The 113,291-nt window shown below is 72.6% G+C and carries 96 protein-coding genes, 1 rRNA gene and 1 pseudogene (1 of these 98 running past the window's edge); 38 read left to right on the top strand and 60 right to left on the bottom strand.

Features of this window, described 5'->3' with window-relative positions:
• The 4 genes from ACFRU2_RS21095 to ACFRU2_RS21080 all read right to left on the bottom strand — a co-directional run.
• On the bottom strand, positions 1 to 429 hold the start of the coding sequence (locus ACFRU2_RS21095) for a zinc-binding dehydrogenase (protein ID WP_382974183.1). 651 nt of this gene lie to the left of the window's left edge; only the first 429 of its 1,080 coding nucleotides appear in the window; it begins with the start codon at positions 427 to 429; its stop codon lies off the left edge, out of view.
• A gap of 52 nt (positions 430 to 481) precedes the next feature.
• Complete coding sequence (locus ACFRU2_RS21090; RefSeq protein WP_382974182.1) at positions 482 to 1,894, bottom strand: aldehyde dehydrogenase family protein; 1,413 nt, start codon at positions 1,892 to 1,894, stop codon at positions 482 to 484.
• A gap of 89 nt (positions 1,895 to 1,983) precedes the next feature.
• Positions 1,984 to 3,465: a CitMHS family transporter gene (locus ACFRU2_RS21085; RefSeq protein ID WP_382974180.1), complete on the bottom strand. Its 1,482-nt coding sequence runs from the start codon at positions 3,463 to 3,465 to the stop codon at positions 1,984 to 1,986.
• A gap of 74 nt (positions 3,466 to 3,539) precedes the next feature.
• A complete protein-coding gene (locus ACFRU2_RS21080) occupies positions 3,540 to 5,795 on the bottom strand; it encodes a molybdopterin oxidoreductase family protein (protein WP_382974178.1) in 2,256 nt (751 codons plus the stop codon).
• A gap of 269 nt (positions 5,796 to 6,064) precedes the next feature.
• On the opposite strand from ACFRU2_RS21080, the gene ACFRU2_RS21075 reads away from it, so the two are divergent.
• A complete protein-coding gene (locus tag ACFRU2_RS21075; protein WP_382974176.1) occupies positions 6,065 to 7,474 on the top strand; it encodes an AMP-binding protein in 1,410 nt (469 codons plus the stop codon).
• A 16-nt stretch (positions 7,475 to 7,490) separates the two neighbouring features.
• Here the strand turns inward: ACFRU2_RS21075 and ACFRU2_RS21070 are convergent, their stop codons facing one another.
• From ACFRU2_RS21070 to ACFRU2_RS21055, 4 genes are all read right to left on the bottom strand, one after another.
• On the bottom strand, positions 7,491 to 8,111 hold the full coding sequence (locus ACFRU2_RS21070; protein ID WP_382974634.1) for a TetR family transcriptional regulator: 621 nt from the start codon (positions 8,109 to 8,111) through the stop codon (positions 7,491 to 7,493).
• A 49-nt stretch (positions 8,112 to 8,160) separates the two neighbouring features.
• Positions 8,161 to 9,435 (bottom strand): hypothetical protein, encoded by a 1,275-nt coding sequence (locus ACFRU2_RS21065; protein WP_382974174.1) that lies wholly within the window; start codon positions 9,433 to 9,435, stop codon positions 8,161 to 8,163.
• Entirely contained in the window at positions 9,432 to 10,247 is an 816-nt protein-coding gene (locus ACFRU2_RS21060; protein ID WP_382974631.1) for a hypothetical protein, read from the bottom strand. The genes ACFRU2_RS21065 and ACFRU2_RS21060 overlap by 4 nt, the downstream gene beginning before the upstream one ends.
• Positions 10,248 to 10,423: 176 nt before the next feature.
• Complete coding sequence (locus tag ACFRU2_RS21055; RefSeq protein WP_382974171.1) at positions 10,424 to 12,589, bottom strand: right-handed parallel beta-helix repeat-containing protein; 2,166 nt, start codon at positions 12,587 to 12,589, stop codon at positions 10,424 to 10,426.
• 227 nt (positions 12,590 to 12,816) lie between these two features.
• Between ACFRU2_RS21055 and hmgA the strand changes: the two genes are divergently transcribed.
• A complete protein-coding gene (gene hmgA, locus ACFRU2_RS21050) occupies positions 12,817 to 14,139 on the top strand; it encodes a homogentisate 1,2-dioxygenase (RefSeq protein ID WP_382974170.1) in 1,323 nt (440 codons plus the stop codon).
• A 64-nt stretch (positions 14,140 to 14,203) separates the two neighbouring features.
• Positions 14,204 to 14,953, top strand: coding sequence for a GntR family transcriptional regulator (locus ACFRU2_RS21045; RefSeq protein ID WP_382974628.1), 750 nt, complete (start codon positions 14,204 to 14,206; stop codon positions 14,951 to 14,953).
• Between the two features lie 38 nt (positions 14,954 to 14,991).
• Here ACFRU2_RS21045 and ACFRU2_RS21040 read toward each other — a convergent pair whose 3' ends face one another.
• Positions 14,992 to 15,153 carry a hypothetical protein gene (locus ACFRU2_RS21040; RefSeq protein WP_382974168.1) on the bottom strand — a complete coding sequence of 54 codons (162 nt, stop codon included), beginning with the start codon at positions 15,151 to 15,153 and terminating at the stop codon, positions 14,992 to 14,994.
• A 146-nt stretch (positions 15,154 to 15,299) separates the two neighbouring features.
• Between ACFRU2_RS21040 and ACFRU2_RS21035 the strand changes: the two genes are divergently transcribed.
• Positions 15,300 to 16,445: a type ISP restriction/modification enzyme gene (locus ACFRU2_RS21035; protein WP_382974626.1), complete on the top strand. Its 1,146-nt coding sequence runs from the start codon at positions 15,300 to 15,302 to the stop codon at positions 16,443 to 16,445.
• A gap of 158 nt (positions 16,446 to 16,603) precedes the next feature.
• Here the strand turns inward: ACFRU2_RS21035 and ACFRU2_RS21030 are convergent, their stop codons facing one another.
• On the bottom strand, positions 16,604 to 17,329 hold the full coding sequence (locus tag ACFRU2_RS21030) for a TetR/AcrR family transcriptional regulator (RefSeq protein WP_382974166.1): 726 nt from the start codon (positions 17,327 to 17,329) through the stop codon (positions 16,604 to 16,606).
• A gap of 70 nt (positions 17,330 to 17,399) precedes the next feature.
• Between ACFRU2_RS21030 and ACFRU2_RS21025 the strand changes: the two genes are divergently transcribed.
• Positions 17,400 to 18,419: an ATP-binding cassette domain-containing protein gene (locus ACFRU2_RS21025; RefSeq protein ID WP_382974164.1), complete on the top strand. Its 1,020-nt coding sequence runs from the start codon at positions 17,400 to 17,402 to the stop codon at positions 18,417 to 18,419.
• Positions 18,416 to 19,204 (top strand): ABC transporter permease, encoded by a 789-nt coding sequence (locus ACFRU2_RS21020; protein ID WP_382974162.1) that lies wholly within the window; start codon positions 18,416 to 18,418, stop codon positions 19,202 to 19,204. Before ACFRU2_RS21025 ends, ACFRU2_RS21020 begins: the two co-directional genes overlap by 4 nt.
• A 7-nt stretch (positions 19,205 to 19,211) precedes the next feature.
• Here ACFRU2_RS21020 and ACFRU2_RS21015 read toward each other — a convergent pair whose 3' ends face one another.
• A complete protein-coding gene (locus tag ACFRU2_RS21015; protein WP_382974160.1) occupies positions 19,212 to 20,162 on the bottom strand; it encodes a hypothetical protein in 951 nt (316 codons plus the stop codon).
• A gap of 126 nt (positions 20,163 to 20,288) precedes the next feature.
• Between ACFRU2_RS21015 and ACFRU2_RS21010 the strand changes: the two genes are divergently transcribed.
• Positions 20,289 to 21,512, top strand: coding sequence for a CaiB/BaiF CoA transferase family protein (locus tag ACFRU2_RS21010; protein WP_382974158.1), 1,224 nt, complete (start codon positions 20,289 to 20,291; stop codon positions 21,510 to 21,512).
• A 72-nt stretch (positions 21,513 to 21,584) separates the two neighbouring features.
• Here ACFRU2_RS21010 and ACFRU2_RS21005 read toward each other — a convergent pair whose 3' ends face one another.
• Positions 21,585 to 21,854, bottom strand: coding sequence for a hypothetical protein (locus tag ACFRU2_RS21005; RefSeq protein ID WP_030720225.1), 270 nt, complete (start codon positions 21,852 to 21,854; stop codon positions 21,585 to 21,587).
• Between the two features lie 297 nt (positions 21,855 to 22,151).
• On the opposite strand from ACFRU2_RS21005, the gene ACFRU2_RS21000 reads away from it, so the two are divergent.
• The gene (locus tag ACFRU2_RS21000) at positions 22,152 to 23,849 is read left to right on the top strand and encodes a serine/threonine-protein kinase (RefSeq protein WP_382974156.1); all 1,698 of its coding nucleotides are present in this window, start codon (positions 22,152 to 22,154) and stop codon (positions 23,847 to 23,849) included.
• A gap of 34 nt (positions 23,850 to 23,883) precedes the next feature.
• Here the strand turns inward: ACFRU2_RS21000 and ACFRU2_RS20995 are convergent, their stop codons facing one another.
• The gene (locus ACFRU2_RS20995) at positions 23,884 to 24,684 is read right to left on the bottom strand and encodes an SGNH/GDSL hydrolase family protein (RefSeq protein ID WP_382974624.1); all 801 of its coding nucleotides are present in this window, start codon (positions 24,682 to 24,684) and stop codon (positions 23,884 to 23,886) included.
• 218 nt (positions 24,685 to 24,902) lie between these two features.
• On the opposite strand from ACFRU2_RS20995, the gene ACFRU2_RS20990 reads away from it, so the two are divergent.
• Both ACFRU2_RS20990 and ACFRU2_RS20985 read left to right on the top strand, forming a co-directional pair.
• Entirely contained in the window at positions 24,903 to 26,003 is a 1,101-nt protein-coding gene (locus tag ACFRU2_RS20990; RefSeq protein ID WP_382974154.1) for a DUF5925 domain-containing protein, read from the top strand.
• 155 nt (positions 26,004 to 26,158) lie between these two features.
• Positions 26,159 to 26,701 (top strand): FABP family protein, encoded by a 543-nt coding sequence (locus ACFRU2_RS20985; RefSeq protein WP_382974151.1) that lies wholly within the window; start codon positions 26,159 to 26,161, stop codon positions 26,699 to 26,701.
• A gap of 90 nt (positions 26,702 to 26,791) precedes the next feature.
• Here ACFRU2_RS20985 and ACFRU2_RS20980 read toward each other — a convergent pair whose 3' ends face one another.
• Positions 26,792 to 27,184, bottom strand: coding sequence for a GntR family transcriptional regulator (locus ACFRU2_RS20980; RefSeq protein WP_382974149.1), 393 nt, complete (start codon positions 27,182 to 27,184; stop codon positions 26,792 to 26,794).
• A gap of 71 nt (positions 27,185 to 27,255) precedes the next feature.
• Here ACFRU2_RS20980 and ACFRU2_RS20975 point away from each other — a divergent pair, with 71 nt between their 5' ends.
• The 3 genes from ACFRU2_RS20975 (at position 27,256) to ACFRU2_RS20965 (ending at position 29,948) form a co-directional block, all read left to right on the top strand.
• Positions 27,256 to 28,197, top strand: a complete 942-nt coding sequence (locus ACFRU2_RS20975; protein ID WP_382974147.1) for a GNAT family N-acetyltransferase — start codon at positions 27,256 to 27,258, stop codon at positions 28,195 to 28,197.
• A 17-nt stretch (positions 28,198 to 28,214) separates the two neighbouring features.
• Positions 28,215 to 28,697: a DUF402 domain-containing protein gene (locus ACFRU2_RS20970; RefSeq protein ID WP_382974145.1), complete on the top strand. Its 483-nt coding sequence runs from the start codon at positions 28,215 to 28,217 to the stop codon at positions 28,695 to 28,697.
• A gap of 240 nt (positions 28,698 to 28,937) precedes the next feature.
• Positions 28,938 to 29,948 (top strand): lytic polysaccharide monooxygenase, encoded by a 1,011-nt coding sequence (locus ACFRU2_RS20965; RefSeq protein ID WP_382974142.1) that lies wholly within the window; start codon positions 28,938 to 28,940, stop codon positions 29,946 to 29,948.
• Between the two features lie 54 nt (positions 29,949 to 30,002).
• Here the strand turns inward: ACFRU2_RS20965 and ACFRU2_RS20960 are convergent, their stop codons facing one another.
• Complete coding sequence (locus ACFRU2_RS20960; protein WP_382974140.1) at positions 30,003 to 30,863, bottom strand: esterase/lipase family protein; 861 nt, start codon at positions 30,861 to 30,863, stop codon at positions 30,003 to 30,005.
• 245 nt (positions 30,864 to 31,108) lie between these two features.
• Here ACFRU2_RS20960 and ACFRU2_RS20955 point away from each other — a divergent pair, with 245 nt between their 5' ends.
• The 4 genes from ACFRU2_RS20955 (at position 31,109) to ACFRU2_RS20940 (ending at position 34,436) form a co-directional block, all read left to right on the top strand.
• Complete coding sequence (locus ACFRU2_RS20955; protein WP_382974139.1) at positions 31,109 to 32,212, top strand: DUF3533 domain-containing protein; 1,104 nt, start codon at positions 31,109 to 31,111, stop codon at positions 32,210 to 32,212.
• On the top strand, positions 32,209 to 32,874 hold the full coding sequence (locus ACFRU2_RS20950) for an acetate uptake transporter (protein ID WP_250740280.1): 666 nt from the start codon (positions 32,209 to 32,211) through the stop codon (positions 32,872 to 32,874). The genes ACFRU2_RS20955 and ACFRU2_RS20950 overlap by 4 nt, the downstream gene beginning before the upstream one ends.
• A 7-nt stretch (positions 32,875 to 32,881) precedes the next feature.
• Entirely contained in the window at positions 32,882 to 34,066 is a 1,185-nt protein-coding gene (locus ACFRU2_RS20945; protein ID WP_382974138.1) for an AAA family ATPase, read from the top strand.
• A gap of 85 nt (positions 34,067 to 34,151) precedes the next feature.
• A complete protein-coding gene (locus ACFRU2_RS20940) occupies positions 34,152 to 34,436 on the top strand; it encodes a hypothetical protein (protein ID WP_382974136.1) in 285 nt (94 codons plus the stop codon).
• Positions 34,437 to 34,994: 558 nt separating this feature from the next.
• Here ACFRU2_RS20940 and ACFRU2_RS20935 read toward each other — a convergent pair.
• Both ACFRU2_RS20935 and ACFRU2_RS20930 read right to left on the bottom strand, forming a co-directional pair.
• Complete coding sequence (locus ACFRU2_RS20935) at positions 34,995 to 36,656, bottom strand: amidohydrolase (protein ID WP_382974134.1); 1,662 nt, start codon at positions 36,654 to 36,656, stop codon at positions 34,995 to 34,997.
• Between the two features lie 251 nt (positions 36,657 to 36,907).
• Entirely contained in the window at positions 36,908 to 38,305 is a 1,398-nt protein-coding gene (locus ACFRU2_RS20930) for a purine-cytosine permease family protein (protein WP_382974132.1), read from the bottom strand.
• A 234-nt stretch (positions 38,306 to 38,539) separates the two neighbouring features.
• Here ACFRU2_RS20930 and ACFRU2_RS20925 point away from each other — a divergent pair, with 234 nt between their 5' ends.
• Positions 38,540 to 39,097, top strand: coding sequence for a TetR/AcrR family transcriptional regulator (locus ACFRU2_RS20925; RefSeq protein ID WP_382974622.1), 558 nt, complete (start codon positions 38,540 to 38,542; stop codon positions 39,095 to 39,097).
• Positions 39,098 to 39,215: 118 nt separating this feature from the next.
• On the opposite strand, the gene adhE is transcribed toward ACFRU2_RS20925, so the two are convergent.
• Positions 39,216 to 41,852 (bottom strand): bifunctional acetaldehyde-CoA/alcohol dehydrogenase, encoded by a 2,637-nt coding sequence (adhE, locus tag ACFRU2_RS20920; protein ID WP_382974131.1) that lies wholly within the window; start codon positions 41,850 to 41,852, stop codon positions 39,216 to 39,218.
• Positions 41,853 to 42,152: 300 nt separating this feature from the next.
• Between adhE and ACFRU2_RS20915 the strand changes: the two genes are divergently transcribed.
• The 7 genes from ACFRU2_RS20915 (at position 42,153) to ACFRU2_RS20885 (ending at position 53,134) form a co-directional block, all read left to right on the top strand.
• A complete protein-coding gene (locus tag ACFRU2_RS20915) occupies positions 42,153 to 43,055 on the top strand; it encodes an alpha/beta fold hydrolase (RefSeq protein WP_382974128.1) in 903 nt (300 codons plus the stop codon).
• Between the two features lie 254 nt (positions 43,056 to 43,309).
• Entirely contained in the window at positions 43,310 to 43,474 is a 165-nt protein-coding gene (gene fxsA, locus ACFRU2_RS20910; RefSeq protein WP_382974126.1) for an FxSxx-COOH cyclophane-containing RiPP peptide, read from the top strand.
• 29 nt (positions 43,475 to 43,503) lie between these two features.
• Positions 43,504 to 45,786 (top strand): radical SAM/SPASM protein FxsBH, inactivated beta-hydroxylase extension form, encoded by a 2,283-nt coding sequence (gene fxsBH / locus ACFRU2_RS20905; protein ID WP_382974124.1) that lies wholly within the window; start codon positions 43,504 to 43,506, stop codon positions 45,784 to 45,786.
• Positions 45,787 to 45,884: 98 nt separating this feature from the next.
• Positions 45,885 to 46,631, top strand: a complete 747-nt coding sequence (locus ACFRU2_RS20900) for an aminoglycoside N(3)-acetyltransferase (protein ID WP_382974122.1) — start codon at positions 45,885 to 45,887, stop codon at positions 46,629 to 46,631.
• Positions 46,632 to 46,674: 43 nt separating this feature from the next.
• Entirely contained in the window at positions 46,675 to 48,159 is a 1,485-nt protein-coding gene (locus tag ACFRU2_RS20895; protein ID WP_382974620.1) for a TIR-like protein FxsC, read from the top strand.
• On the top strand, positions 48,143 to 52,144 hold the full coding sequence (gene fxsT, locus ACFRU2_RS20890; protein ID WP_382974120.1) for an FxSxx-COOH system tetratricopeptide repeat protein: 4,002 nt from the start codon (positions 48,143 to 48,145) through the stop codon (positions 52,142 to 52,144). Before ACFRU2_RS20895 ends, fxsT begins: the two co-directional genes overlap by 17 nt.
• Positions 52,145 to 52,237: 93 nt before the next feature.
• Positions 52,238 to 53,134, top strand: coding sequence for a DUF4231 domain-containing protein (locus ACFRU2_RS20885; RefSeq protein ID WP_382974119.1), 897 nt, complete (start codon positions 52,238 to 52,240; stop codon positions 53,132 to 53,134).
• A gap of 21 nt (positions 53,135 to 53,155) precedes the next feature.
• Here the strand turns inward: ACFRU2_RS20885 and ACFRU2_RS20880 are convergent, their stop codons facing one another.
• From ACFRU2_RS20880 to ACFRU2_RS20860, 5 genes are all read right to left on the bottom strand, one after another.
• Positions 53,156 to 53,635: a hypothetical protein gene (locus ACFRU2_RS20880; protein ID WP_351379328.1), complete on the bottom strand. Its 480-nt coding sequence runs from the start codon at positions 53,633 to 53,635 to the stop codon at positions 53,156 to 53,158.
• A 117-nt stretch (positions 53,636 to 53,752) separates the two neighbouring features.
• Positions 53,753 to 54,577, bottom strand: a complete 825-nt coding sequence (locus ACFRU2_RS20875; protein WP_382974618.1) for a S1 family peptidase — start codon at positions 54,575 to 54,577, stop codon at positions 53,753 to 53,755.
• 198 nt (positions 54,578 to 54,775) lie between these two features.
• Entirely contained in the window at positions 54,776 to 55,618 is an 843-nt protein-coding gene (locus tag ACFRU2_RS20870; RefSeq protein ID WP_382974117.1) for a DUF1684 domain-containing protein, read from the bottom strand.
• 157 nt (positions 55,619 to 55,775) lie between these two features.
• Positions 55,776 to 56,660: a S1 family peptidase gene (locus tag ACFRU2_RS20865; protein ID WP_382974115.1), complete on the bottom strand. Its 885-nt coding sequence runs from the start codon at positions 56,658 to 56,660 to the stop codon at positions 55,776 to 55,778.
• 385 nt (positions 56,661 to 57,045) lie between these two features.
• Complete coding sequence (locus ACFRU2_RS20860) at positions 57,046 to 58,203, bottom strand: DUF5685 family protein (protein ID WP_382974113.1); 1,158 nt, start codon at positions 58,201 to 58,203, stop codon at positions 57,046 to 57,048.
• Positions 58,204 to 58,486: 283 nt separating this feature from the next.
• On the opposite strand from ACFRU2_RS20860, the gene ACFRU2_RS20855 reads away from it, so the two are divergent.
• A complete protein-coding gene (locus tag ACFRU2_RS20855) occupies positions 58,487 to 58,939 on the top strand; it encodes a cell division protein SepF (protein WP_214947996.1) in 453 nt (150 codons plus the stop codon).
• A gap of 67 nt (positions 58,940 to 59,006) precedes the next feature.
• Here ACFRU2_RS20855 and ACFRU2_RS20850 read toward each other — a convergent pair whose 3' ends face one another.
• A complete protein-coding gene (locus ACFRU2_RS20850; protein ID WP_250740262.1) occupies positions 59,007 to 60,176 on the bottom strand; it encodes an acyl-CoA dehydrogenase family protein in 1,170 nt (389 codons plus the stop codon).
• A gap of 120 nt (positions 60,177 to 60,296) precedes the next feature.
• Here ACFRU2_RS20850 and ACFRU2_RS20845 point away from each other — a divergent pair, with 120 nt between their 5' ends.
• Positions 60,297 to 61,289, top strand: coding sequence for a helix-turn-helix transcriptional regulator (locus tag ACFRU2_RS20845; RefSeq protein WP_382974111.1), 993 nt, complete (start codon positions 60,297 to 60,299; stop codon positions 61,287 to 61,289).
• A 325-nt stretch (positions 61,290 to 61,614) separates the two neighbouring features.
• Here ACFRU2_RS20845 and ACFRU2_RS20840 read toward each other — a convergent pair whose 3' ends face one another.
• Both ACFRU2_RS20840 and ACFRU2_RS20835 read right to left on the bottom strand, forming a co-directional pair.
• The gene (locus tag ACFRU2_RS20840) at positions 61,615 to 62,778 is read right to left on the bottom strand and encodes a phosphatase PAP2 family protein (RefSeq protein ID WP_382974109.1); all 1,164 of its coding nucleotides are present in this window, start codon (positions 62,776 to 62,778) and stop codon (positions 61,615 to 61,617) included.
• Positions 62,779 to 63,037: 259 nt separating this feature from the next.
• Positions 63,038 to 64,153, bottom strand: a complete 1,116-nt coding sequence (locus ACFRU2_RS20835) for a hypothetical protein (RefSeq protein WP_382974107.1) — start codon at positions 64,151 to 64,153, stop codon at positions 63,038 to 63,040.
• A 243-nt stretch (positions 64,154 to 64,396) separates the two neighbouring features.
• On the opposite strand from ACFRU2_RS20835, the gene ACFRU2_RS20830 reads away from it, so the two are divergent.
• Positions 64,397 to 66,097 (top strand): MFS transporter, encoded by a 1,701-nt coding sequence (locus tag ACFRU2_RS20830; protein WP_382974105.1) that lies wholly within the window; start codon positions 64,397 to 64,399, stop codon positions 66,095 to 66,097.
• A gap of 196 nt (positions 66,098 to 66,293) precedes the next feature.
• On the opposite strand, the gene ACFRU2_RS20825 is transcribed toward ACFRU2_RS20830, so the two are convergent.
• Entirely contained in the window at positions 66,294 to 66,965 is a 672-nt protein-coding gene (locus tag ACFRU2_RS20825; RefSeq protein ID WP_382974103.1) for a transglycosylase family protein, read from the bottom strand.
• A 286-nt stretch (positions 66,966 to 67,251) separates the two neighbouring features.
• Here ACFRU2_RS20825 and ACFRU2_RS20820 point away from each other — a divergent pair, with 286 nt between their 5' ends.
• Both ACFRU2_RS20820 and ACFRU2_RS20815 read left to right on the top strand, forming a co-directional pair.
• Positions 67,252 to 68,049: a hypothetical protein gene (locus tag ACFRU2_RS20820; protein ID WP_250740257.1), complete on the top strand. Its 798-nt coding sequence runs from the start codon at positions 67,252 to 67,254 to the stop codon at positions 68,047 to 68,049.
• 197 nt (positions 68,050 to 68,246) lie between these two features.
• Entirely contained in the window at positions 68,247 to 68,729 is a 483-nt protein-coding gene (locus tag ACFRU2_RS20815; RefSeq protein ID WP_382974101.1) for a hypothetical protein, read from the top strand.
• Between the two features lie 25 nt (positions 68,730 to 68,754).
• Here the strand turns inward: ACFRU2_RS20815 and der are convergent, their stop codons facing one another.
• From der to ACFRU2_RS20790, 5 genes are all read right to left on the bottom strand, one after another.
• A complete protein-coding gene (gene der, locus ACFRU2_RS20810; RefSeq protein ID WP_382974099.1) occupies positions 68,755 to 70,215 on the bottom strand; it encodes a ribosome biogenesis GTPase Der in 1,461 nt (486 codons plus the stop codon).
• 75 nt (positions 70,216 to 70,290) lie between these two features.
• Positions 70,291 to 70,977: a lysophospholipid acyltransferase family protein gene (locus ACFRU2_RS20805; RefSeq protein ID WP_382974097.1), complete on the bottom strand. Its 687-nt coding sequence runs from the start codon at positions 70,975 to 70,977 to the stop codon at positions 70,291 to 70,293.
• Positions 70,935 to 71,639, bottom strand: coding sequence for a (d)CMP kinase (gene cmk / locus ACFRU2_RS20800; protein WP_382974095.1), 705 nt, complete (start codon positions 71,637 to 71,639; stop codon positions 70,935 to 70,937). Before cmk ends, ACFRU2_RS20805 begins: the two co-directional genes overlap by 43 nt.
• 202 nt (positions 71,640 to 71,841) lie before the next feature.
• The gene (locus ACFRU2_RS20795; RefSeq protein ID WP_382974092.1) at positions 71,842 to 72,930 is read right to left on the bottom strand and encodes a prephenate dehydrogenase; all 1,089 of its coding nucleotides are present in this window, start codon (positions 72,928 to 72,930) and stop codon (positions 71,842 to 71,844) included.
• A gap of 206 nt (positions 72,931 to 73,136) precedes the next feature.
• Positions 73,137 to 73,583, bottom strand: coding sequence for a YidB family protein (locus ACFRU2_RS20790; RefSeq protein WP_382974090.1), 447 nt, complete (start codon positions 73,581 to 73,583; stop codon positions 73,137 to 73,139).
• 136 nt (positions 73,584 to 73,719) lie between these two features.
• On the opposite strand from ACFRU2_RS20790, the gene ACFRU2_RS20785 reads away from it, so the two are divergent.
• The 3 genes from ACFRU2_RS20785 to ACFRU2_RS20775 all read left to right on the top strand — a co-directional run bounded on the left by ACFRU2_RS20785 (position 73,720) and on the right by ACFRU2_RS20775 (position 75,363).
• Positions 73,720 to 74,061, top strand: a complete 342-nt coding sequence (locus ACFRU2_RS20785; RefSeq protein WP_382974088.1) for a DUF952 domain-containing protein — start codon at positions 73,720 to 73,722, stop codon at positions 74,059 to 74,061.
• A gap of 83 nt (positions 74,062 to 74,144) precedes the next feature.
• Positions 74,145 to 74,615 carry a Rieske (2Fe-2S) protein gene (locus ACFRU2_RS20780; protein ID WP_382974086.1) on the top strand — a complete coding sequence of 157 codons (471 nt, stop codon included), beginning with the start codon at positions 74,145 to 74,147 and terminating at the stop codon, positions 74,613 to 74,615.
• A 28-nt stretch (positions 74,616 to 74,643) separates the two neighbouring features.
• Entirely contained in the window at positions 74,644 to 75,363 is a 720-nt protein-coding gene (locus tag ACFRU2_RS20775; RefSeq protein ID WP_382974084.1) for a DNA polymerase beta superfamily protein, read from the top strand.
• On the opposite strand, the gene ACFRU2_RS20770 is transcribed toward ACFRU2_RS20775, so the two are convergent.
• From ACFRU2_RS20770 to ACFRU2_RS20705, 14 genes are all read right to left on the bottom strand, one after another.
• Positions 75,360 to 75,527 (bottom strand): hypothetical protein, encoded by a 168-nt coding sequence (locus ACFRU2_RS20770; RefSeq protein ID WP_382974083.1) that lies wholly within the window; start codon positions 75,525 to 75,527, stop codon positions 75,360 to 75,362. The genes ACFRU2_RS20775 and ACFRU2_RS20770 overlap by 4 nt on opposite strands.
• Entirely contained in the window at positions 75,524 to 76,552 is a 1,029-nt protein-coding gene (locus ACFRU2_RS20765) for an ADP-ribosylglycohydrolase family protein (RefSeq protein ID WP_382974616.1), read from the bottom strand. The genes ACFRU2_RS20770 and ACFRU2_RS20765 overlap by 4 nt, the downstream gene beginning before the upstream one ends.
• A 23-nt stretch (positions 76,553 to 76,575) precedes the next feature.
• Positions 76,576 to 77,370, bottom strand: coding sequence for an NUDIX domain-containing protein (locus tag ACFRU2_RS20760; RefSeq protein ID WP_382974081.1), 795 nt, complete (start codon positions 77,368 to 77,370; stop codon positions 76,576 to 76,578).
• Entirely contained in the window at positions 77,367 to 78,509 is a 1,143-nt protein-coding gene (locus ACFRU2_RS20755) for an AAA family ATPase (protein WP_382974079.1), read from the bottom strand. The genes ACFRU2_RS20760 and ACFRU2_RS20755 overlap by 4 nt, the downstream gene beginning before the upstream one ends.
• Positions 78,506 to 79,105 carry a nicotinamide riboside transporter PnuC gene (gene pnuC / locus ACFRU2_RS20750; RefSeq protein WP_382974078.1) on the bottom strand — a complete coding sequence of 200 codons (600 nt, stop codon included), beginning with the start codon at positions 79,103 to 79,105 and terminating at the stop codon, positions 78,506 to 78,508. Before pnuC ends, ACFRU2_RS20755 begins: the two co-directional genes overlap by 4 nt.
• Positions 79,106 to 79,238: 133 nt before the next feature.
• A complete protein-coding gene (locus ACFRU2_RS20745; RefSeq protein ID WP_382974076.1) occupies positions 79,239 to 80,738 on the bottom strand; it encodes a pseudouridine synthase in 1,500 nt (499 codons plus the stop codon).
• Positions 80,738 to 81,370 (bottom strand): SMC-Scp complex subunit ScpB, encoded by a 633-nt coding sequence (scpB, locus tag ACFRU2_RS20740; protein ID WP_382974074.1) that lies wholly within the window; start codon positions 81,368 to 81,370, stop codon positions 80,738 to 80,740. The genes ACFRU2_RS20745 and scpB overlap by 1 nt, the downstream gene beginning before the upstream one ends.
• The gene (locus ACFRU2_RS20735) at positions 81,367 to 82,380 is read right to left on the bottom strand and encodes a segregation and condensation protein A (protein WP_382974073.1); all 1,014 of its coding nucleotides are present in this window, start codon (positions 82,378 to 82,380) and stop codon (positions 81,367 to 81,369) included. The genes scpB and ACFRU2_RS20735 overlap by 4 nt, the downstream gene beginning before the upstream one ends.
• A gap of 250 nt (positions 82,381 to 82,630) precedes the next feature.
• Complete coding sequence (locus ACFRU2_RS20730; protein WP_382974071.1) at positions 82,631 to 83,122, bottom strand: hypothetical protein; 492 nt, start codon at positions 83,120 to 83,122, stop codon at positions 82,631 to 82,633.
• Complete coding sequence (locus tag ACFRU2_RS20725) at positions 83,107 to 84,144, bottom strand: ParA family protein (RefSeq protein WP_266958946.1); 1,038 nt, start codon at positions 84,142 to 84,144, stop codon at positions 83,107 to 83,109. Before ACFRU2_RS20725 ends, ACFRU2_RS20730 begins: the two co-directional genes overlap by 16 nt.
• Before the next feature lie 449 nt (positions 84,145 to 84,593).
• Positions 84,594 to 85,709, bottom strand: coding sequence for an alanine dehydrogenase (ald, locus tag ACFRU2_RS20720; protein WP_266876781.1), 1,116 nt, complete (start codon positions 85,707 to 85,709; stop codon positions 84,594 to 84,596).
• 152 nt (positions 85,710 to 85,861) lie between these two features.
• Positions 85,862 to 87,862 carry an AAA family ATPase gene (locus ACFRU2_RS20715; protein WP_382974068.1) on the bottom strand — a complete coding sequence of 667 codons (2,001 nt, stop codon included), beginning with the start codon at positions 87,860 to 87,862 and terminating at the stop codon, positions 85,862 to 85,864.
• A gap of 156 nt (positions 87,863 to 88,018) precedes the next feature.
• Positions 88,019 to 88,651: an NUDIX domain-containing protein gene (locus ACFRU2_RS20710; RefSeq protein ID WP_382974614.1), complete on the bottom strand. Its 633-nt coding sequence runs from the start codon at positions 88,649 to 88,651 to the stop codon at positions 88,019 to 88,021.
• Between the two features lie 88 nt (positions 88,652 to 88,739).
• Positions 88,740 to 90,392 carry a CTP synthase gene (locus ACFRU2_RS20705; protein ID WP_382974067.1) on the bottom strand — a complete coding sequence of 551 codons (1,653 nt, stop codon included), beginning with the start codon at positions 90,390 to 90,392 and terminating at the stop codon, positions 88,740 to 88,742.
• Positions 90,393 to 90,863: 471 nt separating this feature from the next.
• Between ACFRU2_RS20705 and ACFRU2_RS20700 the strand changes: the two genes are divergently transcribed.
• Together ACFRU2_RS20700 and ACFRU2_RS20695 are read left to right on the top strand one after the other, a co-directional pair.
• Complete coding sequence (locus tag ACFRU2_RS20700; RefSeq protein ID WP_382974065.1) at positions 90,864 to 92,669, top strand: glycoside hydrolase family 15 protein; 1,806 nt, start codon at positions 90,864 to 90,866, stop codon at positions 92,667 to 92,669.
• A gap of 69 nt (positions 92,670 to 92,738) precedes the next feature.
• The gene (locus ACFRU2_RS20695; protein ID WP_382974064.1) at positions 92,739 to 94,121 is read left to right on the top strand and encodes an FAD-binding protein; all 1,383 of its coding nucleotides are present in this window, start codon (positions 92,739 to 92,741) and stop codon (positions 94,119 to 94,121) included.
• Positions 94,122 to 94,163: 42 nt separating this feature from the next.
• On the opposite strand, the gene ACFRU2_RS20690 is transcribed toward ACFRU2_RS20695, so the two are convergent.
• The gene (locus tag ACFRU2_RS20690; RefSeq protein ID WP_382974062.1) at positions 94,164 to 95,801 is read right to left on the bottom strand and encodes a flavin monoamine oxidase family protein; all 1,638 of its coding nucleotides are present in this window, start codon (positions 95,799 to 95,801) and stop codon (positions 94,164 to 94,166) included.
• Between the two features lie 15 nt (positions 95,802 to 95,816).
• Positions 95,817 to 97,361 (bottom strand): APC family permease, encoded by a 1,545-nt coding sequence (locus ACFRU2_RS20685; RefSeq protein WP_382974060.1) that lies wholly within the window; start codon positions 97,359 to 97,361, stop codon positions 95,817 to 95,819.
• 181 nt (positions 97,362 to 97,542) lie between these two features.
• Here ACFRU2_RS20685 and ACFRU2_RS20680 point away from each other — a divergent pair, with 181 nt between their 5' ends.
• Entirely contained in the window at positions 97,543 to 99,168 is a 1,626-nt protein-coding gene (locus ACFRU2_RS20680; RefSeq protein WP_382974059.1) for a PucR family transcriptional regulator, read from the top strand.
• A 448-nt stretch (positions 99,169 to 99,616) separates the two neighbouring features.
• On the opposite strand, the gene ACFRU2_RS20675 is transcribed toward ACFRU2_RS20680, so the two are convergent.
• From ACFRU2_RS20675 to ACFRU2_RS20655, 5 genes are all read right to left on the bottom strand, one after another.
• Complete coding sequence (locus tag ACFRU2_RS20675) at positions 99,617 to 100,723, bottom strand: glycosyltransferase family 4 protein (protein ID WP_382974056.1); 1,107 nt, start codon at positions 100,721 to 100,723, stop codon at positions 99,617 to 99,619.
• Between the two features lie 170 nt (positions 100,724 to 100,893).
• A complete protein-coding gene (gene recN, locus ACFRU2_RS20670) occupies positions 100,894 to 102,621 on the bottom strand; it encodes a DNA repair protein RecN (RefSeq protein WP_382974612.1) in 1,728 nt (575 codons plus the stop codon).
• Between the two features lie 121 nt (positions 102,622 to 102,742).
• A complete protein-coding gene (locus ACFRU2_RS20665) occupies positions 102,743 to 103,702 on the bottom strand; it encodes an NAD kinase (protein WP_382974054.1) in 960 nt (319 codons plus the stop codon).
• The gene (locus ACFRU2_RS20660) at positions 103,699 to 104,514 is read right to left on the bottom strand and encodes a TlyA family RNA methyltransferase (protein WP_266876793.1); all 816 of its coding nucleotides are present in this window, start codon (positions 104,512 to 104,514) and stop codon (positions 103,699 to 103,701) included. The genes ACFRU2_RS20665 and ACFRU2_RS20660 overlap by 4 nt, the downstream gene beginning before the upstream one ends.
• A gap of 7 nt (positions 104,515 to 104,521) precedes the next feature.
• Complete coding sequence (locus ACFRU2_RS20655) at positions 104,522 to 104,788, bottom strand: hypothetical protein (RefSeq protein WP_382974052.1); 267 nt, start codon at positions 104,786 to 104,788, stop codon at positions 104,522 to 104,524.
• 66 nt (positions 104,789 to 104,854) lie between these two features.
• Between ACFRU2_RS20655 and ACFRU2_RS20650 the strand changes: the two genes are divergently transcribed.
• Entirely contained in the window at positions 104,855 to 105,202 is a 348-nt protein-coding gene (locus ACFRU2_RS20650; RefSeq protein ID WP_382974050.1) for a sterol-binding protein, read from the top strand.
• 192 nt (positions 105,203 to 105,394) lie between these two features.
• Here ACFRU2_RS20650 and ACFRU2_RS20645 read toward each other — a convergent pair whose 3' ends face one another.
• The 4 genes from ACFRU2_RS20645 to ACFRU2_RS20630 form a co-directional block, all read right to left on the bottom strand.
• Positions 105,395 to 106,261 (bottom strand): ABC transporter ATP-binding protein, encoded by an 867-nt coding sequence (locus ACFRU2_RS20645; RefSeq protein ID WP_382974047.1) that lies wholly within the window; start codon positions 106,259 to 106,261, stop codon positions 105,395 to 105,397.
• Positions 106,258 to 107,334, bottom strand: coding sequence for a FecCD family ABC transporter permease (locus ACFRU2_RS20640; protein WP_382974045.1), 1,077 nt, complete (start codon positions 107,332 to 107,334; stop codon positions 106,258 to 106,260). Before ACFRU2_RS20640 ends, ACFRU2_RS20645 begins: the two co-directional genes overlap by 4 nt.
• Positions 107,331 to 108,374, bottom strand: a complete 1,044-nt coding sequence (locus ACFRU2_RS20635; RefSeq protein ID WP_382974610.1) for a FecCD family ABC transporter permease — start codon at positions 108,372 to 108,374, stop codon at positions 107,331 to 107,333. Before ACFRU2_RS20635 ends, ACFRU2_RS20640 begins: the two co-directional genes overlap by 4 nt.
• A 115-nt stretch (positions 108,375 to 108,489) precedes the next feature.
• Positions 108,490 to 109,554, bottom strand: a complete 1,065-nt coding sequence (locus ACFRU2_RS20630; protein ID WP_351440568.1) for an HAD-IIA family hydrolase — start codon at positions 109,552 to 109,554, stop codon at positions 108,490 to 108,492.
• Between the two features lie 113 nt (positions 109,555 to 109,667).
• Here ACFRU2_RS20630 and ACFRU2_RS20625 point away from each other — a divergent pair, with 113 nt between their 5' ends.
• Entirely contained in the window at positions 109,668 to 110,939 is a 1,272-nt protein-coding gene (locus ACFRU2_RS20625) for a DUF1015 family protein (protein ID WP_382974043.1), read from the top strand.
• 64 nt (positions 110,940 to 111,003) lie between these two features.
• Here the strand turns inward: ACFRU2_RS20625 and ACFRU2_RS20620 are convergent, their stop codons facing one another.
• From ACFRU2_RS20620 to rrf, 3 genes and pseudogenes are all read right to left on the bottom strand, one after another.
• Positions 111,004 to 111,906, bottom strand: a complete 903-nt coding sequence (locus ACFRU2_RS20620; RefSeq protein ID WP_382974607.1) for a hypothetical protein — start codon at positions 111,904 to 111,906, stop codon at positions 111,004 to 111,006.
• Positions 111,907 to 112,011: 105 nt separating this feature from the next.
• Positions 112,012 to 112,863 (bottom strand): annotated as a pseudogene (locus tag ACFRU2_RS20615) (hypothetical protein); the annotation flags it as partial.
• 141 nt (positions 112,864 to 113,004) lie between these two features.
• Positions 113,005 to 113,121 (bottom strand): 5S ribosomal RNA (rrf, locus tag ACFRU2_RS20610).
• Between the last annotated feature and the right edge of the window lie 170 nt (positions 113,122 to 113,291).

Here is a 113,291-nt window from a genome sequence, read left to right as displayed (position 1 = left end):
GCAGTTGGCCGCGACGACCGTCTCCTCGGCGAAGGCGGCCACGTTCAGCCCGGGGTGCAGCTCGGCGCCCAGGGCGTCGTGGGCGTACACCGCGCCGACCCCGGTGAGCGCCTTGGCGCAGAGCCAGACCTCGCCGATCGAGCAGTGGTGGCACTGCCCGCAGGACGGGGCCCAGTTGAGCACCACCCCGTCGCCGGGCGCGACGTGGGTGACCCCTTCGCCGACGGCGAGGACCGTGCCCGCGCCCTCGTGGCCGAGGACGGCGGGTACGGGGACCCGCATGGTGCCGTTGGTGAGGGAGAGGTCGGAGTGGCAGACACCGGCGGCGGCGAGCCGCACCCGGACCTGGCCGGGGCCGGGTTCGGGCAGCACGATGTCCCGTATCTCCAGGGGGGCTCCGACGGCGGGCAGGATGGCGGCGCGGACCATGTTCGTCGTCTCCGTGTGTGCGTTGCGGGGCTGGAACCGTGGGGGTGCGGGTCTAGAACTGCAGGGACTTGGTCTGGAGGTACTCGGCGAGGCCGTGCGGGCCCAGCTCGCGTCCCACGCCCGACTTCTTGTACCCGCCGAAGGGTGCGAGCGGGTTGAAGCGGCCGCCGTTGATGTCCACCTGGCCGGTGTCCATCAGGCGGGCGAAGGCCACGGCCGTCGCCTCGTCGGCAGCCCAGACCGCCCCGCCCAGCCCGTAGTCCGTGCCGTTCGCGATGGCCAGGGCCTCGTCCTGGTCCGCGTAGGGCAGGATCGACAGCACGGGACCGAAGATCTCCTCCCGGGCGATGGTCATCTCGGGCGTGACGTCGGCGAACACGGTCGGGGCGATGAAGTACCCCTGCTCGTGCGGCGCCTCGGGCCCGCCCGCGACGAGGCGCGCACCCTCCTCCACGCCCTGGGTGATGAAGCCGCGGACGCGGTCGCGCTGCTTGGCGCTGACGACCGGGCCGAGGCGGGTGCCCGGGTCGAGGGGGTCGCCTGAGGCGTACTTGGCCGCGGCGGCGGCCGCGAGGGAGACCGCCTCCTCGTACTCGTCCCGGTGGACGAGCATGCGGGTGAGCGCGTTGCAGCTCTGGCCGGAGTTGTTCATGACGTGGCCCACGCCCGCGGCGACGGCCTTGGCGAGGTCGGCGCCGGGCAGGATGACATTGGCCGATTTGCCGCCCAGTTCCAGGGCGACCCGCTTGACGGCGGCGCCGGCCGTGGCGCCGATCTGCTTGCCGACGGCGGTGGAACCGGTGAAGGAGACGAGGTCGACTCCCTCGTGCGCGGCCAGGGCCTGGCCGGTGACCGGGCCGGTGCCGGTCACCAGGTTGAAGACCCCCGCGGGGATCCCCGCCTCGTGCACGGCTTCGGCGAAGAGCTGTGCGGTCAGCGGCGTGTCCTCGGCGGGCTTGAGGACGATGGTGCAGCCTGCGGCGAGAGCGGGTGCCACCTTGGCGACGATCTGGTGCAGCGGGTAGTTCCAGGGGGTGATCGCCCCGACGACGCCGACCGGCTCCAGCAGCACGGTCGAGTTCCCGATCCGCTCCTCGAAGGCGTACGAGGCCCCGAGCTCGGCGTAGGAGGAGGCCACGGCGATCGGCGCCCCAACGTGGACCATCTCCGAGAACCCCAGCGGCGAGCCGAGCTCGGCGGTGATGGTCTCGGCTATCTCCCCCTTGCGGGCGACCAGCACGTCGCGCAGGGCCCCGATGAGGGCGGCCCGCTCGGCCGGAGGCGTGGCCGCCCAGGCCGGGAAGGCCGCGCGGGCCGCGCGTACGGCCGCGTCCACGTCCTCGGGCGTTCCGGCCGGGACCGAGGCGATGGGCCGCTCGTCGGCCGGGTTCAGGACCTCGATGCGGCCGTGGCCGAGGGCGGCCCGCCACTCGCCGCCGATGTACATCCCGTCATGGGCCTTCATGGCAATCCTCCCGAGCACGCACGATCCTGACGTCGCCAACACCCTACAAACTAGCGCCGGTAGTTTTGTGTCGCCAGGGGCGGGCGGGGTCAGATGATGCCGAAAAGCATCCCTGCCGCCAGGACCACCAGGGAGGTCAGGGCCGCCCATTTCACGGTGAACCGGGTGTGGTCGCCGAATTCGACCTTGGCCATGCCCACGAGGACGTAGACGGCCGGAACAAGCGGGCTCGACATGTGCAGGGCCTGACCGACCAGGGAGGCGCGGGCGATTTCGAGCGGGGAGACCCCGTGGGCGGCGCCGGCCTCGGCGAGGACCGGCAGGACGCCGAAGTAGAAGCCGTCATTGGACATGAAGTAGGTGAGGGGGAGGCTGAGCAGGCCGGTGACCAGGGCCATGTGCGGGCCCATGCCCTCGGGGATCGCGCCGACGAGCCAGTCGGCCATGTGCTTGACCATGCCGGTGCCGGTGAGGACGCCGGTGAAGACGGCGGCGGCGAAGACCATTCCGGCGACGTTCAGGACGTTCTCGGCGTGGGCGGCGATCCGGGCCTTCTGGTCGGGCATGTGGGGGAAGTTGACGGTGAGGGCGAGGGCGGCCCCCAGGAGGAAGAGCACCGGGATCGGGAGCAGTTCCATGATCATGGCGGTGAGCAGGGCGACGGTGAGGCCCGCGTTGAACCAGTAGAGGCGGGGACGCAGGGTCGGGCGGTGCGGGTCGAGGCCCTGGAAGCCGTCCTCGGCGGGGGTGGCGCCTTCGGTCTGGGTGACGCCGTCGGCGGGGGCGGCGCCTTCGGTGGGGGCGTGCGGGGCGGGGGCGTGCGGGGCGGGTCCCGTGGAGCGGGGGGACGGGAGGGAGGCCCCGGGGCTCCCGGCGGCGGCCGGGCCGCTGCCGGCCGCGACCAGGAGTTCCCCGGCCGGCTCCGCCGACCGCTCGGTGCCGGCGGGGAGGGTCAGCAGGCCGAGGCGGCGGCGTTCCTTGAGGCCGAGGACGTAGGCCAGGACGAAGACGAAGAGCAGGCCCACCGCGAGCGCGGGGATCATCGGTACGAAGATGTCGGCGGCGTCGAGCTTGAGCGCGGTGGCGGCGCGGGCCGTGGGGCCGCCCCAGGGCAGGGTGTTCATGACGCCGTTGGCGGTGGCCGCGACTCCGGTCATGACCACCAGGCTCATCCCGAGGCGCTTGTAGAGCGGGTACATCGCCGAGACGGTGATCATGAAGGTGGTCGAGCCGTCGCCGTCGAGCGAGACGATGGCGGCGAGGACGGCGGTGCCGACCACGACGCGCATCGGGTCGGCCCTGCAGAAGCGCAGGATGCCGCGCACGATCGGGTCGAAGAGGCCGACGTCGATCATCACGCCGAAGTAGACGATGGCGAACATCAGCATGGCGGCGGTCGGCGCGAGCTTGCCGACTCCGTCGATGACGTAGCCGCCGAGCTGCGCGCCCTGTCCGGCGAACACGCAGAAGAGCGCGGGGATGAGGACGAGCGCCGCGATGGGCGACATTTTCTTCAGCATGATCAGGACCAGGAAGGTCGCGATCATGGCGAAGCCGAGGAAGGTCAGCATGTGGGGGAACCTAGGCGCCTCCTCCTGGGGCCAACAAGACGTCCACGCGTGAGCAATACGAGCAAAACCCCAGCTCAGGGGATGGGTGTCAGTTCGACGGGGAAACCGTTGAGCACGGCCGTACCGGAGAGCGGGTCGAGTCGGCTGCCGTCGAGGAGCTGGTTGACGTTGACTCCGGGCACCGCCCCGGCCACCGACAGGCGGGTGCCGGGGCGGTCGTGGCCCCAGCCGTGCGGGAGGCTCACGACTCCGGTGCGGAGGGTGTCGGTGACCTCCACGGGAACCTCCAGGCTGCCGCCGTCGGCGGTGATCCGGGCCGGGTGGCCGTCGGTGAGGCCGAGCCGGGCGGCATCGTCCGGGTGGACCTGCAGGGTGCAGCGGTTGGAGCCTCCGGCGAGGGCCGGAACGTTGTGCAGCCAGCTGTTGTTGGACCGCAGGTGGCGGCGGCCCACGAGCACCAGGGCGGCGGGGCGGTCGGTGAGCGTCCCGCGCAGCCTGGGGAGTTCGGCCGCGATCGGGTCCGGGAGGAGCTCGATCCTGCCGCTGCGCGTCCTCAGCAGGCCGGGGAGCCGGGGGCGCAGCGGGCCCAGGTCGATTCCGTGCGGGTGGGCGCGGAGCCGCTCCAGTCCGAGGCCGTCGCCGAGGCCGTCGCCGTCGCCGTCGCCGTCGGAGGCCGCGGCGAACCGGTCTCCGTAGGGGCCGAGCCGGAGCATCAGGTCGAGGCGGCGCTCGGGGCCGCTGCCGCCCGCGAGCAGCCCGGCGAGGCGCGCCGGATCCTGTCCGCGCAGCGGAGAGTCCGGGTCGGCGCACTCCCGGGCGAGGGTGGCCCCGATGGCCAGGTCGTCCACGGCTCCCGGGTCGGTTCCGTGCATGCCGGAGACGGCGAGCACGAGACGGGCGTGGATCTCGCACTCGTCCATGCGCCCGTCTTCGAGCGGGACGGCGGGCGGCGAATAGCGGACCTGGTTGCGGATGGCGAAGGTGTTGAAGGAGAAGTCGAAGTGGGCGCTCTGCGAGGGCGGCGCGGGAGGCAGGACTACGTGGGCGTGGCGCGAGGTCTCGTTGAGGTAGGGATCGATGCTGACCATGAAGTCGAGCCCGGCCAGGGCCGCGTCGAGGCGCCGGCCGTCGGGGGCGGACAGCACGGGGTTGGCCGCGATGGAGACGAGGGCCCGGATCCGCCCCTCCCCCGGGGTGTCGATCTCCTCCGCCAGCGCGGCCAGCGGGAGTTCGGCCTTGGCCTCGGGGTGGCCGCTGACCCGGCTGTGCCAGCGCCCGAGGCCGAAGCCCTTGCCGGGTCCGGCCGGCCGGGGTGCGCGGTCGGTCGCGGACAGCGGGAACAGGGCTCCGCCGGGCCGGTCGAGATTGCCCGTCAGGACGTTCAGCACGTCGACCAGCCAGCTGGCGAGCGTGCCGTACTCCACGGTGCAGCTGCCGATCCGCCCGTAGACGGCGGCGGTCGGCGCGGCCGCGAGATCCCGGGCGAGCGCGCGGATCTCCTCGGCCGTGAGGTCGCAGGCGGGGGCAACGGCCTCGGGAGTGAAACCACCGAGCGCTTCGGAAAGTTCCCCGAGGCCCTGCGCGTGTTCCGCGAGCACGCCCGGATCGGTCAGCTCCTCCGCGAGCAGGGTGTGGGCCAGGGCGGCGAGCAGCAGCGCGTCGCTGCCGGGGCGCGGCGCGAGGTGGCGGTCGGCGAGCTTGGCGGTACGGGTGCGGCGCGGGTCGACGACGACGAGGGTGCCGCCCCGTGCGCGCAGCGCCTTGAGCCGGCCGGGGAAGTCGGGTGCGGTGCACAGGGAGCCGTTGGACTCGACCGGGTTCGCGCCGAGGAGCAGGAGGAAGTCCGTGCGGTCGAGGTCCGGGACGGGAATGGCGAAGGGATCCCCGAAGAGCAGGCCGCTGGAGACGTGTTTGGGCATCTGGTCGAGGGTGCTGGCGGTGAAGAGGTTGCGGGTGCCAAGGGCCTTGAGGAGCAGCGGCGGGTAGAGCTGGCCGGCCATGGTGTGGACGTTCGGGTTGCCGAGGACGACGCCGACGGACTGGGGCCCGTACGCCCGCACGAGGGCGGGGACCGCGTCGGCGATGGCCTGGAAGGCCTCCTCCCAGGTGGCCTCGCTGAGCCGGCCGTCGCGTCGCACGAGGGGGGTGCGCAGCCGGTCGGGGTCGGCGTCGAGGCCACCGAAGGCGGCGCCCTTGGGACAGATGAAACCGCGGCTGAACACGTCGTCACGGTCCCCTCGGGCCCCGGTGACGGTGGTGCCTTCGATGGTGAGCGTGAGGCCGCAAGTGGCCTCGCAGAGGGGGCAGATGCGCAGGGCGGTGCGGGGCATGGGCCCTCCAGGGGCAGCAGGCTGCGGCACGGGGCACGGGCGCCGGACCCGCGCGAGCGGCACCGAGCATACCGACCGGTAGGCACGGTGGGGAGGGTCTGCGGCACACCGAATCCGGGGAGGGGGTGCGGGGGCTGCCGCCGCCCCGCGCCCCGACCGTTCTCCCCCCTGGTCAGCTGCGCCCTTTGGTCCTTCTGCTGACGCAATTCGGCGCCCTTGGTCGGGAAAGCGCATTGCCCCTCCCGCGTGGGGACGGTTTGGATTGCCGGATGACATCCACGCTCGACGGCTGTACGCCCTGGCCCGAGGAATTCGTCGACTACTACTGGGCGTCCGGCCACTGGCGGGGCAACACGCTGGACAACCTGCTGCGCGGCTGGGCCCTGCAGTACGGACCGCGGACCGCGCTCGTCCACGGCGACACCCGCATCACGTACGCGGCCCTGAACCGCCGCGTGGGCCGGATGGCCGCCGGGTTCCGGCTGCGCGGCCTGCGGTCCGGGCAGCGGGTCCTCGTCCAGCTGCCCGCCCTTCCCGAGCTCGTCGTCACCGTGTTCGCCCTGATGCGCGCCGGCGCGGTCCCCGTGCTCTGCCCGGTCTCGCACCGCGCGCCCGAGGTGTCCCACGTGGTCCAGGTCTCCGAGGCCACCGGCTACGTCGGCCCCTCGACGTACCGGGGCTTCGACCACACGGCGATGGCCGCCGAGATCGCGGCGCAAGGCCCCTTCCTGCGCCGGGTGTTCACCTTCGAGCCGCCGGGCACCTCGGACCCGTACGGCGGCTTCACGACCGACACGGCGGGCTGCCACTACTTCCCGCTGGACTCCCTCGACTCGCCGCCCGAACCGGCGCTCGCACTGACCGCCGGCCAGGTGGCGTTCTTCCTGCTCTCCGAGGGTCCCGGCGGGGCGCCCGAGCTGGTTCCGCGCACCCACAACGACTACGCCTACCAGGCGCGGGCCGCGGCCGAGCTGGTGTCGCTCACCCAGGACGACGTGTACCTCGCCGCGCTGCCCTCCGACCTCAACCTCGCCTTCGGCGGCCCCGGCATCATCGGCACGCTGACCGTCGGCGGCACCGTCGTCCTGGTGGAGGACCAGGAACCCGCCGCGTACCTGGAGGCCGTCGAGCGCGAGCGGGTCACCGTCGCCGCCCTGACGCCGGCCGCGGCCCGGCACTGGCTCGACGCGCGTGCCGGGGCCGGAGCGGGAGCAGGAGCCGGAGCCTGGGCCGGAGCCGACGTGAGCAGCCTGCGCCTCGTGCAGATCGGCGGCAACACCCCGCCCCTGGAGCGCGCGACCGCCGAACGGGTGTCCGTCGAGTGGGACTGCCGCCTCCAGCAGGTCTTCGCCGCGCCCGAAGGGATGCTCGCCCTCACCCGGCCCGACGATCCGGACGAGACCGTGCTCACCACGCAGGGCCGTCCGCTCTCCCCCGACGATCAGATCCGTGTCGTGGACGCCGACGGCAAGGAACTCCCGGACGGGGAGCCGGGCGAACTCCTGGCCCGCGGTCCCTACACCGCCCGCGGCTACTACCGGGCCCCCGGCCTCAACGCGCGCTCCTTCACCCCCGACGGGTACCTGCGCACCGGCCTCCTCGCGCGGCGCACGCCGGACGGCAACCTGGTGGTGGCCGGCCGCCTCGAAGGGACCGTACAGCCGCTCGACCTGGGGTGATCCCCCGTCCGGGCCGTCAGTCCAGGACGCGCGCGAGGTACGCGTGCATCATCGCGCGCGTTTCGGCGACGATGGCGGCGTCGCCGTCCGGGTCGTTGCGGAAGGCCAGCTGGATCAGGGCGTCGGTGGCCTCGACCGCGACCAGGACGGCCCGTTCCAGGGTGGCGTCCGGGGTGAGGGCGAGGTGGGCGCCGAGGAGTTCGGTGAGGCGGACGGCGACCAGGTGGTTGGGGTCGGAGGCCGGCCCCTCGGGGGGCGGCGCCGGCACCCCGAAGTCGACGAGGGCGAAGCCGGGCACGCTCCGCTTCATGACCAGGTACTCGTCCAGCACCGCGTCGACGACCGGGCGCCAGTCGGTGTCCGGGAGGTCCGCGAGGCGCTGCTCGATGCCGTCGGCGTAACGGTCCAGGTTGCGGTGGGCCAGGGCGATGGCCATGGCCCGCTTGTTGCCGAAGAACCGGTAGACCGAACCGATCGGCACACCGGCCCGCAGGGCCACGGCCCGGGTGCTGAGGTTCTCGTACCCGGTCTCGTCAAGGAGCTCCGCGCAGGCGTCGAGGATCCGGGCGAGGCGGTCGGCGCTGCGCTGCTGGATCGGCGTCCGGCGCAGGGGGTGGGCTGGGGGCACGGGGTCCATCATGCCGCTCCTGGGTTCACGGTTCTGCGGCGGTACCGGTTCGGCCGCCTCAGTTCAGCAGCAGGCTGAGGCCGCCCACGGTGTACGTGATCATCAGCGCGAGCAGCGGGAGTTGCCCGGCGACGGCTTTCGCGGGCGGGAAGAGGCGTACGGAGCGGTCGTGCGCGGCGATCACCCCGAGGACGTGGCCGGTCACGACGGCGATCACCTGGAGGGCGGCGAGGCCGCCTGGACCCAAGGGGGACAAGGGTTCCGGGGCGTTGTCAGTGCCCACTGCCATGATGACTGTGCGTGGTCCTTCGGTTACCAGGAGGGAGAAGTAGTGGGCGACGAGATAGCCGAGGGCGATCGGTACGAGTGAGTGCGCGAAGGCGGTCAGCGGTCCGGGGTGCGGGCCGCAGACGAGGCGGGTGACCGCCGCGCAGAGGCAGTAGAGGGCGGCGACGAGGGCGATGGCGCCGACGAGTCCGAGGGTGGCGGCCGGGGTGCGGCCGAGGGGGGAGGTCTGGATCGCGTTGATCCACGAGGGGTTGTCGGAGAAGCCGTCGTAGGCGGTGGATCCGAGCAGGACGCAGACGGTGGCGACGAGTCCGGGCCGCTCGGGTGTCGCGTCGAGTCCGTGGAAGGGGTTACGGAGGACCAGGCGGCCGTCGCCGCGACGGCCGAGGGGGGAGAGCCGGGCCAGGAGGGCGGAGTACGCCTCGAAGGCGTCTCCGTCGGCGAACCAGTGCTCGCCGTAGCGGGCGGCGAACACGAGGTGGACGGCGGCGTAGCCGGTCAGGGCGATCAGGAGGGTGGTGGTGGAGGCGGGATCGGGAGAGACGAGTTCGAGCCAGGTGAAGGCGAAGAGCCCGGCTGCGGCCGGCCATTGCCCCGGCCGGGCGGGGAGCGGGCGGTGCGATCGGGGCTTCCCCGGCAGCCGGGCGAGCAGGCGGTGCAGGGTGCGGAGGGGGTTGAGGAGGCGCCAGACGGGGCCGAAGAGGAGGGAGGCGGGGACGAGGCCGACCCAGAGCAGGACGTAGACGGCGCCGGGAGCGGGGTTGCGGGCGGGGTCGTCGGGGCCGAGGAGGAGGTACAGGAGGACGGCGAGCGAGGCCGCGAGGCCGAGCCCGCGCAGGGCGGTGCGGGTGGTCGGCGCGTCGGCCACCCGCTGGACCCCCGCGGGCAGGGCCACGCCCGAGCGGTCGCCGCGGAAGCGGGAGGCCGACCAGAGGAGGCCCAGCGCGAGGAAGGAGACGAAGAGTGCGGTGAAGGCGCCGGCGAAGGCGTAGAAGGGAGAGATCGGCAGATCGTGCTGCGAGCCGATGCCGTGCGCGAGCGTCATCGGACGAGGAGCTGGGTCAGGACGAGGTCGGACTCGTGGGTCTCGACCTCGAAGAGGCCCGTGCGGTCGGCCGTCAGGATCAGGGTGGCCTCCTGGCCTGCCGGCAGGGCGAGTTCCTTGTCGAAGCCGTGGACGTGCAGGGTGTCGGCGCGGTCGCTGGTGACCCGTAGGGCCACGCGTTCGCCGCGCGTCAGCTCCACCCGGCCCGGGGCCGGGCTGACCTTGCCGTCCCGCACGGTGATGGTCACCGTTCGGTCTGCTTCCTGCGCAGCCTCCGGGGCTGTGGGGGACGGTGCGGCCGGGGAGTGCGGGTGGGTGGACTGGCCGGATCCGGCGGCGAGTTCGAGGGTCGCCTGGACCGGCTTGCCCGCCACCGCCCAGGCCGTGTGGTCGTCCGCGTAGAGGCGGACGGTCAGGGTGTGCGGGCCGCCCGCCGGTACCTGCGCGGCGGGCAGGTGGAACCAAGGGCCGTACAGGCGCGCCAGTTTGCGGCCGTCCAGCTCCAGGTGCGCGTGGCCGGCACCCGGGAGGGCGGCGCCGCCGGTGCTGTCGGGGGTGAAGTGGAAGTTCGCCACCGTCAGCTGGAGGTTCCAGCCGTCCTCGGAGTCCGGCCGGGCGGCGAGCCGGACCTCCGGCGCGCCCTCGGCCGGGACCTCGCGGAGCCGGTGCCCGGCGCCGTCGTCGGCGGTGAGCAGGGTGCCGACCTTGCCGGAGGCCTGCTCGTGGGTGGTGCCGGGCTTGTGGTGGGTGGTGGCCCGTCCCCCGCAGCCCGTCGCCGCGCCGCCGGCCAGGAGCAGGGCCAGGGCGAGCAGCGTCGCCGCGCGGCCCGTCCGGCGGGACGGGCGGGACCGGCCTGGCGGCGTACCGCAGACGTCGCACCGGGTCCGCCGTTCGGGGCGGCCGCCCGGGTGGTCCGCGTGGCCCGGGTGGCCCGGGTGGCCCGGGTGGCCCGGGTGGCCCGGGTGGCCCGGGTGGCCCGGGTGGCCCGTCACGGCTGGTCTCCCCCGGCAGCGGCGCCGCCCGCGGCCTCGGCTTCGGCCTCGGCTTCGGCTTCGGCGCTGCGGGTCGGGGCGGGGCCTGCGGGGACGGGGACCCGGTCGCCGGCCGGGTCTCCGCCGGGGCCTGCCGGGCGGGCCGGGGCGGCGCCGGGGCGGGCTGCGGCGATGACGGCCCAGAGGATCCAGACCACCGCGACGAGCGACCGTATCCAGGCGGGACTGAGCGGGATCCACGGAACCATCAGGACGGCCTTGTCGAAGGCGTCGAGGAGGGTGAGCGCACCCAGCAGCAGGGTCAGACGGGCCAGCCATGGCCGGGTGGGGCGCAGGGCGAGGCCGGTGCCGGTCCACCACAGGCCGAGGCAGAGCAGGGCCAGCGCCGGGACGAAGGTGCCGACCAGGCCCATCGTGGAGCCGGCCACGTCCAGGACCAGGCCCGCGAGGCCGAGCAGCACGGCCACCCCGGCCGGGCGTGAGTGGCGCAGGCGGCGCCACCACAGGAGGCCGCCGACGAGGAGGAGGACCGCCGCGACGGCGAGGGCGAGCTGGGTCTCCACCCGCTGGAGGCCCCGGGATCCGTACCAGTCGCAGCCGGCCGGAAGCTTGCGCGCCTGGACGCTGTAGTCGGCGCAGACCAGGAGCTGGGCCAGCTTCACCGGTTCGCCGGCGAGCCGGGCCGAGCCGCCGGAGACCGCGCCGCGGCGCTCACCGCACTGCGGGAGCGTGCCCGGGGTGGAGCCGTCCGGGCCCTGCTGCCAGCAGTTGCCCCGGCCCTGGCCGTCCCACCACACGTCCATGCCGTTGGGGCGGGAGGCTCCGGACTTGTCCTTGCCCAGGATGTTGCCGGCGTAGCGGTTGTGGTGGGAGGTGTCGGCCTGCTTGGACAGCTCCTCCTCGCCGCGGATGAAGGCGGGCACGGCCGAGAGGAAGAAGCCCGCGCGCTGGTGCCCGTACACCCAGTTGTTCTCGTAGAGGTTCCAGTTGCCGCCGGCGGTGATGATGCCGGTGCCGGGGGGCATGGAGATCTGCGGGCAGACCACCCCCTGCTCGTAGCCGCGCTCGACGGGCGGTTTGGCGCAGGTGCCGTCCGCGACGTAGTGGTAGTAGTCGGCGTTGTTGTCGTGGATCAGGTTGCGTTCGAAGCGGGCGTGGTTCTGCGGGAGTCCGGGGTGGCCGGGGAAGGCGCTGTCCATCGAGGCGCCGCCCATGTTCTGGTCGAACTCGTTGTCGTGCACGTACACCGAGTCGCCCGCGGTGCCGGAGTAGCCGACCATGTTGTGGTGGCTGCGGCAGCCGGTGATCTCGATGGAGTAGCGGGGGACGTCGTAGCCGCGGCCGTCGTTGATGTTCGAGGCGCTGCCGGGGTAGATGCCGGAGTCGCCGTTGCCGTAGGACTCGCAGTTCTTGTACAGGCCGTGGTCGCTGGCGAAGGTCAGGAAGCCGTACTCGTCGTTCCAGCGGGTCAGCACGTCGTCGATGACGAAGCCGTCGCCCGCGAGGACGTACAGCGAGTTGAAGGTGGTGCGCTGGGCGGTGAAGTTGCGGAAGTAGATGCCGTTGGACTTGTCCGCGCGGATCGCGTTCAGCTTGTGGTACTTGGCGTCGATGACCACGTCCTGGCGGGAGGCCCCCGTGCCTTCGATCTGGAGGCCGGTCTTGCCGAGGATGGCGACGAGGTTCTGGTTGTGGCGGCAGGCCGCCTGCTGCTCGTACGTCAGGATCTGGTAGCCGAGCGAGGAGTTGGGCGCCTTGAGCGAGGCGCACTCCGCGGTGGGCTCGGCGAGCGAGGGCTCCTCCTCGTAGAGGCCGGGGAGGATCGCGATGTTCATGCCCGGGCGGTCCACGGCGTCGACCGCCGCCTGGAGGTCGCGGAAGCCGTTCTTCTCGCAGCGTTCGTAGAGCACGAGGTTGCGCTGCTCGAGGGCGTCGGGGAAGGCGGATATCCGGCGTTCGAAGGCGGGCCGGTCGGTCTTGCAGACGATCAGGTCGGGCTCGCCCGTGCGGTAGGCGGGGACGGAGCCGGTGCCGTCGGGGAGCTCGACGGGGCGCTCCTCGTGCGCGTTCGCGGCGGGCGCGGCGACGAGGAGGGACAGAAGCGCTAGGAGGGCGGCGAGGAGCGCCGCCGGCACGGCAGGAAACCTGCGGGTCCACGACATGCGCGTGAGAGTAGAGGAATGTTCACCTTTTGGGATCCCCTCGCGCAGGAATAGGGCCCCGACGAGCCGAGTCGTGACCCGGGACCCGCTCCGCGCCCGGCCGTGGCGGGGCCGGGACCCGGCTACCGCCCGACCATCGGCCGACTGATCGGAATCTCCCGTTGACGCACGAGCCCAGGAATCCTACTGTCAGGCATAGGATTCCTTCGGCAGACCGGGAGCGTGCAATGAGCGGCGGCAGCGAGCAGGCCAGGAAGACGGCGGAGGGGCTGGAGTACCTCACCGGCTTCGGCAACGAGCACAGCTCGGAGGCCGTGCCCGGCGCGCTGCCGATCGGGCGGAACTCGCCCCAGCGCTCCCCCCTCGGCCTCTACGCGGAGCAGCTCAGCGGCAGCGCGTTCACCGAGCCGCGTTCCCACAACCGCCGCTCCTGGCTCTACCGGATCCGCCCCTCGGCCGCGCACCCGCCCTTCACCCGGACCGACAACGGCGCCCTGCGCAGCGCGCCCTTCACGGAGGCCCCGGCCGACCCGAACCGGCTCCGCTGGAACCCGCTGCCCGACCCGGCCCCCGGTACGGATTTCCTGGCGGGCCTGTGGACCCTCGGCGGCAACGGCGACGCCACCCAGCGGTCCGGCATGGCCATCCACCTGTACTCCGCGAACGCCTCCATGACCGACCGGGTGTTCAGCGACTCCGACGGCGAGCTGCTGATCGTCCCCGAGCGCGGCGGGCTGCTCCTGCGCACCGAGTTCGGCCTGCTGAGCGCCCGGCCGGGCGAGATGGCGCTGATCCCGCGCGGGGTCCGCTTCCGCGTGGAGCTCCAGGACGAGACCGCCCGCGGGTACGTCTGCGAGAACTACGGCCGCCCCTTCGAGCTCCCCGACCTGGGCCCCATCGGCGCCAACGGGCTCGCCGCCGCCCGCGATTTCCGCGCGCCGGTCGCCTCGTACGAGGACGCCGATCGGCCGACCGAGGTGGTCAACAAGTTCTGCGGCAACCTCTGGACCGCGACCTACGACCACTCCCCGCTCGACGTGGTCGCCTGGCACGGCACGCACGTCCCGTACGTCTACGACCTGCGCAGCTTCAATGTCCTCGGTTCCATCAGCTACGACCACCCCGACCCGTCCATCTTCACGGTCCTGACCTCGCCCTCCGACACGGCGGGCCTGGCGGGCGTGGACTTCGTGGTCTTCGCGCCGCGCTGGCTGGTCGGCGAGGACACCTTCCGCCCGCCGTACTTCCACCGCAACGTGATGAGCGAGTACATGGGGCTCATCGACGGCGCCTACGACGCCAAGGCGGAAGGCTTCGTGCCCGGCGGCGGCTCCCTGCACAACATGATGTCCGCGCACGGCCCCGACCGGGAGACCTTCGACCGGGCGAGCGCCGCCGAGCTGAAGCCGCAGAAGATCGACGACGGCCTGGCCTTCATGTTCGAGACCCGCTGGCCGATCACCGCCACCGCCCAGGCCGCCGGCGCGGACCACCTCCAGGGCGGATACGACGACGTCTGGCAGGGGCTCGAGCGCCACTTCCGCGCCTAACATCACGAGCATGCCGCGCGGCGCCGCCACCGCCGCGCCCACACCGTCCTACGGAGAACCACCCGTGACCGCCTTCGCCCCCGACTCGCTGGTACTGAACCGGAAGCTGCCGCTCTGGTACCAGGTCTCCCAGTCGCTGCGCGCCTCGATACTCGGGCGCACCGCGGACGCCTCGCTGCGCCTGCCCACCGAGGAGCAGCTCGCCGAGCACTACGGGGTGAGCGTGCTGACCATGCGGCAGGCGCTCAAGGAACTGGAGACCGAGGGGCTCATCAGCCGCCACCGGCGGCGCGGGACCTTCATCGAGCCGGGGGCGCTGCGCGGGGCCCCGGTCCGGCTGCTCGGCTCGGTCGACGCGATCGTGGCGCAGCAGTCGGGCGACCGCACGACGATCCTCGGGCACGAGCGGACGGCCGTGTCCGGGGAGCTGCTGGAGCACTTCCCGGACACCGCCGAGGTGGTCACGTACCGCAGGCTCCGGCACGACAGTGAGAGCGGCGAGCCGACCAACTGGGCGGAGAACGCGGTGCGTCCGGAGCTCGCCGACGCCATCGACCTGGCGGATCTGGAGCGGTGGCCGATGACGAAGGTGCTGCGGGACATCGCGAAGGTGGACATCAGCCGGATCACCGACACCGTGGAGGCGCGGCTCGCCGACCCGCTCACGGCCGAGCTGCTCCACGTGCCGCTGCTGAGCCCGATCCTGCACTACACGGGCGTCACCTACGACGGCTCCGGCCGGGTGGTCGACGTGGCGCGGATCCGGTACCGCGGGGACCGGTTCTCCTTCACCGTGACCGTCGACGCGCACTGACCGCCGACGGGCACTGCTCGCCGACGCGCACTGACCGCCTACTTCTGGTCGTCCTCCGTTCCGCGCTCACCCTCGGCCTGGGACGGCGTGGTCCGCTGCGTCTGGGCGTGGCGGAGCTTCCTCTGCTTCTCGTCCAGGTCCTCGTCGAGCCGCTCCCCCTCGGCCTGCGACGGGGTCGAGTACTCGTCGTACTGGCTCATGTCCGCCTCCCGGGTCCTGCGTGCAGATCCCTACATAGCGAGCCTAACTCTCCGGCCTGGACGCGGCCCGGTCACCGGGTGGCGTCGCTACCATCGGCCGGGTGAGCGCTGACGCATCCCCGCGGGACCCGCTGCTGGACGATCTGATGCCCTGGGCCGTGGGCTCCCTGCGCCTGGGCCGGGCCTGGGTCGCGGCCCCCGATCCGGCGACCCTGCGGGCCCGGTGGGCCGCCCTGGCCGCCGCCGAGGGCGCCGAGCGGGAGCGGCTGTTCCGCCCGACCCGGGCGCGGAGCACGGGCGCCGGGGCGGCTGCGCTGCCGGGTCAGCGCGCCGGTTCCACGGCCCGCTTCGCGGACACGCCCGGGCCCCGCCCCGACCCCGTACGGATCCTGCGCGAGCCCTTCGACGAGCAGTGGCTGCTGCCCGACCAGCGGCTCATCGACCTGGCCCGCCCGGAGCTGTGGCGGGTGCTGGACGAGCACCAGCTGTTCGCCGTGGAGCCGGCGCAGTCGGCGGCGCTGCTGGTCACCGCGCACCTCCCGGCCGGCCGGCTCGGCCGGATCCGCCCGCTGCACCGCCGCCCGGGCGGCGCCGAGCCCAATCTCGCCCCGGGGCTCCAGCACCTCCTCGGCGAGCGGTACGGCACCTGGGTCACTCCCGAGGACGTGCTCTGCTGGATCCTCGCCGCCGGCCGCCCCGGCCCCCGGGGGTACGAGGTCCCCCTCACCGCGGACGCCACGCGCTGGCGGGCCGGGCTGGAGCTGGGCCACCGGCTGCTCTCCGTCCGGCTGCGCGGGGCCCGCGGCGGCGAGGCGCCCCGGCTGCCCGGCGGGCGCCGGCCGTACGTCCGCTCGGCGCTGCCGGCGTGGCCGCGCGAGCTCGCGTACGACCCGGAGAGCGAGACCCTGACGGTCGGGGGCGGCTCGGGCGGCGGCAGCGTGTCGCCCGTACCGGCCGGGGCCTGGGAGTACGAGGTCCAGGGCGTCCGCGTGCTGGAGTCCTGGTTCGCCGCCCGGCTCGCGCACCGGGACCCGGAGGCCGAGGGGCTGGACGCGGTGGGTCCGGCCGAGTGGCCGCAGGGCTGGACCTCGGAGCTGCTGGCCCTGGTGACGACCCTGGCGCTGCTGGCCGAACTGGAGCCGGAGCGGGCGGCGTTCGAGGTGGGACCGGCGCTGACCGCCGACGAGCTGCGGGCGGGCGGGGTGCTGCCGCCGCCGGACTGGGCCCGGCGGCCGGCCTCGGTCCTGGACCACCAGGAGGAGGGGCCGGGCGGGCAGTTCGCGCTGCTCTGAGGCGCGGGGGCCTCGGGGCGGGGGGCCCTGCGGGGCGGGGGCCCTGCGGGGCGGGGGCCCTACCCGCCCTTCCTCCGTTCCCCGGGGCTGCGCCCGGACCCCCCCCTGGGACTCCGCCCCAGACCCCGGTCCTCAAACGCCGGACGGCCGAAAACCGGTCAGGTGCCCCAGGCTCCCAGCAGGCGTGACACCGAGCGGTCGAACACCGCCGCCGGATCGGGCAGTTCGCCCGGGATGCCCGGTGCGGTCGCGAGGACGCCGGCCAGGAGCGGGTACTCCCCCGTCATCAGCCGGGAGCCGAGCCAGGCCCCCCGTACGGCCTGTTCCTCGGCCTCGCTCCAGGGGAGTTGACGGGCCCGCTCGGCCAGGGCCAGTTCGCCCGCCACGAAGGTGGCGACCGTGCCGTTGATCGCGGCGATCAGCTCCAGCTTCTCCCCGCCCGGAGCGTCCAGCGACGCCAGGCAGGCCAGGCTGTGCTCCAGGTACATCAGGGCGTTCGGGCCGAATCCGTAGACCGGGCTCAGCAGCCGGGGCAGCCAGGGGTGCCGGTGCATGAGGGCGCGGGTCTGGCGGGCCAGCGCGAGCTGGTCGGCCCGCCAGTCGCCGGTCGGCGGCGCGAGGTCGTACTCCCCGCTGACCGCGTCGACCATCAGCTCGTACAGGTCCTCCTTGCGCGGCACGTAGTTGTAGAGGGACATGGTCCCGGCGCCGATCCCGGCCGCCACGCGCCGCATCGAGACGGCGTCGATCCCCTCCTCGTCGGCGATCCGCACCGCCTCGGCGGCGATCGAGTCGCGGCTGTGGGCCGGCCGGGGGCCGCGGCCGGCCCGCGGCGGGCGGGCCCAGATCACTTCGGGTTCAGCGGAGCGGCCGCTGGATGTCATCGCTCATCACCTCGTCCATCTCCACCATCGTAGTTACGTACGGCGTACGTAGTCATGTATGGTGCACCACATGACGACTACGTACGCTGTACTTAGTGAGGGCCTGGAGAAGAACTACGGCGAGGTCCGCGCCCTGAGCGGTCTGGATCTCGCCGTTCCGGAGGGCACCGTCTGCGGCCTCCTCGGCCCCAACGGCGCGGGAAAGACCACCGCCGTCCGGATCCTCACCACGCTCACCGCACCCACCGCCGGGCGCGCCCTCGTCGCCGGACACGACGTCACCGGGGCCCCCGCCGCCGTCCGCCGGGCCATCGGGGCCACCGGCCAGTACGCCTCGGTCGACGGGGACCTGACCGGCGCCGAGAACCTCCGGCTCTTCGCCCGCCTCGCCGGACTGCGCGGCCGGGCCGTCCGGGCCCGCGCCGACGAGCTGCTGGAGGACTTCGGCCTCACCGAGGCCGCCGACCGGGTGGCGAGCACCTGGTCCGGCGGGATGCGCAGGCGCCTCGACCTGGCCGCCGGGCTGGTCACCCGGCCCCGCGTCCTGTTCCTCGACGAGCCCACCACCGGTCTCGACCCGGCGGCCCGCGAGCAGATCTGGACGGCCGTACGAGACCTCGCGCGCGAGGGCACCACCGTGCTGCTCACCACCCAGTACCTGGAAGAGGCCGACCGGCTGGCCGACGACATCGTGCTCGTGGACCACGGCCGGGCCGCCGCCACCGGCACACCCGCCGAGCTCAAGGCCCGGATCGGCGCCTACGCCGAGGTCTCCGTCGACGGGGCCGGGGCCCTCGCGGGCGCGGCCGCCGTGCTCGACCAGCTGACCGGGGCTCTGCCCACCCTGGATCCGGAGCGCCTCACCGTCGGCGTGACCGCCCTCGACCCCGGGCTCACCCTGCCCCGGATCGTCCGGGCCCTCGACGCGGCCGGCATAGCCGTCACCGACGCGAGTCTGCGCCCGCCGACCCTCGACGAGGTCTTCCTGCGCCTCGTCGGAGCTCCCCCGGCCCCGAAGAACCCGGCCCCGGCCCCGGCCACTGCCACTGCCACTGCCACTGCCACTGCCACCAAGGAGAACGTCGCATGAGCACCCTGCTGTCCGACGGCGGCGCCGTCCTCACCCGCCAGCTGCAGAAGGCCCGGCACGCTCCGGCCCTGCTCATCCTCACCCAGACCATGCCCATCACCATGCTGCTGTTCTTCGGCTACGTCTTCGGCAGCGCGCTCGCCATGCCGGGCTCCGAGTACCGGCAGTTCCTGGTCCCCGGGCTGCTCGCCGCCACCGCCGCGAACGGCCTGATGACCGGCATGTTCACGGCCGCGCAGGACGCGCACCGCGGGGTGATGGACCGGTTCCGGACCCTGCCGATGAGCCGGAGCGCGGTGCCGCTCGGGCAGACGGCGGCGGACCTGGTGACCACCGGCGTCTCGATGGTGCCGCTGATCCTGGTGGGGCTGGCCATGGGCTGGCGGGCGGAGAACGGGCTCCCGGGGGCCCTCGGAGCCTTCGGCGTCCTACTGCTGTTCCGGTTCGCCACCGCGTGGGTGGGGACGTACCTCGGCCTGCTGAGCAAGAGCGAGGAAGCGGCGGGTCAGCTCGGCAGCGCCACCTTCATCCTGCCGCTGCTCTCCAGCGCGTACCTGCCGACCGCCGGGCTGCCGGGGTGGCTGCGTACGGCCGCCGAGTGGAACCCGATCAGCGCGGTCGCGACGGCCGTGCGCCGGCTCTGCGGGAACGCGGGCGGCGAGGCCGCCGCGGGCGCCGCCTGGCCGGTCGCGCACCCGGTCGCCGGGGCGCTGCTGTGGTCGCTGGTCCTGCTGGCGCTCTTCGTGCCGGCGGCCACGCGCCGGTTCGCGCGTGGCCTCGGCTGAGCACGGGCTAGGGCACCGGGGAGATCGGCACCTGTACGGTCCGCTGGAAGGACGCGGGGCCACCGGCGTCGAGGGCGTCCGCCACGGTCAGCTGGACGTCGGCGGTGAAGCGACAGCCGATCGAGGCGATGCCGCACACCCGGTAGCGGACCACGACGCTCCGCTCGGAACCGGCGGGCACCGAGCCGACCGCCTGCGGCACCGGGCCGATCCGGGTGACCCCCGGGGAGCTCGTGGCCGCGTCGTTCAGGACCACGCCGAAGGCGTCTCCGGGTCCGGTGTTCCTGATCCGGTACTCCACGCTCAGGGTCCGGGAGAGGTAGGCGAACGGGCCTCCCCAGAAGGCGCGGTGGGTCAGGGCGATCGTGGGCTGGAGGGGATCCGCGGAGCCGAGAAGGTTCAGCGCCCACGGCCGGCCGGTGCCGACGGAGAGGTCCATATTGAGGTTGAAGGTGCCCGACCCGGTGGTCTGCCGGTAGGAGTTGCCCGGCGTGGAGTCGGCGACGACCGTCCAGGTGCCGGCCCCGGAGATCGCGGGCCCGGCGTGGGCGAGGGTCGGCGCGGCGCAGCTTCCGGCGCTCAGGGCCAGGGTCAGGGTGCCGCGCGCGTTGGTCAGTGTGACGCGCCCGTCGTTGCCCCGCAGCGCCGCCTGGGCGGCGCTCAGGTTGACCGGGAGGTCGAAGGCCAGCTGGCTGGGCAGCGAGGAGAACAGTCCGGCGGGCACCGCCTGACTGCCGGTGATGCGCCGGGTCTCGGTGAGCGGTCCGCTCGTGCAGTCCGGAGCCAGGCTCGCCACGGTCCCGTTGGCGTTCGAGGCGGAGATGCTCAGCGGCGTCGGGGCGAGGCCCGCGGCGGGCGCCGGACCGGCCGCCAGCGCGAGCCCGGCGACCAGAGCTATCACCACGACCGCCACCCGCCGGATCGGGGAGCGCGGATCGAGTGCGGTCGGGCGTCTCATGGGCAACCCTTCGGTGCGAGTCGATGGACGACGCGCCATACCATACGCAGACAAATCGCCAGGAATGGGGGATGTCGCCACCCTGCGTGGTGACAGATCCCCCTCCAGGCCGGTAGGCAGAGCGTCATGACACCCGACCGCCACAGCGACACGCAGGCCACCGACCCCCTCCCCCTCGACGGCATCACCGTCGTCTCGGTCGAGCAGGCCGTATCCGCGCCCTTCGCCACCCGCCAGCTCGCCGACCTCGGCGCCCGGGTGATCAAGATCGAGCGGCCCGACGGCGGGGACTTCGCCCGCGGCTACGACACCGCCGCGCACGGTCTCGCCTCACATTTCGTGTGGGCCAACCGGGGGAAGGAGTCGCTCGCGCTCGACCTCAAGGACCCGCGCGGGCGGGAGGTCCTGCACCGGCTGCTCGACGGGGCCGACGTCTTCGTGCAGAACCTCGCCCAGGGGGCCGCCGCCCGGCTCGGGCTCGACTCCGCCTCGCTGTGCACCCGCTACCCCCGGCTGGTCGCCGTGGACGTCTCCGGCTACGGCCCCGAAGGCCCGTACGCCCACAAGCGCGCCTACGACATGCTCGTCCAGTGCGAGGCCGGCCTGGTCTCGGTGACCGGCACCCCGGAGCAGCCGGTCAAGGCGGGCATCCCGGCGGCGGACATCGCGGCCGCCATGTACGCCTTCTCGGGCGTGCTCGCCGCCCTCCTGCGCCGCGGGATCACCGGGCGGGGCGGCAGGGTGGAGGTGTCGATGCTCGACGCGCTCGCCGAGTGGATGGGGCATCCGCTGCACCACACCATGCACGGCGGGGAACAGCCGGTGCGGACGGGCCTCGCGCACGCCGTGATCGCGCCCTACGACGCCTACGCGACGGCGGACGGCGACCGGGTGCTGCTGTCGGTACAGAACGACCGGGAATGGCTGCGGCTGGCCGAACAGCTGCTGGAGCGCCCGGAGTTGGCCGACGATCCGGGATTCGCGACGAACTCCGCGCGGACCGCGAACCGGGAGAAGACCGACGCGGTGGTCGCCGAAGCGCTGGGCCGGCTCGGCGCGGACGCGGCGATCGAGCGGCTGGAGGCCGCGGGCATCGCCTGCGCACGGCTGAACTCGGTGGCACAGCTCGCCGCGCACCCGCAGCTGGAGGCCCGGGACCGCTGGCGGGAGGTGGGCTCGCCTGCGGGCCCGCTGCGGGCCCTGCTGCCGCCGATCGGACTGCCCGGCGGCGCGGCACCGCACATGGGTGCGGTGCCCGCGCTCGGCGAACACACCGAAGCCCTGCTGCACGCCCTGGGGATGACGGGCGAACAGATCACGGCATTGCGCCGGGACGGCGTGGTTCGCTGACTGGGCAGGGTTGATCAGGCCGGGGACGGAGCGGCGGCACTGCGGGGGCGGGAACACCCCCCGACCGGACGGTTACGAACGGCGGCTGCCGAAGAGGGTGCGCCGGAGCCTCCGCAGCGGCGCGAAGAGCGATACGCGCGCGCTCCGGCTCCGCAGCCGGTGCGTGTGGTCGCGCGAGGTGAGCTCGCGCATGAGCAGCGTCGCCTCGGCGGTCTCGCGGTGCGGGACGGCGGGACCGCCCAGCACGGCGAGGTGGCGGTCGAGGCGCGAACTGGTCGCACCACTGCCGCATGTGATGGCAGGCACGCGAGGCGGCCTGCTGCGCATTGCTATCTGTTCCATGTCTCTCCCCACCCGTATGAGGGCACCCGGCCCACCGGGCAGGGTAACCCTATCGTCCCCACGTCGCGCACGGGTATCCCGGTGGTGTGAATTGCCCGTGTGGCGAGCGGGAGTTGACGATTACTCAGCGGAGTCGATCGTCACTCTCCGCGAAATTCAACGGGGTTCGGGGGACCTGCAACCACATCCGCGCCGACTGCGTGACTCCGCGTGACTCCTGTCGCGACCGGAGCCACGGCGCACGCTCTGCGCTAACTTGGAGTGATCGTCCGGTAACGCTCTTGGGGGCGCGCGTGAATGAGGCTTTCGGTGACTGAGTCCGCGTCGAACGGGGACGGCGCCGACGACCGCGTCATCGCCGGACGCTACCGCCTGCTGGGCCCGCTCGGCCGCGGCGGGATGGGCATGGTGTGGCGGGCCCGGGACGAGGTCCTGGGGCGCGAGGTCGCCGTCAAGGAAGTACGCGCCCCGGCCGGGATGGACGAGGCCGAGGTGGCCCGGATGTACCGGCGCCTGGAGCGGGAGGCCTGGGCCGCGGCCCGCGTCTCGCACCGGGGCGTGGTCACCGTCTACGACGTGGCCACCGAGGACGGCCGGCCCTGGATCGTGATGGAGATCGTACGGGGACTCTCGCTCGCGGAGGTCCTGGAGGGCGACGGGCCGCTCACCCCACAGCGGACCGCGCACATCGGCGAACAGGTACTGGCCGCACTGCGCTCCGCACACGAGGCGGGGGTGCTGCACCGGGACGTCAAACCGGGCAACGTGCTGATCGCCAACGACGGCCGCGTGGTGCTCGGCGACTTCGGAATCGCGAGCCTGGAGGGCTCCACCGCCATCACCATGACGGGCGAGGTGGTCGGGTCCCCCGAATTCCTGCCGCCCGAGCGGGCGTTGGGGCGCGAGCCGGGTCCCGGGTCGGACCTGTGGGCGCTCGGGGTGACGCTGTACCTGGCCGTGGAGGGGGTCTCCCCCTTCCACCGGGAGTCCCCGGTGGCCACGCTGCGGGCGGTCGTGGACGAGCAGTTCCCGGCGCCGCGGCGGGCCGGGCCGCTGACGCCCGTGCTGGAGGGGCTGCTGGTCAAGGATCCCGCGGAGCGGCTGTCCGCGGCCGAGGCGGCCCGGATGCTGCGCATCGTCGGCGCGGGAGGGACCGTACGCGCCTCCGGCGGGCCGGTGTCGGGTCCCGCGACGGCTGCGACGGCGGGGGCGGGCATCGGCGCGGACGGCCCGACCTCGGTGCTGCAGAACCGGTACGGCCACCCCACCCCACCGCTGCCGCCGCCCGGTACGGGATCGGCGCGGACGCTGCCCCCGGAAGCCGGGGGGAACGGGGGGAACGGGGCCGGACTGGTGCTGGGCGGCGGGATCGTGGTGCTGCTCGCGGTGGTGGTGCTGCTGGGATGGCTGCTGCTGAAGGACCGCAACGCGGGCGGGGACGGCGATGGCGGGGCGACGACCGCACCGACCGCCACGCAGAGCGCTCCGCCTTCCCCGACCCCCTCGCCGAGCGGGTCTCCCTCGCCCTCCGCCTCCCCTTCTCCCTCTCCTTCGGCGACTCCGCCTCCGGGCATCACCCTGTCCGCCGTCCAGGCCGTCCGGGACGCCTACCGCGGTGAGTGCCCGCCGCCCGCCGCCGAGGCGCCCGCCTTCACCGCCACCGTGACGGTGGAGCGGACCCCGGCGATGGTGGAGTACCGGTGGACCACGCGCAGCGGCAAGACCTCGGGCCCCGGCTGGCGGACCCTCGCGTATCCGGCGGGCGGGCCGACGAGCGTACGGCTGGACCACACGGAGCTGACGCACGACCCGGACGCGACCTTCGAGGACGCGGTGCGGCTGGAGGTCCGGGCGCCGTCGGAGGCGGCTTCGGCCTGGCTGGAGTTCTCGGTGACGTGCGAAAAGGAGACCCCGACGGGCGGGGCCTCCTCTCCGAGCACGTCCGGACCCACCTCTTCCCCGTCACCCAACCCGGGTCCGACCGCCAGCCCGTGACGCGCCGGTCCGTGACGCGTCAGGCCGTGATGCGTCAGGCCGCGTTGGTGAAGACGGGCAGGTAGCCGCCGGACTGTCCGGCGGCGGTCGGGTGGTAGGACTCACCGATGTTCAGCCAGTTGAGGCTGTGCAGCCACTCGCTGCCGGAGCAGATCTCGTGCCCGGTGAAGGCGCCGGCGACCGAGGCGAAGGCGAAGCCGTGGTTGGCGGCGCGTTTGGCGATGGCGGCGTTGAGGTAGTCGGAGGCGCCGTTGATGGCCGTGCGCTCGCCCTCCGACAGCCCGGCCACGCAGGTGCCGTTCAGCTTGTAGAAGCGGGGATAGCCGAGGACGACCACGCGGGCGCCCGGGGACCGGCTGTGGATCGCGTTGTAGACCTGGTCGAGCTGGCCGGGGAGGGTGGAGTCGACGTACGCCTTGGCCTGGTTGACCCGGCTGACGCAGGTGGCTTCGGACTGGAGCACACAGGTGGTCATGACGTCGGAGAATCCTGCGTCGTTGCCGCCGATGGTGATGCTGACGAGGTCGGTGCCGGCGTTCAGCGGGGTGAGCTGGCCGCTCATCACATCACCCGTACGAGCGCCCGAGCAGGCGGCGAAGGAGAAGGTCTGGGGGGAGTGTGCGGCGGCCCAGAGGGCCGGGTAGGCGCGGGGGGTGCGCTTGCAGTTCCCGCTGGCGCTGTCGTAGTTGCCGGCGCCGACGCCGGAGGAGTAGGAGTCGCCGAGGGCGACGTAGCCGAAGTCGGCGGCGGCGGTTGCCGGACCGGCTCCGAACAGGGCTGCGCCCGCGGCGAGTAACAGGGCAGAGGCCAAGGCGGCGAAACGAGGCATTTTCATGCTCATGTGTGCGGCTCCTCGTGGGGGGTTACTCCGGAGTTACTCCTGAGTCCGTGGTACAAGGAACCGAGGTCGGCTGGAAGTGTCCATGCCAAGAATGTTCGGGGCGGACATGCGGCGCGAATCTTCACCCGCACGGCGTTTGAAGAGGGAATCCCGCCACCCGTTCCGGCGAAACACGGGTGCATGAGGCCAGTTCGTGCCGGATCATGGGCGCCATGCCAGCCAACCCTCAGGACGCGCTGCCGATCCGGCTCAACGTCGACGACAGCGACTCCCCGTCGGACGTCGTCGACGCGCTGTTCCTCGGCCGCTTCGCGTCCGGCGAGCAGCCCCACTCGCACAGCGTGTCGATCGACCGGGTCAAGCCCGGCGTGACCCTGCTGCCGTCCGGGGCCACGGTGTTGCGCTCCGCCCGCGACAGCGACCGCAGCGCGACGCTCGCCGAGGGCGAGGGCTGGACCATGCTCGTCTCCCGCTGGAGCCGGGGCGCGGACGTCACCGTGACGGCGGTCAGCGAGGAACTCGCCGCCGGTGTGCTCGGCGAGGCCACCGAGGGTGCGCAGGACGAGCCCGAACCCCAGCCCGAGAACGTCGCGATGGGCTTCTGGTACGTCTCTCCGCGCCGCGGCCCCTACCGGACGACCCGGCAGATCGCGGCCGGCACCTGGGAAGAGGTGCGGCCCAACTACACGGCTCCCGTGGCCGGGGCGATGGACCGGCTGATGAAGGTCACCCCCGACGACATCGCCGGCCGGCTACTCCTGCTGCACGGCCCGCCGGGCACCGGGAAGACCTCCGCCCTGCGCACGCTCGCCCGGTCCTGGCGGGACTGGTGCCAGGTGGACTGCGTACTGGACCCGGAGCGGCTGTTCAACGACATCGGCTACCTGATGGACATCGCGATCGGCGAGGACGAGGGCACGGCGAAGAGCCGCTGGCGGCTGCTGCTCCTGGAGGACTGCGACGAGTTGATCCGCGGCGAGGCCCGGCACACCGCCGGGCAGGCGCTGTCACGGCTGCTGAACCTCACGGACGGCCTCCTCGGCCAGGGCCGCAACGTCCTGGTGGGCGTCACGACCAACGAGGACCTGGAGCGGCTCCACCCGGCGGTGGTCCGGCCCGGGCGGTGCCTCGCCCGCATCGAGATCGGCCGGCTGACGCACCGCGAGGCGGTGGACTGGCTCGGCACCGACGAGGGCATCTCCCGCGAGGGCGCGACGCTGGCGGAGCTCTTCGCCCTGCGCCGCGGCGCGTCGGGCCCCGCCGCGCTGCTGCCGCCGCAGGCCCACGACACGGAGGCCGGGCTGTACTTGTAGGTGCGGCACGCGCACGTGCGGCGGCCCGGCCCACGGGTCCCACCGCGCGGGGCGCGCACGGGTCCGGCGCGCACGCCGAGGACAATGGGGGCGCGGCCGAAGGCCCCCACCGGCCGTCCGCACCTCCGGGGGACCCACGAACAGGAGAACGCACCGTGCTCGAACCGGCGCAGGAGAATCCCTTCCCCGACAGCCACGTCCTCGGCGAGGGCCCCGACCCGCACCCGCAACTCCAGCCGGTGCTCGGCCTCATCGGACGCTGGCACGGACGGGGCAGCGGCGAGTACCCGACCCTGGAGCACGGCTTCCGGTACGAGCAGGAGATCACCTTCAGCCACGACGGCCGGCCCTTCCTCGTCTACGAGTCCCGCGCGTGGCTGATCGACGACTCCGGCACGGCCGTGCGCCCCGCCGGCCGGGAGACCGGATGGTGGCGCATCCTCCCGGACGCCTCGGTCGAGGTCACGCTCGCCCACCCGACGGGCATCGTCGAGACGTACGTCGGCCGGGTCTCCGGCACGGAGATCGAGATGGCCACCGACACGGTGGGGCTGACCCCGCTGGCCAAGGAGGTCACCGGCATGCGACGCCGGTACGCGCTCCAGGAGGGCGGGCTGACGATCGTGCAGGAGATGGCCGCGGTGGGCCAGCCCATGCAGCACCACCTCCAGGCCCGGCTGTTCCCGCGCAAGGACTGACCGGCGGGGCACCGCCGGTCAGGGGGCGGCCTCCGGCGGTGCCGGCCGTGCAGAGCGTGCCGGCCGTGCAGTGCGGAGCGGGCCCGGGGGTCAGTCCGCGTACCGCGCGCGCAGCGCGTCCAGTGCCGCGGCGGTCGCCTCGTCGAAGGTGAGGCCGAGCCGTCGCGCCCGCTCCGCGTAGGCCTGCGCGGCGGTGGCCGCCTCCCGGGCGGAACCGTCACCGGACGCCGCCACGAAGCTGCCGGCCCGGCCGCGCGTCTCGATCACGCCGTCCGACTCCAGCGCCCGGTACGCCTTCGCGACCGTGTTCGCCGCCAGCCCCAGGTCCTCCGCGAGCCCGCGGACCGTCGGCAGTTTGAACCCGGCGGGCAGCCGGCCCGCCCGCGCCCCGGAGGCGATCTGGGAGCGCAGCTGCTCGTACGGGGCGGCGGCGCCCGGCGCGCCGTCGATGCGGATCTTCAGGTGCGGAGAAGTCGAGGTCACGCGGCTGATTGTCCCCCATCCGCCGGGAAATTCGCAGGCGCCGGCCGCCCTGCCGCCCTACCGTCGCACAGGTGATCACCACCATTCGCGATGTGCGCCCCACCGACCCGCGGGACGCCGAGTCCGTCGTACGGGTGCGCCGCGCCGCCCTCCCCTTCATGATCGGCACGGCCGGCGGCGTGGCCCACGAGCTCGCATCGGCCCACCCCGACAAGCGCTACCGCCTCCTCGTCGCCGAGCACCCCGAGAATGCAGGCGGCCTGGTCATCGGCACCGCCCAGGTCGGCATCGCCCACGAGAGCCCCGAGCCCGGCCAGGGATTCGTCAACGCCTACGTGGACCCCGCCCACCGCGGCCTGGGCGCCGGAAGCGCACTGCTCGACGCGGCCGAGGAGCATCTCCGGGCCGAGCGCGCACGGGCTTCGTTCGCCTGGGTCCTCGACGAGCCGGCGCACCGCGCCTTCGCCGAGCACCGCGGGTACCGGCCCTCCCGCTCCGCGCACTTCCTGCGCCTCGACCTCACCAAGGCCGACCTGCCGGCGCTGCCCGGGAAGCTGCCGGACGGAGTGGAGCTGCGCCCCGGCTCGGCCTTCGCCGCCGATCCGCGCCCGCTCTTCGAGGCCGACGCGGCGGCGACCCTGGACGAACCGGGCGACGTTCCGGTGGAGTTCGACGACTACGAGGACTGGCTGCTGGGCACCTGGGAGCACCCGTACCTCGACCGGGAGCTCACCACCGTGGTCCTGGTGGACGGCCGGGTGGCGGGCTTCACCGCCGCCCACACCGACGGGGCCGGGCGGTACTCCTCCGCCATGACCGCCACCCTGCGCCCGTTCCGCGGCCGGGGACTGGCCAGAATGGCCAAGATCGATTCGCTGCAGCGGGCCCGCGCGGCCGGCTGCACCGAGGCGTTCACCGGCAACGACACCGGCAATGCTCCGATGCTCGCCGTCAACGCCCGGTTCGGGTACGAGGTGTGCGCCACGGAGATCCGCTACACCAAGCAGTTGTGAGAACAGGAGAGAACACGATGACCGACCGATTGACCGTCACCCTCACCAAGGCGGGCCGTACGAAGATCAGTTACCCGGCCGAGCTGGTGGCCGACACGGGCACCCGGATCACCGTACGGGCCCCCTGGGCGGCCCCCGGGGTACGCGACTTCGGCTTCGTCCGCTTCGAGCCGGGCGACGTGTTCACCGAGCACTTCTGGCGCGACCGCTGGTACGCGGTCAAGGAGGTGCGGACGGGCGAGGGCGTCCTCAAGGGCTGGTACTGCGACATCACCCGCCCGGCGTCGGTGCAGGACGGGGTGATCCTGATCGAGGACCTGGACCTCGACCTGTGGGTATCGGCCGACGGGAGCACGGTGCTGCGGCTCGACGAGGACGAGTTCGCCGAGAGCGGGCTCGCCGACACCGACCCCGAGGCGGCCGCCCAGGCGGTACGGGCCCTGGACGCCCTGGACGCCCAGGCCCGCTCGACGGCCGGCCTGTCCGCCCTGCTGGCCTGATCCCGGGCCCCGTCGGGCGCTTTCTGTAGGGCCCGCTTAGTGGCTCCTTAACTGCGCCCTAAGGATCGGCTCCGAGGTCCCGAACCCGGGGGAACTCGGGTTCCGGGCGGTTAGTTTGGCTGGGCCAGGGAGGGCCGGAGGCGGCGCCGCGAACCCGTGAGGGGCGGCGCCGCACAGCCCCGGTCTTCCGGCGCACCCACGACTCGCGCAGCCCTGTGCCGTGCCCAGAGGAGATCCACCATGCCCGCACGCCGTACCGCCGCCCGCATCGCAGCCGGTCTCGCCCCGCTCGCGGTGGCCGCGTACGCCGTCGCCCCGGCGACCGCCCACGGTTCGATGACGGACCCGGTGAGCCGGGTGGCGGCGTGCTACGCGGAGGGCCCGGAGTCCCCGAAGTCGGCGGCCTGCAAGGCGGCGGTCGCGGCGAGCGGGGCGCAGGCGTTCTACGACTGGAACGCGGTGAACATCGCCAACGCGGCCGGCAAGAGCAAGGCGCTGATCCCGGACGGACAGCTGTGCTCGGCGGGCAACGACAAGTACCGGGGGCTGGACCTGGCGCGTGCCGACTGGCCGGCGAGCCCGATGGCCGCGGGCGCGCACACCTTCCGCTACAAGGGGACCGCCCCGCACAGGGGCTCCTTCGAGCTGTACGTGACGAAGGACGGCTACGACCCGTCGAAGCCGCTGAAGTGGTCCGACCTCGAGCCGGCGCCCTTCGCGAAGGTCACCGACCCGGGGATGCAGAACGGCGACTACGTCTTCTCCGGCACCGTCCCGAACAAGACCGGCCGGCACCTGATCTACAGCGTCTGGCAGCGCTCGGACAGCCCGGAGGCCTTCTACACCTGCTCGGACGTGGTCTTCGGGAAGGACAACGGCGGCAAGCCCAGTGCCAGGCCGAGCGGGAAGCCCAGTTCCAAGCCGAGTTCCGTGCCCTCGCAGCAGCCGTCCACGCTCCCCTCGGAACTCCCCTCGCAGCTCCCGTCGGCCCCCACCGACGAGCAGATCTCCGCAGGCGCCGACAAGTCCACGGTGGAGCACCACGGGCACGGGGACAACGACCCGAAGACCAACGGCGGCGGCGCCCCGTCCCCGATCCCCTCGAAGAGCGGGACCGGCCTCGCGGAGACGGGCGGCAGCAGCGCCACCCCGCTGATCGCGATCGGCGGGGCCGGCATCCTGGCCGTCGGTGCGGCCGTGCTGTTCGGGCTGGCCCGCCGCCGTGCGACCCCGGGCCGCCACGGCCGCTGACGCGCAGGGCGGGCGGCCCGTCGGGGCCGCCCGCCGCCGCCGTCTCCTTCTCCGTCAGGAGAAGACGGACGCGCAGGTGGTCCGTTCGGCGTGCGCCGGGTCGAGGGCGTTGACGGCCTCGTGCCAGGCGATCCGGTCGGTGAGCCCGATGGCCACGTGCTCCGAGAGGTCCACCGCGCACAGGTCCTGGAGCAGCACGTTGCGGACGTTCGGCCCGCTCAGGAACTGGCTCCGGTACGGGGTGACCACCTCGTCGTAGCGGGTGGCGATCACCGTGTACGCGACTCCGGGGACGGTGTCCCCGCCCTCGTTGAGCTTGTTCTGGAAGGGCGATCCGGCGATCTGGTCGGCGAGGCCCGGGGTGGCCTCGCTGATCAGGTCCCCGGCCCCGGGGAAGTACGGGAGGAGCTTGGTGAGGCCGAGCAGGGTCGTCCCGTGGTTGTCGGGGGCGAGCCCCACCAGGGCGTTGACCTTGGCGGCGCCGCCGAGGAACTTCAGGTAGTAGCGCGGCATCATGCCGCCCTGGGAGTGGCCGACGATGTCGGTCTCGGCCGCCCCCGTGGAGGCGAGGACCTTGTTCACGAAGGCGTCGAGCTGTCCGGCGGACTGCTCGATGGGGCCGAGCCCGTTGAAGAAGGGGACGCCGGGCAGTTGCCCGTAGTCGAGGGAGTAGACGCAGTAGCCCCGGTGGACGAGGTACGGGGCGAAGCCGAGCCAGTTGTCGACGGAGTTCCCGAAGGTTCCGTGGACCAGGACGACGGGCCGGGGGTGGGCGGCGGACGGTTTGCAGGACCAGTTGTTCCAGCCGCTGCTCGGCGCCGAGGCGGCTTGGGCCGCTCCGGTGGGGGCGACGAGCGCGGCGGCGGTCAGGGTGAGGACGGCCAGCGGGCGGAGCAGGCGTCTCCAGGGCAGCATCGTGTGATCTCCTCGCGGTTCAAGGGGGATAACGAGGGATGGCGCGGGAAGTACGTGGGGGTGCATCCCGTGATCCGGATCACAAGGGGGTGCTGCAGCCGCTAAATTACGGGCGAGTAGCAAAACTGGGAAGTTACGCGGCGGTAAAAAATCCGCGGCGCGTCCCGGCGGCCCGCCCCGGCGGCCGTCATCCATTCGGCCCTCCCCTGCTGCGCCGGGCGCCCGGTACGCCGAGCGTGTGAGACATGACCCAGCCCACCCCCGCAGACCAAGGGCAGTCCGGCGGCTTCCTCGCCGAGATCAAGGACGCCGTCACCACCCGGGCCGCTCTCCTGGTCCTGGGCGTACTGGCGCTCCAGCTCGCCTTCATCACCTCGTACGTCGGGGCCTTCCATCACCCCAAACCCAGCGAGATCCCGATCGCCGTGGCCGCGCCCGCCGCACCGATCGCCGAGCAGACGGCGAAACAGCTCTCCGCGCTGCCCGGCAAGCCGCTCGACCCCCGTGCCGTCCAGGACGAGGCGACGGCGCTGCGGCAGATCCATAACCGGGACGTGGACGGCGCGCTGATCGTCGACCCGGCCGGCACGACCGACAAGCTGCTGGTCGCGAGCGGCGGCGGGGCCTCCCTGTCCCAGGCCGTCGAGCAGATCGTCGGCGCCGTGGAGAAGACCCAGGGGCGTACCGTCCGCGTCGTGGACGTGGCCCCCACCGCCGCCGGCGACGCGCGCGGCCTGAGCTCGTTCTACCTGGTCGTGGGCTGGTGCGTGGGCGGCTACCTGTGCGCCGCGATCCTCGCGATCAGCGCGGGCGCCCGGCCCGCGAACGTCCACCGGGCCGTCATCCGGCTCGGCGCCCTGCTGGTGTACTCCATCGCGGCCGGGCTGCTGGGCGCGGTGATCGCCGACCCGGTCCTGGGCGCACTGCCCGGCAGCATCTGGGCCCTGTGGGGGCTCGGCACCCTCGTCGTCTTCGCCGTCGGCGCGATCACCCTGGCCTTCCAGGGCCTCGCGGGCGTGGTCGGCATCGGCCTGGCGATCCTGCTGGTGGTGGTGCTCGGCAACCCGAGCGCCGGCGGCGCCTACCCGTACCCGCTGCTGCCGCCGTTCTGGAAGGCCATCGGCCCGTGGCTGCCGCCGGGTGCGGGGACGTACGCCGCGCGCTCGATCGCGTACTTCAAGGGCAATGACATCACCGGGTCGCTGCTGGTCCTGAGCGGCTGGGCGGTGCTCGGCTCCGCGGTCACGATGGCCTGTGCGGCGGGCCGCAGGGGCAAGGCGGGAGCCGCGGTGGGCAGCGGACTCCCCGAAGGACCGGACGCCCTGCCGGAGCGGGAAGCCGTGCGATGAACAACCCGATCCACGTCCGCAACCGGATGGGCCCGGCCGAACAGGCCGTCTCCGTCAAGCGGATGGAGCCCAGTGCGCAGGCGCAGCTGGGCCCCTTGGGCCTCACCGGCTTCATCGTGGTCACCACCATCGCGACCGGCATCGACGCGGGCATCTTCCCCGAGAAGCTCAGCCACTCCGTGCTGCCGCTGGTCGGGTTCTTCATCGGCGGGCTCGCCCAGCTGCTGGCCGGGCTCTTCCAGGCGCAGCGCGGCGACACCTGGCACGCCACGGTCTTCGGCGGCTTCGGGCTGTTCTGGATGTCCAAGGCCCTGCTGCTCCAGTGGGTGCTGCCGGCCACCGATCCGGCGCTGCGCGGGGACGTGAGCGGGCTGTTCACGCTGCCGTGGGTCTTCGTGGTGTTCGTGCTGTGGATCGGCAGCTGGCGGATCCACCTGGTGCTGCTGTCCACGTTCACGTGCGTGCTGGTGGTCTTCGTGGCCATGACGATCAGCGGGTTCACCGGCTCGGTGGTCTGGAACCGGATCACCGGCTGGAGCGGTCTGCTGGCCGCGCTCGGAGCCACGTACCTGCTCGCCGGGCAGATCATGGCGAGCACCTGGGGCCGCCAGGTGCTGCCGATGGGCCGCTTCCTGGCCCCCGAAGAGCACCCGGAGGCCTAACCGCCGCATGATCACGACGCTCGCGGTGGAGAACTACCGCTCCCTGCGCAAACTCATCGTCCCCCTCGGCCGGCTCACCGTGGTGACGGGCGCCAACGGCACGGGCAAGTCCAGCCTGTACCGGTCCCTGCGGCTGCTGGCGGACTCCGCGCGGGGCGGCGCCATCGCGGCGCTGGCCCGGGAGGGCGGTCTGCCCTCCACCCTGTGGGCCGGCCCGGAGAAGACCGGCCGGGCCGTGCGCGAAGGCCGGTACGCGGTCGAGCCGACCGTTCGCTCCGAACCGGTGAGCCTGCGGCTCGGCTTCGCCGGGGACGAGTTCGGCTACGCGGTGGACTTCGGCCACCCCTCCCCCGTCCCCGGCTCGCTCTTCGGTCTGGACCCCGAGATCAAACGGGAGTGCACCTGGGCCGGGCCGGTGCTGCGCCCCGCCGCCCTGCTCTCGGACCGCGCCGGGCCCGCCGTGCGCACCCGGACCGCGGACGGCGGCTGGCACCGCACCCAGGGCGCCCTGCGCCCGTACGACTCCATGCTCAGCGAGCTCGCGGACCCGCAACTGGCCCCCGACCTGCTGGCCCTGCGCGAACTGATCCGCTCCTGGCGGTTCTACGACCACGTCCGCACGGACGCCGACGCGCCGGCCCGCACCCCGCGCGTCGGAACCCGTACGCCGGTACTCGCCGCGGACGGCTCCGACCTGCCGGCCGCGCTGCAGACGATCCGGGAGACCGGCGACCACGCGGCGCTGGACGCCGCCGTCGAGGCGGCCTTCCCGGGCAGCGGCGTGGCGGTCGCGGAACGGGACGGCCGCTTCGAACTGGAGCTGCACCAGCACGGGTTGCTGCGCCCGCTGGGCGCGGCGGAACTCTCCGACGGGACGCTGCGCTACCTGCTGTGGACGGCCGCCCTGCTGACCCCGCGCCCGCCCGCCCTGATGGTCCTCAACGAGCCGGAGACCAGCCTCCACCCCGACCTGCTGGGCCCTCTCGCGGACCTGATCCTGACGGTGGCCCGGACCACCCAGACGGTGGTGGTCACCCACGCCGCGCCCCTGGCGGAGGCCCTGGCGTCGGGCGTCCACCGCCACCGCGTGGACCTGCGGACCATCACCCTGCTCAAGGATTTCGGCCAGACCGAAGTGGCGGGCCGCGAGGGCCCCCTGGACGAACCCCTCTGGTACTGGCCGAAGCGCTAGGGACGTCTCGGGCACACGCCCCGGCCGGCGGCCGGTCGGCTCAGCCCAGTGGAGCGAGCAGCGGGTCCAGGTCTGGTCGGGGGCGATGGCGCCGGTGCGGATCGCGGTGACCGGGCGCCAGCGCGTGTACGCGTACTTGCTGTCGGAGGTGGCGATCTGCGTGTCGACCAGCACGGCGTGGAACAGGCCGACCAGCGCGGCCCGTTCGGCGGCCGACCCGTGCGAGCGGGTCACGGCGACGCGCAGCGGCTCGGTGTACAGGGTCAGCGAGGAGCCACACCAGAAGGTGGCGGTCTCCGTCTGGCGGGCGGTGCGGACGGTGGAGTCGGCCGCGCCGTACGCGCGGACCTCGGCCAGGTCGGCCCGGTAGGGGCGGGAGTCCAGCGCGGGCGGCGGGCCGATCCGGTACTGGTCCGGGGAGTCCAGCAGGAAGGGCTTGGCCACGCGGTTGCCGTGCTGCGCGGCGGGGGCGTAGCCGTCGGGCGTGGGCTGCCAGACGCCGGGGGCGGCGGGGACGGTGAAGGGCGCGTTCACGGAGGCGGGGTCGAGGCCGTCGCCCCGGCGGTCCGCGAGCGCGAGCGTCGCCTGCCGGGCTCCGGCGGCGAGGCCGTCGGGGATCCGGCTCAGGGTCTCCGCGAGCGCGGCGTCGAGCACGGCGGTGCGGCTCGGAGCGAGGTCCACCAGGGCGTCGTGCACCGCCGAGGCGACGGCGGCGTCCTGGAAGGCCGCCCGGCCGCGGCCGCCGGGGGCCTTCCGTCCGGCGCGGGCGGCCGCGATCCAACTGATGGCCCAGGTGCGGCTGTTGGTGACCTGGGCCAGCGCGCCGGCGGCGGGCGCGGGAGCGGGCGCGGCCCCAGCCGCCCCACAACGCCCTTTGCCCGTCAGGTCCGTTCAGCCACAGAGCCTTCGTCCGCCGGTCGTGATCGCGTTACGCGCGGGGCGCCGCCCGGTGGACCACCTCGCCCGCCACCACCACCGTTTCGGCCACCGTGCCGGGGATCTGTTCCGGGGCCACCGCGAGGATGTCCCGGGACAGGATCACGAAGTCGGCCGCCTTGCCGACGGTGAGGGAACCCCGGTCCTGCTCGAGGAAGTTGGCGTACGCGGAGCCCATCGTGTAGCCGTACACCGCCGTGCGGGCGTCCACCGTCTCCTGCTCCTGCCACGGGTCTCCGCCGTCCAGCGGGCGCCGGGTCAGTGCCGTGTAGATGCCGATCATCGGGTCCATCTCGGCGACGTTCCAGTCGCTGGAGAAGGCCAGGACCGCGCCCGCGTCGGCGAGGCTCCGCATCGGCCACGCCTTGTGCCAGCGGTCCTCCCCCACGTTCTCCGCCCAGTCCTGGCCCGGACCGGCGATCTCCGGCGCGCAGTGCCGCGGCTGCATGCAGGCCACCACGCCGAGCTGCGCGAAGCGCGGCACGTCCTCGGGGTCCAGGCATTCCACGTGCACCACCTGGTGGCGGGCGTCGCGCGGGCCGTTCACCGACCGGGCGTGTTCGACGGCGTCGAGGACGGTACGGATGCCCCGGTCGCCCGTGGCGTGGACGAAGCACTGGAACCCGCGCGCGTCCAGCCGGGCGAGGAGCTCGGCGAACTCCTCCGCCGGGTAGAAGGTCTCGCCCCGGTGCGCTCCGCAGCCGGTGTACGGCTCCAGCAGCGCGGCCGTGCGCGGCTCCACGACGTCGTCGATGTAGAGCTTGAGGGGGCCCACCCGGAAGCGGTCTCCGGAATGCAGCTTGGCCGCCGCCTCGAAGAGGTCGAGGTCCTCCTCGGTCGTACCGCGCGGGTGGAAGAGCGCGGCGACGATCCGCGAGCGCAGTCGGCCCTCGACGCGTGCCCGGTCGTACAGCTCCAGGTCGTCAAGGGAGTTCTGCGGCTCGACGACGGTGGTGATGCCGAAGCCGATCGCGTCGTCGAGGCTCTTGGCGAGGCGCCCGTACTGGCGGTCCGGGGAGGCCCACGGCACGCCCAGGTCGCGCAGGGCGCGGTGGCCGTCGCGGGAGAGCCCCTTGATGGCGAAGTCCTTGACGAACCCGGTGGGTTCACCGGTCTCCGGGTCCACGGCCGCCGTGCCGAAGGGCAGGTCGGTACGGTCCTTCGCGACTCCGAGCCGGTGCATGGCAGCCGTGTTCAGCCAGGCCGTGTGGACGTCGTACGAGAGCACGATCGCGGGGGTGTCCCCGGTGACCGGGTCCAGGTCGGCGGCGGTGGGCATGCGGCCGCCGGGGATGGCGGAGTAGTCGAAGGCCTCGGCCTCGATCCAGTCGGCGTCGGGGTTGGCCTCCCGCCACGCGCCGATCCGGTCGAGGATCGCTTCGAGGGTCCGCACCCCGGCGAGCTGCACGCACGCGTCGTCGGAGCCGAGCCGGACGTGGTTGTGGGCGTCGATGAACCCCGGCAGCACGAGCCGGCCGCCCGCGTCGATCCGCTCGGTGTCCGGGCCCGCCCAGTCGGCGGCCTCCGCGTCCGGGCCGACCCAGACGATCCGCCCGTCGCGCACGGCGAGGGCTTCGGCCTCGGGCAGCTCGGGGTCGACGGTGTGGATGCGGGCTCCGGTGAGAAGCAGATCGGCGGGGGCGGCGTACGACATGGGGTGGTGCTCCTGTGCAGAGGGGGTACGGGGAGAGGGGCGGCCGGGAGACGAGGCTCGGGCCGGACGAGGCGGAGGCCGGCCCGGAGGCGGCGGAAAGGGCCGGGAGGGGCCGGGAAGGGCCAGGGGAGGCCGGGAGGGCCCGGGGAGGCCGGGAAGGCCCCGGGGAGGCCGGGAGGGTCCGGGGAGGCCGGGAAGGCCCCGGGGAGGCCGGGAGGGTCCGGAAAAACCCCCGGGCAGACCCGGCAGACCTAGGCCGCCGGGACGTAAGCCGGCGTCCGCCGGGCGAGGGCCCAGTACGTGAGCCCGGAGACCACCGAGCCGAGCAGGGTGAGGTCGGCGCCGCCGAGCGGGGCCACGAGCGGTCCGGTCCACAGCTCGGAGTCGCAGGTCAGGGCGGCGAAGGCCATACCGGCGAGCAGGGCGGTCATGCCGGCCGGGTGGTAGCCGGAGCGGTACCAGTAGGCGCCCTCGCTCCCGGCGTGCAGCGCGTCGGAGTCGTAGCGACAGCGGCGCAGCAGCATGTCGGCGAGGAAGACGCCGCCCCAGGGGGCGAACACGATGATCAGGAGGGAGAGGAAGGACAGCAGGGAGGTGGTGAAGTCGGTGAGGAAGAGCGCGGCGAGCGATCCGGCGGCGGTCACGGCGGCGCTGATCACGATGGCCCGGGCCCGGCTCCACGGGATCCCGAGGACCTGGAGGTTCAGGCTGGAGGAGTAGAGCGTGATGATCGAGTTGGTGACGGAGCCGCCCAGCACCAGGGCCAGGAACAGCGGCTGGAACCACCCGGGCAGCAGGCTCTCGGCCCCGGCGACGGCGTCGGTCATGTCGGTCTGGGTGGCGGCGGCCACACCGGCGATCCCGAGGGCGACGGAGGAGACGAACCCGCCGAGCGCGCCCATCCAGGTGATCGACTTCAGCGAGGTGGTGCGGGGCAGGTAGCGGGTGTAGTCCGCGGGCATCGGCAGGTACGAGAAGGGCCCGGCGAGCATCACGACGAAGGCCAGGCTCCAGCCGGACAGGCCCGGGGCCAGGGCGTCGGCCGGGGCGGTGGTCTCGGTGCCGGGCAGGACGAAGACCAGCAGGGCGCCGAAGCCGACGGCCAGGACGTAGGCCATCCAGCGCTCGGCGAACTGCACCGTGGCGTGTCCCCACATGGCGACGGCGAAGGTGAGCGCGAGGGTGATGCCGAGCGCGACGGCCCGGATCAGGGTGCCTTCGCCCAGGCCGATCTCGGCGAAGAAGACCTCCAGCGCCAGGGTGCCGACGACGGTGTTGACGATGGTGTAGCCGATGCTCACCACCCAGTTGAGGACGCCGGCCGGCCAGTTGCCCCGTACGCCGAAGGCGGCTCGGGAGATGACCAGGGTGGCGGTGCCGGTGCGGATGCCGCTGAGGCCCGCGGCGCTGATCGCGAAGAAGGACAGGCCGCTGAGCACGACCACGGCGGTGGCCTGCCAGAAGGTGAGGCCGAAGGCGACGGCGAGGGCTCCGTTGATCACGTAGGTGAAGGTCAGGTTGGAGCCGAACCAGAGCCAGAAGAGGTCCTTGGCCCCGCCGTGGCGCTCGGCGTCGGGGATGGGGTCGATGCCGTGCGTCTCGACTCTGAAGACCTCGTCGACGTCGGCCGTCGTCTCCTGCTGTGCCATGCGCCTGCCCCTGACCTTCGTCCCGGTGACCTGTCGAACCGCCGCAGTAATCTTGAACGGCGTTCTAAGTTCTTGAATGGCATTCAAGATGCGCCCCCGACCCGGACCCCGTCAAGACCCTGTCCGGGATAGGGTCGGCCCACGAAGATCGGGAAGGCGGCGGAGACCGGGAAGGCGGCACACGTGGCAGCGGGAGCGGCACGGCGGCGCGACGGGCGGATCACCCAGGAGCGGATGCTGGAAGAGGCCATGACGGCGATCGCCGAGGACGGGCTGGCGACGCTCACCATGTCCGCGCTCGCAGAACGGCTCGGCACCAGCGGCGGCCACATCCTGTACTACTTCGGCAGCAAGGACCGGCTGCTGCTGGCCGCCCTGCACTGGAGCGAGCGCCAACTGACCGAAGAGCGCACCGAATTGCTGGCACGCCGGGCCACCGCCCACCGCAAGCTCGCGCTCTTCCTGGAGCTCTACCTGCCCCGCGGCCCCCGCGATCCGCGCTGGACGCTCTGGATCGAGCTGTGGGCCCGCATCCCTTCGAACGAGCCGCTGCGCGCCGCCCAGCAGGAGATCGACGACGGCTGGCAGCGGGACCTGGAGGCGCTCCTCGCCAAGGGGGTGGAACAGGGCCGCTTCGCCGCCGCCCTGGACGTCCCCGCCCGGGCCTCGGAGCTGCTGGCGCTGCTGGACGGGCTGAGCACCCGGGTGGTGCTGGGCGAGCGCGGCGCCGACCGGGCGACCTCCCTGGAGCGCGCCCGCTCGGCCGCGGCCCTGCTGATCCCGCACCTGTAGCCGGTCGCCCGCCTGCGGCCGGTCCCGCGTCCGGACACGTGGAAAGCCCGCCCGGGCCTTAGCGTCCCGGGCGGGCTCTTCCGCTCCTTAGCGGAGGTTCTTGGGAGGAGAAGAAGGGTTACTTCTTCTTGGCGGCGGCCTTCTTGGCCGGGGCGCCCTCGGCGTTGCCGTAGTACGCCTGGCGCATCAGCTGCTTCAGGTCGTCGATCATCGGCATCCGCGGGTTGGCGGGGGCGCACTGGTCGGCGTAGGCGTTCATGGCCTGGGTCGGCAGGGCCTCGATGAAGGCCTGCTCGTCCACGCCCTCCTCGGCGAAGGAGGAGGTGATCCCGCACTTGCTGCGGAGCTCCTCGACGGCCTTGGCGTAGGACTCGACGCCCTCGGCGGCCGTGGCGGCCGGCAGGCCCAGCATCTTCGCGATCTCCTGGAAGCGCTCCGGCGCCCGGTAGACCTCGGCCTTGGGCCACGGGGTGGCCTTGTGGGTGACCGTGCCGTTGTGGCGGATCACGTGCGGCAGGAGCAGCGCGTTGGTGCGGCCGTGGGCGACGTGGAAGGTGTTGCCCAGGGTGTGCGCCATGGCGTGGACCATGCCCAGGAAGGCGTTGGCGAAGGCCATGCCCGCCACCGTGGAGGCGTTGTGCATCTTCTCGCGGGCCTCGGGGTCGTTCGGACCGTCGACCACGCAGCGCTGCAGGTTTTCGAAGATGAGCTTGATGGCCTGGAGGCACAGACCGTCGGTGTAGTCGTTCGAGTACGCGGAGACGTAGGCCTCGGTGGCGTGCGTCAGGGCGTCGAAGCCGGAGTCGGCGGTCACCTTGGGCGGGAGGCCCATCGGCAGCATCGGGTCGACGATGGCGACGTTCGGGGTCAGCGCGTAGTCGGCGAGCGGGTACTTCTGGGCCGCGGCCGGGTCGGAGATGACGGCGAACGGGGTGACCTCGGAGCCGGTGCCCGAGGTGGTCGGGATGGCGACCATCTTGGCCTTCTCGCCGAGCGAGGGGAACTTGTAGGCGCGCTTGCGGACGTCGAAGAACTTCTCCTTCGTGTCGGCGAACTCGACCTCCGGGCGCTCGTACATCAGCCACATGATCTTCGCGGCGTCCATCGGCGAACCGCCGCCGAGGCCGATGATCGTGTCGGGCTTGAAGTCGCGCATCATCGCGGCTCCGGCCTGGACGGTGGAGAGCTCCGGGTTGGGCTCGACGTTGTCGATGATCTGGATCGACACGGCACCCTCGCGGGCCTGCAGGATGTCGACGACCTTCTGCACGAAGCCGATGGAGACCATCGTCTTGTCGGTGACGATCGAGACGCGGCTGATGCCGTCCATCTCACCGAGGTAGCGGATGGAGTTGCGCTCGAAGTAGATCTTCGGCGGGACCTTGAACCACTGCATGTTGGTGTTGCGCCGTCCGATCCGCTTGACGTTGATCAGGTTGACCGCGGTGACGTTGTTCGACACCGAGTTGTGTCCGTACGAGCCGCAGCCCAGGGTGAGCGAGGGGAGGAAGGCGTTGTAGACGTCGCCGATGCCGCCGAAGGTGGAGGGCGAGTTGGCGATGACGCGGATCGCCTTGACCTTCTTGCCGAACTCCTCGACGAGCTCCTCGTCCTCGGCGTGGATGGCGGCGCTGTGGCCCAGTCCGTGGAACTCGACCATCGCGGCGGCCAGTTCGAGGCCGTGATCGGTGTCCGAGGCCTTCAGGGCGGCCAGGATCGGGGACAGCTTCTCGCGGGTCAGCGGCTCGTTCTCGCCGACCTCGTTGCACTCCGCGAGGAGGATCGAGGCGTCGGCGGGGACGGTGAAGCCGGCCTGCTCGGCGATCCACTGCGGGGACTTGCCGACGACCGCCGGGTTCAGCTTGGCGCCGTTGGTGTCGGCCGCGTAGGCGGTGGTGCCGAAGACGAACTGCTCCAGCTTGGTCTTCTCGGCGGCGGAGACCACGTGGGCGCCGAGCCGCTTGAACTCGGCGAGGCCCGCTTCGTAGATCTCGGCGTCGAGGATGACGGCCTGCTCGGAGGCGCAGATCATGCCGTTGTCGAAGGCCTTGGAGAGCACGATGTCGTGGATCGCGCGGCCGAGCTTGGCGCTCTTGTGGACGTACGCGGGGACGTTGCCCGCGCCGACGCCCAGGGCCGGCTTGCCGCACGAGTAGGCGGCCTTGACCATGGCGTTTCCGCCGGTCGCGAGGATGGTGGAGACGCCCGGGTGGTTCATGAGGGCGCCGGTGGCCTCCATGGAGGGGGCGGTGACCCACTGGACGCAGTTCTCGGGGGCGCCTGCCGCGACCGCGGCGTCGCGGACGATGCGGGCGGCCTCGGCGGAGCAGTTCTGCGCGGAGGGGTGGAAGGCGAAGATGATCGGGTTGCGGGTCTTCAGGGCGATCAGGGCCTTGAAGATCGTGGTGGAGGTCGGGTTGGTGACCGGGGTCATGGCGCAGACGACGCCGACGGGCTCGGCGATCTCCGTGATGCCGTTCAGCTCGTCGCGGCGGATGACGCCGGCGGTCTTGAGCCCGCGCATCGAGTTCACGACGTGCTCGCAGGCGAAGAGGTTCTTGACGGCCTTGTCCTCGAAGAGGCCGCGACCGGTCTCCTCGACCGCCAGCTGGGCGAGCTCGCCGTGCTGGCTCAGCGCGGCCAGCGAGGCCTTCTTGACGATGTGGTCGACCTGCTCCTGGTTGAACGACGAGAACTGGTCGAGCGCCTTGAGCGCCCCCTGGACCAGTCCATCCACCATCTCGTTCGCCTGCATGGCAGGAACTCCTTCATTTCGACTCAACCTGAACCGCTTTCCTGATGACTCAATTCGACACCCAAAAGCGGAAGCCGTGCCGCCGAAAAAGCCCTTATCCACCAGGCCGAAGGGCTGTTCACACCCGTTCACCTCTCCTTAATCACCCATCTGACCTGCACAAACACTCCGGGACCTAAGACCCCTGTGCGCTTGTGAAAACTTTCACAAGAATTTCGGGCGAAGTGCGCCCTACCGCACTCCTCCCCCAGCGAGCACAATCACCGTGACGAGTCGCGTCGACCGTGAGGGAGGAAGCGCGTGCGCAGTCAGGTGCGCGTCGCGGACGGACGGAATCTGACGGTGGAGCACTGGGGCGACCCGCAAGGAAAACCCGTTTTCCTGCTCCACGGCATGCCCGGAAGCCGCCTGGGCCCCGCCCCCCGGGGCATGGTCCTCTACCAGCGCCGGATGCAGCTCATCGCCTACGACCGGCCCGGCTACGGGGGCTCCGACCGCCATCCGGGCCGCACCGTCGCCGACGTGGCCACGGAGGTGGCCGCCATCGCCGACTCCCTGGGCCTGGACACCTTCGCCGTGGCCGGCCGCTCCGGCGGCGCCCCCGGCGCGCTGGCCTGCGCCGCCCTGCTCCCCGACCGGGTCACCCGGACCGCCGCACTGGTCTCCCTGGCCCCCCGGGACGCGGAGGACCTGGACTGGTTCGCGGGCATGTCCCCCTCGAACATCCGGGAGCACTCCACCGCCGGCCGCGACCCCGAGGAGCTCGCCGCCCGGCTGATCCCGCGCGCCGCCGGGATCGCCGAGGACCCCGGCCGGCTCCTGGACGAGCTGCGCCGCGAGCTCACCGACAGCGACCGCATGATCGTCGCGGACGCGGGGCTGCGGGCCATGCTCCTGCGCAACTACCGCGAGGGGGTCCGCACCTCCGCCTACGGGTGGATCGACGACGCCATCTCCTTCAGCAGCCCCTGGGGCTTCGACCCGGCGGACATCCGCTGCCCGGTGCTGATCTGGCACGGGGAGCTTGACGTGTTCTCCCCCGTGGGCCACTCCCGCTGGCTGGCCGGCCGCATCCCGGGTGCCACCACGAACATCGACCCGGCCGCCGCGCACTTCGCGGCACTGCGCGCCCTGCCCGACGTACTGACGTGGCTGCTCAGGGAGGTGCCCGCGCCTCCCGTCAACGAGCAGCAGCCTGCGTAGGAGGGGGGCCCGGCGGGAAATGGATCTTGCCTTTGGGTAAACGCCCGGCGCGCGGGCCCGTGGAATTCGTTCACCCATGCCACGGGCGCGTGATCGTTCGTCACGTTCATTGGACCGAGAGGTCACATTGTGAGAACCCGCGTCCAGGTTTAGCGAGCCGTGGGGCACAAGGGCAGGTAAAGTCCGCGCCAGGCAGTGGCTCTCCTCGCCATTGTCCCCCTCCCATTCCCCATGACCTCCCCGAGGACGGCGTCATGAACACCTCCGCAACCCACCCGGCCAGCCCCGTCACGGCCACCCGCGTCCCGCTCGACCGGATCGATGTCCGTGGTGCGCGCGCGGCCGCGAGCCTGGGTCGCGTCCTCCCGACGGAATCCGGTCGAAAGGTTCAGACGCCCATCTTCAACTCTGCACTCTGACGAGGAAGTCGGCGCTCTAGACTGGTGGAATGACCGGCCTGATCGCTTTTCGCGAGATCGTCCTGAAAGTTCACAGCAGATGCGATCTTGCTTGTGATCATTGCTATGTCTACGAACACGCAGATCAGAGCTGGCGCGCCCGGCCCAAAGTGATCTCCCCCGAGGTGATCGCCCGGACCGCGTCGCGTCTCGCCGAACACGCAAGGACACACGCACTCCCCTCCGTCACGGTCATCCTTCACGGAGGGGAACCGCTTCTCGCGGGCACCGCCCGGCTCCGGCTCGTGTGCGAGGAATTCACCCGCGCCCTCGACGGCATCGCCGCCCTCGACCTGCGCATGCACACCAACGGCCTGCAGCTCAGCCGCCGTTACCTGGACCTCTTCGCGGAATTCGGCGTCAGCGTGAGCGTCTCCCTCGACGGGGACCGCGCCGCCAACGACCGCCACCGGCGCTTCGCCGACGGGCGCACCAGCCACCCCCTGGTCCTGGCCGCCGTGGACCTCCTGCGCACCGAGCCCTACCGCCACCTCTACCAGGGCCTGCTCTGCACCATCGACGTGGCCAACGATCCGGTGGCCGTCCTCGACGCCCTCGTCGAACTGGCCCCGCCGCGCGTGGACTTCCTCCTCCCGCACGCCACCTGGCAGACGCCCCCGGTCCGCCCCGACGAGGCCCCCGACACCTACGCGCGCTGGCTGCTGCGGGTCTTCGACCACTGGGACCGCCGCGGCCGCCCGGTCCCCGTACGGCTCTTCGACTCGCTGTTCTCCACCCTGGCCGGCGGCCCCAGCCTCACCGAGTCCCTCGGACTGGCGCCCACCGACCTCGTCGTGGTGGAAACCGACGGGAACCTCGAACAAGTCGACTCCCTGAAGAGCGCCTTCGAGGGCGCCGCCGCCACCGGGTTCAACGTCTTCGACCACTCCTTCGACCTGGTCGCGGCCCATCCCGGGGTCCGTGCCCGCCAGTTGGGACTGGCCGGCGTCAGCGACACGTGCCGCCGGTGCCCCGTCGTACGTTCGTGCGGAGGCGGGCTCTACACGCACCGCTACAAGGCCGGTTCCGACGAGCCGTCCGGCTCGCAAGCCCCCGGGAACTTCGACAACCCCTCCGTCTACTGCACGGACCTGCGCGAGCTCGTCGACGGCGTGGAGGGGCGTACGAGTGCCCGCGCGAGCGCACCGGAACTGTCCGACCCGGCCGAGCTGGCCGGGTCCCAGGAGCAGCTGACCCGGGACCTGCTCGCCCTCTTGAACGACCGCCGCACGGGTGATTCCGACTGGGAGCGAGCCTGGCGGGTGCTGGGCGCCGTGGAGCGGGCCGGGCAGGCGGGCGCGGACGCGCTGGACGCCGTACTGGCCCACCCCTTCACCCGGACCTGGGTCATGGCCTGCCTCGAGCCCGGCCAGGAGGGCCCCGACGCCTCCGGGGCGGCCCGCCGGCTGACCGCACTGGCCGCCGCCGCCGTGCTGCGCGGCGGGCTCGACCTGCCCGCCGAGGTCGTCTACCGGGACGGCGAGGTGTACCTGCCGACGCTCGGCCTGCTGCGCCTGGGCGAGCCCGGCACCGAGGGCCGGGCCACCCTGCACGCCGCCGACGGCGGGTACGCCGTGCGCGAGGAGGGGCGCCCCGAGCACCGCTTCGGGCCGGCGGCGGGTGACGCGCGCTGGCAGCCCGTACGCACCTGGTCCCCGGGGCCGGACGCGGTCCCGGTGGCGCTGGAGGACCTGGATCCGCACCGCAACTGCTTCGCCCGCCCGCCCCGGCTGCGGCTCGGCGCCGGGGAGGCCGAGGAGTGGCGCGAGCGCCTCGACGCGGCGTGGGCCCTGCTGCACGCCTCGGTGCCCGAGTTCGCGCGGGCGGCCGCCACCGGGCTGACCACCCTGACCCCCCTCGCGGGCGGCCCCCGGGCCCGCGGCTGGGGCGAGGCCGGGCGGCACGGTCCGGGCGCGCTCGGAGTGCCGTACGCGGCGGGGGTGGCGGAGACCGCGCTCGCACTGCTCACCGGGCGGCGGCGGGCGGGCCTCCAGGCGCTGACCGAGGTGGCCGACCTGTACGCGCTGGACGGGGAATGGCAGCACCCCTCGCCGTGGCGGGAGCGCCCGGTCCCGGTGTCCCGGCTGCTGGCCGACGTCCACGAGCGGGTGGCCGTGGAGGCCTACCTGCGGGCGACCGCCACCGCCGAGCCGGGCGGGCTGGACCGGATCAACCGGGCGCTGGACCGGCTGTCGGGGGCGGCGGAGCTGACGAGCACCGGAAAGCGGCTCGTGGAACAGCTCCGCTGGGAACTGAAGGCGGTCGACGCGTGACGGGCCCGCCGGGCCCCGCGGACCGCCTCCCTCGGCCCGGCCCCGAAGACCCCGGCCCCCTGACGGGCCCCCTCCACGCCCTCGGTGTCCGCCCCGGCATGCGCCTCCTGGTGCACGCCTCGCTCGGCGGCACCGGTCTGCGCGCCGAGCAGCTGCGCGACGCCCTCCTGGCCGCCGTCGGTCCGGGCGGCACCCTCGCGGCGCCGGCCTTCACCCCGCAGAACTCCAAGACCTCCACCGCGCACCTGGCACGGATCGCCGGCCTCACCGAGGAGGGCGTACGGGCCTTCCGCGCACGCATGCCCGCCTTCGACCCGGCGCGCACCCCGAGCCACGGCATGGGGGTCCTCGCCGAAGCCGTGCGCACCGCCCCGGGAGCGGCGCGCAGCGGGCATCCGCAGACCTCCTTCTCCGCGGTCGGCGAAGGCGCCCGGGACCTGTGCGCGGGACATCCCCTGACCAGCCATTTGGGCGAGGAATCACCCCTGGGAAAGATGTGCGGGGAGGGATGGACGGTACTCATGATCAATGTGGGATTTTCCGTCTGTACCGCTTTCCATCTCGCGGAGTATCGAATTCCGAAGCCCCCCTTGCGCATGTACGAGTGTGTGGTGAAGGTGAACCATCCGGGGTCTTCAGGGGGGCAGCCTGAAGGGCCGAAGCGGGAAGGGTGGACCGCGTACGAGGACATCGCACTGGATGACAGCGATTTCGCCGAGATCGGCAGGGCGTTCCCGGAAGACGGGATACGCCGGGGGCGGATCGGCGGGGCATCGACCATGCTCTTCGCCCTTCCGCATGCCGTCGATCACGCGCTTGAATGGATGACCGAAAACAGACGCTGATTGACTGAACGATGAGGGGATGTGGCGGAGCAGCTCCGGAATGATGTTTCTTCGCTCGCATCTTCGGGACGGGGGTCGTGTGCCCGCATCAGTGCAGCCGTACTTTTTTCTCAGTTATGCGCATACACCGAGGTTCGGGGCGGGAGGACCGGACCCGGACATGTGGGTGGAGCGGCTTTTCCGCGATCTCTGCAGTCATGTCATGGCATTGACGAATCTGCCCGCGGGAGCCGAGGCCGGCTTCATGGACCGGGAGATACGCAGCGGTGAGGGCTGGTCGGAACGGCTCGGGGCGGCGCTCGCCACCTGCCGGGTCTTCGTCCCCCTGTTCTCGCCGCGCTACTTCGCCAGCGAAATGTGCGGGAAGGAGTGGTTCGCCTTCGCGCAGCGCACCATCCACCACGTGGCGCTCAGCAATCAGCCGGCCGAGGCCATCGTGCCCGCGTTATGGGTGCCGGTACCGCCCTCCCAACTACCGCTTCCCGCCGAGCGGTTGCAGTTCAACCACAACACCTTCGGCGAGCGGTACGTCACCGACGGGCTCTACGGACTGATCAAACTGCGGGGCTACGCCGAGCAGTACGAGAGCGCCGTGTACGAACTCGCCAAGCGGATCGTCCGGGTCGCCGAAACCGTCCGGCTCGATCCGATCAGGCCGCTCGACTACCGCCTCGTGCCCAGCGCCTTCGGCTCTCCGAACGGCACCCCCAGCGCCACCGCGCGCACCCTGCACGTCACCGTGGCCGCCGCCTCCCGGCACGATCTGCCCGAGGGCCGCAGCCCCGAGTACTACGGGGACAGCGCGCTGGACTGGAACCCGTACCACCCGGTCTCGCAGCGGCCCATCGCCTACGTCGCCGAGGACCTGGTCCGCAACCTCAACTACCAGACGTCGGTGGGGTCGTTCGACGACGAAGCCGGGCACTTCGACTCCAAACAGCCGCCGACCCGGCCCGAGATCCTCATCGTGGACCGGTGGGCGGTGGAGGACGAGCAGCGCCGCCAGCGCCTCGCCGCCTTCGACCAGGAGTCCCGGCCGTGGATCAACGTGGTCGTGCCGTGGAACCGGTACGACCACCAGAGCCGCGCCAAGGAGAGCGAGCTGGCCCACCGGCTCGAGGACACCATGCCCGTCAAGATGAGCCAGGGCCGGGCCGCCTGCCGGGCCGCCGCCAACGGCGTGGCCAACATGGAGACGCTCGGGCAGATCCTGCCGCAGGTGGTGGAGGCCGCCGCCCAGCAGTTCCTCAGACACGCCCAGGTCTATCCGCCGGCAGGCAGCCCCGCGGCCGGCACCGAACGGCCCCGGCTGCTCGGTCCGATGGGGATGAACGGGCCTCCGGCCCCACCGCCCGCCCCCTTCCCGCCCACGGCGGGCGATCCGGGCGACGGGACGGGCAGGCCCGGGCACGCCGCGGGGCCGGGCAGGCCCGAGGGGTCCGGCAGGCCCCACGGGTCCGGCAGGCCCGGCAGGTCCGACAAGGAAAACGACAACGACCGGGGGGACGCGGATGACATCGAGTCGTGACAGCCAGCACAGCAGCAGTGACGAGCACCGCGAGGGGCGCATCGTCACCTTCTACTCCTACAAGGGCGGCACCGGCCGCACGATGGCGCTCGCCAACACCGCCTGGATCCTCGCCGCCAACGGCAAGCGGGTCCTCGCCGTGGACTGGGACCTGGAGGCTCCCGGCCTGCACCGCTTCTTCCACCCCTTCCTGGACCCCTCCACCCTCGGCGCCACCACCGGTGTCATCGACCTGATCAGCGAGTACGCGTGGGCGGCCACCAGCCCGGTGCAGCGCGCCGACGACTGGCACAAGGACTACGCGCGGATCCAGCCGCACGCCGTCTCGCTCACCCCCGAGACCCTCGGCTGGGAGTTCCCCGACGGCGGGACCCTCGACTTCGTCTCGGCGGGCCGGCAGAACCGCGAGTACTCCGCGACCGTCTCCACCTTCGACTGGGACAACTTCTACGACCGGCTCGGCGGCGGGCTCTTCTTCGACGCCTTACGGGCGGACATGAAGCGGAACTACGACTACGTCCTGATCGACAGCCGCACCGGCCTCTCCGACATAGCCGACATCTGCACGGTCCACCTGCCCGACGTCCTGGTCGACTGCTTCACCCTGTCCGACCAGTCCATCGACGGCGCGGCCTCCGTGGCCCGGCAGATCGACGAGCGGTTCAACGACCGCGGCATCAAGATCTACCCGGTCCCGATGCGCATCGACGAGGGCGAGAAGGAGAAGGCCGACGCCGGCCGCGCCCTGGCCCGGATCAAGTTCGACCGCTTCCCCAACGGCCTGATCGGGGACGACCTCACCTCCTACTGGGGCGCGGTGGAGATCCCGTACCGCCCCTACTACGCCTACGAGGAGACGCTGGCCACCTTCGGGGACGAGGCCGGGCTCACCAACTCCCTGCTCTCCGCCTTCGAACGGCTCACCACCGTGGTCACCGAGGGCGACGTCACCTCGATGCCCGCCATCGGCGAGGAGGTGCGCCTGCGCATCCGGGACGCCTTCACCCGGCGCCGCCCCGCCCTGCCCGCGGACCTCTTCCTCTCCTACGTCGCCGAGAACCGCATGTGGGCCGACTGGATCGAATCGGTGCTCACCCGGGCCGGCTTCCGGGTCGTCCCCCGGGACGTCTCCGCCGAACGGACCCCGGCCACCGGCGGCGGGGACACCCTGGGCGGAGCCGGGATCAGCGTCGACACCGCCGCGCGGACCGTGGTGCTGCTCTCCAGCGCCTACCTCAAGTCCGCCCGCGCGGTGGACGTGTGGGAGCGGGCCGCAGCCGAGGACCCGACCGGGGGCCGGCGCCAGCTGGTGCCGCTGCGGGTGGGCGACGTACGCCTTTCCACCCCGTACATCGACCGCAATCCGGTGGACCTGTTCCGCCTCGACGAGGTGCACGCCACGACCGCGCTGCTGCGCGCGGTGGAACGGCCGATGGCGCTGCCCGACACCGTCGCCAGCGCCTCCGCGCCCGGCCCCCGCTTCCCGGGGACGGTCCCGAAGATCTGGAACGCACCGCCCCGCAACCCCGGTTTCACCGGCCGCTCCATCGTCCTGGAGCGGATGCGCGACCAGCTCGGCGGCGGCATATCCGTGGTGCTGCCGCAGCCGCAGACCCTGTTCGGGCTCGGCGGTGTGGGCAAGACCCAGGTGGCGCTGGAGTACGTCCACCGGTTCATGGCCGACTACGACCTGGTCTGGTGGATCTCCGCCGAGCAGACCGACGACGTGGTCGCCGCCCTCGCGGAACTGGCCGTACGCCTCGGCGCGCAGACCGGCGAGGACATGTCGGCCGCCTCCCAGGAGGCGATCGACCTGCTGCGGCGCGGGGTGCCCTCCTCGCGCTGGCTGCTGGTCTTCGACAACGCCGACGATCCCGAGACGCTCAAGCGGTACTTCCCGCCGGGCGGCCCGGGGCACGTGCTGGTCACCTCCCGCAACCAGTCCTGGTCCCAGTACGGCGACGCCCTCCCGGTGGACGTGTTCCTGCGCGAGGAGTCCATCGAGCACCTCCAGCGCCGGGCCCCCGGGCTGAGCAAGGAGGACGCCGAGCAGGTGGCCGTCGCCGTCGGCGACCTGCCGCTGGCCGTCGAGCAGGCGGGCGCCTGGATCGCGGAGACCGCGACCCCGGTGTCCGCGTACATCGAGCAGCTGGCCCAGCAGGCCGCCCGCGTGCTGGCGCTGAACCAGCCGCCCGGCTACCCGGAGCCGGTGGCCGCCACCTGGAACGTGTCCATAGAACGCCTGCAGTCCCGCTCCCCCGCGGCCGTGCGGCTGCTCCAGCTGTGCGCCTTCTTCGCCCCCGAGCCGATCTCGGCGAACCTGCTGTACAGCAAGGAGATGATCGACGCCCTCAAGCCGTACGACTCCTCCCTCCAGGAGAAGCTCGTGCTCGGCCGGGTCATCCGGGAGATCGGCCGGTTCGCCCTCGCCAAGGTCGACCAGGTCAGCAACAGCATCCAGGTGCACCGCCTGGTGCAGGCCGTGATCCGGGCGCAGCTCTCCGAGGAGGAGCAGCGCGAGGCCCGCCACGCGGTGCACCGGATCCTGGCGGGTGCCCGGCCGGACGACGACGAGCCGATAGACAACCCGGAGACCTGGCCGCGGTTCAACACCATCTGGCCGCACCTGACCCCGTCGGAGGCCCGGTTCTGCAAGGAGCCGGAGACCCGCCGGCTGCTGATCGACCGCGTCCGCTACCTCTGGAAGCGCGGCGACTTCAAGGCCGCGTACGCCCTGGGCGAGGAACTGCGCGAGACCTGGCGCGAGACCCTGGGCGGCGACGACCTCCAGTACCTGTACCTGCGCTTCCACCTCTCCAACATCCTGCGCTCGCAGGGCCGGTTCGTGGAGGCGATGGAGCTGGACGAGGGCACGCTGGAGCGCCAGCAGGCGGCGCTGGGCGTCTCGCACCCGCACACGTACATGACCACCAGCGGTCTGGCGATGGACCTGGGCGCCCTCGGTCGCTACGGCGAGGCGATGGAGCTGGCCAACGCCGCGCACGAGGGCTTCGGGCAGATCTTCCACGAGGCCCACCCGCGGACCCTGGCCGCGGCGAACAACCTGGCGCTGAACCTGCGCATGATCGGGCAGTACGCGCGGGCCAGGGAGATCGACCAGGAGGTCTTCGACCGGCGCACGGAGGTACTGGGCACGGACCACCCGTACACCCTGTCCTCGGCGCAGAACCTGGCGCGCGACCTGCGCGAGGTGGGCCGCTACGACGACTCGGTGCAGCTGCTGAGCCGGACGTACGAGATCTACAAGCGGACCCTGGGCCGGGCCTTCCCCGGCACCCTGTCGGCGGCCAAGAACCTCGCGGTCTCGCTGCGCAGGGCGGGGGACGTGGAGGACGCGCTGCGGCTGACCACGGCGACCCGCAACCGGTACCGGGCCAAGTACACCTCGGTCAACCCGGACCTCCTGGCCTGCGAACTGAACCTGGCCGCGGACCTGTTCGCGACCGGGGACCCGGGCGGGGCGCGGGACCTGGCCCAGGAGGTGGTGGACGAGTACGTCAAGGTGCCGGGCGAACGGCACCCGTACACCCTGGCCGCCGTCAACAACCTCGCGGTGTTCCACTGGGGCACGGGGGCGGCGGACACCGCCGACACGATGCTGCGCCAGACCATCCGGCACATGCGCGAGGTGCTGGGCGACAACCATCCGCACACCATCTTCGCCAACCTCAACCTGGCCAACGCCCGGGCCGACCTGGGCGATCCGGAGGGCGCCCTGGAGCTGGAGCGGATATCGGTGATGCGACTGCGCGAGGCGCTGGGCGTGCACCATCCTGAAACCCTGGCGAGCTCCTCCAACATGGCGGTCAGCCTGGACATGATGGGCCGCAAGGAGGAGGCCAACCGGGTGCGGTCCGAGGCGGTGGCCGAGCTGACCCGGCTGCTCGGCGAGGACCACGGGCTGACCCGGTACGCGCGCGACGAGCGCCGGGTCCACCGGGACCTGGAGCCCCTGGCGGTGTGATCCGCGGGGGCGGCTCCCGCCGGGCGCCGCCCCCGCACCTCCCCTGTAGACGCAGGAAAACAGCAGACTGGGGGGTTCGCTGTGAGTGACAGCATGACCTTTCGCAACGAGGACCTGCCGGCCCTCTTCCACCACACCGACCAGGCGGCGATCTCCCGGCAGCGGGAGTCCACCCAGGCCACCCGCGCGCAGCTGATGCTGCTCGTCGTGGCCGCCGCGATCGCCGCACTGCCCGAGGGGCCGAAGGCCGGCTCCGCGTACCTGTCCGGGCTCCTGAGCGTGCTCGCCTACGCCGGGGTGCTGGGCGTGGGCGTACGGGCCACCCGGCGCCGGGCCCGCCCGCAGTGGCAACTCAACCGCAGCGCGGCGGAGTTCATCAAATCGCTGGCCTGGCGGTACGCCGTCCACGGTGCGCCCTTCGGCAGCGACGTCCCGGGCGTCGAGGAGACGTACCGGACCCGTCTGGAGGCGGGACTGAACGAACTGCGGAAGATGGGCTGGGAGGATCCGCGGACCGCCGGGCTGGTGCCGGAGGGCGGGGAGATCACGGGTGCGATGTTCCGGCTGCGGGGGCTCGACTACCAGGTCCGCAGGGAGACGTACGTCCGTGACCGGCTGATCGAGCAGCGCAACTGGTACCAGCGCAAGACCGAGGTGTCCCGGCGGGCGACGGCCCTGTGGTCGTGGTCGATCGTCCTGCTGACCTTGCTGGCGCTGCTGTTCGCCCTCTTCGGGGCGTTCGGTTCGGGTCCGGGGCCGGCGCTGACCGGGCTGCTGAGCGCGGCGGCGACGGCCGGGATCGCCTGGAACGAGGTGCGGCGCCACCACCCGCTGATCGAGGCGCACACCCTGATCGAGCAGGACCTCTCCGCGATGATGGTCGTGATGCAGACGACGATCACCGAGACGCAGTGGCCGAGCGCGGTCTACGAGACCGAGCGGTACGTGTCCCCGCAGCACACGGACTGGCTGGCCCGGCACAGCAGTTGACCTGTCGGGGCGGGCGTGGCCTCAGTCCCGGGCCACGCCCTCCCGCCAGATCACGGTGACGGGTTTCCCGAGCGCGCGGGCGTAGGCGACGATCTCTGCGGTGCCGCCGTGCCCCCGGGCGGGCAGACCGTCCCAGACGGCGACGAGGCGGTCGCAGGAGTCGGCGATGTAGGTGCCGGCCGCGTAGTAGGCCTCGTCGGTGGAGCGGGCGAAGTCCATCCGGATCTCCTGGGCGGCCCGGCGCTTGAGCCCCAGGTACCGGTCGAGCGCGCCGGCGCCCTCGAAGCCCTCCTCGTAGTCCCCGCTGGGGATGACCACGGTGAGGTCGGCGCCGTATTCCAGCGCGATGGCGGCGAACAGCTGGTCCGCTCCTTCGGCGAGGCTGGAGAGGGCCTCCAACGGCCCCTCGTGGCCCCCGAGTACGGCCCGCAGGCCCTCCTCCACATGGCCGAGCAGCTCGTCCGGAATCGACCGGTGCCCGGTCACGCCGATTCGCTTCATGCAGAAACCCGCTCCCCCCGTGGACACGAACGCCCTGGACATCCTCCCAGAAGGCGGGAGGACGTCCAGGGGTGCGGCGGGGGCGCACGGGTCCGTGGCGCGGCCCCGGAGCGGGGGCTAGTACACGCTCACGCCGTACGCGTTGAGCGCCTCGACGACGGGCTGGAAGAACGTGGTGCCGCCCGAGGAGCAGTTGCCGCTGCCGCCGGAGGTGAGGCCGACCGCGCGGGTGCCCGAGTAGAGCGGGCCGCCGCTGTCGCCGGGTTCGGCGCAGACGTTGGTCCGGATCATCCCGTAGACGATGTCGCCGCCGCCGTAGTTCACGGTGGCGTTGAGTCCGGTCACCGAGCCGCTGTGGATGCCGGTGGTGGAGCCGCGGCGGGTGACGGCCAGGCCGTTGGTGGCGTTGATGGCGCTGGTGATGTCCTGGCTGCCGACGGTCCCGGGGTGGGCGACGGCGGCGTTGTCGTAGCGGACGAGCCCGTAGTCGTTGTTCGGGAAGCTGGAGCCCACGGTGGGGCCGATGACGGTGGTGTGGGCGGAGTTGGTCCACCAGGTGCCCGCGCCGTCGGTGCAGTGTCCGGCGGTCAGGATGTAGTACGTGCTTCCGCTGCGCACGTTGAAGCCGGCCGAACAGCGCCAGCCGGAGGCGTAGATGGCGTCGCCGCCGGAGACCAGCTTCCTGAGCTTGCCGGGGGTGCGCTCGATGCGCAGGGCGGCCGCGTTCGCTCCGGCCTCGCCGCGGATCCTGGCGATGTCGGCCGCCGAGACGGTGGAGTCGGCGGTGACCACGAGGGTGCCGGAGGCGGGGTCGGTGTGCCAGGCGGTGCCGGCGACGTCGGCGCGCAGGACCGAGGCGCCGGCGGAGGCGAGCCGGTCTGCGCTGAAGCCGCCGTCGGCGTGCGCGGCCGTGGGGGCCGCGAGGGCGGCCACGGCGGCCATGCCGGTGGCCACGGCGAAGAGCCTGGAACGGATGATGGTCTTGATCGTCACTTGTCGTCCTCCCGAGTGGGGATCGGAGGCCCGGCGGGGTGGGTGGTGCCGGAGCCCGTGGAGGGCGGCCGGGGGCACGGCGGAACAGGATGCCGTTCGACGTGCCCCTGACAAGCCCCGAGAGACGCTGACGGGAGTCTCCTGGCGTCAGATACCGCTAGCAAGGGCGCCTTTCAGCCGCCTCTCGCCCGCAGCGATCTCGAACGGCAGGGTGTTGCCCGGCGGTGGGAAGGGGCACACGAAGTGGTCCGCGAAGGCGCACGGCGGGAGCTGGACCCGGTTGAGGTCCACGGTGACGGAGCCGTCGGCGGCGGGGATCCCGGGCTTGAGGAAGCGGAAGCGGTAGCTGGAACGGCCGCCGGTGGCATCGCCGATGACCGCCCAGAGACTGCCGTCCTCCTCGTCCACCGCCACCCGCAGCGCGTGCCGGGCGCCCTCGAATTCGAAGCTCAGCTCGCCGCCCAGGCCGAGCCCGCGCGTCCGCCCGTCGACGTTCTCGACCTGGACCGTCCGGTCCTCCCCGTACGGGGCGAAGTGCCCGGGCACCGCGTACGACGGGTCGTACGGGGTGGCCTCGATCCCGGTGAAGGCCGCGCGGCCCGGTGCGCCCGGATCGAACACGCGGACCGCCCATTGCCCTTCGCGCCGGATCACGACGAGCCGCACCTCCCCGGCGGCGAGCCGGGCGTGCGAGGGCGGGGCCTCGTCGGCGGCCAGGACGGCGGAGCCGGCGAGGGGCTCGCCGTCCAGGGTGATCCCGTCCTCGGGCCCCGCGGTCAGGGTCACGCCTCCGGCGGCGGCCAACCAGCGCCCCGGAACGGCCGGAATTCGACCTTCCGGGTAATCGGCCAGCCCGGGGGTCCCCCCGGACGGAGTCTGGGGGAGGGTGCCCGTCAGTGCGAGCGGCCCGTAGGGGGCGGACACGCCGTCCACCCGATGCTCGCGCCACCGCTTCCAGGCGGTGATCGGATCTTCTGCGTCAGCGCTCATGCCGCTCAACCCTTCCACACCGGCCGGGCCGGAAACCGAAAGGCCCGCCAATGGCCACGAACGCACGCATACACCAACGCACTGGACCCCCACCCGGCAGGCGGGAGGGGGTCCAGCGATCAAGTGGTGAAGCGGTGAAGCGGTGAAGCGGTGTGGCTTAGTAGACGCTCACGCCATAACGGGAGAGCGCTTCCTTGACGGGCTGGAAGTAGGTGGTGCCACCCGCGGTGCAGTTGCCACTGCCGCCGGAGGTGAGACCGACCGCGCGGGTGCCCGAGTAGAGCGCGCCGCCGCTGTCGCCGGGCTCGGCGCAGACGTTGGTCTTGATCAGACCGTAGACGGTCTCACCGGTGCTGTAGTGCACGGTGGCGTTCAGGCCGGTCACCTTGCCGCCGTGGATGCCGGTGGTGTAGCCGCGGCGCTTCACGCTCAGGCCCACGGTGGCGTTGATGGCGCTGCTGATGTCCTGGCTACCGACGCTGCCGTACTTCTTGAGGGCCGCGTTGTCGTAACGGATGAGACCGTAGTCGTTGCCCGGGAAGCTGCCGCTGACGCTCGGGCCGATCTTGGTGGTCCGCGACGCGTTGGTGTACCAGTTACCCGCACCCTTGACGCAGTGACCCGCGGTCAGGGCGTAGTACGTGCTGCCCTTGCGCACGTTGAAGCCGATGGAGCAGCGCCACTGGTTGGTCCAGATGCCGTCGCCACCGCTGGTCAGCATCGTCAGCTTGCCGTGGGTCCGCTCGATGCGCACCGCCGAGGCGTTCGCCCCGGCCTCCTTCTTGATCTTCTCTATGTTCGCGTCCGAGACGGTGGAGTCCACCGTCACCTCGAGGATCCCCGTCTCCGGGTTCTGGACCCAGGCGGTGCCGGGAACGTCGGCTCGCAGCACCGCGGCATCCGCCGCGGCGAGGCGCTCGGCGTTGACGCTGCTGCCGTTCGGGGTCTCTGCCGCCGTCGCGGGACCCGCGAGGGCGGCCACGGCGGTCAGACCGACGGCCGCGGCAGTGAGCCGGGAACGGAAGATGCGCTTGATCGTCACTTATTGTCCTCCCGAAGGAAATCGAAGCCCGGGGCAGGTGCGATGCCCGAGCTTGTGTAGTCATCAGGAACCACGGCCGGCAGATCGCCGTTCGCCGTGCCCCTGACAAACCCCGTAAATGCTATCGAAGGTTTTCCGGCGACAGGCACGCGGGGCAAGGGCCACTTCCGGCCACTGTCCGCTGCGCGTTGACCGCCTCGACCGAAGCGCTCCCTTGTCGCAGCCCAGGCCGTGTCGCCACCCCCTGGACGCCCCCTCCCGGAACGGCCGGAAATCGCCCTACCGTATCGACGGCACGAAGACCCGGACCGGGCCCGCACCAACCCGAAACCAAGCCGGAACCAATCCGAAGCCAAGCCGGGGCCGAAGCGGAGCCCGAACCTCCTCAGCAGCCGTCACAGGGACAGCAGCAGCAGTCCCCGCACCCACAGTCCCCGCAGCAGTCACAGCCGTCGCAGCAGTCACCGGCATCGCACCACGGGTCCTTCTTCTCCCGGGACCACGGACCCTCGTGCTCCGTACAGCACAGCTGGCAGGTGCAGAACAGCCCCAGGGCCACCGCGCAGCCCGGCAGCAGGTCGCGGCGCGGCTTGCGCGGGGGCGCCGGCGGCGGGCCGAAGTCCACCGGGGGCGGCCCGAAGGAGCCCTCGGGCGCCGCGCCCGTCGCCGTGTGGGAGTGCGAGCAGCCGGCCGTCCCGAAGGCCCGGTCCACCGAGGTGCGCAGCTCGTGCACGAGCAGCCGGTGGGCGAGCCCCGCGTCGGCGAACTCCACCTCCCGCAGCGCCAGCCGGATCCCCCGCAGCGCGTCGTCGCACAGCCTGCGCGCCTCGGCGCGGGGGGTCCCGGTGGCGGTCAGCGGGTTCCAGGCGCCGGCCGCCGCGTCAGCGGCCTGGTCCTCGACGGCGTCCAGCAGGTGCGCGAGCCGCCCGAAGTAGCGTCCCGCCTCGGCGAGCGCCGGGGCGTTGCCTGGCCGACCGGCGAGGGTCGCGGTATGGGCGAAGGCGGCGGCCGTCGCGGTCTCGGTCGGCTCGGTCACCACGAGCACCGGCGTGCCCGCTCCGGCCAGGGACTCGATGCCCGCCTGCCGGTCCACGGCGTCGACGAGCACGGCCGTGTCGAAGCCGAGCGAGGCCCCGGTACGGGCACCCGCCCGGTCCCAGCCCCGGGCCACCCGGCGCGCCGCGAGGGCGATCGGGGCGCGGGCCAACAGGCCGTCGCGGTCGGCCACGTGGTCGCGCACCTTCGCGGAGGCCAGGACCAGCGAGACGGCGGCGGCGAGCCGCGCGCCCTCGCCGTTGGCCACGGCCGCGGTGCGCATCCCGCGCAGTGGACAGGGACCGGCGGTGCGCCGGGAGCCCGGGGCGGGACCGGACTGAGCCTCCGTCAGAACGGAGACGAGCAGCCCGTCGTAGTTGGTGACGATCCTCGCGAACTGGCCGTGGTCCCCCCGAAGTGCCAGGCACAGCCCGCAGAGATGGGCCATCCACTCCGTCTTGAACCGCTCCCCGAGCCGATGCGTGCAGGGTCTGACGATGCCGAACAAAACGATTCCCCCGTGTGTCATACGCGTGCTGAGGGGCATGGTAGCGAGACCGGCCGTCACCCGTACGCCCCCGTCCCTCACCCGTACGGCTGCACTGGTCGTATTTTCACTCAGTCAGCAGCGGTACCCGCCGGGATCCTTGACCGTGCAACGGATGTTCTGCACCAGTACCGTCACGAAACCCCTGCGCGGCGACTATCCACTTGGCGCGTTGTCAGCATCATGGACGACGATAGGGACGCGGAAGACAAGACAGAACTGACCGCGATGAAAGGAGGCGTCCATGGGTTCGGTGCGCAAGGCGAGTGCCTGGCTGGGTCTCGTAGAGGACAGCGACGACGAGCGTTACTACGACGACGACTACGCGGAGGCCCCGCAGGGGGGTTCGGTGGTCGGCCCCGGCGAGCAGTGGGTCACGGACCCGCGCGTCAAGGTGGCGTCGGAGTCCGCCGTCGAGCAGGGCCGCCGCATCGCGACGGTCACCCCGGACGGCTTCCGCGACGCCCGCGGCATCGGCGAGCTGTTCCGCGACGGTGTCCCGGTCATCGTGAACCTGTCCTCGATGGACCCGGGCGACGCGAAGCGCGTGGTCGACTTCGCGGCCGGTCTGACCTTCGGTCTGCGCGGTTCGATCGAGCGGGTGGCGACCAGGGTCTTCCTGCTGACCCCGGCCGACACCCAGATCGTGAGCGGCGAGTCCGGCGGCCGCTCGCGCGACTTCTTCAACCAGAGCTGAGCAAGGCCCTCACCGGCCGCCCGCGGTTCCTTCCGGCCCTCCCGGCGATCCTGTGGCCGCACCCGGCCTAGCGGAAGGCATCGAGCCCGGTGAGCGCCTTGCCCAGCACGAGCTGGTGCATCTCGACGGTGCCCTCGTAGGTGAGGACCGATTCGAGGTTGGTGGCGTGCCGCATGACGGGGTATTCGAGGGAGATCCCGTTGGCACCGAGGATCGTCCGCGCGGTGCGACAGATCTCGATGGCCTCGCGGACGTTGTTGAGCTTGCCGAAACTGATCTGCTCCGGCCGCAGGGTCCCCGCGTCCATCCGCCGCCCCAGGTGGTGGGCGAGCAGGATGCCCTTGTGGAGCTCCAGCGCCATGTCCGCGAGCTTGGCCTGCGTGAGCTGGAAGCCGCCGATCGGCCGGCCGAACTGCTCGCGCGTCTTCGCGTAGTCCAGCGCCGACTCGAAGCTGGCGCGCGCCGCGCCCATGGATCCCCAGACGATCCCGTACCGCGCGTGGCTGAGACAGCCGAGCGGCCCCTTGAGTCCGGTGACGCCCGGAAGCACCGCGTCGGCGGGCAGCCGTACGTCGTCCATGACCAGCTCGCTGGTCACCGAGGCACGCAGGGACCACTTGTGCTTGATCTCCGGGGCGGAGAAGCCGGCGCTGTCCGTGGGGACGGCGAACCCGCGGATCCCCTCCTCGGTCTGCGCCCAGACGACGGCCACGGCGGCCACCGAGCCGTTGGTGATCCACATCTTGCGGCCGTTCAGCACCCAGTCCGAGCCGTCCCGCTTGGCGTGCGTGCGCATCGCGCCGGGGTCCGAACCGACGTCCGGCTCGGTCAGCCCGAAGCAGCCGATGAGCTCGCCCGCTGCCATGCCGGGCAGCCACCGCTGCTTCTGCTCCTCGGAGCCGTACTTCCAGATCGCGTACATCGCGAGCGAGCCCTGTACGGAGACCAGCGAGCGGATCCCCGAGTCCGCGGCCTCCAGTTCCAGGCAGGCGAGCCCGTACTGGACGGCGCTCGCGCCCGCGCAGCCGTATCCCTGGAGCGACATCCCGAGGGCGCCGAGGGCGCCGAGCTCCTTGGCGATCTCCCGGATCCCGGGCAGCTCGCCGTTCTCGTACCACTCGGCGATGTTCGGCAGGACCCGGTCGGCGGCCCAGCCGCGGACGGTGTCCCGGATCGCGAGGTCCTCGGGCGTGAGGAGTTCGTCGAGCCCGAGCGGGTCGGTGGGAACGAAGGACACTGCGCCTCCTGGCAGACCGGGATCACAAAACCTAGCGCCGCAAGTTTGTCGGTCCGCCGGTCCGCGGTCCACCCGCTTCCGGTGTGACCCCGGTCCCGGTCCTCCGGGCAGACTGCGGACATGCTTGATACTTCCGCGCGGCTGCTGCGCCTGTTGTCCCTGTTGCAGGCCCACCGGGAATGGACCGGGGCCGACCTGGCCGGCCGGCTCGGCGTGACGGCGCGGACCGTGCGCCGCGACGTGGACCGGCTGCGGGAGCTCGGTTACCCGGTGAACGCAAGTCCGGGCACCGGCGGCGGGTACCAGTTGGGGGCCGGGGCCGAGATGCCGCCCCTGCTCCTCGACGACGACGAGGCCGTCGCGGTGGCCGTGGGGCTGCGGACCGCCGCCGGGAACGGCGTGGAGGGCATCGGCGAGGCATCCGTACGGGCGTTGGCGAAGCTGGAGCAGGTGCTTCCGTCCCGGCTGCGCGCCCGGGTGTCCGCGCTGAACCGGTTCACCGTGCCCATGTTCCGCGGGGCGGGCGCCTCCACCGTCGACTCCTCCGTGCTGACCGAGCTGGCCGGAGTCTGCCGCGACGCCGAGCGGCTGCGCTTCGGCTACCGGGACCACGGCGGGACGGTCACCCGCAGGACCGTCGAGCCGCACCGGCTGGTGTGCAGCGAGCGCCGCTGGTACCTCGTCGCCTGGGATCTGGACCGGGAGGACTGGCGGACCTTCCGGGTGGACCGGATCGAGCCCAGGCCCCCGCACGGACCGCGTTTCACCCCGCGCCCGCCGCCCGCCGAGGACCTCGCCGCGTACGTCTCCCGGGGCATCTCCCAGCGGGTGTACGCGGCCCGCGCGGTCGTCCGGCTGCGGGTGTCCGAACAGGAGGCGGCGCGGATCGTCGGGCCGGCCGACGGGACGCTGGAGCCGCTCGACGAGCAGAGCTGCATCCTGCGCACCGGGGCGGTCAACCTCGATGTGCTCGTGATTCACATCATGCTGATCGGGTGTGAGTTCGAGGTCGTCGAGCCGGCCGAGCTGACGGACCGGATCCGGGCCGCGCGAGATCGGCTCGGCAGGTCACTGGAACCGCGTGAAGCGACCGGAGAAGTGAAGGATTTGTGAGGAAGCGGAGGGCGCCCGGAGTGCACTCCGCCCACAATTCCGCGAAGTTGCGGGGGAATTCGAAACAGAATTCCCCCCGGGCGTGTCGCGGGACGGGAAATAAAAGGTCCAGACGAACTCCGCCGTGGAGGACTGTCGACAATCCGTGACACAAGCGTGACCCGGTATGGAGGAACGTCCGGGCGCGCCGCTGACGTTCCGGGCCTTTCGCGGCGAGCCCGGCTTCGAAAGGCCACGGCCCGCCCCGGACGCACCACGGCGGGCCCCGGTCGTCGACCGGGGCCCGCCGTGGATGCGCGAGCGGAGGGGGTGCGTACCGTCCGGCTCAGCCGCCGGCGGCCGGGCGGGGCGCCGCGCCGCGCGCCGGGGCGCGTTCCGCGTGGGCCGGGCGGCGGCTGCCGGCCGGGGCGCCCGGGGTCCGCTCGGAACGGATCAGGTGCGGACGGCCGGAGAGGTGGGCGGCGGGCCGGGCGGCCGGCTGGTGCCCCGCGGCCTGCACGGAAGCAGAAGCGGAAGCGGAAGCAGAGGCGGAAGCCGATGCCGATGCAGGAACCGGAACCTGTGCGGCCTCGGCTGCCCCCGGCTGCCGCAGCACGACCACGGGCTGTACGGGCGGCGCCGGCTGACGCTCGGACGGCTCCGCGGCGGCCCGCTCGAGCCGCCACTTGCCGCCGGCCGAGAGCAGCGGGACCAGCAGCCCGGTGAGGCCCTCGGGCACCTGCCCGGCCTCCACGCGGCTGCGCAGCCGCGCGCGCAGGTCGAAGACGTAGGCCTCGGCCATGGCGATGGCGGGCTCGAACCACGGCAGCGCCAGCAGCACGAGCAGGCCCGCGAGCCAGCCGAGCAGCACGTCGCTGACCCAGTGGGTGCCGAGGTAGACGGTGGTGGCGCCGACGCTCAGGGAGACCACGGCGGAGACCAGGGAGAGCACCCGCCGGGTGACCACCGTGGAGGCCAGGTAGGCCAGGATTCCCCAGGTCACCACGGCGTTGGCGGTGTGGCCGGAAGGAAATATATCGCCGCCCGCGAAGAGCTCGGCCGAGCCGATCTCGGTGGCGTAGTGCGGACCGAGCCGGCCCAGGCCGAGCTTGACGGCGCCGACGGTGATGTTGAGCAGCAGCAGCGCCACGCCGAGGGTGATCAGCGGGCGGAGGGTGTGCTGCCGCCAGGACCGCCAGCCGAGCCAGGCCGCGACCATGACCGCGGTGGGGCCGCGCTGTCCGAGGACGACGAGGTAGTCGAGGAAGGCGTGCAGCTGCGGCCACTGCTCGTACGGCCGGAAGAACATGATCTGCCAGTCGAGGCGGACGAGCCAGGAAGTGGTCAGGACCGCGACCACGATCGCCAGGTAGATGCCGAGGGTCGCTCCGAGGAGCACGACGCGGTGCCGGCTCATCCGCGGTGTTTGCAGATGAGCCGGTCGCTCTGGTTCCCGGTCCAGCCGGGCGAACACCCGCTCCAGTCTGGGCAGGATTTGGTCGGTACGCACTCAATCGACGTTACCGCGCGCCGATGGGCACCCCGGTCGAATCACGGGCTTTGTGATGACCATGTGATGTGGAGTTGGTCTCACGCGGGACTTAATTCCCGGTATTCAGCCTTTGGTTGGTGCAGGGAAGGTCCCTTCCTCCGACCTTTTCCTCGCATACTTAGGCCGCCTTTATCACTCCAGGTCAATTTGTTTTGCCCAAAGATGGAGTGGAACGCTCCATTCCGTGATCTCGGGCCGCCGGACCACCCGACACGGCCTACGGCGGCCCCGACCCGTTGAGCCAGAAGGCCCCGTACACGGCCGACGCCGCGGCCACCGCGCCCAGGACGGCGGCCGCCCGGCCCGTCCGCCACCGGGCCAGCGCCACCGCGGGCGGGAACACCAGCGGGAAGGCCGGCAGCAGCAGCCGCGGCTTGGAGCCGAAGTACCCGGAGGCGCACAGGGCGAGCGCCACCACGATCCCGGCGTACACGAGCAGCGGTACCGGCTGGCGCCGCCGCACGCAGAGCGCGTACAGCCACAGCACCAGGACGACCCCGGCGATCAGTCCGATCCCGGCGGGGAAGGCCGGGGAGGCCAGCCGCGCCCCGATGAACCGGGCGAACGCCAGGCCTCCGTCGAAGCCGTTGCCCCAGCCGCCCTGTACGTCGAGGTACCCCGTCAGGCCGCCGCCGGTGCGAGCGCCCACCCACAGCACGTACGCCGCCGCGCCGAGCGGCGCCAGCAGGGCCCCCGCCACCGGCCGCCGGGAGCGTTCCCCGCCGCGCAGGGCCAGGGCGGCGGCCACCCACACCGCCGCCACCACGGCGGCGCCGACCGGGCGGGTCAGCCCCGCCCCGGCCGCGAGCAGGCCGGCGGTGAGCCAGTGCCCGCGCAGGACTCCGTACAGGCTCCAGGCGGCCAGCGCGGTGAACAGCGATTCGCTGTACGCCATCGACTGCACGATCCCGACGGGCAGCGCGGCCCAGACCGCGACGGCGAACACCCCGGCGCGGCGGCCGTGGACGAGCTCGGCGACCGCGAAGATCCCCCAGGCCGCGGCGAGCCCGGCGAGCGCCGACACCACCAGGCCCGCGGAGCCGTACCCGAGCCCGGTGACGGCCGAGACCAGCCGCTCCAGCCAGGGCAGCAGCGGGAAGAAGGCCAGGTTGGAGTGGACGTCGCCGTTCGGGAGCGCCACCTCGTACCCGTACCCCTCGGCGGCGATGCGGGCGTACCAGAGGGAGTCCCAGCGGGCCGAGAGCAGCGTGTGCGCGCTGCTGCCGGCCACCGCCCCCCACACCGCGAGCACGGTCAGCCCGAGCAGCCGCACCGCCACGAACACGGTCAGAGCGGGCGCGGCCCGGCGCAATCCAAGATCCTTCACGGGCATGATTATCGAGGTCCGGGGCAGTCGAGCCCGGGCAGGAAGGGCCGAGGTGGAACGAGTGGCGCACACCACAGCGCAGCCGGCGGCGGGATGAGAGCTTGACCACGTGTCGGACAGCCGAACTCGCGTACGCTGACTCTTCACTCGCGTGTCGACGCCGGACCCCGTAGGACGCCACCCTCCCCATCCGTGGCTCCGAAAAACGCTGGTCCGCCGAGTGCGAGGGATCACCTGGGAGGTACATGCATGTCGGGGACGAACGTGACCGGCGACAGGAACCCTTCCCCCTGGCAGCGACTGCGGCGACTCGGCGCGGGCTCCGGCGGGGCCAACCGCTGGGCCGTCCTCGCGGTCCTCTGCGTGAGCCTGGTGCTCGTCGCGCTCGACGCGACGATCCTGCACGTCGCCGTTCCCTCCGTCACCGAAGACCTGCGTCCCGGCCCGATGGAACTCCTCTGGATCGTCGACGCCTACCCGCTGGTCTGCGCCGCCCTCCTCATCCTCTTCGGCACCCTCGGTGACCGCGTCGGCCGCCGCCGCATCCTGCTCCTCGGCTACGGGCTCTTCGGCGCGGCCTCGGCCCTGGCCGCCCTCGCCGACAACGCCCAGGTCCTGATCGCCGCCCGCGCCCTGCTGGGCGTCGGCGGCGCGATGATCATGCCGGCCACCCTGTCGATCCTGCGCCAGGTCTTCCCCGACCGGCGCGAGCGGGCCCTGGCCATCGGCATCTGGACGGCCGTGGCCGCCGTCGGCGCCGCCAGTGGGCCCGTCCTGGGCGGCTTCCTGGTCCAGCACTTCTGGTGGGGCTCGGTCTTCCTCATCAACATCCCGCTCATGATCATGATCCTGCCGCTGGGCCGGTGGCTACTGCCCGAGTCCAAGGGCTCCTCCGACGGGCCCTGGGACGTGCTCGGCGCGCTCATGGCCGCGGGCGGTGTGCTCGGCGCGGTCCTCGGGGTCAAGCGACTCGGCGCGGAACGCCACCTCATCGACCCGCAGGCACTGGTCCCCCTCCTCATCGGGGCGGCGCTGCTGGTGCTCTTCGTACGGCGCCAGAAGCGCCGCGCGCACCCGCTGATCGACATGCGGATGTTCTCCCGGCCGGCCTTCACCACCTCCGTGGGCTGCATCGTGCTGGCCATGCTGGCGCTGGTCGGCCTGGAGCTGATCGCCGTCCAGTACCTCCAGCTCGTGCTGCACCTGAGCCCGCTGGAGACCGGGCTGCGCCTGCTGCCGCTCACCTTCGCCGCGATGGCGGCGGGCGCGACCGGCTCGTACACGCTGGCCCGGACCGGGCCGCGCAGGATGGTCTCGCTGGGCTTCGTCCTGACGGCGTTCGCGGTGCTCCTCCTGACCCTCATGGGCCAGCACGACCGTCCGGTCCTCCTCACAGTGGGCTTCGTCCTCCTCGGCTTCGGCCTGCAGACCACCCTGTTCGCGGCCTACGAGTCCATGCTGAGCGAGGCTCCGGCCGCGACGGCCGGCGGCGCCGCCTCGATCGGGGAGACCTCCTACCAGCTGGGTGCGGGCATGGGCATCGCCCTGCTCGGCAGCGTGATGAACGCGGCCTACGCGCCCGGCCTGGCGTCCGTCCCCGGCGTGTCGCAGGCCGACTCGGCCGGCGCCTCGCATTCGCTGGGCGAGGCCTACCAGATCGCGGCGCGGCTCGGCGGCCCGGCGGGCGAGTCCCTCTTCTCGGCCGCCCGCCACTCCTTCGTCCACGGACTGCACGTGACGCTGGTCGTCAGCGCGGCCCTGCTGCTGGCGGGCGCGGCGATGGCCCTGAGGCTCCCCCGCACGATGGAGTGCGCGGACCCCGAGGCGGCCCCCGTCCGCCTCCCGGTACAGCCGGGCCCCGAGCCGTCGTCCCCGACCGCACCCACGGGCGCCCGCATCCCGGCCCAGCCCTCCCCCGACCACGACCCGGTACTCGGCCACCCTGCCTGACCCCGCCACACGGAGGGCCGGTGCGGGCGGGCTGGATCTTCCGGCTGCGCCGGAAAATTTCAGCCTCGCCGGCGTTTGAGGCGCGGGGTCTGGGGCGGAGCCCCAGGAGGGGTCCGGGCGCAGCCCGGGGAACGGGCGAAGGGCGGGTAGGGGACTTCCGCCCCGCAGGGCCGACCCACCCGCACCCACCCACCACCTACGCCCCCGAAGGCAGGACACCCGGCGCAGGCGGGGCCGCAGCCGCCCCGGGCACCGGCGCCGGGGATGCCTGCGGAGCAGCCGGCGCCGGCACAGGCGGATCCGACCGCACAGCCGGCAGCGCCAACAGCATGCCGACCCGCAACACCCCCGGCCGAGCCCCGATCACCCCCCGGTTCGCCGCGTAGAGCGCCTGCCAACCCCCCGGAACCCCCCGCTTCCGCGCGATCGCCACCAGCGTGTCCCCGCTCCGCACCACGTGCATCCGCCCCGCCAGCCCGTACCGCTTGGCGCACACGGGCCACGCCTCCCAGCCCTGGCTGCCGAGCAGCTCCTCCCCCACCCGGATCTGCTGCTCCCGCGTGGCGAGGTCCGCCCTGGGGGCGAAGGCCAGCCCCCCGTGCTCCTCCCACGTCGGCTGCCAGAACTGCAGTCCGCCGTAGAAGCCGTTCCCCGTGTTCACCGCCCAGCGGCCCCCGCTCTCGCAGTCGGCCACACAGTCCCAGGGCCACTTCCCGCCGGGCCCGCAGTCCACCGCCCGCCCGGGCGCCCCCGGCCGCGGCGGGGGCGGCGCCGCAACCGCGGCCGACACCGACGCCGAAGCCGACACCACTGCGACCAGCACCAGCGCCGCCGCGCCCACCCCACCCGGAACCCCGAAGTTGCGCATCGCGTCACGCTACGCAGCCCCGTACCGCCCCCCGCGCGCGCCACACCGCGCCCCGCGCGCCCCCACCCGCTCGGCCCACCGGCCAAACGGCCAGCACCGGCCATCAACTGCGCACAACCAAAAAAGAGTTGGCACGAAAACAACGGCCCGGTCGGACCGTTCACTCCTTCGGGGGTCCGGTTCGATTCCGTTCCCTCAAACGGCGTGACCCCGGCCGCCACTCCCCCGTTGAGCCCGGCGAGCCGGAACCCCCCGGCCCCGCACGCCTAGTCCGAGGAGCCACCCCGTGCCGCGCATGCTCGAAGTCAGTGATGAGGTACGTGCCGAGATCGGCGACGAGGAGGCCGAGCGGCTGCTCGCAGGTGACGGATCCCCGGGCAGTTACGACTGCACGTCCTGCCGCACCCCCGGCGACTCCGAGCGCGAGCAGACCAGCACCGTGCTGTTCGTCGGCGACGAGACGGCCGTCCTGGCCTTCGCCCACGCCGGCTGCATCCCCTCGCAGGTCGTCTCCGTCCCCGAGGCGGACCTCCAGGGCGCCGTCCGCTCCATCACGGGCGACAGCCCCGCCCCGGCCGCCTCCCCCGCCGGCGACGTCCCGCAGTCGGTGCCCGGCGGCCAGGCCGTCCTCGGCATCACCAGCGGCCTGATCCTGATCAACGGCGAGCTGCACCCCGCCCTCGTGGTGGAGCCGACCGCGCCCATCGCGCGCCCCGGCACCACCGGTCCCGGCGACGACTTCCTCCCGCTCCTCATCGAGCAGGGCTTCATCCCCATGACCGAGACCGAAGAGGTCCCGCAGGCCCTGAGCGGCTGGTCGATCCTGCTCGCCGCCGGCCAGCTGCACTCGGTGCTCCAGCCCGGTCAGATCGCCTGGTGGCAGGCGCACCGGCCGCTGTCGGTGACCGACGGCTGGCGGGCCGCCGTCAACAAGACGCAGCGCGTCCTGGTGTACGCGGCCCCCGTCGGCACCATCGGCCAGCAGCCCCGCGAGGACCTGCTGCGCGACGCCCTGGACAAGGCCGCCCGCAACGGCAAGCTGGTCGCCGCCTCGATGCCGCTGGCGGGCACCCCGGGCGCCTGAGGCCCCGGCACCCGGAGCTTCCCCCGGCTCCCGCTCCCCGCTCTGCCTTCCGTCCCCGAGACTGCCGTCCGACCCCCGTCAGGGGGGCCGGGCGGCGTGCGCCGGGGGTGCGCGGTCCGTCCCGCGCACCCCCGGCGATCTGCGTTTTCCGCCCCGCGACCCCGCATCCGAGGGCCGCCGGTTTCGTTGGCTGATACGTGCATTCCTACGATGTCTCCCGCGCCCCGTCCTATCCGAGCAGCGTCCCCCCGATGCGCCCCGTACGGGAGCTGGGGAGCTCTCCGGCCGCCTCGCACACCCCCATCTACGACACGCTGTACTCGGAGTACCTGCGCGCCTTCCGGGCCCTGCCCGGCGACCGCACGGGCGAGGAGGACCTCGGCTTCACGGCGTTCTCGTACGGGGGCCCCTACAGCGGCGCGTACACCGGCGGCACGGGCACGTACGGCAGCGGCTCCGGGACGGGCTCCGCCGGCGCCTACGGGAGCGGCTGGAACGGTTCCTCATGGCAGCCGACGGGACAGCACGCCGGGCAGCAGGCGGACGCCTGGCAGCCCTCCCCCGCCCCGCAGCCGCAGTACTCGTACGCCGGCGCCGGATACGCGAACGGGCGGCAGCACCAGACCGGGATGCAGCACATCCCGGCGGCCCTGCCGCCCGCTCCGCGCCGGGGCTACTAGCCCCGGCCGCCCCACGCGCGGGGCACTACATCTTGCGCTTGTGCTGCGCACCGCGCTTCTCGCGGACGCGGACCGAGATGTGGATCGGGGTCCCCTCGAAGCCGAACTCCTCGCGCAGGCGGCGCTCGATGAAGCGGCGGTAGCCGTGCTCCAGGAAGCCCGAGGCGAAGAGGACGAACCGCGGCGGCTTGCTGCCCGCCTGCGTACCGAACAGGATGCGCGGCTGCTTGCCGCCGCGGATCGGGTGCGGGTGGGCGGCGACGACCTCGCCGAGGAAGGCGTTCAGACGGCCGGTCGGGACGCGCGTCTCCCAGCCGGCGAGCGCGGTCTCGATGGCCGGGACCAGCTTCTCCATGTGGCGGCCGGTGAGCGCCGAGACGTTCACCCGGGGCGCCCAGGCGACCTGCTGCATCTCGGTCTCGATCTCGCGCTCGAGGTAGTAGCGGCGCTCCTCGTCGAGGTTGTCCCACTTGTTGTACGCGATCACGATCGCGCGGCCCGCCTCGACGGCCATGGTGATGATGCGCTGGTCCTGGACGGAGATCTGCTCGGTCGTGTCGATCAGGATGACCGCGACCTCCGCCTTCTCCACGGCGGCGGCCGTACGCAGCGAGGCGTAGTAGTCGGCGCCCTGCTGGAGGTGGACCTTCTTGCGGATGCCCGCGGTGTCGATGAACTTCCAGGTGATCCCGCCGAGCGTGATCAGCTCGTCGACCGGGTCGCGGGTGGTGCCGGCCATCTCGTTGACGACGACGCGGTCCTCCTTGGCGACCTTGTTCAGGAGGGAGGACTTGCCGACGTTCGGGCGGCCGATGAGCGCGATCCGGCGGGGACCGCCGACGACGGTGCCGAAGCGCTGCTCGGGCGCCTCGGGCAGCGCCTCCAGGACGGCGTCGAGCATGTCGCCGGTGCCGCGGCCGTGCAGGGAGGAGACCGGGTGCGGGTAGCCGAGGCCCAGCGACCACAGCGAGGCCGCGTCGGACTCGCCGCTCTGGCCGTCGACCTTGTTGGCGCACAGGACGACGGGCTTGCCGGCCTTGCGCAGCAGGCGGACGACGGCCTCGTCGGTGTCGGTGGCGCCGACCTTGGCGTCCACGACGAAGACGACCGCGTCGCAGGCCTCGATGGCGTACTCGGCCTGGGCGGCGACGGAGGCGTCGATGCCGAGGACGTCCTGCTCCCAGCCGCCGGTGTCGACGACCTTGAACCGGCGGCCGGCCCACTCGGCCTCGTAGGTGACGCGGTCGCGGGTGACGCCGGGCTTGTCCTCGACGACCGCCTCGCGGCGGCCGATGATGCGGTTCACCAGGGTCGACTTGCCGACGTTCGGGCGGCCGACGACGGCGAGGACGGGCAGCGGGCCGTGACCGGCCTCCTGCAGAGCGCCTTCGACGTCCTCGATGTCGAAGCCCTCTTCCGCGGCGAGCTCCATGAACTCCGCGTACTCGGCGTCGCCAAGTGCTCCGTGGTCTTGCTGGTCGTTCATGAAGTCCGTTCCTCGTCGTTCGTGGTGATCGGTGGGGCCCGCGCAGCGCGGTTCCACTACTAGGTCAAGTCTCGCTCAGCGCCCGGTCAGGCGCTTGGCGTCGGCCAGGTGGGCGGTCAGCCGGTCCTGGATGCGTACGGTGGCCTGGTCCAGCGCGGTACGGGTACGGCGGCCACTGCCGTCCCCGGCGTCGAAGGCATCGCCGAAGACGATGTCGACCCTGCTCTTCAGCCGCGGCAGCGCCTTGACGACGCGGCCGGAGCGCTCGGTGCTGCCCAGTACGGCGACCGGCACGATGGGGGCGCCGGAGCGGACCGCGAAGTACGCGAGTCCCGCGCGCAGCGAGGCGAAGTCGCCTTCGCCCCGGGTGCCCTCGGGGAAGATCCCCAGGGCTCCACCGTTCTCCAGGACGCCCAGCGCGCGGCTGATGGCTCCCCGGTCGGCGCCGGAGCGGTCCACCTTCACCTGCCCGATCCGGTCGAGGAAGGGGCCGAGCGGACCGACGTACGCCTCCTTCTTGATCAGGAAGTGCAGCGGTCGCGGTGCGGTGCCCATGACCATGGGGCCGTCTATGTTGTGCGAGTGGTTCACGGCCAGGATGACGGGGCCGGTGGCGGGGACCTTCCAGGCCCCCAGCACGCGCGGCTTCCAGAGGCCGTACATGAGCCCGATGCCGATCCTCCGGCCGACCGCCGCACCCTTGAGGGAGGGCGTATCGCTCACGCGCGGCCCCGCTTCTCTTCCACGAGGGTCACGACGCACTCGATGACCCGGTCGAGCGTGAGCTCGGTGGTGTCCACCTCGACCGCGTCGCCGGCCTTGGCCAGCGGGGAGGTCTTGCGGCCGGAGTCGGCGGCGTCGCGCTTGATCAGCGCCTCCTTGGTGGCCGCGAGGTCCGCGGCCTCCTTGCCCCGCAGCTCGCCGCTGCGGCGGGCCGCGCGGGCCTCGGCGGAAGCGGTGAGGAAGATCTTCAGGTCGGCGTCGGGCAGCACGGTGGTGCCGATGTCCCGGCCCTCGACGACGATGCCGTCGGCCTCGTCGGCCGCCTCGGCGGCGATGGAGCGCTGGAGCTCGGTGATCAGGGTGCGCACCTCGGGGACGGCGCTCACGGCGCTGACCTTGGAGGTGACCTCCTGGGTCCGGATCGGGCCGGAGGCGTCCTGGCCGTCGACGGTGATGGTGGGGGCGGAGGGATCGGTGCCGGACACGATGACGGGCTTGCCCGCCGCGAGGGCGATCGCCTGCGGGTCCTCGATGTCGATGCCGTTGGTGATCATCCACCAGGTGATGGCCCGGTACTGGGCACCGGTGTCCAGGTAGCGCAGCCCGAGCTTGGCGGCCACGGCCTTGGAAGTGCTGGACTTGCCCGTGCCGGAGGGACCGTCGATGGCGACGATCACGGCGGTCGGAGCTGCGGTTTCCACGGTGCGGGCACCTTCCTGGTTGCGCGTACGTGTCCGGGCGCGCCAATAGCGCCCCTCCTCCAGGTTACCGGGCTTTTCGCCGCCGCCCGCCGGGGCGTCGGCGGGCGGGCCCCGGACGGGCCCGGGGCAGCCGCGGGGAGGGGCGCGGAGCGGGCCCCGGGCGGGCACGGGCCCGCTCCGGAGGCCCTACGGCCCTGCGGCCCTACGGCTGGCGCAGCGCCCAGCCGCGTTCGCGCAGCTCGGCCTGGAGGCCGGCCACGGCCCGGGGTTCGACCATCAGCTGGACCAGACCCGCCTGCTGGCCCGTCGCGTGCTCGATCCGCACGTCCTCGATGTTGACCCCGGCCCGGCCGGCGTCGGCGAAGATCCGCGCGAGCTCGCCCGGCTGGTCGGAGATGAGGACGGCCACCGTCTCGTAGACCGCGGGCGCGGCACCGTGCTTGCCCGGGACCCGGACCCGTCCCGCGTTGCCGCGGCGCAGGACGTCCTCGATGCCCGCGGCCCCGTCCCGGCGCTTGTCCTCGTCGGCCGACTGCAGGCCCCGCAGGGCTTCCACGGTCTCCTCCAGGTCGGCGGCGATCCCGGCGAGCACGTCCGCCACCGGTCCCGGGTTGGCCGAGAGGATCTCCACCCACATCCGCGGGTCGGAGGCGGCGATCCGGGTCACGTCGCGGATGCCCTGCCCGCACAGCCGCACCGCGGTCTCGTCGGCCACCTCCAGCCGGGCCGCGACCATGCTGGAGACGAGCTGCGGGGTGTGGGAGACCAGCGCGACGGCCCGGTCGTGGGCGTCCGCGTCCATGACGACCGGGACGGCCCGGCACAGCGCCACCAGCTCCAGTGCCAGGTTCAGCACCTCGTGGTCGGTCTCCCGGGTCGGCGTGAGCACCCAGGGCCGGCCCTCGAAGAGGTCGGCGGAGGCCGCGAGCGGTCCGGACTGCTCCTTGCCCGCCATGGGGTGGGTGCCGATGTACGCCTTCGCGTCCACGCCCAGGGCTTCCAGCTCCCGGCGCGGTCCGCCCTTGACGCTGGCCACGTCCACGTAGGCGCGGGCCAGGTCCCGTCCTATGGCGTCGGCGAGGGCGGCGGCCACGTGCGCGGGCGGTACGGCGATGACCGCGAGGTCGGCCTTGCCCTGGTAGGGCTCCTCCGTGCCGGCGCCCAGCGCGGCGGCCGTACGGGCCTGCCCCTGGTCGCGGTCGTACAGGTGGACGGCGATGCCGCGGGCGGCCAGGGCGAGCGCCGCGGAGGTGCCGATCAGCCCGGTTCCGATGACGACGGCGGTTCTCACGGGGTGCTCTCCAGGTGTACAGGGGGGCGGGACGGCGGTACCTGCCACAGGGTAACCAGCAGGAATGGCACGAGGGCCCGGCGGCCCGTCCGCTGGGACGGGCCACCGGGCCCTCGGGATCCGTCCCCGGGAAGGACGGGGGCCGCGCGGCGTTGCTCGGGGTCGCGCGGTGGCGTTCGGGGTCGGTCAGAGGCGCTCGGGGTCGGTCAGAGACCCTGCTGCTTGATGATGTCCTCCAGCGAGCCGCTCGGGACCGAGCCCCCGGGGGTCAGCTGGTCCACGGCCTGCGGGAGCGCCTGTGCGATCTGGTCGGCGGCGGCCTCGGGGGTGACGCCCGCCTGCTCGGCGACCTTGGCCAGGGTGTCGTCCGGCAGGGCCTTGGCGATCTCCGCGCCGCTGACGGGCTGGTTCTCGCCGGTACCGACCCAGGACTGGGCCTGGTCGGTCAGACCCGACTTGGTCAGCATGTCCAGCAGCCCGCCGAGCGGGTTGTTCCCCGCGCCTCCGGCCGCCTGGGCGCCGCCGGCGCCGCCTCCGCCCATGAGGGCGCCGAGGAGGGAGCCGAGGATGTTGCCGCCGCCACTGCCGCCCTGTCCACCGCTGCCGCCGCCGAGCAGGGAGCCGAGGAGGGAGCCGAGGTCGTTGCCCGCCATGGTGATGCCTTTCGAAGAGGGACCGGGCGCGCGGAAATCGGCGCACCCGGCTTCGAGATACGGACAATGTCACCCAACTCGGGCGCGTCTGCCACTTGGCGCAGCGCCGTGCACCGACTGCGGTAGAACGATCGGCATGATCTTCCACCTCGTACCGCTCTCCGACTGGACCGCCGATCCCGCGCGCCCGTACGCCCCGCCCTCCCTCGACTCGGAGGGTTTCGTGCACTGTTCGGCGGATCCGGAGACGGTGCTCGCGATCGCCACCACGCACTACGCGGACGTACCGGGGACCCTGCTCGCCGTGGAGCTCGACGAGCGCGCCCTCACGTCCGAGGTCCGCCGGGAGGGTGAAACCGGCCTGCGCTACCCGCACGTCCACGGACCGCTGAACCGGGAGGCCGTGGTGCGCGTGTGGGAGGTGGTACGCGCCCCCGGCAGGCCGGCGGAACTGGTTCCCCGACCCCCGGAGGGCTGAGTCAAGGCGTGGCGGGGTGTTGCTGGAGCCCTTCACACGCCAGGATGCCTCTCGCCATCCCGGCGATCACCCGAGGAGAAGTCATGAGCGACCCCACCCCCGCCGCCCGGCGCACGGTACTGGCAGCCGGCGCGAGCGTCCTGGCAGGCGGCGTGCTGACCGCGTGCGGCGGAGCCGACGAGACGAAGCCGTCGTCCGAGGGCGGCAGCGCGCCCACGGCGCAGACCTCCGCGTCCGCCGCGTCCTCGGCTCCGGCCGCGGACGCCAAGGCCCTGATCAAGTCCTCGGAGGTGCCGGTCGGCGGCGGCACGGTCCTCAAGGACCAGAAGCTGGTCGTCACCCAGCCGACCGCGGGCTCCTTCCGCTGCTTCACCGCGGTCTGCACCCACCAGGGCTGCCTCGTGAACAAGGTCGCGGACGGCACCATCGACTGCCCCTGCCACGGCAGCAAGTTCAAGGTCGCGGACGGCGCGGTGGCCAAGGGCCCGGCCACCAAGCCGCTGGAGGAGAAGAAGATCACCGTCTCCCCGGCGGGGGAAATCTCGCTCGCCTAGCCGCGGGCCCCGGCACTAGCCTCGCCGGATGAACGAGGCCCACGCGAACGAACCGACCCCCGAACCGCTCGAACTCACCCTGGTCAGGGACCACACGGTCTACTCGTGCGTGATCGGTTCGAGGGCGTTCGGTCTGGCGACGGAGGCGAGCGACACCGACCGGCGCGGTGTCTACCTCGCCCCGACGCCGCTGTTCTGGCGCTTCGAGAAGCCGCCGACGCACGTGGACGGGCCCCGGGACGAGGAGTTCTCGTGGGAGCTGGAGCGCTTCTGCGAACTCGCGCTGCGCGCCAACCCGAACATCCTGGAGGTCCTCCACTCCCCTCTCGTGGAGGACCTCACCCCGGTCGGCGAGGAACTCCTCTCGCTCCGCGGTGCGTTCCTCTCCCGCCGGGCCCACACCACCTTCAGCCGGTACGCCGTCTCCCAGCGCGGCAAACTCCTCGGCGACCTCCGCAACCACGGCGCCCCGCGCTGGAAGCACGCCATGCACCTCCTGCGCCTGCTCCTGTCCTGCCGCGACCTGCTGCGCACGGGCCGCCTGGTGATCGACGCCACCCCCTACCGCGACCGCCTCCTCGCGGTCCGCCGCGGCGAGCTCACCTGGGAGGAGGTCGACGCCTGGATGACCCTCCTGACCGAGGAAACCGAAGCCGCACTCACGACGACCCCCCTCCCCGAAACCCCGGACCTCCCCCGCGTCGAGGACTTCCTCCTCCGCACCCGCCGGGCATCGGCGCTGGCCTAGGACACCCGCCGCCGCACGACGAACGCGTCGAGGGCGTCGAAGGCGGCCGCATGCTCCGGCAACGGAGAGGCGTCCTGGGCTGCCGCCAGCACCCCGTGCAGCGCCTCGACGTCTCCGCGACGACGGCGGTGAGGTCGATCTCCATCGCGTCCAGCACGGTTCACGCGTCCCAGAGGGTGCCGAAGGACAGGAGTTCGGTGCGGTACTCGATGCGGCCCTCCCAGTCGCGGGGCCAGGCGTCCGCGCCGAGGTGGGCGCCGGCGAAGGCGCCGGCCAGGCAGGCGATGGAGTCGGAGTCGCCCGCCGTGCAGGCCGCGCGGCGCAGGGCCAGGAGCGGTTCCTCCGGGAAGAGCAGGAAGCACTGGAGGGCGGTGGCCAGGGCCTCCTCGGCGATCCAGCCGTCGCCGGTCGTGAGGCAGGGGTCGGTTTCCGGGGACGGGGTGCGCAGGGCCGCCGCGAGGCGGTCCAGGACCTCCAGGCACTCGTCCCAGCCGCGCGCCATGAAGGACTCGGCCGAGGCGTCGGAGGCCGTCCGCGTCCAGAGGTCGCCGAGCCAGCGCTCGTGGTAGCGGGTGCGGTTCTCCAGGGCGTACGAGCGCAGTTGCCCGACCAGTCCGGTCACCTCGGTGCCCTGCGCCAGCAGGAACACCGCCCGCGCCGTGAGGTCGGAGGCGGCCAGTGCCGTCGGGTGGCCGTGGGTCAGGGCCGACTGGAGCTGGGCCGCGCCGGCCCGCTCCTCCTCCGTCCAGCCGGGCACCAGCCCGACCGGAGCCACCCGCATGTTCGCTCCGCAGCCCTTGGAGCCGAGCTGGCTGGCGTCGCGCCAGTCCCGCTCGGGGTGGTTGAGGAGGCTGCAGGCCTTCAGGCAGGTGCGGCCCGGGGCCCGGTTGTTCTCCGGGGAGTGGTACCAGTCCACGAACTCCTCCCGGACCGGGCGGGCGAGCCGCAGCGGGCCCACCCGGCCCCGCTCCGCGGCGGTCCGTATGCCGCGGGCGAGGGCCAGCGTCATCTGGGTGTCGTCCGTGACGATCGCCGGCCGGGGCAGGTCCATCTGCCGCCACGGGCCGGTCTTCGCCAGGATCCGGGGCACGTCGTTGAACTCCGTCGGGAAGCCGAGGGCGTCTCCCAGGGCCAGTCCGATCAGGGAGCCCGTGGCGGCCCGCTTCGTGTGCGTCGGCTTCGTCGTCATCGTCGGATTCGTCGGCGTCGTGGTCATCGCATCTGTCCTTCCGAGGGGCGCAGCAGGGGCGGGTGCAGGGTGGTCGCGGGTCCGGGCCGGTAGAGCGCGGCCGGTTTGCCGCGGCCGCCGGTGAGCCGGGCGGCTCCGGGCACGGCCTCGACGAAGCCGGGTGTGGCCAGGACCTTGCGGCGGAAGTTGGGGCGGTCCAGGGCGGTGTCCCAGACGGTCTCGTAGACGGCCTGGAGCTCGCCGAGGGTGAACTCGGGCGGGCAGAAGGCGGTGGCGAGGCAGCTGTACTCCAGCTTCGAGCCCACGCGGGAACGGGCGTCCGCGAGGATCTCCGCGTGGTCGAAGGCGAGCCCGAAGGCCGGTGCACAGGCCTCGCCCACCGGCACCCAGCGGGCGCGGTCGGCGTCCCCGCCGCCGCCGGCCACCGGTTCCGGCAGATCGGGGACGAGCGCGGTGAAGGCCACCGAGACCACCCGCATGCGGGGGTCCCGGTCCGGTTCGCTGTAGGTGCGCAGCTGGTCCAGGTGCAGGGCGTCGACCACATCCATCGACAGGCCGGTCTCCTCGGCCAGTTCGCGCCGGGCCGCCGTCTCCGCGGACTCCCGCGGCAGCAGGAAGCCGCCGGGGAGCGCCCAGGCGCCCGCGTACGGTTCCTGCGCGCGCCGGATCAGCAGGACGTGCAGGGTCCCGCCGCGCACAGTGAAGACGGCGAGGTCGACGGTCACCGCGAAGGGCGGAAAGGCCTGCGGGTCGTACCCGTGCCCGGGTACGTGTACGGGTCCGGTGCCGCTGCCGCCGCCGGGTCCGGTGTCATTCATCGGCTCCGCTCCCCCGCCCGCTGCCCGGTCCGCCCGGCCGTCTGCCCGGGCACCTGTCCGGCCACCCGCTCCGGCAGCGGATCCGCGAACTGCCAGCCCTCCGCCAGGAGTCCGTCGACCGCGGCCACCGCCGCCGCCAGCCGCGTCCCGCGGTCCCCGCGGACCACCAGGAAGCGCCTGCCCGTCCGCTCCAGTTCCTCCAGGAACCGCCCGGTCATCCACGGCCTCAGCTCCTCCCCGTCACGCAGCCCGTCGTCCTCGAAGGGCACGTCCCCGTGGTCGGTGAGCAGGTACAGGTCCCGCCGCGTCGCGGCGGCGATCCGCTCGACCTCCGCACTGCGCGCGCCCGTGTACCGCTCGTGCCAGATGCCGGTGGCGAAGGAGTCGGTGTCGCAGAAGAGCACCGGGGATCCCAGCCGGGCCGCCCGCTCCTCCTCCGCGTCCTGCCGCCGCGCGATCACCGGGAACTCCGCCGGGGCGAAGCTCACGTGGGCCCAGGTCGCCGCCGGGTCCGCGGCGCGCGCCGCCGCGAGCCGCTCCTCGCTGTACTGCCGGCCGTACTCCGCCACCCAGCCCGTCTTCGCCCACACTCCGCCGCGCCCGCGCCAGTGCTCGGCCAGGGCCCGCGACAGCGTGGTCGTGCCGGTGGATTCGGCGCCGAGCACGACGATCCGCCGGGTCAGCGCCGCCCGTACGGCGGGTCCCAGGAACTCCCAGTTCCCGACGGGGTCGGCCCGTACGGCCGTGCCGGACACCGGGAACAGGGTGCGGCCGGGGTCCACGCAGATCTCCTCGGCGCCGAACCGCCGCGCGAGCTCGGTCCCGTAGGCCTCGGAGGTGAAGACGGCGTCGACCGGGCGGCGCACCGCGCGCCGGAAGATCGCCATGTGCGCCTCCCAGACGGCCGGGTCGTGGAGGTCGACCGGGATGTCGTCGACCGCGCCGACCACCTCGGCCCCCGGGTGCGCCTCGCGCATCCAGGCGACCCGGTCGGCGAGCGGTACGGACTCCACCGAAGCCGCGCAGACCAGTACGGTCAGCCGCTCGCACTGGTCCTGCGCGGTGCGCACCAGGTGGTGGTGGCCGGCGTGCGGCGGATAGAACTTCCCGAGGACCAGGCCGTGGCCGTGGCGCTTCATGCCGTCACCGCCGGGGCGAGGCGGGCCGGGAGCGCCCGGCGCCAGCCGGTCAGTCCGGCGCCGCAGAGGGCGAGGAAGCCGACGTAGAGCAGGGAGGTCAGGTACAGCCCCTTGTACGCGTACAGCGGGATGTACACGAGGTCCGCCGCGATCCACAGCCACCAGGACTCGAGGAGCTTGCGGCACTGCCCGTACGTGGCCGCGAGCGAGAGCCCGGTCGTGAGCGCATCCCAGAACGGGACGGTGGAGTCGGTGACCCGGCTCAGCAGGAGGGTCAGGGCGAGCACCCCCACCGCTCCCGCCGCGGCCAGCGCGGTCCACTCGGCCGCCGTGGTGCGGCGCACCGGCAGGGCCGTGGTGGTGCCCGGGCCACCCCCGTGGGTCCAGGACCACCAGCCGTACGCGGCCAGGGCGATGAAGACGATCTGCAGCCCGGCGTCTGCGTAGAGGCCGGCCTGGGCGAAGAGCACGATGAAGAAGACGTTGTTGGCGATGCCGATCGGCCAGTTGGCGATGTGCTGCCGGGCGACCAGCCAGACGCACACGGCCCCCGTGACGAACCCGAGGATCTCGGTCCAGCTCGTCTGCCATCCCATGACGCCCCCTCCCTTTATGGTCAAGTTGACTATAAACAGGGTTGGGGGCCGGGCACAACCAGAAAACCCGCGATGCCGAAGGGCACCGCGGGTTTTCTGGAGGCCTTCAGGAGGCCGGGGTACTGACGGGGTCCTACAGACCGACCTCGCGCATGAGCATGCCGACCTCGGTGTTGGTCAGGCGGCGCAGCCAGCCGGACTTCTGGTCGCCGAGCTCGATCGGGCCGAAGGAGGTCCGCACGAGCTTCTCGACCGGGAAGCCGGCCTCGGCCAGCATGCGGCGGACGATGTGCTTGCGGCCCTCGTGGAGGGTCACCTCGACCAGGTAGTTCTTGCCGAGCTGGTCGACGACGCGGAAGTGGTCGGCGCGGGCGTAGCCGTCCTCCAGCTCGATGCCGTCCTTGAGGCGCTTGCCGATGTCGCGCGGCAGCGGACCGGTGATCGCGGCGACGTAGGTCTTCTTCACGCCGTACTTCGGGTGCGTGAGGCGGTGGGCCAGCTCACCGTGATTGGTGAGCAGGATGATGCCCTCGGTCTCGGTGTCGAGCCGGCCGACGTGGAAGAGACGCGTCTCGCGGTTGGTGACGTAGTCGCCGAGGCACTGGCGGCCGTCCGGGTCCTCCATGGTGGAGACGACGCCGGCCGGCTTGTTCAGCGCGAAGAACAGGTACGACTGGGTGGCGACGGTCAGGCCGTCCACCTTGATCTCGTCCGTGGGCTTCACGCGCTTGCCCTGCTCCAGGACGATCTCGCCGTTGACCTCGACGCGCGCCTGCTCGATGAGCTCCTCGCACGAACGGCGCGAACCCATGCCGGCCCGGGCGAGCACCTTCTGCAGACGCTCACCCTCCTCCTCGGCACCCGGGAAGGTCTTCGGGGTCTTGATCACGGGCTTGTCGGCGTACCGGTCGCGCACGCGCTCCTCGATCCGCGCCTCCAGCTCGCGCGGCTTGGCACGGCCGCTGCGGGAGCCGGGGCCGATGCGCGGGCCGCCGGCGCCGCCGATCCCGGGAGTGCGGGAGACCTTCGGGCCGCCCTTGGCGCCACCGCGGGCCGCAGCGCCACGGGCGCCGCCACCACGGTTGCCGTCGGCCGCGCCACGGGCACCGCCGCCGCCCGCCTTGGCACCGCCACGGCCGTTGCGCTCACCCTCGGGGCCCACGTCGTAGCGACGCTCCTCGGGGCGGGGGTTGCGGATGCGGGGGGCCTGCTCGCGGTCGCGGTCGGAGCCGCCGCCCTGGTAGCCGCCGGAGGAGCCGCCACCCTGGTAGCCGCCGCCCGAGCTGCCGCCGCGGGAGCCGCCGCCCTGGTAGCCGCCACCGGAGCTGCCGCCGCGGGAGCCGCCGCCGGAGCTGCCGCCACCCTGGTAGCCACCGCCGGAGGAGCCGCCGCGGGAGCCGCCGCCGGAGCTGCCGCCACCCTGGTAGCCACCGCCGGAGGAGCCGCCGCGGGAGCCACCGCCCTGGTAGCCACCGCCCGAGCTGCCGCCGCGGGAGCCGCCGCCCGAGCCGCTGCCGCCACCGCGGTAGCCACCGCCGCTGGAGGAGCCGCCGCGGGGGGAGCCACCGCGCCCGCCACCACCGCCGCCGCTGTTCCTGTTGCCGCCACCGTTGCCGTTGCCGCTGCTTCGCATCAAAGTTCCGTCGTCTTGTCGTCTTCATCGGTATCCGGAGAGTCCGGATCGAACGACGGAACACCCTCTTGCGTCTCGGCTTCGATCGCGTCCGCCTCGGGGAGGAAGGGCGCGAGCTCCGGGAGCTCGTCCAGGCCACGCAGGCCCATCCGCTCCAGAAAGTAGTTCGTCGTCCTGTACAGGATCGCACCTGTTTCGGGTTCCGTCCCCGCCTCCTCCACCAGACCCCGCTGGAGGAGGGTGCGCATGACCCCGTCGCAGTTGACTCCGCGGACCGCCGAGACCCGCGACCGGCTGACCGGCTGGCGGTACGCGACGACGGCCATGGTCTCCAGCGCCGCCTGGGTGAGACGGGCCTGCTGGCCGTCCAGGACGAAGGCCTCCACCGCCGGCGCGCAGTCCGCCCGGCTGTAGAACCGCCAGCCCCCGGCGACGAGCCGCAATTCGAATCCGCGGCCCTGGGCCTCGTACTCGTCCGCCAGCTCGCGCAGCGCCACCGCGACCTCGCGGGGGGTCCGCTCCAGCACCTTGGCCAGGTGCGCCTCGGTCGCCGGCTCGTCCACGACCATGAGGACGGCCTCCAGGGCCGGCTTCAGTGCCAGTGCGGCCACGGGGGTCGTCACGTCGTTCATTCCTTGACCTCCACGATCCGATCGAACTCGTCCGTCACCGTCGGCATGCCGTCCCCGTCCCCGCCGCTCCAGCGCACCGTGAGCGTCTTGAGGGCCTCCCCCTGGTCCAGGACGACCGCCTTCTCCCGGTAGAGCTCCAGGAGGGCCAGGAAGCGCGCCACGACGGTCAGGGTGTCCGCGGCGTCCTCGGTGAGCTCCTGGAAGGTGGCCTCGCCCCTGGCCTTGAGCAGCGCCACGACCAGCCCGGCCTGCTCCCGGACGCTCACGAGGGGCGCGTGGATGTGGTCCACGTACACCTGCGGCTTCGCCCGGGGCTGCATGGCCTTGACCGCGAGCCGCGCCAGCCCCTCGCCGCCGATGCCGATGACCACCTCGGGGAGCAGCTCGGCGAGGTGGGGCTCCAGCCCGACGGTGCGGGGGTAGCGCTTGCCCTCGGTCTCGGCCCGGTCCTGGAAGATCTCGGCGATCCGCTTGTACGCCCGGTACTGCAGCAGCCGCGCGAACAGCAGGTCCCGGGCCTCCAGCAGCGCGAGGTCCGCCTCGTCCTCGACCTCGGCGACGGGCAGCAGCCGGGCCGCCTTCAGGTCGAGCAGGGTGGCGGCGACGACGAGGAACTCGGTCGTCTGGTCGAGGTCCCAGTCGGGCCCCATGGCACGGATGTGCGCCATGAACTCGTTGGTGACCTCGGACAGCGCGACCTCGGTGACGTCGAGCTTGTGCCGGGAGATCAACTGCAGCAGCAGGTCGAAGGGCCCCTCGAAGTTCCCGAGGTGCACCGTGAACCGGCCGTCCCCGACGGGGTCCGGCCCGGCCGCGGGCTCGGCCGCTACGGCAGGAGCCGCTACGGGAGCCGCTACGGGCTCCCCGGCCTCCCCGGGCCCCTCGGGGCCGCCGGGGGCCTCCGGGGCCGCCCCGGCCCCGGCCGGAGCCCCTGGGGCCGCTACGGGAGCACCCGGGCCGCGGCCCAGCGAGCGGCGGGGCGGCAGGCCGGGTTCGGCGGGAGGGGGCATCGCGGTCCAGGGTGGTGCGGAACGAACGGCTGACGAACAGGGGCCGGAGCCCGAGCCCCTAAGCCTCCCACGCACGACCGCGCCGGAGCACCGGGGACTCCGGGCGGCGCTTGAGTCTTTTCAGCCGTCCGGCGTTTGAGGACCGGGGTCTGGGGCGGAGCCCCAGGGGGGTCCGGGCGCAGCCCGGGGAACGGAGGAAGGGCGGGTAGGGGACTTCGCCCCGCAGGCCCGCCCGCGCCGCCGCAGGGGCTCAGCGCCCCCGCAGCCGACGCACCAGGATGCTCGCGTCACCGCGGGACTCCAGGTCCGCCAGGACCACCGCGACGGCCTCCCGCACGATCCGGCCCCGGTCGACCGCCAGGCCGTGCTCCCCGCGCAGCACCAGCCGCGCGTGTTCCAGGTCCATGAGCTCCTCCGCGGAGACGTAGACCGTGATCTTCTCGTCGTGCCGCTCGCGCCCGCTGGGCCGCCGGTTCGCACCGCGGCCCGGCCCCTTGCCCCGACCGGGGGTGGGGGCGGGGACGGCGTTACCGGAACCTTCCTGCGAACGCCGCTGCGGGCCGACGCCCGGCTGCGTGCCGGCCTCAGCCTCCCGGCTGCGGCCCTCTCCCGCCGTGCCCTCCGCGGCCGCCGCCGCGTGCTCCACGCCCCGCGCCGAGTTCGGCGAGGAGGAGGTCAGCGCCATCCCCCCGGTCGTACGGAACAGTTCGTCGGCTCCGGGCAGACTCACTCGGCGGGACACCGGGCGAGCACCTCCCTGGCCAGCTGGCGGTAGGCGGCGGCGCCGACGGAGTTGGAGGCGTACGTGGTGATCGGCTCGCCGGCGACCGTGGTCTCCGGGAACCGCACCGTGCGGCCGATGACCGTGTGGTAGACGTGGTCGTCGAAGGCCTCGACGACGCGCGCCAGCACCTCACGGCTGTGCACCGTACGGGAGTCGTACATCGTGGCGAGGATGCCGTCGAGCTCCAGCTCCGGGTTGAGCCGCTCCTGCACCTTCTCGATGGTCTCGGTCAACAGCGCCACACCGCGCAGCGCGAAGAACTCGCACTCCAGCGGCACGATGACCTTGTGAGCCGCCGTCAGGGCGTTCACGGTCAGCAGACCGAGCGAGGGCTGACAGTCGATCACGATGTAGTCGTAGTCGGGCAGCAGGGGCTTCAGGGCCCGCTGCAGCGTCGACTCGCGTGCGACCTCGCTGACCAACTGCACTTCGGCGGCGGACAGGTCGATGTTGCTCGGCAGCAGGTCCATGTTGGGGACCGCCGTCTTCAGCAGCACCTCGTCGGCCGACATGCCCCGCTCCATGAGCAGGTTGTAGACCGTCAGGTCGAGTTCCATCGGGTTGACCCCGAGGCCGACCGACAGCGCGCCCTGCGGGTCGAAGTCGACGAGCAGCACCCGGCGCCCGTACTCCGCGAGCGCCGCACCCAGGTTGATGGTCGACGTGGTCTTGCCCACGCCGCCCTTCTGGTTGCACATCGCGATGATCGTCGCCGGACCGTGGTCGGTCAGCGGACCCGGGATCGGGAAGTACGGCAGCGGCCGTCCGGTCGGGCCGATCCGCTCACGGCGCTGGCGGGCAGCGTCGGGGGCGAGAGTGGCCGCGTACTCGGGATCGGGCTCGTACTCCGCGTCGGGGTCGTAGAAATGCCCCTCGGGCACCTGTTCGTAGTCGGCGAAACCCACGGGCTTGTCGCCGCTCAGGTCGCCGGCCCTGGAGTTCACGTCTAGGCCGTCCATGCTCTTTTGGGGCGTCGTCATGTGCTGGTGGTTTGCGAAGGTGCGGACCGCTACGGATCCCACGGCTTCGATTCCGGCAGGACCCTGACCCCGCGCAGGCCCTCCTGCTCGACCACCTCCAGGAGCAAATGTCGACTCATTCACAAGTCGTCTTACCTCCTCGGACGTGACCAGGACACTTATCGATAGGTCAGCGTGGCACCATGCCGACGGTTGGCGACTCTATGGCGTGTCACCACTCAGCGGCAACACAATCCGCCGGACCCGCCGCGATGTGTCGGCAACCGAACACCACTCTGTCAAGGGCGTACGAGCTGTCGCCGGGAAGTTTCGCGGGTGTGCGAAAGGGTTAAAGGGTTACGTTCGAGGCGAGTTGAGCGGCCTCGTGGACGACCCCGGGAACGCCTCCGGCCGGACCTCGCGAGCAAGGTCCGGCCGGATACGTGAGATTGACGTCAGTCGTTGACGACTCAGCCGAGCAGGGTGCTCAGCTCGAGGGTCTCGAGACCGTGGGCCTCGGCGACCTCGCGGTAAACGACCTGGCCGTCATGGGTGTTGAGGCCCAGCGCGAGCGCCGGGTCACGACGCAGCGCCTCGACCCAGCCGAGGTTCGCGAGCTGCACGATGTAGGGCAGCGTGGCGTTGGTCAGGGCGTAGGTGGAGGTGTTCGGCACCGCGCCCGGCATGTTGGCGACGCAGTAGAAGACCGAGTTGTGGACCTGGAAGGTCGGCTCGGCGTGGGTGGTCGCGCGGGAGTCCTCGAAGCAGCCGCCCTGGTCGATCGCAATGTCGACAAGGACACTTCCGGGCTTCATCTTGGCGACGAGCTCGTTGGTGACCAGCTTCGGGGCCTTCGCACCCGGGATCAGCACCGCGCCGATGACGAGGTCGGCCTCGATGACGGCCTTCTCCAGCTCGAAGGCGTTGGAGACGATCGTCTTGATCTTCGTGCCGAAGATCTTGTCGGCCTCGCGGAGCTTGTTGATGTCGCGGTCCAGCAGGGTCACGTGGAAGCCCATGCCGACGGCGATCTGCACGGCGTTCCAGCCGGAGACGCCGCCGCCGATGACCACGCACTCGCCGGCGTGGGTGCCGGGGACGCCGCCGGGGAGCACGCCGCGGCCGCCGACCGAACGCATCAGGTGGTAGGCACCGACCTGCGGGGCCAGGCGGCCCGCGACCTCGGACATCGGGGCGAGCAGCGGGAGGGCGCGGTTCGCCGTCTCGACCGTCTCGTACGCGATGGCGGTGGTGCCGGACTCGAGCAGGGCGTCCGTGCACTCGCGGGAGGCCGCGAGGTGCAGGTAGGTGAAGAGGGTCTGGTCCTTGCGGAGGCGGTGGTACTCCTCGGCGATGGGCTCCTTGACCTTCAGCAGCAGGTCAGCGGTGGCCCAGACCTCGTCGGCGGTGCCGAGGATCTCGGCACCGGCGGAGACGTACTCCGCGTCCGTGATCGAGGAGCCCACACCGGCGTTCTGCTCGACGAAGACCTGGTGGCCGTTGCGGACCAGCTCATGCACGCCGGCGGGCGTGATGGCGACCCGGAACTCGTTGTTCTTGACCTCGCGGGGGATGCCGACCTTCATCGTGGCTCACGGTCCTTGGCTCAGGGGATGTTTCGGGCTACTTCAATACAAACCCGTCCACAAGAACGCGCAACGGGATGCACCAGAGGATGACCTGGTGAAGCCAGTCTAATGAAGGATGAGCGGCTGTCTAGCCTTGCAAACCAATAATCTCAGTCGGAAACGCTGCGGATTTCGCAGGCTGCGGGGTCGTCTCCCAGCAATCTGTCGGCCGCGGACCTGTGCAGCCTGGCAGCCGCGGGATCGCCGAGCCGGTCCAGCGTGTCCGCCAGCCGCACCTGGAGCGCGGCCTGAAGTCGCAGGTCCCCGGCCTTCCGCGCGAGCTCCACCGCCTCCCGGCAGGTGTGCAGCGATTCCTCGGGCCGCCCCGCGTACTCCTGGATCCGCGCCATCTCGCTCAACGCCTTTGCCTGGCCAGGGACATCGGCCAGTTTCCGGTAGCCGGCCGAGGCCGCCCGCCAGCTCCGCAGCGCCTCCCCGTACCGGCCCGCGTAGGTGTGCACGTTCCCCAGCCGCCCGTAGAGCCGCGCCTCGTCCGCGCGCTCCCCCCGCGCGAGGGCGTGGGACAGGGCCCGGCCGAACCAGTCGGAGGCCCGGTGCCAGTCGCCCAGCTCCTGGTGCGCGCCGCCTACGGATTCCATCGCGCGGCCCGACGCGTACGGGTCGTTCGCCGCCTTTCCCGCGTCCAGAGCGGCCCGGTACCGGTCCAGCGCCTCCCGGGTCCGGCCGGTCTCGGCGTCCAGATCGGCCAGGTTCAGCAGCGCGGCGGCCTGTTCCCGGTGCAGATCGCGCCGCTCGGCCACGTCCAGCACGAGCTGGTGCAGCCCGTACAGCTCGGGCGCGGCCCCGGCGGTGCCGCGGTGCTCGGACAGGGCCCGCGCGAGGGCCGCCACGAACCTGCGCGCCAGGGTGTCCAGCTCCCCGTCGGCCACGGCCAGCGAGGCGGCGGCCAGCAGTGCGGGCAGCCGCGTGTTCAGCCAGGTCTCCGCCGCCCGCCGGTCGGCGAAGCGCAGCGCGCGCGGCACCCCGTCGAGCTTCTCCGGCACCCCGACCGCCCCGCCGGGTCCGCCGGGTCCGTACAGGCCCTCTTCGTCCGGCTCGGCCATGGCCCGGCAGGAGAGCAGCAGCCGTACGGTGCGCTCCAGCATCCGGGCCCGTGCGAGCTGGACCTCGGCAGGCCGCTCCTTGGCCTCCAGCAGGGCCTGGAGCAGCGGCGCGAGGCAGCCGGGCAGCAGGTACAGCCCGTCGTGGGCGGGCCTGAGCAGGCCCAGCGCGGCGAAGTCCTCCAGGGTCGACTGCGCGGCGGCCACGGAGCAGCCGGCCAGTGCGGAGGCGACGTGGGAGTCGACGAGGCCGGCGGGAGCAAGCGGAAGCAGCCGCAGGGTCCGCTGGGCGGGCTGCGGGAGGGATTCGTAGACGAGCCTGAAGGTCTTGGCGAGCGGGCCGCCGACCCCGGCGGGCATGTCGTGCAGCTGCTTGCCCACGTCCGCCACGGAGGCTTTGGGGCGTGCGGCGAGCCAGCCGCCCGCGAGGGCGAGCGCGGCGGGCTGGCCGCCGCACTCCTCGGCGAGGGCTTCGGCCGCGCGCGGGTCGTTGGCTGCGCGGATGTCGCCGATGCGCTGGACCAGCATGCGGACGGCCGAGGGGGTGTCCAGGCCGCCGAGGGTGCAGGGGCGGACATCCGGAATCCCGGTCAGGGGGCCCTCCGAGGTGACGACGACCAGGCACTCGGGGGTGTCCGGCAGCAGGGCGTCGACCTGGTGCGGATCGGAGGCGTCGTCGACGAGCAGGACCATGCGGCGGTCGGCCAGGGCCGTGCGCAGGGCGGAGCTGAGATCGTCCTCGCCGGCGCCGGGCGGGGTGGGCTGTCCCAGTCCCTCCAGGAGGGTGCGGACGGCACGCTCGGTGGCGATGCCCTCGCCCGTGGGGGCGGTGAGCCGGACCTTCAGCACCCCGTCGGGATAGTCGTCGGCGATCTCGCGCACCAGCGCTTCGGCGAGGGCGGTCCGGCCGGAGCCGGGGCGCCCCGCGACGAGGAGCACCCGGGCGCGCGGGGCCTTGGCCTTGCGGCCGGAGAGGGTGTCGAGCCCGGTTCGCGCGATGTCCTCGCGGAGCTCCTTGAGCTCACGCCGCCGCCCGACGAAATCCGTCACGGATCCGCTCCTCTCGCTGCCTTCGGATTGCGAGCGTAGTTCACGCAGAGCGACGGACAGGGTGGAGCGCGGCGGACAAATCGCCCGATCGGATCAGCGGATGGGCAGTTTTTCTGACGCGCCGCGCGTGCGGCGCGTCAGAACGTCACTCCGCGGCTACGCCTCGTACGGACGGGCCTGCCACGGGGCGTCCGCCGGCCGGAGGGAGGTCAGGGGCGGGTCGGCGGCCAGGGCCGCCGAGAGGGCCAGGGCTCCCGTGACGAGCCCGGGGTTGCCCAGCTCGCCCGCCAGGACGCCCCGTACCAGCTCGGGCAGCGGCACCCACGTCACCTCCATGTCCGCCTCCTCCGAGCCGGACTCCGCGTAGCGTTCGCCGTCCGCCTCCGAGACGCCGCGCGCGAGGAAGATGCGGGTGGCCTCGTCCGAGCCGCCGGGGGACGCGTAGAAGTCGGCCAGCACCCGCCAGTCCTCGGCCTTGACGTGCGCCTCCTCCGCGAGTTCGCGCTGCGCCCCGTGCAGCGGGTTCTCCCCCACCACGTCCAGGAGCCCCGCCGGGAGCTCCCACAGCCGCCGCCGCACCGGGTGGCGGTACTGGCTCAGCACCAGCACCCGTCCCGCGTCGTCCAGGGCGAGCACGCACACCGACCCGGGGTGCACCTGGTAGTCGCGGCGGGCCACGGACCCGTCCGGCATCCGCACCTCGTCGGAAGCCACCGCCGTCTTCGCGCCCTGGAACGGCCGCTGGGTCGACACCGTCTCCCAGGATTCCGACGTGTCCTTGATCTCCATGCCCGACATACCCCGAAGCCCTCCACAACGCGCGACAGCCGGGGTACGGATCTCCGTACCCCGGCTGTCTACGGTATGTGCCGTACGACTACTTCGCGGCCTGCTGCCGTTCCACGGCCGCCTTGACCAGACCCGCGAACAGCGGGTGCGGGCGCGTCGGGCGCGAGCGCAGCTCCGGGTGGGCCTGGGTGGCCACCAGGTAGGGGTGGACCTCGCGCGGGTACTCGACGTACTCGACGAGCTTGTTGTCCGGGGAGGTGCCGGAGAAGACCAGACCGGCCTTCTTCTCCAGCTCGCCGCGGTAGGAGTTGTTGACCTCGTAGCGGTGGCGGTGGCGCTCGTCCACGTACGCCTGGTCGCCGTAGACCTCGCGCACGATGGAGCCCTCGGCGAGCTTCGCCGGGTACATGCCCAGGCGCATGGTGCCGCCCAGGTCGCCCGCGCCCTCGACGAAGGCCAGCTGCTCCTCCATCGTGGAGATCACCGGGTTCGCGGTGGAGGCGTCGAACTCGGTGGAGTTCGCGTCCTCGATGCCCGCCAGGTTGCGCGCGGCCTCGATGACCACGCACTGCAGGCCCAGGCACAGGCCGAGCAGCGGGATCTTGTTCTCGCGGGCGTAGGTGATCGCACCGACCTTGCCGTTGACACCGCGGTCGCCGAAACCGCCGGGGACGCAGATCGCGTCCACGTCGGACAGCTGCGCCGCGGCGCCCGCCTGGGTCTTGCAGTCGTCGGAGGTGACCCACTTGATCTGCACGCGGGCCTTGTTGGCGAAGCCGCCGGCGCGCAGCGCCTCGGTCACCGACAGGTAGGCGTCGGGCAGGTCGATGTACTTGCCGACGAGCGCGATCTTGACCTCGTGGTCGGGGTTGTGGACCCGGTCGAGCAGGTCCTCCCAGACGGTCCAGTTGACGTCGCGGAAGGGCAGGTCGAGCTTGCGCACGACGTACGCGTCCAGGCCCTCGGTGTGCAGCACCTTGGGGATGTCGTAGATCGACTTGGCGTCGATCGCGGCGACCACGGCCTCCTCGTCGACGTCGCACATCAGCGAGATCTTGCGCTTGATCGAGGTCGGGACCTCGCGGTCGGCGCGCAGCACGATCGCGTCGGGCTGGATGCCGATGTTGCGCAGCGCCGCGACGGAGTGCTGGGTCGGCTTGGTCTTCAGCTCGCCGGAGGGGCCGATGTAGGGCAGCAGCGAGATGTGCACGACGAAGACGTTGTCGCGGCCGACCTCGTGGCGGACCTGGCGGACGGTCTCCAGGAACGGCAGCGACTCGATGTCGCCGACGGTGCCGCCGACCTCGGTGATGACGACGTCGACGTCGTCGGTCGCCATGCGCCGGATGCGGTGCTTGATCTCGTTGGTGATGTGCGGGATGACCTGCACGGTGTCACCGAGGTACTCGCCGCGCCGCTCCTTGGCGATGACCTGCGAGTAGACCTGGCCGGTGGTGACGTTGGCCGAGCCGTCGAGGTCGACGTCGAGGAAGCGCTCGTAGTGACCGATGTCCAGGTCGGTCTCGGCGCCGTCGTTGGTGACGAACACCTCGCCGTGCTGGAACGGGTTCATCGTGCCGGGGTCGACGTTGAGGTACGGGTCGAGCTTCTGCATCGTGACCCGAAGACCGCGCGCCTTCAGCAGCGCACCCAGGCTGGAGGCCGTCAGGCCCTTGCCGAGGGAGGAAGCGACACCCCCGGTGACGAAGATGTGCTTGGTCGTCATGGATTTGGGCGGCATCGCCAAGAGGGGGCTCCCGTGGTCGCGAGGTGAGGTGCGTCCGGCGCCGGCCACCATCGAACCGGAAGGTCTCAGGGGGCGCCGAAGCTGCGGTTTCGGGGCTCCTGATTCGCACAGGCAGACCACCGGTCCACGGGATACCAGCCTATCAGCGCCCGGGCCGGTCCGCCTCCGGCCACGCGGCGGGGGCGTCCTCGGGGGCCTGCGCGCGGTCCGTCACGGCGGTATCGCCGCCGCTCACCCGTTCGGCCGAACCTCATTGTCCCCGGGCTGACGGGGATCACTAGGGTGCCGTCTTGTCCTGCTCGGATCTCGATCACATCCCCGCCGAGCGGCCCCGCGAACGGCGTAACCCGTCCGGTTCCGGAATCATGGGCTGGACGCGGCCATCCACATCACCGGAGAATCCGCGGCATCGCGCAATGCAAGCGCCCTTCGGGGCGGACGTGGCTGTTCGACTGGAGATGCAACGTGTCCGGGCGCATCGAGGATTACGCACTGATCGGCGACATGCAGACCGCGGCATTGGTCTGCCGGGACGGGGCGGTGGACTGGCTGTGCCTGCCACGCTTCGATTCCCATGCCGTCTTCGCGAGCATTCTCGGCACCGAGGAACACGGGTTCTGGCGGATCGGCCCGGCGTTCCCGGCCGGCGCCGAGGCCCCGCGTGCCACCCGGCGCCGCTACCGCGGTGATTCGCTGGTCCTGGAATCCGAGTGGGACACCCCGCGCGGCACGGTCCGCGTGATCGACTTCATGCCGCCCCGCGAGGACCACGCACCGCAGATCATCCGCATCGTGGAGGGCATCAGCGGGCGCGTGCCCATGCGCTCGGCCCTGCGCATGCGCTTCAGCTACGGCCGGGTGGTGCCCTGGGTGCACCGGGTCGACGACCGCACCGTGGCCGTGGCGGGCCCCGACTCGGTCTGGCTGGACACCGAGGCGCAGACGTACGGCAAGGACCTGACCACGTACTCCGACTTCACCGTCGGGCCGGGCGACCGGAAGGCCTTCTGCATCAGCTGGCAGCCCTCCCACAAGGAGCCGCCGCAGCCGCCGGAGGCCGAGGAGGCCCTGGAGGCCACCACCGAGTTCTGGCGGGACTGGGTCGAGCAGTGCACGTACCACGGCCCCTACCGGGAGGCGGTGATCCGCTCGCTGATCACCCTCAAGGCGCTCACGTACGCCCCCACGGGCGGGATCGTCGCCGCGCCCACCACCTCCCTCCCGGAGGAGATCGGCGGGGTCCGCAACTGGGACTACCGCTACACCTGGCTGCGCGACGCCGCCATCACCCTGTCCTCGCTGCTGCGCACCGGCTACCGCGAGGAGGCCCGCGCCTGGCGCGAGTGGCTGCTGCGGGCGGTGGCCGGCGACCCGGAGAACCTGCAGATCATGTACGGGATCGCGGGCGAGCGGGAGCTCGGCGAGACCGAGCTCGACTGGCTGCCGGGGTACGAGAACTCCCGGCCGGTCCGGGTCGGCAACGGCGCCGCGGGCCAGCTCCAGCTCGACGTGTACGGCGAGGTCACCGAGGCCCTGCACCTGGGCCACATGACCGGCCTGGCGCGCAACGACTACGCCTCGCTGCTCCAGCTGAAGCTGATCCGCTACCTGGAGACCCACTGGGACCAGCCCGACGAGGGCATCTGGGAGGTGCGCGGCCCGCGCCGGCACTTCGTGCACTCGAAGGTGATGGCGTGGGTGGCCGTGGACCGCACGATCAAGCTGATCGAGAGCGGGGACGCGGACGGGCCGCTGGAGCGGTGGCGCGAGTTGCGCGACGAGATCCACCAGGACGTCTGCGAGAAGGGCTACGACAAGGAACGCAACACCTTCACGCAGTCCTACGGGTCCAAGGAGCTGGACGCTTCCCTCCTGCTGATCCCGCAGATGGGCTTCCTGCCGCCGGACGACAAGCGGGTGATCGGCACGATCGAGGCGATCCAGCGCGAGCTGTCGACCCCCGACGGCTTCATCCTGCGCTACCCGACGTCGGGCGAGGAGGCGGGCGTGGACGGTCTGCAGGGCGACGAGGGGGCCTTCCTGGCCTGCTCGTTCTGGATGGCGGACGACCTGGCGATGATCGGCCGGGTCGACGAGGCCCGGCGCCTCTTCGAGAAGCTGCTCGCGCTCCGCAACGACCTGGGCCTGCTGGCGGAGGAATGGGATCCGAAGCTCCAGCGCCAGGTGGGCAACTTCCCGCAGGCCTTCAGCCACGTCCCCCTGATCGACACGGCCCTGCGGCTGACGGCGAGCGGGGCGTACGGGGGCTGACTAACCTGGAGGTGTCGTAGGGCTTTCCGCACCTTCCGCACCTTCCGCATCTCCCGGAAGGGGGTAGCCATGGCTCCCCTCTCGAAGGCGGGCACGGCACTTGCCGAGCTCCGCGAGGACCTGTCCGGCGCCGTGCTGGTTCCGGAGGATCCGGGGTACGACGAGGCCCGCGCCCTCTACAACGGGATGATCGACCGCCGGCCGGCCGTCATCGCGCAGTGCGAGAGTCCGGTGGACGTGGCGACCGCCGTGCGCTTCGCGCGGCGGCTCGACCTGCCGATCGCGGTGCGCGGCGGCGGCCACAGCGTGGCCGGGATGTCCCTGAACGACGGCGGTCTGGTCGTGGACCTGCGCCGGATGCAGGGGGTGACGGTCCACCCCGGGGCCTCGGCCGTCCGCGTCGAGGGCGGGGCCACGATGAGCCATCTGGACCGGGCCTGCGAGCGGTACGGGCTGGCGACCACCGGCGGCCGCGTCTCCACCACCGGGGTCGGCGGCTTCGTGCTGGGCGGCGGCACCGGGTGGCTGGACCGGAAGTTCGGCCTGGCGGTGGACAACCTGCTCGCCGTGGACCTGGTCACGGCCGACGGGGAGATGCTGACGGCGACCGAGGAGGACCACCCCGAGCTGTTCTGGGGGCTGCACGGCGGCGGCGGGAACTTCGGCGTCGCCACCTCGCTGACCCTGCGGCTGCACGAGCTGCCGGCCATGTCCGTCGCGTTCCTGCTGTACCTGCCCGAGCACGGGCCCGAGGTGGTCCGTACGTACCGGGACGTCATGGAGGACGGGCCGCGCGAGGCCGGCGGCGGCGCCATCTACATGACCGGACCGCCCGAGGAGTTCGTCCCGCCGCACCTGGTCGGCCTGCTGCTGGCGGGCGCGCTGGTCACGTACGCGGGGCCCGTGGAGGAGCTGCGCCGCCTCATCGCGCCGCTGCTGGCCGTTCCGCACGAGGCGGAGATGGTGATGGACATCCCCTACGCGGACCTCCAGTGCATGCTCGACGATCCGCCGGGCCTGCGGAACTACTGGTCGGCGGAGTACCTGACCGGTGTGCCCGACGCGTTCGTGGACGTGTTCTGCGCCCGCGCGGACTCCATGCCGGTGCCGAGCGGCACCCAGCACGTGGTGTGGCCCCAGGGCGGCGCGATCGCCGAGGGCCCGGCCGACTATCCGGTGCCGTTCCGCGACGCGCCCTGGGCGGTGCACCCGTTCGGTGCCTGGGAGGACCCGGCCGACGACGACCGGGTCCGTCAGTGGGTCAAGGACGTCCGCGCCGACGTCCGGCCGTGGAGCACCGGCGCGGTCTACCTCAACTTCACCGGGGACGAGGGCGGAGACCGGGTGGTCGCCGGCCTCGGACCCGAGAACATGCGGCGGCTGGGCCGGCTGAAGCGGGAGTACGACCCGGACAACGTCTTCCGCTTCAACCACAACATCGAGCCGTCCTAGGACCGGTCACGGGACCGGTCACGGGACCGGTCACGGGACCGGTCACGTGAGGGCGGTGATCACCTCCTTCGCCGCCCGCTCCCCCTCGGTCGCCCCGCCTTCCATGAACCCCTGGAAGTCGTAGCTGCAGTGCTCTCCGCCGATGTGGATCCGGCCCTGCGCGGTGCCCTCGTACTTGGCGTACTGGTGCAGGTAGCCGGTCGGCCAGTACGAGTACGCGCCGAGCGCGTACGGATTGCGGTGCCAGGCCGACAGCTGCGCCTTGCCGGTCCAGGCCGCCTTGGTGCCGGGGAAGAAGGCGTCGATCCCGGTGAGCATCCGGCCCGCGAGGGCGCGTACGTAGGGGTCGGAGTCGGTGGCGAAGGGGGTCGCCGGGGTGAGCGAGCCGGCCAGGGTGCCGCCGCCGTACTGGAGCAGGATGCCGCCGTTGCCCGGCTGGACCTTGGTGGTGTCCCAGGTCTGCTGGACCTCGCCGTCGGTGAAGCAGTCGCCGGCGGAGACCCCCGGCCAGGGCCCGGTGCCGCGCCAGGGGCGGCTGGTGAACTGCATGTTGAGCTTGGTGCAGTAGCCCATGCGGGCGTCGCGCAGGAGGTTCTTCATCCGCGGGTCGAAGCCGGCGCCGGTGATGTCGATCCGCTGGAGGATCGGCAGCGGCAGGCACAGGATGGTGTGGTCGGCGACGACCGTCCGGGTGGCGCCGGCGTCGTTGAAGGTCAGGGTCTGGGTGCCGTCGGCGGAGACGCGCACGGCGACCAGCTCGCGGCCCATGACGGTCGAACCGGCGGGCAGGGCCTGGGCGATGGCGTTCGGCAGCTGGTCGTTGCCGCCGGTGATGTGGTAGCGCTCGTTGGACAGGCCCCAGACGTTGAAGTTGCCCGGGTTGGGCTGGTAGCCCATCAGCAGGACCAGCGCGAGGGCGGACTGCTGCTGGGTGTCGGCCCCGTACTCGACGTTGTACGCCACGTCGATGAAGCGGCCGAGCTGCGAACCGTGTCCGCCGGGGATCCGGGTCTCGATCCACTGGTACAGGGTCATGTTGTCGAGGGCGGTGCCCGCGGGGGTCGAGGAGTTCCAGGAGACCTCGCCGGCCTCCTGGAGATCGCGGCGCAGAGCCTGGTAGACGGCGTTGAAGTCCTCGTCGGCCTGATCGCGCGGGTAGTAGGTCCCGTTGAACCAGAGGACCTCCTCCGCCCCGTTGGGGCCGCCGCCGAGGAAGTCCTCGGTCTGGAGGTTGAAGCGGCGGCACAGCTCCAGGATCTTCTTGTGGCTGGTGTCGATCAGCTCGCCGCCGATCTCGGAGGTCTGCCCGTAGGCCCACAGGGAGCGCTGGGTCCACATCCGGCCGCCCACGCGGCTCGGGTTGGCCTCGTAGAGGGTGAAGGGAACGCCCGCGTCCTTGAGGGTCAGGGCTGCGGTCAGCCCCGAGATGCCGGCGCCCACGATGGCGACGCGGGCGGGGGCGACGGGCTTCTTGTCGGCGGCGGTCTCCACCGCGTGGGCGCCCGCCGGGGCGACCGCGGCGGAGGCCAGGGCGGTGCCGAGGCCGAGGGCGGCGGCGCGGCCGAGGAGCTGACGGCGGGTGGAGCCGCGCACTTCGGCGACGGGCAGGCCGAGCCGTCGGGCGGCCGCGTGCTCGGCGGCGAGCCGGCGGAGCGCGTGCATCAGTGGCGTACGGGCCATGGCGGTGGCTCCTTCTCAGACGTTCGCGGCGGAGGGGGCGGAGGCACCGGCGCTGCCGTCGGTGCTCTCGTCGGTGCGCTCGGCGGCGTCCTCCAGGACGACGCGGCCGATGATCTCGTAGCGGTCCGGGGCCTTGAACTTCAGCCACAGGCCGAGTCCCAGCCCGCCGAAGAAGACGAGCCCGACGATCCACGGGATGAGCGTGAAGAAGAACGAGTCGGCGGCCAGCCCGGCCGCCGTCTTCATGTTGACCAGCAGCAGGACGACCACGGCGGCCATGGCGATGCCGCCGATCAGCGGGGCCGTGAAGGTGCGGAACCAGTGCCGGTCCTCGGGGTGGTTCTTGCGGAAGTAGCCGATCACCGCGAAGGAGCACAGGGTCTGGACGATGAGGATCGCCATGGTGCCGAGGATCGCGAGCAGCGTGTACAGGTGGATGTACGGGTCCTGCCCGGTCAGCCAGAACAGCGCGACCAGGCCGGTGGCGATGGCCGTCTGCACCAGGGAGGAGACGTACGGGGAGCCGTGCTTGGCGTGCGTACGGCCCAGGCCCGGGTGGAGGAAGCCCTCGCGGCCGATGGCGTAGAGGTAGCGGGCGGCGCACTGGTGGAAGGCCATGCCGCAGGCGAAGGAGCCGGTGAGCAGCAGCCACTGGAAGGCGTCGACGGCCCAGGCGCCGATGAAGGTCTGGGTGGGGGCGAAGAACAGGTCGAGCGGGCTCGCGGAGGCGGAGAGCTCCACGGACTTGCCGAGGCCGTTGCCGGCGATGGTCATCCAGGAGACGTAGATGTAGAAGAGGCCGACGCCGACGACGGAGATGAGGGTGGCCTTGGGGATGACCTTCTTCGGGTTCTTGGACTCCTCGCCGTACATCGCGGTGGACTCGAAGCCGACCCAGGACCAGAAGGCGAAGAAGAGGCCGAGTCCGGCGGAGGCGCCGGTGAAGGCGTTCTTGGGGTTGAGGGGTTCGACCGGGATCCCGTCCGGTCCGCCGCCGGCGATCAGGACGGCGGTGGCGACGGCGAAGAGGACGGCGATCTCGGCGACGAGCATCACGCCGAGCGCCTTGGCCGTGAGGTTGATGTCGAAGTGCGCCAGGGCGGCGGTGATCGCGAGCATGGCCACCGCGTAGACGATCCAGGGCAGGTCTATGCCGAGCTGGTCGTGGACGGTGGTCTTGGTGAAGTAGGAGAAGACGCCGACGATCGATGCCTCGAAGACGATGTAGGCGAGGACCGCGAGCATGCCGGAGGCCATGCCGGCGATCCGGCCGAGTCCGTGCGAGATGTACCCGTAGAAGGCGCCGGCGGCGGTGATCCGCTTGGCCATGGCGACGTAGCCCACGGCGAAGACGGTCAGGACGGCGGTCGCGAAGAGGTAGCCGGCCGGGGCGCCGATGCCGTTGCCGAAGCCGACGGCGATGGGCAGGTTGCCGGTCATCGCGGTGATGGGAGCGGCGGTGGCCACGGCCATGAAGACGACACCGACCAGGCCCACCGAATTGGCTTTCAGCCGCTGGACCTGGGGTGCGCCGACGCCGGTGCTGCGATCCGTGCTCATGGCTCCTCGTTCCTGTCGTGAGGGCGCTCACTCTCGCCCCGGGTGACGTACGCCACAATCGGCATGCAGTCCGATAATCTCCTTGCAGGGACGACGAGTTGTCGGGCCGGACGGGGGTAGATGGCACCCCGTAACCGCTCGGTGATGTGCACGGAACAAGAGCCCCGGTAGCGTCCGGCATATGGACAATCAGGGCGGGATCACGGTTCAGCGGGCACTTGAGCTGCCGGGGCTGCGCAGCGGGCTCCCGGAGGTGGTGGCCTGCGCCGACCGGCTCGGCCGGACCGTGCGCTGGGTGCACGCCGGCGAGGTCCCCAACATCGCCTCCCTGCTCAAGGGCGGCGAGCTGCTGCTGACCACCGGCCTCGGCCTCGGCACCCGCCCCGCCGAGCAACGCGCCTTCGTACGCCGCCTCGCGGACCGGGGCATCGCCGCCCTGGTCGTCGAACTGGGACCCCGCTTCACCCGCCTCCCGGCGACCTTGGTGGAGACGGCGCGAGCGGTCGGCCTCCCCCTCGTCCAGCTGCACCGGGAGGTCCCCTTCGTGACCGTCACGGAGGAGGTGCACACCGAGATCGTCAACGGGCACTACGCGCTGCTCCAGCGGGCCGAGGAGGTCCACCGGCGCTGCACGGAAGCCCTGCTCGACGGCGGCGGCATCCCCCAAGTGCTGCACATCCTGGCGGACTTCACGGCCAACCCGGTCTTCCTGGAAACCCCCGACGGCCAGTTGCTGTACGCGGCGGGCCCGGTCGCCGGCGAGGCCGCGGCGGACCCGCTCCAGGTGTGGGAGGGCCTACGGGGCCAGCGCCCGGCGGAGCCGTCCGGCAACGCCGTGGTGGTCGACGTCCCGGGAGGCGGCCGCGGCACCGGCTCGGTGCGGGCCCGGCTGGTCCTGCTGGGCGTGTCCGCGCCGCTGCTGCCCGTGCACCGGATGGCGGCGGAGCGGACGGCCGGCGTACTGGCCGTCGTCCTGATGCAGGCCCGGCAGGAGGACGAGCTCGCGGCGCGCGGCCGCGGCGATTTCCTCACCGACCTCGCGGAGGGACGCATCTCGGCGGAGGACGCCCCCGCCCAGGCCCGCGTCCTGGGCTTCAAACCGGGCCCCGGCCCGCTCCTGCCCATCGTCATGCGGCTGTCCTCGGACCTGGCCCCGTCGGGGAACTGGGCCGTCCTGGCCCGGGCCGTCCTGGAGGAACTCGCCTCCGTCGGCGTCCCGGTGCTCCTCGGGGTCCGGCCGGTGGAAGGCCGCGTCCCCCTCCTGGTCTCCCTGCGCTCCGACGCCGAGCGCACGACGGTCTCGGACCGGGTCGCGGCGGCCCTGCGGGCCGGCGTGGAGCGGGCGGGCCTGGACCGTGCGGGGGCCGCGCCGGCGGTGGTCGTCGGCGTGTGCGGCGGCTGGGCCACGGTCCCGGCGGGCCTCCGCCACGCCGCCGAGACCGCCACGGCCGCGCACGGCCTCCCGGCCCGCCCCTGGTACGACGCCCGCCGCCTGGACATCGACCTGCTCCTGTGGCGCCTGCGCGAACACCCCGACCTGGCGGCCTTCGTTGACCGCGCGATCGGTGCCCTGCGCGTGCACGACACGGTCTCCCGCCCGCCGCTCCTCCCCACCCTGGAGACGTACCTGGCCCACGCGGGCCGCAAGGCGGAGACCGCGCGCGAGCTCCACCTGAACCGCCAGACCCTGTACAACCGCCTGGCCCGCATCTCGGAGCTCCTGGGCGCGGACCTGGACGACCCGGAAACCGTCCTCTCCCTGAGCCTGGCCCTACGAGCCCGCCGCCACACCACGTCCCCTTCCTGACGCGCCCCTCGCACCGCTCCGCGGGCTTCGCGCCGCTGCGCCGGACTCCGTCCGGCGGCGGCCGGGCGGGGCTGCTGCCCCGGCGCGGGGCCCGGTGGGCAGCTGCGGCTGGGTCGGCCCTGCGGGGCGAAGTCCCCTACCCGCCCTTCCACCGTTCCCCGGGCTCTGCCCGGACCCGGTCCTCAAACGCCGGACGGGCTGGGAGGGGCCCCGGGCTGCGCCCGGACCCCTCCTGGGGCTCCGCCCCAGACCCCGGTCCGCAAACGCCGGACGGCTGGAGTGGCCGCGCCTCCGAAAATCCAGCCCCTCCGGCGTTTGAGGAGCAGGGGTCCGGGGACTGGTCCCCGGGTACGGCGCCGCACATGGGATCGGGTCCGGGGCGGAGCCCCGGGGAACGGGCGAAGGGCGGGGAGGGGACTTCGCGCCGCGCAGCGGCAGCGGGCGGGGGCTAGCGGCGACGCGAGGTCAGTTCGTCGTACACCGACAGGACTTGCGCCACGGTGTCGTCCTCCGACGGCCACGTCAGGGCCTGGGCCCGCCCGGCCAACGCCAGCTCCCCCCGCCGCGCGGGATCCGCCAGCAGCCCGGCCACCGCAGCGGCCAGCACCCCCGCGTCCCCGTAAGGCACCAGCACACCCGCCGCCCCCACCAGCTCCGGCAGACCGCCCACCGCCGTCGCCACCAACGGCACGCCCATCCGCAGAGCCTCCTGCGCGAGCGGCGACCGCGCCTCCCACCGACTCGTCAGCACCGCGACATCCGCCGCCGCCAGCAGCCTCGCGGCATCCCGCCGCTGCCCGAGCAGCCGCACCGGCAGGTGCTCCGCCTGGATGCGCCGCGCGAGCTCCGCCCGCATCGGGCCCTCTCCCGCGATGACCAGCAGCGGCATCGGGTCCAGGTCCCGCCATTCCCGCGCCGCGTCCAGCAGTACGGAGTACCCGCGCCGCGGCACCAGGCTCCCGACCGCGATCAGCAACGGCCGCTCCACCGCCCCGAGTTCCGCGCGCACTTTCCCGTGGTCCGGAACATCCGAGGACCCGGAGGACCCGGAGGACCCGGAAGACCCCGACGGCCCCGCCGCAGCCGGCACCGCCACCGCCGCCAGCCGCGCGTCCCGCGCCCCCCGCAGCCGGGCCAGGTCCACCTGCGCCGAGGAGCCGCCGAGGACGATCGCCGCGGCCCGCGCGACGTGCCGTTCCAGGAGCAGGCTCAGGCGGCCGCTGCCGGGGCCGCCGCCGTGCCAGCTCACGACCAGGGGGACCCGCCGCCCGCGCAGGGCCAGCGCCGCGCGCATGCCCGCCCGTACGCCGTGTGCGTGCACCACGTCGGCCTCGAAGCACGCGGCCCGCAGCGCGCTCACCGCGTCCGGGGTGAACCGCGCCCCGGCGCCGGTGAAGTCGTACTCCCCCTCGGTCTCGACGGGGCCGCACACGGTGACCCGTACGCCGCGCGCGGCGAGCCCGGTGGCCAGCGACCGCACGTGCGCACCACCGCTCGCGCCGCCGAGCACTTGAACGGTGCGAAGGACGGGGACCGGGACCGGGGAGCTGCTCACGGGCCGAAGCTCCAGGGTGAGGGAGGAAAGGCAGGGACTTCGCTCAGAATGCCAGTCCGCACGCGCGTTCCGGGACCATACGGGTGCGGATCCCGTGTGAGATACCGCCCCGCACCCCAGATCCTCACCCACACGGGCTAGCCGGGCGTCAGCATGATGACTGCGACGCCCTACTCCGAACTCCGCGCCGCCGCGAGGAGTTCCTCCGCGTGCGCCCGCGCCGACGCCGAGTCCTCGTGGCCGGCCAGCATCCGCGACAGCTCGCGGATCCGGTCCTCGCCCTCCAGGACGGTGACGCCGCTGCGGGTCACGGACCCGTCGTTGGTCTTCTCGACCAGCAGCTGCCGGTCCGCGAAGGCCGCCACCTGCGGCAGGTGCGTGACGACGACCACCTGGGCCGACTTGGCCAGCTTCGCGAGCCGCCGGCCGACCTCCACGGCGGCCTTGCCGCCGACGCCCGCGTCGACCTCGTCGAAGAGGTACGTGGGCACCGGGTCGGAGCCCGCGAAGACGACCTCGACGGCGAGCATGACCCGGGACAGCTCACCGCCCGAGGCACCCTTGGCGATCGGCCGCGGCTGGGCTCCGGGGTGCGGGGCCAGCAGCAGTTCGACCTCGTCGACGCCGGAGGGCCCGTACGCGACGAGCCGGCCGCCGACCTCGACCCCCTCGGGGTCCTCGGTCTGCCGGACGTCGATGGTGACCCGTGCGTGCGGCATCGCCAGGGAGGCCAGCTCCTCGGTGACCGCCGACGCGAAGCGGGTCGCCGCCTCGTTCCGCGCGTCGGTCAACGCCTGCGCCAGCGAGGAGAGTTCCAGCCGCAGCCCGTCGCGCTCCGCGGTCAGCTCGTCGATCCGCTCGTCGTCGCCGTCCAGCTCCAGCAGCCGTACGGAACCGCGTTCGGCCCACTCCAGGACGGAGTCCAGGCCGTTCTCCGCGGATCCGTACTTGCGCATCAGCTGGGTCAGCGCCGCCCGCCGCTCCTCCACGGCCGCCAGCCGCAGCGGATCGGCGTCCAGGTCGTCCGCGTACCCGGCGAGTTCCCCGGCCACGTCCCCGAGCAGGATGCCCAGTTCCCCGATCCGCTCGGCGAGCGCGCCGAGCGCCGGGTCGTGGGAGCGTACGGATTCCAGTGCGCGGTGCGCACCGGCGACGAGCGCGCCCGCGTCGACGCCCTCGGGGTCCTCGACGTTGCCGGCCAGGGCTGCGTGCGCGACCTGGGCGGCCGAGGACAGGGATTCGGCGTGCCCGAGGCGCTCGGCCTCCGCGGCCAGCTCGGTGTCCTCGCCCGAGAGCGGTTCCACGGCGGCGATCTCGTCGAGCCCGAAGCGGAGCAGATCGGCCTCCTGGGCGCGTTCCCGGGCCCGGGTGGTGATCTCCTCCAGCTCTCCGGCGACGGCGCGCAGCCTGCGGTGGGCGGCGGCGTACTTCTCCAGCGGGACGGCGACGGCGTCGCCCGCGTACCGGTCGAGGGCCTGGCGCTGCCGGGCGGGCCGGAGCAGGCCCTGCTGGTCGGTCTGGCCGTGGACGGCGACGAGGTCGTCGGCGAGTTCGGCGAGCAGGCCGACGGGCACGGAGCGGCCGCCGACGTGGGCGCGCGAGCGGCCCTCGGCGGAAACGGTCCGGCTGATCAGCAGGGCGCCGTCGTCGAGCTCGGCGCCGGCCTCCTCGGCGCGCAGCGCCGCGGGGGCGTCCGGGCGCATGACGATGCGCCCTTCGACGACCGCCGCCTTGGCCCCGATCCGCACCAGGGCGGGGTCGGCGCGCCCGCCGAGCAGCAGCCCGAGGCTGGTGACGACCATGGTCTTGCCCGCGCCGGTCTCGCCGGTCACCGCGGTGAAACCGGGTGACAGCTCGACCACAGCGTCGTCGATGACCCCGAGCGACCGTATCCGCATCTCCTCAAGCACGGGACGACGATACCGAGGTTTCATGGGTGCCATGTGACGTCACCCGCCCGAACCCGCTCGAACAACCATGCTATTTACGTACGCGCGGTGCACGAGGACCCCTACGGGCCTAGTGCGGGGCTCCGCGCCATCCCGACACCGGCAGCGCGAACTTCGCCACGAGCCGGTCCGTGAACGACGCGTGGTGCAGCCGGGCGAGCCGCACCGGCACCGTCCCCCGCCGGACCTCCACACGGGCCCCGGCCGGCAGCTCCACCGTCCGCCGCCCGTCGCACCACAGCACCCCGTGCGGGGTCCCGGTCTGCACCTCCACGGCCAGCACCGAGTCCGGCGAGGTCACCAGCGGCTTCGCGAACAGCGCGTGCGCGCTGATCGGCACCATCAGCAGTGCCTCCACCTCCGGCCAGACCACCGGCCCGCCGGCCGAGAAGGCGTACGCCGTCGAGCCCGTCGGCGTCGCGCAGACGATCCCGTCGCAGCCGAAGCCGGACACCGGGCGCCCGTCGATCTCCAGGACCACCTCCAGCATCCGCTCCGGGGACACCTTCTGGACGGCCGCCTCGTTCAGCGCCCAGTCCCGGTGCACCACGTCCCCGTTGGTCCGCACGATCACATCGAGGGTCATCCGCTCCTCGACCTCGTAGTCGCGCGTCACGACCCGGTCCACGACCTTGTCCAGGTCGTCCCGCTCCGCCTCCGCGAGGAAGCCCACCCGGCCCAGGTTGACGCCGAGCATCGGCACCCCGGAGCCGCGCGCGAACTCCGCGCCGCGCAGCAGCGTCCCGTCGCCGCCGAGCACGATGAGCAGCTCGCACCCGTCGAGCACCTGCGGGGTGCACTCGGACTCGGCCACCAGCTCCACCTCGGGCGGCAGCGGCAGGTCCACCGCCTCGTGCCGCAGCACCCGTACACCCAGCCCGCTGCGCAGCAGACCCTGCACCACCAGCTCGGCGCTGCGGATGGCCGCCGGCCGGCCGGTGTGCGCGAGCAGGAAGACGGTCCGCTTCCCCGACTCCCCCGACTTCCCTGACTCCCCCGACTGTGCCGGGTCCCCCGAAAGATCACTCACTGCGGCCCCTCCGCCACTGCACGGTCAACATCCGCCGGGTCGAGTGCCGGTGCCCCCGCCCGCAGCCACAGAAAATACTCGACGTTGCCCGACGGGCCCGGAAGCGGGCTCGCGGTCACCCCGAGGACGCCCAGGCCCAGCTTCCACGCCTGCGCCGCCACGTCCCGCACGGCCTCGGCACGCAGCTCCGTACTGCGCACCACGCCACCGCTGCCGAGCCGGTCCTTGCCGACCTCGAACTGCGGCTTGACCATCAGCACCAGATCCGCGTCGGGCGCGCAGCAGCGTACGAGCGCGGGCAGCACCAGCCCGATCGAGATGAAGGACAGGTCGCCGACGACCAGGTCCACGGGCACCCCGTCGATCAGCTCCACCGTCAGCTCGCGCACGTTCGTGCGGTCCTTGACCGTGACCCGGTCGTCGCTCTGCAGGGACCAGGCGAGCTGCCCGTAGCCGACGTCGACGGCCATCACGTGCTCCACGCCTGCGCGCAGCAGCACGTCGGTGAACCCGCCGGTCGAGGCGCCCGCGTCCAGCGCCCGGCGGCCCTCCACGCGCAGCCCCTGGGGCCGGAAGGCCGCGAGCGCCCCCGCCAGCTTGTGGCCGCCCCGGGAGACGTAGTCGGGGTCGCTGTCGTCCTTGAGGACCACGAGGGCCGCGCTGGTCTCGACCTGGGTGGCCGGCTTCGTCGCCGTATTGCCGCCCACGGTCACCCGGCCGGCGGCGATCAGCTGCGCGGCGTGCTCGCGCGAGCGGGCCATGCTGCGGCGTACCAGTTCGGCGTCCAGGCGGCGGCGTGCCACTCCTGCCACGATCGGTTCAGCTCCTGTTTTCGTGCGGACGGGGGCCTTCGGTCGCGTCCAGCGCGGTGAGCGCGGAGCGCAGCCCCCTGTGCACATCCTCGTACACCTCGACGTGTCCGTCCGCCGGGAGGTGGTCCACGTCCGCCAGCCGCTCCAGTGCGGCGTCCGCCCCGGCGTGCCCGGTGGGGGTGCGTACGAGGCCCAGCGCGACCGGCCCGGCGGGCTCGGCCGGGGCTTCGTCCGGCTCCTGGGCCCGGGCCGCGGCGGGCACTTCTTCGTTCATGCCCCCGACGCTACCGCGTAGGGCGCCCGCGACGGCGCGCGGCTCTGCGGTACGGTCGGGATCACGATGGCTACGATCGAGGAGTGCCGTGCGGCACTCGACCAACTCTCCGACAACCTGGCGCGGGCCGAAGGCGACGTGCGCGGTGCGACCGCGCTCGACCGCTCGCTGAGCTGCCACATCACCGACCTGGACCGGACCTTCACGGGCCGCCTCGACGGGGGCCGGATCCGCGTGGACGTGGTGGCCCCCGGCCCGCCGTCCGCCAAGGCCGAGATCCGGCTCGCGATGACCGGTGACGACCTGGTCGCCCTGGTCGCCGGCGACCTGAAGTTCCCGAAGGCCTGGGCCTCGGGCCGCATCCGCCTGGAAGCAGGCTTCCGCGACCTCCTCCGCCTCAAGAGCCTGTTGTAGCCAACCTCGCTGCACGGCTCTTGCTCCGCAGGCCGAATCCAGCCTCGCCGGCGTTTGAGGCGCGGGGTCCGGGGCGGAGCCCCGTGCCTTGAGCCGCACCCGGCCATCCCGGCCTCGCCACATCCAGCCCCTCCGGCGCTTGAGGAGCAGGGGTCCGGGGGCCGGCCCCCGGCAACGGCGCCGCACCCGCGACTACTCGGCGCGAGCCACCACAGAACGGGCTCGCGCCGCGGGGATCACCAGCGGCGTCCCCGTCTCCGGGTCCGCAATGACCTGGCACCGCAGCCCGAACACCCGCTCCACCAGCTCCGCCGTGACCACCTCGGCCGGCGGCCCCTCCGCCACGACCTTCCCGTCCCGCATCGCGATCAGGTGGGTGGCGTAGCGGGCCGCATGGTTCAGATCGTGCAGCACGGCGACCAGCGTCCGCCCCCGCTCCTCGTGCAGCTCCGCGCAGAGGTTCAGCACCTCGATCTGGTGCTGGATGTCCAGGTAGGTCGTCGGCTCGTCCAGCAGCAGCAGCGGCGTCTGCTGCGCCAGTGCCATCGCGATCCACACCCGCTGGCGCTGCCCGCCCGACAGCTCGTCCACCGCCCGGTCCGCGAGCTCGGCGACCCCGGTGGAGGCCATCGACTCGTTCACGATGCGCTCGTCGTCCGCCGACCACTGCCGCAGCAGCCCCTGGTGCGGATAGCGGCCGCGCGAGACCAGGTCCGACACGGTGATCCCGTCCGGGGCGATCGAGGACTGCGGCAGCAGACCCAGCGTCTTGGCCACCTTCTTCGCCGGCATCGACCCGATGGCCTGACCGTCCAGCAGCACCCGTCCCTGCGAGGGCTTCAACATCCGCGACAGGGCGCGCAGCAGGGTGGACTTGCCGCAGGCGTTGGGGCCGACGATCACCGTGAAGGAGTGGTCGGGGATCTCCACCGACAGGTTCTCGGCGATGACCCGCTGGTCGTAGCCGAGGGTCACGTTCTCCGCGGTCAGCCGCTGCACTTGCCTGCTCCTCTGGTCACTCATACCGCCCTGGTCCCTCTGGTCCCTCTGGTTCCTCATATGCGGCCGGCCTTGCGTTCGGTGACGAGCAGCCAGAGCAGGTAGCAGCCGCCGACCAGCCCCGTCACCACCCCCACCGGCAACTGGTCGGCGCCGAAGGCCCGCTGCGAGGCCCAGTCGGACACCAGCAGCAGGAGCGCGCCCATCAGCGCGCCGGTCAGCAGGCCCGCCCCGGGCGAGCGGGTCAGCCGGCGGGCGAGCTGCGGCGCGGCCAGCGCGACGAAACTGATCGGCCCGGCCGCGGCGCTGGCCGCGGTGGTGAGCAGGATCGCCGCCACCATCAGCAGCAGCCGGGTCCGCTCCACCCGCACCCCGACCGCGTACGCCGCGTCGTCGCCCATCTCGATCATCCGCAGGGCCCGGCTCTGGCCGAGGACCAGCGGGAACAGCACCGCGCACGTCGCGAGCAGCGGCCAGACCTGCGCCCAGTCCCGGCCGGCCAGCGAGCCGGTCAGCCAGACCATCGCGCGGGTGGCCTCGACGAGCTGCGCCTTCGTCAGCAGGTACTGGATGACGGCGGTCAGCATCGCGCACGAGCCGATGCCGACGAGGACCAGCCGGTATCCGTGGATGCCCTGCTTGTACGCGAGCAGGTACACGGCGATTCCGGCCACCACCCCGCCCACCAGGGCCCCGAGGGCCACCTCGCCGGCGCCGCCGTGGAACAGCACGATGACCACCAGTGCGCCGACGGCCGATCCGTAGCCGAAGCCGAGCACGTCCGGGGACCCGAGCGGGTTGCGCGAGACGGACTGGAAGACGGCGCCGGCCATGCCGAGGGCCGCGCCCACCAGGACGCCGACCAGGACCCGCGGCAGCCGCAGGTCGTTGACGATGAACTCGTGCGCGGGCGTGCCGTGGCCCAGCAGGGTCTGTACGACGTCCCAGGGGGCGATGTCGAAGTCGCCGGTGCCGATGAGCAGGACGGCCATCGCCAGCGTGAGGACCAGGAGCAGCGCCCCCACGCCGAGTGCGCGCCGCTCCAGGCGCAGCGATATCCCGCCGGGCAGGCGCACCGGCCGGGGTCCGGTCCGGCCCCGGCGTGCCGTGACGGGTGCGTCGGTCACTGTCACAGCTGGGCCATCCTCTTGCGCCGGACGAGATAGATGAAGACGGGTCCGCCGATCAGCGCGGTGACGATGCCGACCTGGAGTTCGGCGGGCCGGGTGACGACCCGGCCGATGACGTCGGCGCCGAGCAGCAGGACGGGCGAGAGCACCGCCGAGTACGCGAGCACCCAGCGCATGTCCGGGCCGGTGAAGAACCGTACGAGGTGCGGGATCATCAGGCCGACGAAGACGATCGGCCCGCAGGCCGCGGTCGCGGCCCCGCACAGCAGGGTGATGGCGATCATCGCGCCGATCCGGGTCCGCGTCAGGTGCGCGCCGAGCGCCCGCGCGGTGTCGTCGCCCATGGCCATGGCGTTGAGCGGCCGGCCCAGGCAGAGCGCGAGGACGGCGCCGACCACCAGGAAGGGCGCCACTTGCCGGACGGTGTCCATGTTCGCGGAGGCCAGCGAGCCCACGGTCCAGAAACGGAGCTTGTCCAGCGCCTTGCTGTCCATCAGCTGCACGGCGTTGATGTATCCGACCAGGGCCGCGGTGGCCGCCGTACCGGCGAGCGCCAGGCGCACGGGCGTGGCGCTGCGGCTGCCGCCGAGCACGTACACGACCACGGAGACGACGGCGGCGCCCAGGAAGGCCCACCACACGAACTCGCTGAGCGAGGACGCCCCGAAGAAGCTGATGGCCGATACGACGGCGGCCGCGGCCCCCGCGTTGACGCCGAGGATGCCCGGCTCCGCCAGCGGGTTGCGGGTCAGGGCCTGCATCACGGCGCCGGACAGCCCGAGGCCGAGGCCGACGAGCACGCCGAGGAGGGTCCGCGGGACCCGAAGGTCCCGTACGACGACGTCGGAGGCCGTCCCGGAGTAGTGGAACAGGCCGTGCCAGACCTCGTGGAGGGGCATCTGCTTGGCGCCGACGGCAATGCTCGCCACCACGACCAGCGCGAGCACGCCGAAGGCGGCGAGCAGACCGGCGGCTCGCGCACCGTGGCGCGAGCGGGTGGCGGCGGCCGGCGCCGCGCTCGGTTCGGGGGGACTCTCGACCAACACGAAGGTTAGGTTAGCCTACCCTCCGCCTTGCCCAGCTCCCCCGAACAGCCCTCCGGCCAGGCCTTAAGTCCCTACGGGGACCAGCAGCCGGCCCGCCGGCCCGCAGCCGGCCCTACAGCCCCAGCCGGGCCAGCGCCTTCCCCGCGTCCAGCCCGCACGAACCGTCCCCCGCCTGGGTCCAGGCCGCCGCACACAGCGCCCGCAGCCCGTCCATCGCACCGTCGGCACCGTCGGCACCCTCGGGTCCGGCTTCCTCCCCGCGCAGCTCCAGTACGCCGTCCAGCGCCACCGCGGTCCAGCTCCCGCAGCGGAACCCGCCGCCCGCCGCCGCGACCACCTCCGGCTGCCCGGTCAGCAGCCCGCGCAGGTCCCGGTCCACGTACGTCGGCCGGTACTTCGGCTCGGCCCGCAGCAGCTGCGCCCCGTCCGTCACCCCGGTCAGCACCAGCAGCGAGTCCACGTCCCCGTTGAAGGCGCCCTCGATGTCGGTGTCCAGCCGGTCGCCGACCACCAGCGGCCGCTTCGCCCCGGTCCGCAGCACGGTCTCGCGGTGCATGGGGGGCAGCGGCTTGCCCGCCACCTGCGGCTCCGCGCCCGTGGCGATCCGTACGACCTCCACGGCGGCCCCGTTGCCCGGCGCGATCCCCCGCGCCCCGGGAATCGTCAGATCGGTGTTCGACGCGTACCACGGCACCCCGCGGTTGATCGCGTACGAGGCCTCCGCGAACCGCGACCACTGCAAGTCGGGCCCTCCGTACCCCTGGACCACCGCGGCGAGCCCCTCCTCCTCGGCGGAGTCCACCGGCACCAGCCCGCGTTCGCGCAGCGCGACCCGCAGCCCCTCACCGCCGATCACCAGCACCTTCGACCCGGGCTCCACCTGCTCGGCGATGAGACGGGCCACCGCCTGCGCGGAGGTGATCACCTCGCCGGCCTCCGTAGGGATCCCCAGCTCGCTCAGGTGCTCGGCAACCGCGTCCGGGGTGCGCAGCGCGTTGTTCGTCACGTACGCCAGGTGCATCCCGTCGGCCCGCGCCGCGGCGAGCGAGTCCACGGCGTGCGCGATGGCCTCGCCGCCCGCGTACACCACACCGTCGAGGTCCAGCAGGGCCGTGTCGTACGCCTGGTGCAGACTCCGCTCACTGCCCGCGGGAAGGGTCCTGCTCTGCCGGGTCATCGTGTCTGCTCCTTCGGGGCCCCTCCCAGCGGTAGCCGGGGGAGATCGATCTTGTCCGGTTTCCGTACTCCCCCGATCATCCCGCATGGCGAGACGCGTCTTACGATGCACCAATGACCACATCTGGCACCGCGGACCATGGACTGCGCCTGATCCCGTTCCATGGCCTGCGCTATGTCCCCGAGCGCGTCGGCAGCTTGGCCGCCGTGACCTCGCCGCCGTACGACGTGGTCGTGCGCCCCGACGGACTCAACCACCTGGAGTCCGCCGACCCCCACAACATCGTCCGCCTGATCCTCCCGCAGGCCGACACCCCCGCCGCCCGCAACGAGCAGGCGGCGCACACGCTGCGCGACTGGCTCGCGGAGGGCATCCTCAGCGCCGATCCGGTGCCCGCGCTCTACGTCTACGAGCAGCGCCGGGGCGAGCTCCTCCAGCGCGGGGTCATCGGGGCCCTCGCCCTCTCCGCCGCCGAAGCCGGGATCGTCCTCCCCCACGAGGACGTCATGCCGCACGTGGTCACCGACCGGGCCGGCCTGATGCGCGCCACCTCGGCCAATCTCGAGCCCCTCCTCCTGACCTACCTCGGCGAGGATCCGGCGGCGGGCGCGGCCGCGGTCGTCGAGCGCACCGCCCGCTCCACGCCGCTGTTCTCCACCACCACCGAGGACGGCTTCCAGCACCGGCTGTGGGCCGTCACGGACCCCGCCGACCTGGCGGCGATCACCACCGACCTGGGCGACCGCCAGGCCCTCATCGCCGACGGCCACCACCGCTGGGCGACGTACCTGCGCCTCCAGGAGGAGCACGGCTCCCCCACCCCCTGGGACTTCGGCCTGGTCCTCCTCGTCGACACCGTCCGCTACCCGCTCCAGGTCCGCGCGATCCACCGGCTGCTCCGGCGCCTGCCCCCCGCCGACGCGCTGGCCGCGCTCGGGGGCCGCTTCCGGGTCCGCACCGTCGACGGCCCGCTGCCGGCGGCCATGGCGGCCCTGGCCGAGGCCGCGGAGCTCGGCAACGCCTTCCTGCTCACCGGCGACGGCAGCTTCCACCTGGTCACCGACCCCGAGCCGGCCCTGATCGAGCGCACGGTCCGCGGCGACCGCCCCGAGGCCTGGCGCCGGCTGGACGCCACGGTGCTCCATGCGACCCTGCTGGACACCCTGTGGGCCGTCCCCGACGCCCCCGACCAGATCTCGTACATCCACGACACCGAGGCCACCGTCGAGATGGCGGAGCGCCTCGGGGGCACGGCCGTCCTGCTGCACCCCGTACGCGAGTCGGTCGTACGGGAACTGGCCCGCCAGGGCGTGACGATGCCCCGCAAGTCCACCTCCTTCGGCCCCAAGCCGGCCACCGGCCTGGTCCTGCGCAGCGTGGACTGACGGACCCCGTACCAACGAAAAAAGGGCGGTACCCCCATCGGGGGTACCGCCCTTCTCAGTTCACTCAGCCGTCGTCGCGGACTCCGGCCTCACGACGCCCGTCGTCCTGACGGTCGTCGTCCTCGTCCTCGTCGAGAACGACGATCTCGTCGGTGACGTCGACATCCGCATCGAGGTCGCCCTCGTACTCGTCGTCGTCCTCGTCGTAGTACTCGGCCTGGTCCGAGGCACGCTCGGCCGCCGCGACCTCGGGGTCGTCGTCGTCCTCGTCCTCGTCCTCTTCCTCGACCTCGTCGTCGAACTCGTCCTCGGGATCCAGGTCCGAGTCGTCGTCGACGTCGGCGGCGGAGGCGGAGGCGTCGACGAACTCGACACCGTCCAGCTCGGCGAGACGGTCGGAGGCGTCCGTGGCCCCGTCCTTGTCGGCCTCGAGGGTCTTGGCGAACCACTCGCGCGCCTCGTCCTCACGACCGGCCGCCAGCAGGGCGTCGGCGTAGGCGTAGCGCAGACGCGCGGTCCACGGCTGCACCGAGTTGGAGGCCAGCTCCGGGCTCTGCAGGGTGACGATGGCCGCGTCGAGCTGGTCCATGTCCCGGCGGGCGCCGGCCGCGACCAGTCGCATCTCGACCTGTCCGGCCTTGTCCAGCTTCTGCACCTCGGGCTCGCCGGCCATGGCCAGTGCCCGCTCCGGACGGCCGAGGCCGCGCTCGCAGTCGGCGATGACGGGCCACAGCTCGACCGAACCGGTCATCCGCTTGGCGGCGCGGAACTCCGCGATCGCCTCGGCGTACTTCTGGTTGGCGTACGCGGCGAAGCCGGCGGCCTCGCGCACGGCGGCGACACGGGAGGCCAGACGCAGGGCGATGCGCGAGTACGCGTAAGCCTGCTCCGGGTCCTCGTCGATCAGCCGGGCCACCATGACCAGGTTCTTGGAGACTTCCTCGGCCAGCCCCTTGGGCAGGCTCAGCAGCTCCTGGCGAACGTCGGAGTCGATCTCGAAACCGGTGACGTCCTCGTCGATCGGAAGCCGCTTGACCGGGTCCCGGTCCGCACGGAAGTCACGGTCGCCACCCCGGTCGTCACGACCACGGAACCCACCGCGGTCGCCACCCCGGTCGTCACGACGCGGGTACGAGGGACGGTCGCCGCCGCGGTCGTCGCGGCCGCCGCGGAACCCACCACGGTCGTCATCACGACGGGGGTAGGACGGACGGTCGCCACCGGAGGGACGGTCGTCACGACGCGGGTACGAGGGACGGTCACCACGGTCGTTGCCGCGGAAGCCACCACCGGTGGGACGGTCACCACGGTCATCGCGGCGGAAGCCACCACCCGTGGGACGGTCCCCACCACGGTCATCACGGCGGAAGCCACCACCGGAGGGACGGTCGCCACCGGAGGGGCGGTCGTCGCGACGCGGGTACGAGGGACGGTCGCCGCCGCGGTCGTCGCGACCGCCACGGAACCCACCACGGTCGTCATCACGACGGGGGTAGGAGGGACGGTCACCGCGGTCGTTGCCGCGGAAGCCGCCACCGGAGGGACGGTCACCACGGTCATCGCGGCGGAAGCCACCACCCGTGGGACGGTCGCCGCCGGAGGGGCGGTCGTCGCGACGCGGGTAGGACGGACGGTCACCGCCGCCGGCCGGACGGCCGCCACGGTCATCGCGACGGAAGCCGCCACCGGAGGGACGGTCCCCACCACGGTCATCGCGACGCGGGTACGAGGGACGGTCGCCACCGCCGGCCGGACGGCCGCCACGGTCGTCACGACGGAAGCCGCCGCCGGTGGGACGGTCATCGCGACGGAACGGCGGACGGTCGCCGCCACGGTCGTCACGGCCCCCGCGGTAGCCGCCCCTGTCACCGCCGTCGTTGCGCCGAGGCTCGCGCTCCGGACGATCGTCGGGAGAGTTGGACATGGGTGTGACTCCTGTCTTCGGGGTACCGCTAGTCATTCTCGCGCAACCAACCCATGGCCGCGCTTCGGCGAAAAGCTCTGGAAAACAAAAAAGACCCCTGCTCCAGCGTTGAACGCTGGACCAGGGGTCCTTTGAAAAATTGTTCGGCGGCGTCCTACTCTCCCACAGGGTCCCCCCTGCAGTACCATCGGCGCTGAAAGGCTTAGCTTCCGGGTTCGGAATGTAACCGGGCGTTTCCCTAACGCTATGACCACCGAAACCCTAATCGGTTTCGAGCGAACAAGCACACTTTGTAGTTATGTTCTAGCTCTAGAAACCAGCAACCGTTCGTTGCTTCAGAACTAACACAGTGGACGCGAGCAACTGAGGACAAGCCCTCGGCCTATTAGTACCAGTCAGCTCCACCCGTTACCGGGCTTCCACATCTG

This window comes from Streptomyces sp. NPDC056883 (assembly GCF_042788835.1).
Classification (GTDB): domain Bacteria; phylum Actinomycetota; class Actinomycetes; order Streptomycetales; family Streptomycetaceae; genus Streptomyces; species Streptomyces stoeckheimensis.
The sequence above is the reverse complement of the archived record's forward strand: the minus strand, read 5'-3'. Positions and strand labels throughout refer to the sequence as shown.

Bases quoted from the DNA above. Each gene is read 5' to 3' on its own strand.
- ACFRU2_RS21090 (WP_382974182.1), bottom strand. From the start codon at position 1,894: ATGAAGGCCCATGACGGGATGTACATCGGCGGCGAGTGGCGGGCCGCC.
- ACFRU2_RS21085 (WP_382974180.1), bottom strand. From the start codon at position 3,465: ATGCTGACCTTCCTCGGCTTCGCCATGATCGCGACCTTCCTGGTCCTG.
- ACFRU2_RS21080 (WP_382974178.1), bottom strand. From the start codon at position 5,795: ATGCCCCGCACCGCCCTGCGCATCTGCCCCCTCTGCGAGGCCACTTGC.
- ACFRU2_RS21075 (WP_382974176.1), top strand. From the start codon at position 6,065: ATGACATCCACGCTCGACGGCTGTACGCCCTGGCCCGAGGAATTCGTC.
- ACFRU2_RS21070 (WP_382974634.1), bottom strand. From the start codon at position 8,111: ATGGACCCCGTGCCCCCAGCCCACCCCCTGCGCCGGACGCCGATCCAG.
- ACFRU2_RS21065 (WP_382974174.1), bottom strand. From the start codon at position 9,435: ATGACGCTCGCGCACGGCATCGGCTCGCAGCACGATCTGCCGATCTCT.
- ACFRU2_RS21055 (WP_382974171.1), bottom strand. From the start codon at position 12,589: ATGTCGTGGACCCGCAGGTTTCCTGCCGTGCCGGCGGCGCTCCTCGCC.
- hmgA (WP_382974170.1), top strand. From the start codon at position 12,817: ATGAGCGGCGGCAGCGAGCAGGCCAGGAAGACGGCGGAGGGGCTGGAG.
- ACFRU2_RS21040 (WP_382974168.1), bottom strand. From the start codon at position 15,153: ATGAGCCAGTACGACGAGTACTCGACCCCGTCGCAGGCCGAGGGGGAG.
- ACFRU2_RS21035 (WP_382974626.1), top strand. From the start codon at position 15,300: ATGCCCTGGGCCGTGGGCTCCCTGCGCCTGGGCCGGGCCTGGGTCGCG.
- ACFRU2_RS21030 (WP_382974166.1), bottom strand. From the start codon at position 17,329: ATGACATCCAGCGGCCGCTCCGCTGAACCCGAAGTGATCTGGGCCCGC.
- ACFRU2_RS21025 (WP_382974164.1), top strand. From the start codon at position 17,400: ATGACGACTACGTACGCTGTACTTAGTGAGGGCCTGGAGAAGAACTAC.
- ACFRU2_RS21020 (WP_382974162.1), top strand. From the start codon at position 18,416: ATGAGCACCCTGCTGTCCGACGGCGGCGCCGTCCTCACCCGCCAGCTG.
- ACFRU2_RS21015 (WP_382974160.1), bottom strand. From the start codon at position 20,162: ATGAGACGCCCGACCGCACTCGATCCGCGCTCCCCGATCCGGCGGGTG.
- ACFRU2_RS21010 (WP_382974158.1), top strand. From the start codon at position 20,289: ATGACACCCGACCGCCACAGCGACACGCAGGCCACCGACCCCCTCCCC.
- ACFRU2_RS21005 (WP_030720225.1), bottom strand. From the start codon at position 21,854: ATGGAACAGATAGCAATGCGCAGCAGGCCGCCTCGCGTGCCTGCCATC.
- ACFRU2_RS21000 (WP_382974156.1), top strand. From the start codon at position 22,152: ATGAGGCTTTCGGTGACTGAGTCCGCGTCGAACGGGGACGGCGCCGAC.
- ACFRU2_RS20995 (WP_382974624.1), bottom strand. From the start codon at position 24,684: ATGAAAATGCCTCGTTTCGCCGCCTTGGCCTCTGCCCTGTTACTCGCC.
- ACFRU2_RS20990 (WP_382974154.1), top strand. From the start codon at position 24,903: ATGCCAGCCAACCCTCAGGACGCGCTGCCGATCCGGCTCAACGTCGAC.
- ACFRU2_RS20970 (WP_382974145.1), top strand. From the start codon at position 28,215: ATGACCGACCGATTGACCGTCACCCTCACCAAGGCGGGCCGTACGAAG.
- ACFRU2_RS20965 (WP_382974142.1), top strand. From the start codon at position 28,938: ATGCCCGCACGCCGTACCGCCGCCCGCATCGCAGCCGGTCTCGCCCCG.
- ACFRU2_RS20960 (WP_382974140.1), bottom strand. From the start codon at position 30,863: ATGCTGCCCTGGAGACGCCTGCTCCGCCCGCTGGCCGTCCTCACCCTG.
- ACFRU2_RS20955 (WP_382974139.1), top strand. From the start codon at position 31,109: ATGACCCAGCCCACCCCCGCAGACCAAGGGCAGTCCGGCGGCTTCCTC.
- ACFRU2_RS20950 (WP_250740280.1), top strand. From the start codon at position 32,209: ATGAACAACCCGATCCACGTCCGCAACCGGATGGGCCCGGCCGAACAG.
- ACFRU2_RS20945 (WP_382974138.1), top strand. From the start codon at position 32,882: ATGATCACGACGCTCGCGGTGGAGAACTACCGCTCCCTGCGCAAACTC.
- ACFRU2_RS20940 (WP_382974136.1), top strand. From the start codon at position 34,152: ATGGCGCCGGTGCGGATCGCGGTGACCGGGCGCCAGCGCGTGTACGCG.
- ACFRU2_RS20935 (WP_382974134.1), bottom strand. From the start codon at position 36,656: ATGTCGTACGCCGCCCCCGCCGATCTGCTTCTCACCGGAGCCCGCATC.
- ACFRU2_RS20930 (WP_382974132.1), bottom strand. From the start codon at position 38,305: ATGGCACAGCAGGAGACGACGGCCGACGTCGACGAGGTCTTCAGAGTC.
- ACFRU2_RS20925 (WP_382974622.1), top strand. From the start codon at position 38,540: ATGCTGGAAGAGGCCATGACGGCGATCGCCGAGGACGGGCTGGCGACG.
- adhE (WP_382974131.1), bottom strand. From the start codon at position 41,852: ATGCAGGCGAACGAGATGGTGGATGGACTGGTCCAGGGGGCGCTCAAG.
- fxsA (WP_382974126.1), top strand. From the start codon at position 43,310: ATGAACACCTCCGCAACCCACCCGGCCAGCCCCGTCACGGCCACCCGC.
- fxsBH (WP_382974124.1), top strand. From the start codon at position 43,504: ATGACCGGCCTGATCGCTTTTCGCGAGATCGTCCTGAAAGTTCACAGC.
- ACFRU2_RS20900 (WP_382974122.1), top strand. From the start codon at position 45,885: ATGCGCCTCCTGGTGCACGCCTCGCTCGGCGGCACCGGTCTGCGCGCC.
- ACFRU2_RS20895 (WP_382974620.1), top strand. From the start codon at position 46,675: ATGTTTCTTCGCTCGCATCTTCGGGACGGGGGTCGTGTGCCCGCATCA.
- fxsT (WP_382974120.1), top strand. From the start codon at position 48,143: ATGACATCGAGTCGTGACAGCCAGCACAGCAGCAGTGACGAGCACCGC.
- ACFRU2_RS20885 (WP_382974119.1), top strand. From the start codon at position 52,238: ATGACCTTTCGCAACGAGGACCTGCCGGCCCTCTTCCACCACACCGAC.
- ACFRU2_RS20880 (WP_351379328.1), bottom strand. From the start codon at position 53,635: ATGAAGCGAATCGGCGTGACCGGGCACCGGTCGATTCCGGACGAGCTG.
- ACFRU2_RS20875 (WP_382974618.1), bottom strand. From the start codon at position 54,577: ATGGCCGCCGTGGCCGCCCTCGCGGCCCCCACGGCCGCGCACGCCGAC.
- ACFRU2_RS20870 (WP_382974117.1), bottom strand. From the start codon at position 55,618: ATGAGCGCTGACGCAGAAGATCCGATCACCGCCTGGAAGCGGTGGCGC.
- ACFRU2_RS20855 (WP_214947996.1), top strand. From the start codon at position 58,487: ATGGGTTCGGTGCGCAAGGCGAGTGCCTGGCTGGGTCTCGTAGAGGAC.
- ACFRU2_RS20845 (WP_382974111.1), top strand. From the start codon at position 60,297: ATGCTTGATACTTCCGCGCGGCTGCTGCGCCTGTTGTCCCTGTTGCAG.
- ACFRU2_RS20835 (WP_382974107.1), bottom strand. From the start codon at position 64,153: ATGCCCGTGAAGGATCTTGGATTGCGCCGGGCCGCGCCCGCTCTGACC.
- ACFRU2_RS20830 (WP_382974105.1), top strand. From the start codon at position 64,397: ATGTCGGGGACGAACGTGACCGGCGACAGGAACCCTTCCCCCTGGCAG.
- ACFRU2_RS20825 (WP_382974103.1), bottom strand. From the start codon at position 66,965: ATGCGCAACTTCGGGGTTCCGGGTGGGGTGGGCGCGGCGGCGCTGGTG.
- der (WP_382974099.1), bottom strand. From the start codon at position 70,215: ATGAACGACCAGCAAGACCACGGAGCACTTGGCGACGCCGAGTACGCG.
- ACFRU2_RS20790 (WP_382974090.1), bottom strand. From the start codon at position 73,583: ATGGCGGGCAACGACCTCGGCTCCCTCCTCGGCTCCCTGCTCGGCGGC.
- ACFRU2_RS20785 (WP_382974088.1), top strand. From the start codon at position 73,720: ATGATCTTCCACCTCGTACCGCTCTCCGACTGGACCGCCGATCCCGCG.
- ACFRU2_RS20780 (WP_382974086.1), top strand. From the start codon at position 74,145: ATGAGCGACCCCACCCCCGCCGCCCGGCGCACGGTACTGGCAGCCGGC.
- ACFRU2_RS20775 (WP_382974084.1), top strand. From the start codon at position 74,644: ATGAACGAGGCCCACGCGAACGAACCGACCCCCGAACCGCTCGAACTC.
- ACFRU2_RS20765 (WP_382974616.1), bottom strand. From the start codon at position 76,552: ATGACGACGAAGCCGACGCACACGAAGCGGGCCGCCACGGGCTCCCTG.
- ACFRU2_RS20760 (WP_382974081.1), bottom strand. From the start codon at position 77,370: ATGAATGACACCGGACCCGGCGGCGGCAGCGGCACCGGACCCGTACAC.
- ACFRU2_RS20755 (WP_382974079.1), bottom strand. From the start codon at position 78,509: ATGAAGCGCCACGGCCACGGCCTGGTCCTCGGGAAGTTCTATCCGCCG.
- pnuC (WP_382974078.1), bottom strand. From the start codon at position 79,105: ATGGGATGGCAGACGAGCTGGACCGAGATCCTCGGGTTCGTCACGGGG.
- ACFRU2_RS20745 (WP_382974076.1), bottom strand. From the start codon at position 80,738: ATGCGAAGCAGCGGCAACGGCAACGGTGGCGGCAACAGGAACAGCGGC.
- scpB (WP_382974074.1), bottom strand. From the start codon at position 81,370: ATGAACGACGTGACGACCCCCGTGGCCGCACTGGCACTGAAGCCGGCC.
- ACFRU2_RS20735 (WP_382974073.1), bottom strand. From the start codon at position 82,380: ATGCCCCCTCCCGCCGAACCCGGCCTGCCGCCCCGCCGCTCGCTGGGC.
- ACFRU2_RS20725 (WP_266958946.1), bottom strand. From the start codon at position 84,144: ATGACGACGCCCCAAAAGAGCATGGACGGCCTAGACGTGAACTCCAGG.
- ald (WP_266876781.1), bottom strand. From the start codon at position 85,709: ATGAAGGTCGGCATCCCCCGCGAGGTCAAGAACAACGAGTTCCGGGTC.
- ACFRU2_RS20710 (WP_382974614.1), bottom strand. From the start codon at position 88,651: ATGGAGATCAAGGACACGTCGGAATCCTGGGAGACGGTGTCGACCCAG.
- ACFRU2_RS20705 (WP_382974067.1), bottom strand. From the start codon at position 90,392: ATGCCGCCCAAATCCATGACGACCAAGCACATCTTCGTCACCGGGGGT.
- ACFRU2_RS20695 (WP_382974064.1), top strand. From the start codon at position 92,739: ATGGCTCCCCTCTCGAAGGCGGGCACGGCACTTGCCGAGCTCCGCGAG.
- ACFRU2_RS20690 (WP_382974062.1), bottom strand. From the start codon at position 95,801: ATGGCCCGTACGCCACTGATGCACGCGCTCCGCCGGCTCGCCGCCGAG.
- ACFRU2_RS20685 (WP_382974060.1), bottom strand. From the start codon at position 97,361: ATGAGCACGGATCGCAGCACCGGCGTCGGCGCACCCCAGGTCCAGCGG.
- ACFRU2_RS20680 (WP_382974059.1), top strand. From the start codon at position 97,543: ATGGACAATCAGGGCGGGATCACGGTTCAGCGGGCACTTGAGCTGCCG.
- recN (WP_382974612.1), bottom strand. From the start codon at position 102,621: ATGCGGATACGGTCGCTCGGGGTCATCGACGACGCTGTGGTCGAGCTG.
- ACFRU2_RS20655 (WP_382974052.1), bottom strand. From the start codon at position 104,788: ATGAACGAAGAAGTGCCCGCCGCGGCCCGGGCCCAGGAGCCGGACGAA.
- ACFRU2_RS20650 (WP_382974050.1), top strand. From the start codon at position 104,855: ATGGCTACGATCGAGGAGTGCCGTGCGGCACTCGACCAACTCTCCGAC.
- ACFRU2_RS20645 (WP_382974047.1), bottom strand. From the start codon at position 106,261: ATGAGGAACCAGAGGGACCAGAGGGACCAGGGCGGTATGAGTGACCAG.
- ACFRU2_RS20630 (WP_351440568.1), bottom strand. From the start codon at position 109,554: ATGACCCGGCAGAGCAGGACCCTTCCCGCGGGCAGTGAGCGGAGTCTG.
- ACFRU2_RS20625 (WP_382974043.1), top strand. From the start codon at position 109,668: ATGACCACATCTGGCACCGCGGACCATGGACTGCGCCTGATCCCGTTC.